Source organism: Pelomonas baiyunensis (assembly GCF_043555935.1).
Lineage (GTDB): Bacteria > Pseudomonadota > Gammaproteobacteria > Burkholderiales > Burkholderiaceae_C > Pelomonas > Pelomonas baiyunensis.
In genome coordinates this window covers 1,249,228-1,360,692 of sequence record NZ_JBIGIB010000001.1, presented here as the reverse complement: position 1 = coordinate 1,360,692, position 111,465 = coordinate 1,249,228, and the positions used below count along the sequence as shown (strand labels likewise).

The 111,465-nt window shown below is 67.7% G+C and carries 108 protein-coding genes and 1 tRNA gene (2 of these 109 cut by a window edge); 34 read left to right on the top strand and 75 right to left on the bottom strand.

The window, feature by feature from the left end; genetic code table 11:
* Nucleotides 1-115 carry the end of a protein-glutamate methylesterase/protein-glutamine glutaminase gene (locus ACG01O_RS06145; RefSeq protein ID WP_394382346.1) on the top strand. Its footprint begins 989 nt before the window's first position, so only the last 115 of its 1,104 coding nucleotides appear in the window; the start codon falls outside the window, past its left edge; the stop codon is at nt 113-115.
* Between the two features lie 12 nt (nt 116-127).
* Here the strand turns inward: ACG01O_RS06145 and map are convergent, their stop codons facing one another.
* From map to ACG01O_RS06115, 6 genes are read right to left on the bottom strand one after another with little or no spacing between them, the layout of a single operon-like run.
* Nucleotides 128-922 carry a type I methionyl aminopeptidase gene (gene map, locus ACG01O_RS06140; RefSeq protein ID WP_394382343.1) on the bottom strand — a complete coding sequence of 265 codons (795 nt, stop codon included), beginning with the start codon at nt 920-922 and terminating at the stop codon, nt 128-130.
* Complete coding sequence (locus ACG01O_RS06135; protein WP_394382340.1) at nt 919-1,167, bottom strand: ParD-like family protein; 249 nt, start codon at nt 1,165-1,167, stop codon at nt 919-921. The genes map and ACG01O_RS06135 overlap by 4 nt, the downstream gene beginning before the upstream one ends.
* Nucleotides 1,168-1,203: 36 nt before the next feature.
* Nucleotides 1,204-1,647 carry an acyl-CoA thioesterase gene (locus ACG01O_RS06130; RefSeq protein WP_394382338.1) on the bottom strand — a complete coding sequence of 148 codons (444 nt, stop codon included), beginning with the start codon at nt 1,645-1,647 and terminating at the stop codon, nt 1,204-1,206.
* Nucleotides 1,640-4,456, bottom strand: coding sequence for an ATP-binding protein (locus tag ACG01O_RS06125; protein ID WP_394382335.1), 2,817 nt, complete (start codon nt 4,454-4,456; stop codon nt 1,640-1,642). Before ACG01O_RS06125 ends, ACG01O_RS06130 begins: the two co-directional genes overlap by 8 nt.
* Nucleotides 4,456-5,139 (bottom strand): hypothetical protein, encoded by a 684-nt coding sequence (locus tag ACG01O_RS06120; protein ID WP_394382332.1) that lies wholly within the window; start codon nt 5,137-5,139, stop codon nt 4,456-4,458. The genes ACG01O_RS06125 and ACG01O_RS06120 overlap by 1 nt, the downstream gene beginning before the upstream one ends.
* Nucleotides 5,136-6,437: a hypothetical protein gene (locus ACG01O_RS06115; protein WP_394382329.1), complete on the bottom strand. Its 1,302-nt coding sequence runs from the start codon at nt 6,435-6,437 to the stop codon at nt 5,136-5,138. The genes ACG01O_RS06120 and ACG01O_RS06115 overlap by 4 nt, the downstream gene beginning before the upstream one ends.
* Nucleotides 6,438-6,536: 99 nt before the next feature.
* Between ACG01O_RS06115 and ACG01O_RS06110 the strand changes: the two genes are divergently transcribed.
* Entirely contained in the window at nt 6,537-7,331 is a 795-nt protein-coding gene (locus ACG01O_RS06110) for a DODA-type extradiol aromatic ring-opening family dioxygenase (protein ID WP_394382327.1), read from the top strand.
* Between the two features lie 48 nt (nt 7,332-7,379).
* On the top strand, nt 7,380-8,042 hold the full coding sequence (locus ACG01O_RS06105; protein WP_394382324.1) for a hypothetical protein: 663 nt from the start codon (nt 7,380-7,382) through the stop codon (nt 8,040-8,042).
* Between the two features lie 29 nt (nt 8,043-8,071).
* Here ACG01O_RS06105 and ACG01O_RS06100 read toward each other — a convergent pair whose 3' ends face one another.
* From ACG01O_RS06100 to ACG01O_RS06085, 4 genes are all read right to left on the bottom strand, one after another.
* Nucleotides 8,072-8,686 (bottom strand): DUF1294 domain-containing protein, encoded by a 615-nt coding sequence (locus ACG01O_RS06100; RefSeq protein ID WP_394382323.1) that lies wholly within the window; start codon nt 8,684-8,686, stop codon nt 8,072-8,074.
* Nucleotides 8,683-9,195, bottom strand: a complete 513-nt coding sequence (locus tag ACG01O_RS06095; protein ID WP_394382321.1) for a GNAT family N-acetyltransferase — start codon at nt 9,193-9,195, stop codon at nt 8,683-8,685. The genes ACG01O_RS06100 and ACG01O_RS06095 overlap by 4 nt, the downstream gene beginning before the upstream one ends.
* Nucleotides 9,196-9,229: 34 nt before the next feature.
* Nucleotides 9,230-10,930 carry a DEAD/DEAH box helicase gene (locus tag ACG01O_RS06090; RefSeq protein ID WP_394382319.1) on the bottom strand — a complete coding sequence of 567 codons (1,701 nt, stop codon included), beginning with the start codon at nt 10,928-10,930 and terminating at the stop codon, nt 9,230-9,232.
* Between the two features lie 377 nt (nt 10,931-11,307).
* Nucleotides 11,308-12,135, bottom strand: coding sequence for a helix-turn-helix transcriptional regulator (locus ACG01O_RS06085; protein WP_394382318.1), 828 nt, complete (start codon nt 12,133-12,135; stop codon nt 11,308-11,310).
* A gap of 104 nt (nt 12,136-12,239) precedes the next feature.
* Between ACG01O_RS06085 and ACG01O_RS06080 the strand changes: the two genes are divergently transcribed.
* Entirely contained in the window at nt 12,240-13,127 is an 888-nt protein-coding gene (locus ACG01O_RS06080; RefSeq protein ID WP_394382316.1) for an SDR family oxidoreductase, read from the top strand.
* Here ACG01O_RS06080 and ACG01O_RS06075 read toward each other — a convergent pair.
* The 3 genes from ACG01O_RS06075 to orn are packed head-to-tail and all read right to left on the bottom strand — an operon-like array spanning nt 13,112 to nt 15,887.
* The gene (locus ACG01O_RS06075; RefSeq protein WP_394382314.1) at nt 13,112-14,881 is read right to left on the bottom strand and encodes a bifunctional chorismate-binding protein/class IV aminotransferase; all 1,770 of its coding nucleotides are present in this window, start codon (nt 14,879-14,881) and stop codon (nt 13,112-13,114) included. The two genes, ACG01O_RS06080 and ACG01O_RS06075, sit on opposite strands and share 16 nt — an antisense overlap.
* 11 nt (nt 14,882-14,892) lie before the next feature.
* Entirely contained in the window at nt 14,893-15,330 is a 438-nt protein-coding gene (locus ACG01O_RS06070) for a hypothetical protein (RefSeq protein ID WP_394382311.1), read from the bottom strand.
* A complete protein-coding gene (orn, locus tag ACG01O_RS06065) occupies nt 15,327-15,887 on the bottom strand; it encodes an oligoribonuclease (RefSeq protein ID WP_394382308.1) in 561 nt (186 codons plus the stop codon). The genes ACG01O_RS06070 and orn overlap by 4 nt, the downstream gene beginning before the upstream one ends.
* Before the next feature lie 50 nt (nt 15,888-15,937).
* Between orn and ACG01O_RS06060 the strand changes: the two genes are divergently transcribed.
* From ACG01O_RS06060 to ACG01O_RS06045, 4 genes are read left to right on the top strand one after another with little or no spacing between them, the layout of a single operon-like run.
* Nucleotides 15,938-17,212, top strand: coding sequence for a M48 family metallopeptidase (locus ACG01O_RS06060; protein WP_394382306.1), 1,275 nt, complete (start codon nt 15,938-15,940; stop codon nt 17,210-17,212).
* A gap of 32 nt (nt 17,213-17,244) precedes the next feature.
* A complete protein-coding gene (locus tag ACG01O_RS06055) occupies nt 17,245-17,580 on the top strand; it encodes a 4a-hydroxytetrahydrobiopterin dehydratase (protein ID WP_394382304.1) in 336 nt (111 codons plus the stop codon).
* Nucleotides 17,577-18,482, top strand: coding sequence for a ribosome small subunit-dependent GTPase A (gene rsgA, locus ACG01O_RS06050; protein ID WP_394382302.1), 906 nt, complete (start codon nt 17,577-17,579; stop codon nt 18,480-18,482). The genes ACG01O_RS06055 and rsgA overlap by 4 nt, the downstream gene beginning before the upstream one ends.
* Nucleotides 18,482-19,186 (top strand): DUF3047 domain-containing protein, encoded by a 705-nt coding sequence (locus ACG01O_RS06045; RefSeq protein ID WP_394382300.1) that lies wholly within the window; start codon nt 18,482-18,484, stop codon nt 19,184-19,186. Before rsgA ends, ACG01O_RS06045 begins: the two co-directional genes overlap by 1 nt.
* A 49-nt stretch (nt 19,187-19,235) precedes the next feature.
* On the opposite strand, the gene ACG01O_RS06040 is transcribed toward ACG01O_RS06045, so the two are convergent.
* From ACG01O_RS06040 to ACG01O_RS06015, 6 genes are all read right to left on the bottom strand, one after another.
* Nucleotides 19,236-19,538 carry a hypothetical protein gene (locus tag ACG01O_RS06040; RefSeq protein ID WP_394382298.1) on the bottom strand — a complete coding sequence of 101 codons (303 nt, stop codon included), beginning with the start codon at nt 19,536-19,538 and terminating at the stop codon, nt 19,236-19,238.
* Between the two features lie 19 nt (nt 19,539-19,557).
* Nucleotides 19,558-20,283, bottom strand: a complete 726-nt coding sequence (locus ACG01O_RS06035) for an SDR family oxidoreductase (protein ID WP_394382296.1) — start codon at nt 20,281-20,283, stop codon at nt 19,558-19,560.
* 2 nt (nt 20,284-20,285) lie between these two features.
* A complete protein-coding gene (locus tag ACG01O_RS06030; RefSeq protein WP_394382294.1) occupies nt 20,286-21,233 on the bottom strand; it encodes a CsgG/HfaB family protein in 948 nt (315 codons plus the stop codon).
* Nucleotides 21,234-21,372: 139 nt separating this feature from the next.
* Nucleotides 21,373-23,733, bottom strand: coding sequence for a penicillin acylase family protein (locus tag ACG01O_RS06025; protein WP_394382292.1), 2,361 nt, complete (start codon nt 23,731-23,733; stop codon nt 21,373-21,375).
* Entirely contained in the window at nt 23,733-24,521 is a 789-nt protein-coding gene (locus ACG01O_RS06020) for an SDR family oxidoreductase (protein WP_394382290.1), read from the bottom strand. Before ACG01O_RS06020 ends, ACG01O_RS06025 begins: the two co-directional genes overlap by 1 nt.
* Nucleotides 24,522-24,620: 99 nt before the next feature.
* Nucleotides 24,621-25,736 (bottom strand): ABC transporter substrate-binding protein, encoded by a 1,116-nt coding sequence (locus ACG01O_RS06015; protein ID WP_394382288.1) that lies wholly within the window; start codon nt 25,734-25,736, stop codon nt 24,621-24,623.
* Nucleotides 25,737-25,940: 204 nt separating this feature from the next.
* On the opposite strand from ACG01O_RS06015, the gene ACG01O_RS06010 reads away from it, so the two are divergent.
* Nucleotides 25,941-27,569 (top strand): sensor histidine kinase, encoded by a 1,629-nt coding sequence (locus ACG01O_RS06010; protein ID WP_394382286.1) that lies wholly within the window; start codon nt 25,941-25,943, stop codon nt 27,567-27,569.
* Here ACG01O_RS06010 and ACG01O_RS06005 read toward each other — a convergent pair.
* The 12 genes from ACG01O_RS06005 to ACG01O_RS05950 all read right to left on the bottom strand — a co-directional run bounded on the left by ACG01O_RS06005 (nt 27,563) and on the right by ACG01O_RS05950 (nt 41,283).
* On the bottom strand, nt 27,563-27,748 hold the full coding sequence (locus tag ACG01O_RS06005) for a hypothetical protein (RefSeq protein ID WP_394382284.1): 186 nt from the start codon (nt 27,746-27,748) through the stop codon (nt 27,563-27,565). The genes ACG01O_RS06010 and ACG01O_RS06005 overlap by 7 nt on opposite strands.
* A gap of 56 nt (nt 27,749-27,804) precedes the next feature.
* Nucleotides 27,805-29,301: a sucrose phosphorylase gene (gtfA, locus tag ACG01O_RS06000; protein WP_394382282.1), complete on the bottom strand. Its 1,497-nt coding sequence runs from the start codon at nt 29,299-29,301 to the stop codon at nt 27,805-27,807.
* Between the two features lie 2 nt (nt 29,302-29,303).
* Nucleotides 29,304-30,602, bottom strand: a complete 1,299-nt coding sequence (locus tag ACG01O_RS05995; RefSeq protein ID WP_394382280.1) for an MFS transporter — start codon at nt 30,600-30,602, stop codon at nt 29,304-29,306.
* Nucleotides 30,599-31,489, bottom strand: a complete 891-nt coding sequence (locus ACG01O_RS05990; protein WP_394382277.1) for a PfkB family carbohydrate kinase — start codon at nt 31,487-31,489, stop codon at nt 30,599-30,601. Before ACG01O_RS05990 ends, ACG01O_RS05995 begins: the two co-directional genes overlap by 4 nt.
* A gap of 11 nt (nt 31,490-31,500) precedes the next feature.
* A complete protein-coding gene (locus ACG01O_RS05985) occupies nt 31,501-33,801 on the bottom strand; it encodes a TonB-dependent receptor (protein WP_394382274.1) in 2,301 nt (766 codons plus the stop codon).
* A gap of 240 nt (nt 33,802-34,041) precedes the next feature.
* The gene (locus tag ACG01O_RS05980; RefSeq protein WP_394382272.1) at nt 34,042-35,109 is read right to left on the bottom strand and encodes a LacI family DNA-binding transcriptional regulator; all 1,068 of its coding nucleotides are present in this window, start codon (nt 35,107-35,109) and stop codon (nt 34,042-34,044) included.
* A gap of 125 nt (nt 35,110-35,234) precedes the next feature.
* Nucleotides 35,235-36,914 (bottom strand): MFS transporter, encoded by a 1,680-nt coding sequence (locus ACG01O_RS05975; RefSeq protein ID WP_394382269.1) that lies wholly within the window; start codon nt 36,912-36,914, stop codon nt 35,235-35,237.
* A 235-nt stretch (nt 36,915-37,149) separates the two neighbouring features.
* A complete protein-coding gene (locus tag ACG01O_RS05970; RefSeq protein ID WP_394382267.1) occupies nt 37,150-37,809 on the bottom strand; it encodes a 2-hydroxychromene-2-carboxylate isomerase in 660 nt (219 codons plus the stop codon).
* Nucleotides 37,806-38,033, bottom strand: a complete 228-nt coding sequence (locus ACG01O_RS05965) for a DUF1289 domain-containing protein (RefSeq protein ID WP_394382265.1) — start codon at nt 38,031-38,033, stop codon at nt 37,806-37,808. Before ACG01O_RS05965 ends, ACG01O_RS05970 begins: the two co-directional genes overlap by 4 nt.
* Nucleotides 38,030-38,533 carry a YbaK/EbsC family protein gene (locus tag ACG01O_RS05960; RefSeq protein ID WP_394382262.1) on the bottom strand — a complete coding sequence of 168 codons (504 nt, stop codon included), beginning with the start codon at nt 38,531-38,533 and terminating at the stop codon, nt 38,030-38,032. The genes ACG01O_RS05965 and ACG01O_RS05960 overlap by 4 nt, the downstream gene beginning before the upstream one ends.
* Before the next feature lie 67 nt (nt 38,534-38,600).
* Entirely contained in the window at nt 38,601-39,764 is a 1,164-nt protein-coding gene (locus ACG01O_RS05955; protein ID WP_394382260.1) for a cyanophycinase, read from the bottom strand.
* 43 nt (nt 39,765-39,807) lie between these two features.
* Nucleotides 39,808-41,283: a cyanophycinase gene (locus ACG01O_RS05950; RefSeq protein WP_394382257.1), complete on the bottom strand. Its 1,476-nt coding sequence runs from the start codon at nt 41,281-41,283 to the stop codon at nt 39,808-39,810.
* Nucleotides 41,284-41,450: 167 nt separating this feature from the next.
* On the opposite strand from ACG01O_RS05950, the gene ACG01O_RS05945 reads away from it, so the two are divergent.
* Nucleotides 41,451-44,144: a TonB-dependent receptor gene (locus ACG01O_RS05945; protein WP_394382254.1), complete on the top strand. Its 2,694-nt coding sequence runs from the start codon at nt 41,451-41,453 to the stop codon at nt 44,142-44,144.
* Nucleotides 44,145-44,189: 45 nt separating this feature from the next.
* Here the strand turns inward: ACG01O_RS05945 and ACG01O_RS05940 are convergent, their stop codons facing one another.
* Genes ACG01O_RS05940 through ACG01O_RS05930 form a run of 3 tightly spaced genes read right to left on the bottom strand, consistent with a single transcriptional unit; the run spans nt 44,190 to nt 46,039 of the window.
* Complete coding sequence (locus tag ACG01O_RS05940) at nt 44,190-44,609, bottom strand: acyl-CoA thioesterase (RefSeq protein ID WP_394382252.1); 420 nt, start codon at nt 44,607-44,609, stop codon at nt 44,190-44,192.
* On the bottom strand, nt 44,606-45,247 hold the full coding sequence (locus ACG01O_RS05935; protein WP_394382249.1) for a YceH family protein: 642 nt from the start codon (nt 45,245-45,247) through the stop codon (nt 44,606-44,608). The genes ACG01O_RS05940 and ACG01O_RS05935 overlap by 4 nt, the downstream gene beginning before the upstream one ends.
* Before the next feature lie 9 nt (nt 45,248-45,256).
* Entirely contained in the window at nt 45,257-46,039 is a 783-nt protein-coding gene (locus ACG01O_RS05930) for an SDR family oxidoreductase (protein WP_394382247.1), read from the bottom strand.
* A 130-nt stretch (nt 46,040-46,169) separates the two neighbouring features.
* Here ACG01O_RS05930 and ACG01O_RS05925 point away from each other — a divergent pair, with 130 nt between their 5' ends.
* Nucleotides 46,170-47,846, top strand: a complete 1,677-nt coding sequence (locus ACG01O_RS05925) for an electron transfer flavoprotein-ubiquinone oxidoreductase (RefSeq protein WP_394382245.1) — start codon at nt 46,170-46,172, stop codon at nt 47,844-47,846.
* Between the two features lie 90 nt (nt 47,847-47,936).
* Here the strand turns inward: ACG01O_RS05925 and ACG01O_RS05920 are convergent, their stop codons facing one another.
* The 3 genes from ACG01O_RS05920 to ACG01O_RS05910 form a co-directional block, all read right to left on the bottom strand.
* Complete coding sequence (locus ACG01O_RS05920; RefSeq protein ID WP_394382243.1) at nt 47,937-49,406, bottom strand: sigma-54-dependent transcriptional regulator; 1,470 nt, start codon at nt 49,404-49,406, stop codon at nt 47,937-47,939.
* 10 nt (nt 49,407-49,416) lie between these two features.
* Nucleotides 49,417-50,790: a sensor histidine kinase gene (locus ACG01O_RS05915; protein ID WP_394382241.1), complete on the bottom strand. Its 1,374-nt coding sequence runs from the start codon at nt 50,788-50,790 to the stop codon at nt 49,417-49,419.
* 74 nt (nt 50,791-50,864) lie between these two features.
* Nucleotides 50,865-52,376, bottom strand: a complete 1,512-nt coding sequence (locus ACG01O_RS05910) for an InlB B-repeat-containing protein (RefSeq protein WP_394382239.1) — start codon at nt 52,374-52,376, stop codon at nt 50,865-50,867.
* 246 nt (nt 52,377-52,622) lie between these two features.
* Between ACG01O_RS05910 and fdhD the strand changes: the two genes are divergently transcribed.
* Nucleotides 52,623-53,387, top strand: coding sequence for a formate dehydrogenase accessory sulfurtransferase FdhD (gene fdhD, locus ACG01O_RS05905; RefSeq protein WP_394382238.1), 765 nt, complete (start codon nt 52,623-52,625; stop codon nt 53,385-53,387).
* Between the two features lie 83 nt (nt 53,388-53,470).
* Here fdhD and ACG01O_RS05900 read toward each other — a convergent pair.
* From ACG01O_RS05900 to cysS, 6 genes are all read right to left on the bottom strand, one after another.
* A tRNA-Ser gene (locus tag ACG01O_RS05900) sits at nt 53,471-53,563 on the bottom strand.
* Between the two features lie 48 nt (nt 53,564-53,611).
* Nucleotides 53,612-54,883 (bottom strand): aspartate kinase, encoded by a 1,272-nt coding sequence (locus tag ACG01O_RS05895; RefSeq protein ID WP_394382235.1) that lies wholly within the window; start codon nt 54,881-54,883, stop codon nt 53,612-53,614.
* Between the two features lie 59 nt (nt 54,884-54,942).
* Nucleotides 54,943-56,262, bottom strand: coding sequence for a tRNA lysidine(34) synthetase TilS (gene tilS, locus ACG01O_RS05890; RefSeq protein ID WP_394382233.1), 1,320 nt, complete (start codon nt 56,260-56,262; stop codon nt 54,943-54,945).
* Nucleotides 56,231-57,202, bottom strand: a complete 972-nt coding sequence (locus tag ACG01O_RS05885; RefSeq protein WP_394382230.1) for an acetyl-CoA carboxylase carboxyltransferase subunit alpha — start codon at nt 57,200-57,202, stop codon at nt 56,231-56,233. Before ACG01O_RS05885 ends, tilS begins: the two co-directional genes overlap by 32 nt.
* Nucleotides 57,202-57,843 carry a DNA-3-methyladenine glycosylase family protein gene (locus tag ACG01O_RS05880; RefSeq protein ID WP_394382228.1) on the bottom strand — a complete coding sequence of 214 codons (642 nt, stop codon included), beginning with the start codon at nt 57,841-57,843 and terminating at the stop codon, nt 57,202-57,204. Before ACG01O_RS05880 ends, ACG01O_RS05885 begins: the two co-directional genes overlap by 1 nt.
* Nucleotides 57,843-59,213, bottom strand: a complete 1,371-nt coding sequence (cysS, locus tag ACG01O_RS05875; RefSeq protein ID WP_394382226.1) for a cysteine--tRNA ligase — start codon at nt 59,211-59,213, stop codon at nt 57,843-57,845. The genes ACG01O_RS05880 and cysS overlap by 1 nt, the downstream gene beginning before the upstream one ends.
* Nucleotides 59,214-59,344: 131 nt before the next feature.
* Between cysS and ACG01O_RS05870 the strand changes: the two genes are divergently transcribed.
* Genes ACG01O_RS05870 through ACG01O_RS05850 form a run of 5 tightly spaced genes read left to right on the top strand, consistent with a single transcriptional unit; the run spans nt 59,345 to nt 62,448 of the window.
* A complete protein-coding gene (locus tag ACG01O_RS05870) occupies nt 59,345-59,875 on the top strand; it encodes a tetratricopeptide repeat protein (protein ID WP_394382224.1) in 531 nt (176 codons plus the stop codon).
* Nucleotides 59,876-59,892: 17 nt separating this feature from the next.
* A complete protein-coding gene (locus ACG01O_RS05865) occupies nt 59,893-60,432 on the top strand; it encodes a peptidylprolyl isomerase (protein WP_394382537.1) in 540 nt (179 codons plus the stop codon).
* Nucleotides 60,429-60,926 carry a peptidylprolyl isomerase gene (locus ACG01O_RS05860; RefSeq protein ID WP_394382223.1) on the top strand — a complete coding sequence of 166 codons (498 nt, stop codon included), beginning with the start codon at nt 60,429-60,431 and terminating at the stop codon, nt 60,924-60,926. The genes ACG01O_RS05865 and ACG01O_RS05860 overlap by 4 nt, the downstream gene beginning before the upstream one ends.
* Nucleotides 60,923-61,675 carry a UDP-2,3-diacylglucosamine diphosphatase gene (locus ACG01O_RS05855; protein ID WP_394382220.1) on the top strand — a complete coding sequence of 251 codons (753 nt, stop codon included), beginning with the start codon at nt 60,923-60,925 and terminating at the stop codon, nt 61,673-61,675. Before ACG01O_RS05860 ends, ACG01O_RS05855 begins: the two co-directional genes overlap by 4 nt.
* A complete protein-coding gene (locus ACG01O_RS05850) occupies nt 61,669-62,448 on the top strand; it encodes a M90 family metallopeptidase (protein ID WP_394382535.1) in 780 nt (259 codons plus the stop codon). Before ACG01O_RS05855 ends, ACG01O_RS05850 begins: the two co-directional genes overlap by 7 nt.
* Nucleotides 62,449-62,502: 54 nt before the next feature.
* On the opposite strand, the gene clpA is transcribed toward ACG01O_RS05850, so the two are convergent.
* Together clpA and clpS are read right to left on the bottom strand one after the other, a co-directional pair.
* A complete protein-coding gene (gene clpA, locus ACG01O_RS05845) occupies nt 62,503-64,827 on the bottom strand; it encodes an ATP-dependent Clp protease ATP-binding subunit ClpA (protein WP_394382219.1) in 2,325 nt (774 codons plus the stop codon).
* Nucleotides 64,824-65,204 carry an ATP-dependent Clp protease adapter ClpS gene (gene clpS / locus ACG01O_RS05840; RefSeq protein WP_394382217.1) on the bottom strand — a complete coding sequence of 127 codons (381 nt, stop codon included), beginning with the start codon at nt 65,202-65,204 and terminating at the stop codon, nt 64,824-64,826. The genes clpA and clpS overlap by 4 nt, the downstream gene beginning before the upstream one ends.
* Before the next feature lie 182 nt (nt 65,205-65,386).
* Here clpS and ACG01O_RS05835 point away from each other — a divergent pair, with 182 nt between their 5' ends.
* A complete protein-coding gene (locus ACG01O_RS05835) occupies nt 65,387-65,617 on the top strand; it encodes a cold shock domain-containing protein (RefSeq protein WP_394382534.1) in 231 nt (76 codons plus the stop codon).
* Nucleotides 65,618-65,786: 169 nt separating this feature from the next.
* Entirely contained in the window at nt 65,787-68,021 is a 2,235-nt protein-coding gene (locus ACG01O_RS05830) for an NADP-dependent isocitrate dehydrogenase (RefSeq protein ID WP_394382214.1), read from the top strand.
* Nucleotides 68,022-68,095: 74 nt separating this feature from the next.
* On the opposite strand, the gene ACG01O_RS05825 is transcribed toward ACG01O_RS05830, so the two are convergent.
* The 4 genes from ACG01O_RS05825 to hemN all read right to left on the bottom strand — a co-directional run bounded on the left by ACG01O_RS05825 (nt 68,096) and on the right by hemN (nt 71,947).
* Nucleotides 68,096-68,464 (bottom strand): carboxymuconolactone decarboxylase family protein, encoded by a 369-nt coding sequence (locus tag ACG01O_RS05825; protein WP_394382212.1) that lies wholly within the window; start codon nt 68,462-68,464, stop codon nt 68,096-68,098.
* A 132-nt stretch (nt 68,465-68,596) separates the two neighbouring features.
* On the bottom strand, nt 68,597-69,853 hold the full coding sequence (icd, locus tag ACG01O_RS05820) for an NADP-dependent isocitrate dehydrogenase (RefSeq protein WP_394382211.1): 1,257 nt from the start codon (nt 69,851-69,853) through the stop codon (nt 68,597-68,599).
* A gap of 76 nt (nt 69,854-69,929) precedes the next feature.
* Nucleotides 69,930-70,556: an urease accessory protein UreH domain-containing protein gene (locus tag ACG01O_RS05815; RefSeq protein WP_394382210.1), complete on the bottom strand. Its 627-nt coding sequence runs from the start codon at nt 70,554-70,556 to the stop codon at nt 69,930-69,932.
* 8 nt (nt 70,557-70,564) lie between these two features.
* On the bottom strand, nt 70,565-71,947 hold the full coding sequence (gene hemN, locus ACG01O_RS05810; RefSeq protein WP_394382208.1) for an oxygen-independent coproporphyrinogen III oxidase: 1,383 nt from the start codon (nt 71,945-71,947) through the stop codon (nt 70,565-70,567).
* A 107-nt stretch (nt 71,948-72,054) separates the two neighbouring features.
* Between hemN and fnr the strand changes: the two genes are divergently transcribed.
* Nucleotides 72,055-72,816: a fumarate/nitrate reduction transcriptional regulator Fnr gene (gene fnr / locus ACG01O_RS05805; RefSeq protein WP_394382531.1), complete on the top strand. Its 762-nt coding sequence runs from the start codon at nt 72,055-72,057 to the stop codon at nt 72,814-72,816.
* A 119-nt stretch (nt 72,817-72,935) separates the two neighbouring features.
* Nucleotides 72,936-74,246, top strand: a complete 1,311-nt coding sequence (locus ACG01O_RS05800; protein WP_394382207.1) for an NAD(P)/FAD-dependent oxidoreductase — start codon at nt 72,936-72,938, stop codon at nt 74,244-74,246.
* Here the strand turns inward: ACG01O_RS05800 and ACG01O_RS05795 are convergent.
* The 11 genes from ACG01O_RS05795 to xseA all read right to left on the bottom strand — a co-directional run bounded on the left by ACG01O_RS05795 (nt 74,209) and on the right by xseA (nt 83,833).
* A complete protein-coding gene (locus ACG01O_RS05795) occupies nt 74,209-74,502 on the bottom strand; it encodes a hypothetical protein (RefSeq protein WP_394382205.1) in 294 nt (97 codons plus the stop codon). The genes ACG01O_RS05800 and ACG01O_RS05795 overlap by 38 nt on opposite strands.
* The gene (locus ACG01O_RS05790; protein WP_394382204.1) at nt 74,499-74,762 is read right to left on the bottom strand and encodes a hypothetical protein; all 264 of its coding nucleotides are present in this window, start codon (nt 74,760-74,762) and stop codon (nt 74,499-74,501) included. The genes ACG01O_RS05795 and ACG01O_RS05790 overlap by 4 nt, the downstream gene beginning before the upstream one ends.
* Before the next feature lie 16 nt (nt 74,763-74,778).
* A complete protein-coding gene (ccoG, locus tag ACG01O_RS05785) occupies nt 74,779-76,221 on the bottom strand; it encodes a cytochrome c oxidase accessory protein CcoG (RefSeq protein WP_394382202.1) in 1,443 nt (480 codons plus the stop codon).
* Between the two features lie 4 nt (nt 76,222-76,225).
* Complete coding sequence (ccoP, locus tag ACG01O_RS05780) at nt 76,226-77,143, bottom strand: cytochrome-c oxidase, cbb3-type subunit III (protein ID WP_394382200.1); 918 nt, start codon at nt 77,141-77,143, stop codon at nt 76,226-76,228.
* Complete coding sequence (locus ACG01O_RS05775; RefSeq protein ID WP_394382198.1) at nt 77,140-77,271, bottom strand: cbb3-type cytochrome oxidase subunit 3; 132 nt, start codon at nt 77,269-77,271, stop codon at nt 77,140-77,142. The genes ccoP and ACG01O_RS05775 overlap by 4 nt, the downstream gene beginning before the upstream one ends.
* A 12-nt stretch (nt 77,272-77,283) precedes the next feature.
* Nucleotides 77,284-77,907, bottom strand: coding sequence for a cytochrome-c oxidase, cbb3-type subunit II (gene ccoO / locus ACG01O_RS05770; protein ID WP_394382196.1), 624 nt, complete (start codon nt 77,905-77,907; stop codon nt 77,284-77,286).
* A 10-nt stretch (nt 77,908-77,917) separates the two neighbouring features.
* Nucleotides 77,918-79,366, bottom strand: coding sequence for a cytochrome-c oxidase, cbb3-type subunit I (gene ccoN, locus ACG01O_RS05765; RefSeq protein WP_394382194.1), 1,449 nt, complete (start codon nt 79,364-79,366; stop codon nt 77,918-77,920).
* 46 nt (nt 79,367-79,412) lie between these two features.
* On the bottom strand, nt 79,413-79,562 hold the full coding sequence (ccoS, locus tag ACG01O_RS05760; RefSeq protein ID WP_394382192.1) for a cbb3-type cytochrome oxidase assembly protein CcoS: 150 nt from the start codon (nt 79,560-79,562) through the stop codon (nt 79,413-79,415).
* Nucleotides 79,562-81,772: a heavy metal translocating P-type ATPase gene (locus ACG01O_RS05755; protein WP_394382190.1), complete on the bottom strand. Its 2,211-nt coding sequence runs from the start codon at nt 81,770-81,772 to the stop codon at nt 79,562-79,564. Before ACG01O_RS05755 ends, ccoS begins: the two co-directional genes overlap by 1 nt.
* A gap of 104 nt (nt 81,773-81,876) precedes the next feature.
* Complete coding sequence (locus ACG01O_RS05750) at nt 81,877-82,458, bottom strand: superoxide dismutase (RefSeq protein ID WP_394382188.1); 582 nt, start codon at nt 82,456-82,458, stop codon at nt 81,877-81,879.
* Between the two features lie 73 nt (nt 82,459-82,531).
* On the bottom strand, nt 82,532-83,833 hold the full coding sequence (xseA, locus tag ACG01O_RS05745) for an exodeoxyribonuclease VII large subunit (RefSeq protein ID WP_394382186.1): 1,302 nt from the start codon (nt 83,831-83,833) through the stop codon (nt 82,532-82,534).
* A gap of 372 nt (nt 83,834-84,205) precedes the next feature.
* Between xseA and ACG01O_RS05740 the strand changes: the two genes are divergently transcribed.
* The 7 genes from ACG01O_RS05740 (at nt 84,206) to ACG01O_RS05710 (ending at nt 88,867) form a co-directional block, all read left to right on the top strand.
* Nucleotides 84,206-84,823, top strand: coding sequence for a MotA/TolQ/ExbB proton channel family protein (locus ACG01O_RS05740; RefSeq protein WP_394382184.1), 618 nt, complete (start codon nt 84,206-84,208; stop codon nt 84,821-84,823).
* 16 nt (nt 84,824-84,839) lie between these two features.
* Nucleotides 84,840-85,256, top strand: coding sequence for an ExbD/TolR family protein (locus tag ACG01O_RS05735; protein ID WP_394382183.1), 417 nt, complete (start codon nt 84,840-84,842; stop codon nt 85,254-85,256).
* Entirely contained in the window at nt 85,222-86,265 is a 1,044-nt protein-coding gene (gene lpxK / locus ACG01O_RS05730; RefSeq protein ID WP_394382181.1) for a tetraacyldisaccharide 4'-kinase, read from the top strand. The genes ACG01O_RS05735 and lpxK overlap by 35 nt, the downstream gene beginning before the upstream one ends.
* Complete coding sequence (locus tag ACG01O_RS05725; RefSeq protein WP_394382179.1) at nt 86,265-86,480, top strand: Trm112 family protein; 216 nt, start codon at nt 86,265-86,267, stop codon at nt 86,478-86,480. Before lpxK ends, ACG01O_RS05725 begins: the two co-directional genes overlap by 1 nt.
* Complete coding sequence (gene kdsB, locus ACG01O_RS05720; RefSeq protein ID WP_394382177.1) at nt 86,477-87,214, top strand: 3-deoxy-manno-octulosonate cytidylyltransferase; 738 nt, start codon at nt 86,477-86,479, stop codon at nt 87,212-87,214. Before ACG01O_RS05725 ends, kdsB begins: the two co-directional genes overlap by 4 nt.
* Nucleotides 87,215-87,325: 111 nt before the next feature.
* Entirely contained in the window at nt 87,326-87,979 is a 654-nt protein-coding gene (gene adk / locus ACG01O_RS05715; protein WP_394382175.1) for an adenylate kinase, read from the top strand.
* 129 nt (nt 87,980-88,108) lie between these two features.
* Nucleotides 88,109-88,867, top strand: a complete 759-nt coding sequence (locus ACG01O_RS05710) for a 3-hydroxyacyl-CoA dehydrogenase (protein ID WP_394382173.1) — start codon at nt 88,109-88,111, stop codon at nt 88,865-88,867.
* Between the two features lie 89 nt (nt 88,868-88,956).
* Here ACG01O_RS05710 and ACG01O_RS05705 read toward each other — a convergent pair whose 3' ends face one another.
* The 12 genes from ACG01O_RS05705 to tadA all read right to left on the bottom strand — a co-directional run bounded on the left by ACG01O_RS05705 (nt 88,957) and on the right by tadA (nt 104,402).
* On the bottom strand, nt 88,957-90,204 hold the full coding sequence (locus tag ACG01O_RS05705; protein ID WP_394382171.1) for a hypothetical protein: 1,248 nt from the start codon (nt 90,202-90,204) through the stop codon (nt 88,957-88,959).
* 83 nt (nt 90,205-90,287) lie between these two features.
* A complete protein-coding gene (locus ACG01O_RS05700) occupies nt 90,288-90,725 on the bottom strand; it encodes an ExbD/TolR family protein (RefSeq protein WP_394382169.1) in 438 nt (145 codons plus the stop codon).
* 15 nt (nt 90,726-90,740) lie between these two features.
* Nucleotides 90,741-91,169 carry an ExbD/TolR family protein gene (locus tag ACG01O_RS05695; protein WP_394382167.1) on the bottom strand — a complete coding sequence of 143 codons (429 nt, stop codon included), beginning with the start codon at nt 91,167-91,169 and terminating at the stop codon, nt 90,741-90,743.
* A 31-nt stretch (nt 91,170-91,200) separates the two neighbouring features.
* Nucleotides 91,201-92,025 (bottom strand): MotA/TolQ/ExbB proton channel family protein, encoded by an 825-nt coding sequence (locus tag ACG01O_RS05690; RefSeq protein WP_394382166.1) that lies wholly within the window; start codon nt 92,023-92,025, stop codon nt 91,201-91,203.
* Between the two features lie 90 nt (nt 92,026-92,115).
* The gene (locus tag ACG01O_RS05685) at nt 92,116-92,763 is read right to left on the bottom strand and encodes an ABC transporter substrate-binding protein (RefSeq protein ID WP_394382164.1); all 648 of its coding nucleotides are present in this window, start codon (nt 92,761-92,763) and stop codon (nt 92,116-92,118) included.
* Nucleotides 92,764-93,200: 437 nt separating this feature from the next.
* Nucleotides 93,201-96,011: a TonB-dependent receptor plug domain-containing protein gene (locus ACG01O_RS05680; RefSeq protein WP_394382163.1), complete on the bottom strand. Its 2,811-nt coding sequence runs from the start codon at nt 96,009-96,011 to the stop codon at nt 93,201-93,203.
* A 250-nt stretch (nt 96,012-96,261) separates the two neighbouring features.
* Entirely contained in the window at nt 96,262-98,094 is a 1,833-nt protein-coding gene (locus tag ACG01O_RS05675; protein ID WP_394382161.1) for an ABC transporter ATP-binding protein, read from the bottom strand.
* The gene (locus tag ACG01O_RS05670) at nt 98,087-99,526 is read right to left on the bottom strand and encodes an ABC transporter permease (RefSeq protein ID WP_394382159.1); all 1,440 of its coding nucleotides are present in this window, start codon (nt 99,524-99,526) and stop codon (nt 98,087-98,089) included. Before ACG01O_RS05670 ends, ACG01O_RS05675 begins: the two co-directional genes overlap by 8 nt.
* A complete protein-coding gene (locus ACG01O_RS05665) occupies nt 99,523-100,506 on the bottom strand; it encodes an ABC transporter permease (RefSeq protein ID WP_394382157.1) in 984 nt (327 codons plus the stop codon). Before ACG01O_RS05665 ends, ACG01O_RS05670 begins: the two co-directional genes overlap by 4 nt.
* Nucleotides 100,506-102,713, bottom strand: a complete 2,208-nt coding sequence (locus ACG01O_RS05660) for an ABC transporter substrate-binding protein (protein ID WP_394382155.1) — start codon at nt 102,711-102,713, stop codon at nt 100,506-100,508. The genes ACG01O_RS05665 and ACG01O_RS05660 overlap by 1 nt, the downstream gene beginning before the upstream one ends.
* A 154-nt stretch (nt 102,714-102,867) precedes the next feature.
* Nucleotides 102,868-103,848, bottom strand: a complete 981-nt coding sequence (locus ACG01O_RS05655; RefSeq protein ID WP_394382153.1) for an LD-carboxypeptidase — start codon at nt 103,846-103,848, stop codon at nt 102,868-102,870.
* Nucleotides 103,845-104,402: a tRNA adenosine(34) deaminase TadA gene (gene tadA, locus ACG01O_RS05650; RefSeq protein ID WP_394382528.1), complete on the bottom strand. Its 558-nt coding sequence runs from the start codon at nt 104,400-104,402 to the stop codon at nt 103,845-103,847. Before tadA ends, ACG01O_RS05655 begins: the two co-directional genes overlap by 4 nt.
* Before the next feature lie 48 nt (nt 104,403-104,450).
* Between tadA and pxpB the strand changes: the two genes are divergently transcribed.
* The 6 genes from pxpB to ACG01O_RS05620 are packed head-to-tail and all read left to right on the top strand — an operon-like array spanning nt 104,451 to nt 109,412.
* Nucleotides 104,451-105,104, top strand: a complete 654-nt coding sequence (gene pxpB / locus ACG01O_RS05645) for a 5-oxoprolinase subunit PxpB (RefSeq protein ID WP_394382151.1) — start codon at nt 104,451-104,453, stop codon at nt 105,102-105,104.
* A complete protein-coding gene (locus ACG01O_RS05640; protein WP_394382149.1) occupies nt 105,101-106,033 on the top strand; it encodes a 5-oxoprolinase subunit C family protein in 933 nt (310 codons plus the stop codon). The genes pxpB and ACG01O_RS05640 overlap by 4 nt, the downstream gene beginning before the upstream one ends.
* Nucleotides 106,018-106,752, top strand: coding sequence for a 5-oxoprolinase subunit PxpA (gene pxpA / locus ACG01O_RS05635; protein ID WP_394382147.1), 735 nt, complete (start codon nt 106,018-106,020; stop codon nt 106,750-106,752). The genes ACG01O_RS05640 and pxpA overlap by 16 nt, the downstream gene beginning before the upstream one ends.
* Nucleotides 106,753-106,762: 10 nt before the next feature.
* Nucleotides 106,763-107,467, top strand: coding sequence for a DUF969 domain-containing protein (locus ACG01O_RS05630; RefSeq protein WP_394382144.1), 705 nt, complete (start codon nt 106,763-106,765; stop codon nt 107,465-107,467).
* Nucleotides 107,464-108,423, top strand: coding sequence for a DUF979 domain-containing protein (locus ACG01O_RS05625; RefSeq protein WP_394382143.1), 960 nt, complete (start codon nt 107,464-107,466; stop codon nt 108,421-108,423). The genes ACG01O_RS05630 and ACG01O_RS05625 overlap by 4 nt, the downstream gene beginning before the upstream one ends.
* Nucleotides 108,408-109,412: a DUF72 domain-containing protein gene (locus tag ACG01O_RS05620; protein ID WP_394382142.1), complete on the top strand. Its 1,005-nt coding sequence runs from the start codon at nt 108,408-108,410 to the stop codon at nt 109,410-109,412. Before ACG01O_RS05625 ends, ACG01O_RS05620 begins: the two co-directional genes overlap by 16 nt.
* Nucleotides 109,413-109,431: 19 nt before the next feature.
* Here ACG01O_RS05620 and ACG01O_RS05615 read toward each other — a convergent pair whose 3' ends face one another.
* The 3 genes from ACG01O_RS05615 to ACG01O_RS05605 all read right to left on the bottom strand — a co-directional run.
* Nucleotides 109,432-109,689: a hypothetical protein gene (locus tag ACG01O_RS05615; protein ID WP_394382140.1), complete on the bottom strand. Its 258-nt coding sequence runs from the start codon at nt 109,687-109,689 to the stop codon at nt 109,432-109,434.
* Between the two features lie 105 nt (nt 109,690-109,794).
* Nucleotides 109,795-111,402 (bottom strand): glutamine-hydrolyzing GMP synthase, encoded by a 1,608-nt coding sequence (gene guaA / locus ACG01O_RS05610; protein WP_394382138.1) that lies wholly within the window; start codon nt 111,400-111,402, stop codon nt 109,795-109,797.
* 10 nt (nt 111,403-111,412) lie between these two features.
* On the bottom strand, nt 111,413-111,465 hold the 3' end of the coding sequence (locus tag ACG01O_RS05605; RefSeq protein WP_394382136.1) for an MFS transporter. Its footprint extends 1,186 nt past the window's final position; 53 of the gene's 1,239 nt are visible here — the last part of the coding sequence; the start codon falls outside the window, past its right edge; it ends in the stop codon at nt 111,413-111,415.

The window sequence follows — 111,465 nt, the reverse complement described above, 5'->3', positions numbered from 1 at the left end:
CAGCTGTGTGGTGTTCGGCATGCCCATGGAGGCCATCAAGCTCGGCGCGGTGGACGATGTGTTGCCGCTGGAGTTGATGGCCGACGCCATCACCCGGTTCGACGCCCGGGGCTGAGCAGGACGCGGCTCAGTCGGCGATGGCGGGGTACTCGCCCAGGCCGTCCGGCCAGGGGGTCAGGATCTCGAAGCCGTCCTTCGTGACCGCCACCATGTGCTCCCACTGAGCCGACAGCGACCGGTCCTTGGTGACAACCGTCCAGCCGTCGTTCAACTCACGGATGGCCGCGCCCCCGGCGTTGATCATGGGCTCGATCGTGAAGATCATGCCCTCCTGCAGCTTCAAGCCCTCGCCCGGGCGGCCGAAGTGGTTCACGTGCGGCTCGTCGTGATAGACGTCGCCAATGCCGTGGCCGCCGTACTCGCGCACCACGCTGAAGCCCGCCGCGTGGGCGACCTTCTGAATCGCATGGCCCACATCGCCCAGCGTCGCGCCCGGCCGCACCTGGCGGATGCCGGCGCGCAGCGCCTCGTAGGTGGTCATCACCAGCCGCCGCGCCAGCACGTTGGTCTCGCCCACGATGAACATGCGGCTGCTGTCGCCGAACCAGCCGTCCTTGGTCAGCGTGACGTCCACGTTGACGATGTCGCCCTTCTTGAGCGTTTTGTCCTTGCTGGGAATGCCGTGGCACACCACGTGGTTGGGCGAGATACAGGCCGTCTTCGGAAAGCCGTGGTAGCCCACGTTGGACGGGATGCACTTGAGCGTGTCGACGATGTAGTCGTGGCAGATGCGGTCCAGCTCTTCGGTGGTGACACCCGGCACCACATATGGCTTGAGCATGGCCAGCACCTCGGCGATGAGGTGCCCCGCGGTGCGGGCCTTGGCGATCTCGTCAGGCGTGCGCAGCTTCAGGCTCTTCATGCGCGGGCTCCTTTGGCTTTGCTGGGCTGAGACCAGCCGGCCAGGCGCTCCAGGTCCAGGCCGCCCTCCTGCTCGGCGCGGATCAGCAACTGGCACAGCTCGCTGTGGTTCAGTTGCGGGTGCAACTCGGCCAGCAGGCCGATGCGCATCCAGTGCTCGGCCTGGGCGTTGATGGAACGCGAGAGGGCCTGGCTGGCAACGCGCAGGCTCTCGTGCAACGGATCGGAGATTTTGACGATTCCCATGCCCGCAGTTTATACGATTCGTATACGAAACGTATATCAGACCGTTTTGGGCACCACCGCAGCGTCGTAGATGGACACAAACTCCGCCGGCATGCGCTTGGGCCGCCCGGAGCTGATCTCGATGCACACCAGCGCCCAGCGCCCACGCAGCAAGGTGGCGCCGTCACTGGCCCGGCGCAGTTGAAAGCGGCGCTCCATCGTGAGCTTGCCGTCGCTGGCGGTCAGCCAGGTGCCCAGCACGAGGGCCTCGCCCGCGAACGACGGCAGCAGGTAGTCGTAGTGCCCCTCACGGATGGCCATGGCCCGGTCCAGCCGCCGGTAGTCCGCCAGGCTCAGGCCCAGCGCCTCGGAGTGCGCCCAGCCGGCCTGCTCGCACCACTGCACGTAGACGGCGTTGTTGGTGTGACCCAGGCCGTCGATGTGCTCCGGCGACGGCGACAACGCCAGCGTGAACGGCCCGGGCCAATCCCAGTCAGTCATAGGCCGAAACTTCCGGCCGGCGCGCCAGCACCGCAATCGGCGGCGCCCAACGCTCGCCGCGCGGCTTCTTGCTCGTCACCAGCGTGATCTCGCTGGGCTCGAACACCTCCACGTTGTGCGTGATCGGGGTGGTGAGCAGGTATTGCGCCCGCGTGCTGCGCAAGAAGTGGCCCACCAGCTGGATGTTGCGCACGTCCAGGTGGGCGAACGGCTCGTCAATGAACACGAAGCCGCCCGGCGTCTCGTCGTCCTTCATCAGACCCACCAGCAGGATCAGGCTCTTGAGCACCTGCTGGCCGCCCGAGGCCTCGCCGTCGTTCAGGCCCACCTCGCCCTTGCCGTCGAAGTTGAACTTGACCTGCAGGCCGGCCTGGGCGAGCACGGTGTCGTCGTTGTCCAGGTGCGGCAGGATGGCTTCCGCCGTGGTGCCGGCCAGTTCGCCCAGCTCGGCCACGTTCTTCTTGTAGCGGCGCACCGTGGCGCGCAACACGTCGATGTAGCGCTCGCGGGCGTTGAACGCGGCGATGCGGGCCAGCTCGTTGCTGGCGCGGCGGTCGCTGAGCTGGGTGTCCTGCTCGTTCACTTGCGCGGCCATGCGGGCGTGGCGCTCCACCACGCTGGCGTCCACCTCCCAGTGGCCGGTCTCCAGCTCCTGGTCCACATGGTGGGCGCGGATCTCGGCCTGGCGCGCGTTCTCGAACTCTTCGCGCAGCGCAGCCAGCGCCGCCGGCACCACCCATGCGGCCGGGAACCGGGCCTTCTGCTCCCGGCTCTCGCGCGAGGCCTTGCGCAGCGCCTCGCGCCGGGCTTCGTGCTCGCGCAGGCGGCCCGCGGCCGAGCCTTCGCCGTCCTTCAGCGCGATCTGCGCACCCTCGTAGGCCTGCTCGCTGCGGGTGGACTCGCGCACCACGCGCTCGTGCTCGCCGTCGAGCTGGCTCATGCGGGTGGACGCTTCCGCGCGCGCCTGGCGCAGCACCGGCAAGCGGCTGCGCGCTTCAGCGAACTCATCGGCGCGCTCGCTCAACTCCTGCGCGGCCTTGTGGCCCACGGCCGCGCGCTGCACGTCCTTGAACTGGCGCTCCACCTCGGCCTGCGCCTTGGCGATGCGGCTGAGTTCGCCGTCCCAGCGGGACAACTCGGCCTCCAGTGCTCCGCGGCGGGAGTCCACGGCGGAGGCACCGAACTGGTGGTCGCGTGGCTCCACAAACACGCTGCGGCCGCCTCGGCCGTCGCGGTAGTAGGCGTCGGCGGTGATCCACTCACCGCCCACCTTGGCGCCCTCTTCCGTCGACGTCACGCAGCGGATGCCCGCCAGCTGGCGCGCCAGCCAGGCCGGCAGCGGCGCCGTCACGTTCAGCGCCGCCAGCAACGTGCCGGCGGGTGCCTGCGTGATGGGCGCGGTGTCCGACACCACGTAGTGCCGGTAGCGCTGCCTGGCCGCGATGTCGAAGGCGCGGCCTTCGTCGCTGCGGTGCTTGAGCACCACCACCCAGCGCGAGGGACGCAGCAGGCCTTCGGCCGCGGCGCGCCAAGTCTCGTCGGCGATGTCGATGGAATCGGCCACCAGGTAGTGGGCGATGCCCGCGTCGTCCAGCGCACGCTTCATGGGCGCCACTTCGGGCGGCGGCGGCGGCAGTCGCTTGCCGCTGAGTTCGCCCAGTGCGGCTTGGGCCTTGGCCGCCTTGTCGCTGGCGCGGGTGTAGTCGGCCCGCAGGCGGTCGCGCTCGGCGGCCAGTTCCTGCAACTTGACGGTCAGCGCGGCCGCATCGGCCTCCACATCGGCCAACGCCTTCAGTTCGTCCTCGCGCTTGACCAGCGCCTCGGCCGGGCGCTCGGCCTCGCGGGCCGCGTCAAACGCAGCCCGGGCCTCACGGCGTTCGCCGTCCAGCGCCTTCAGGCGTGCCTTGGCCGCTTCCTGCGCCGTGAACAGGCCGTGCAGGGCCGCGCGCTTGTCGCTCAGCGCCTTCACGTCGCCCGACGCGAACAGCCGCTGGCGGTGCAGCTCGCGCGCATCGCGGGCGATGCGCTCACGCGCCTCGCTCCAGCGCAGCACGGGCAGCACCTCGGTGGCCAGGCGCTCGCGCTCCTGCACCTTCAGCTGGTATTGCCGGTGGCTGTTGACGCGGTTGGCCAGGTCGCTGAGCTGGGCTTGGGTGTGGGCCAGCTCGGCAGCCGCCTGCTCCACTTCCTTGCCCAGGTGCTGCTGGTGGCTGCGGGCCTGCTCGTAGCGGTCCAGCACTTCCTGGTCCCCGAACACCTCGAACACCAGGCGCAGCAGCTCCTTCGGACTCAACTCGCAGAGCCGGTCGGTCTGGCCCTGCTCCAGCGCCAGCACGCGGCCGATGGCGCGGGTCAAGCCGGCCGCTTCCAGGCGCTTCTTCCAGGCCTCGATGCCCAGCCAGTCGCGGTCGCCCTTTTCGGCCAGCTGCTCGATCTCGTGCACACCATCGAGGATGACGTAGCGGCGCACCCAGTCGCCACCGTGGCGCTCGATGCGGCAGGCCAGCGTCACCTGGTCGGCATACAGCAGCGAACTGGCGAAGGGCCGGCTGCTGTTTTGGCGCGAGCGCGGCCGGTTGTCCACCAGCGCGCGCAACCAGGCCGTCTCGGCGTTGGCGTGGCGGGCGTAGGTTTTGTACGTGCGGCCGCCCGAGCACTCCAGCCCCAGCAGCGTGCGCATCGCGTCCAGCAGCGTGGTTTTGCCCGAGCCGTTGGGCCCGGCGATGGTGATGATGGCGCCGTCCAGCGGCAGCGTCACGCGCTGGCAGTAGTCCCAGTGCAGCAGTTCAAGCGATTGCAGGTGGAACATCAGTCGTCAATGTCTTGTTGTTCGGCCTCGCCCAGGCGCGGCAGCGGGTGGCCCGCACGGGCGAGCACGTCGCCCAGCGCGCCATCCAGGATGCGCGGCGCCAGCAGGTCGTAGTCGATCAGCAGGTCCAGCAGCGGGCCTTCGGCAATGTCTTCACCGCGGCGGGTGATGAAGCCGTGGCGCTCCAGCAGCTTGAGGTTGGTGTCCAGGCGGAGCTTTTTGCCAAGCTGGTCGCCAAAGTCGGCCAGCAGGCTGCGGTAGCTGATCAGCGGCGCCACGCTGGCGGCCTGCGGCATGGGCTTGTCGGTGGCGAACATCTCGCCCTGGCCGGCGTGGATGGCATCACTGCGCGCCACCTGCCGCTGGCGCTTGGGCAACACGATCAAGCTCCACAGCACCACCAGCAACGCCACGCCGTCGCGCGGGATGTCGAGGTTGTTGTTGGCGGCCAGGCCTGATTCCCCGAACACCGCGCTTTCGGCCGGGCGCATCAGCGCCACGGCGATGTGGTCGGCGTGCACGTTGTCCACCAGCTGCAGGCCCACACCGGCCAGGCGGGCGCCCAACTGGTTCCACAGCTCGGTGTCGATCAGCGCACGCTTCACGAGGGGGTGGCTGCGCGGCAGCCAGCGGCGGGCCAGCAGTTGCGCGGCGAGTTGCTGAGAGTCGTCGAGTGGGCTCATGTCGCAGTTGAATCAGGGGTAAGGACGCCGCGGCTCATCCATTTGACGAACTCGTCGTCCACTTCGCCTTGCTCGGCGGACCAGCGCACGCTCCACGGCTGCCGGGCCATGTCGCCCGTGGCACCCTTGAGGTGGCGAGCCTGCGCGTCGCCCAGCAAGGGCAGCAGTTGGGCGCGGTAGGCCGCGCGGGCGTAGCTGCCGCCCAGCACGGCGGGGGCCAGGTCTTGCGGTTCCGTCGTGCCCGCGGCGGTCCAGGCATTGAGCAGCGCCTGCATTTGGCCCATTTCGGGCGGCAGTTGCAGCACCGCCAGCTCGCCCGGCGGCGCGGTCTGGCCCTGGGGCAGCACGGCAGCATCGGCGGGCTTGGGGCGGTCGCGCTCGAACTCGGCCTCGGCCGTGTCCACCAGGTCGCGCTGGGCCACCAGCACCGGGTGCACCGGCCGCTCCCAGGCGCCGTTCAGCAGCGCGGCCAGGTCGCCCTGGCTTTGCAGCCAGCGCCGCACATCGGTGGTGGTGATGCCGGTGGAGCCCAGCGTCACGCGCTGGCGGTCGGCCTGCTGGAGCGCGCGGTTGAACTGGCTGGCCATCGCCAGCAAGCGCGCCTGGGCCAAGCCCAACTCGCGGGCCAGCCGTTCCAGCCGCGCCTCGCCGGCCGATTCCGCCTGCGCAATGATGGCGCCCAGCGCCTCGCCAGCGCGGTCCACCAGCGTCAGCGCCTTCTCGAAACGGGTGCGGGCGCGGCGCAGCGCGAATTCGCTGCCGCTGGCAATGGCATCGGCAAATTCGTCATACAGGCGAGACAGCTGCGCCAGCAAGTGCTGCAACTGTGCCGGCTGCAAGGTGCCCAGCTGGTGCGCGCCGGCCACCCCGGCCAGCAACGAGGCCAGGTCGCCATCGGGCGCCTGCTCCTGCGTCAGCGGCTGCAGGATGCCCACCAGCTGCTGGGCCAGCGGCGTGACCGCGTAGGTCTGCGCGGTGGCGTCCCAGGCCAACAGGTCGGCCTCGCGCAGGCGCTTGAGCACGTTGTCGAGCGCCTCGTCGCGCAGCACGTGGAAGGCCTGGTTCAGCGCCTCGCGCGTCAGACGCGACTCGCGCAGGGCCATCAGCTCGAAGAACACCCACACACGCAGCTTCACCAGCGGCGCCGGGCCGCCGAACAGGGCACGCTGGGCGGACAGCAGAGCCTCTTGGTGCTCCAGCTGCCACCACAGCAGCGCCTCCTCGGGCACGCTGCCGTCGCGGAAGTAGTCCTCGACGCGCAAGATGTCGTCGGTGTCGGGGTGCGTGGGCTGGGACATGGGGCGCGGATTATCGTCGGCGCCATTCAGCCGGTTTGAGCGGTGCCGGCGGCTGGCTTGAACCCCGCCCCAGGGACAGCGCTCCACACTGGCGGCACCATGAAACAGCCCACCTACTTCCTCTCCCATGGCGGCGGCCCCTGGCCCTGGATGGATGGCGACTTCCGCCAGGCGCACGCCCAGCTGGAAGCGTCGTTGCAGGCCGTGCCCTCGGCCCTGCCTGAGGCGCCCCGGGCGATCTTGATGATCTCAGCCCACTGGGAAGCACCGGCCTTCACGGTGCAGACGGCCGCGCGCCCCGGCATGCTGTACGACTACAGCGGCTTTCCGCCCCACACCTACGAGGTTCAGTACCCCGCGCCCGGCGACCCGGCGCTGGCCGAACGCGTGGTGGCGCTGATCGAGGCGGCCGGCCTGCCGGCCGCGCGCGACGCCCAGCGCGGCTTTGACCACGGCGCCTTCTGCACGCTGGTGCCCATGTACCCGCAGGCCAACGTGCCGGTGGTGCAGCTGTCGCTGAAGCAGGGGCTGGACCCCGCCGAACACCTGGCCCTGGGCCGGGCGCTCGCGCCGCTGCGCGACGAAGGCGTGCTCATCCTGGGCAGCGGGTTCAGCTTCCACAACCTGGGCCTGATGTTCAACGGCCGCGGGCAGGCACCGTCGGTCGCGTTCGATGCCTGGCTTCAAAGCGCCCTGCTCTCGCCCGAAGGCCGGGCCGAGCGACTGCGGGCCTGGGCGCAAGCCCCCGCTGCACGCCAAGCCCACGCCCGGGAAGAACACCTGCTGCCGCTGATGGTGGCCGCCGGCGCCGCCGAGGGCGAGGCGGGCAGTTGCAACTATCACGAGACCGAGTACCTCGGTGGCATCACGGCGTCGAGTTTTCGCTTCGGCTGAGCGGTGCCGCACAGGCCCGTGCGCGGCCTGTCGCGCGACACTCGCGACATGATCGCCTCGCTCATCGACCACCTGGTGCACGCCCACCGCCACGCCACCCGCCTGAACGCCGACGACTGGACGCACGTGGTGCGCACCGAGGCTGACGCCTACGCCGTGCAGGAAGGTGTGGCCGCCGCGCTGGGCTGGCCGCGCACGCGGTGGAAGTCGGGCGGCGCGGCGGCGCAAGGCCCGTTCAGCCATTCGCCCGTGGCGCCGGCCTCAGGCACGGCCCTGATCGGGTTGGAGGTGGAGGTGGCCCTTCGCGTGGATGCGCAAGGTGAGCCGGAAGCGATGTGCGCCGCGGTGGAATGCATCGCCTCCCGCTGGGAGCAAGGGCTGGACGCCCCCGCCCTGCTGCGCATGGCCGACTTCCAGTCCAACGCCGGCTGGTGGCTCGGCCCCTGGCAGCCCTGGCAAGAGCTGGACTGGGGCACGCGGAACTGGTGCCTGGCCCTGGCGGGCCAACCTGAAATTCGCGGCTGCGGAGGCCATGCGCTGGCCAACCCGGCCGCCGTGCTGCCCGCCTGGCGGGCGCATGGGGCCAGCCTCGGACAGCCCATCCAGGCGGGCACGGTCGTCACCACGGGCGCATGGGCGGGCTTGCACCCGGTGTCGGGCAGCGCGCACGGCTCGCTGAACATCGAGGGGCTGGGCGAACTCCGCTTCTGACCGGTGCGGCCAGGCCTGGCCCGGCGCGCTCAGGCCGCGAGTTGCCAGGCTGCGTGCAGCAGCGGTGTCGTCAGCAGCACGAACGCCAGCACGTTCACGGCCGCCATGAGCCAGAACACGCGGCGAAACGCTGGCTTCACGGACTTGTGACGCAGCAGCTCCTGCGCCAGCAGTGCCCCCGGCCAGCCGCACAGCAGGGCCAGGCCGTGCAGGGTGTTCTCGGCCACGCGCCAATCGCCGCGCCGCGCCGCACGCTTGTCCAGCGCGTAGACGATGAAGGTGGCCAGGCTCATGGCCGTGTACGCACCCCACACGAAGTTCGGCACACCCCAAACCAGGCGAACCGCCAGCACAAGGGCGGCAAACGCCGGCACCCACAGCAGCACCCGGCTGCCGTCCCGCGCCCGGCGCGCGGGGGCGGGCACACGAGGGGCCACAGCGCGCACCTGTTGCGCGCGCAGCTTGCCCTGGGCATCGTGGGCCTCGACATAGCTGAGAAGTTCGCCCACCACGGGGCGCTGCGACCGCGGGCCGAAGGCCTGGACATGCACGAACAGCTTGGGGCGGCCCGGCGCATCGGGCGTGATGAAGCCGTAGCCCTTTGTGTCGTCCCACTGCGCGAGGCGGCCGGTGCGGCGCGTCATGCCGTCGCCCTTTCGGGCGGCTCGAGGGCCCGCACCAAATAGCAGGCCTGGCTGCCGAAACTCATCAGCGCGTCTGCGGCCGCAGCTGGCACCGGGTCGGCCGGCGTGAAGCCGTGGCGCCGCCAATACGGCACCGAGCCCTGCACGGCCACCAGCGCCAGCGTCGACAAGCCCTGCGCGTGCGCCGCCTGCGCTACCCGGGCCAGCAGCGCCCCGGCCAAGCCATGGGCCCGGGCCTCAGGCGCCACGGCGAGGTCGTGCAGGTACAGCTGCGCCGGCCGGGCGGCGGCATTGACCGTGGGGGCGTGCAGCCGCGGCACTTCGCCCGATGCCACCGGCAGGCTCACCGCGTAGGCCATCAGCTGCGCCCCCTGCTCGGCCACCCAACAGCAGGCCTGCCCGGCAGCGGCGGCCAGCTTGGCGGCAAACGCCTCGCGGGACTCCCAATAGGCAACGCCGTAGCAGCGCTGCTGAAGCGCTACCACGGCGTCGAGGTCAGCCGGCGTCATCGGGCGCAGTTGCACCCGAGACACCGCACTGCGATCAGCGACCGAAGCCACCCTTGCGCGGGCCACCCGGGCCGCGGCGGTCACCACCGAAGGACGGGCGATCGCCGCCGAAGCTCGGCTTGCCACCGCCATGGAACGGGCGGTCGCCGCGCGGCTGGAAGCCACGGTCGTCACGCGGTTGGAAACCCCGCTCCTCGCGCGGCGCGAAACCACGGTCTTCGCGCGGCTGGAAGCCACGGCCCTCACCTCGCGGAGCGAAACCACGATCCTCACGCGGGGCGAAACCACGGTCTTCACGCGGGGCAAAGCCGCGATCTTCACGAGGCTGGAAACCGCGCTCGTCGCGCTGCGGGCCACCGTGTTGGTCGAACGGGCGGTTCTCCCAGCGGCCGCCTTGGCCACCCTGGCCGCCGTGGCCGAAGGACTTGCCACCGCCGTGGAACGGACGACCGCCGTCGTCGCGACGGAAGCTCTTGTTGCCGAAGCCCGGGCGGCCGCCACCGAAGTGGCCACGGTCGCCACGGTCGAAGCCCTGGCCCGCCGGACGCGGCGGGAAGATGCGCGGCTCTTGCGTCTTGGGCTCCAGGCCAGCGATCTGGCTGACCGGGATGGTCTGCGTGGTGAACTGCTGGATGCGGCGGATCATGGACACGTCTTCACGCAGGCCCAGCGTGATGGCCAAGCCCTGACGGCCGGCGCGACCCGTGCGGCCGATGCGGTGCACGTAGTCCTCGGCCTTCATGGGCAGGCCGTAGTTGATGACGTGGCTGATGGTGGGCACGTCGATGCCGCGGGCGGCCACGTCGGTGGCCACCAGCACCTTCAGGTCACCGCGGCGCAGGCCCATCAGCACGCGGTTGCGCTTGCCTTGAGGCATGGCGCCGTGCAGCGGGGCCACGGCGTGGCCAATCTCGGCCAGGCGCTCGGCCAGCCAGTCGGCGTCACGCTGGGTGCTGGTGAACACCACGGCTTGGTCCAGCTCCGGCGCGGCCAGGATGGACTCCAGCAGCTGGTCCTTGTGGTGGGGGTTGTCGGCCCAGTGCAGGCGCTGCTCGATGTTTTCGTGGGTCTCGGTGTGCGAGGCCACTTCGATGCGCAGCGGGTCCTTCAGCAGCTGTTGCGCCAGGCGGCCCACGTGGCCGGCAAAGGTGGCGCTGAACATCACGGTCTGCTTGGTGTCCGGCGTGTGGCTGGTCACGACGTTGATGTCGTCGATGAAGCCCATGTCCAGCATGCGGTCGGCTTCGTCCAGCACCAGCATCTCGACGTTGCTCAGCACGCACTTGCCGCTGGCCAGGTGGTCCAGCAGGCGGCCGGGGGTGGCGATCAGGATGTCCAGCGGGCCGGTCAGCTGGCGGATCTGCAGCGGGTAAGGCATGCCGCCCAGCACGGTCGCGACCTTCAGGCCCGGGATGTGGCGGCCGTAGGTTTGCGCCGCCTTGGCCACCTGCATGGCCAGTTCACGCGTGGGGGCCAGCACCAACACGCGCGGGCCGTAGATCACGCCCTTTTCACGGCGCTTGGTGTTGTCGCCGCGGGCGGCGAGGATCTTTTCCAGCGCGGGGAGGATGAAAGCCGCGGTCTTGCCCGAGCCAGTGCGCGACGAGACCATCAGGTCCTTGTTCGCGATGGCGGCGGGAATGGCTTGCGCCTGCACGTCGGTGGCGTTTTCGTAGCCGGCGTCCTTGACGGCTTGCAACACGGCGGGGCTCAGGCCCAGGGTCTCGAAACTCATTCTTCGTTCTTTCGTTCAATCACGCCGGGGCGGCTGAAAACAGCCAACGCGCGGCGCCGAGGGGCATGAAAAAGCCCTCGGAATGCAACAAGTCGCTGGGAGATCAGATAGCTCGCGTCGTGCGGCTCGGGCAAATACTTCAGCCCGGGTGCGGCGCGGGGGAACAGTCAGTCAAAGCGACGGCTTCATCGCCGCCGACCGATCCGTGTTCGGAGTCCGATGCCCAGAGAACCTGGGGAGTCGAACGAGGTCAGAGGAGACGTGATTCACCGGGCAACCCGGCGAAGCCCACGACTGTAGCACAACTCAGGGTTTTCACCAAACGATTTGACATCTTGGCGCCATGAATGGCGGAGCACACGGCCCGCACGCGGCGATCAAGCGCCCAGCAGCTGCCGCACGCGCTCGGCATCGGCCGGCGTGGCCGGGTGGTACACGACCAAGGTCAGGTCGGGTCGCCCCTCCACCACCAAGCCGGTGTACTCCAGCGCCAGCGGGCCGACCACCGGGTGCTGGATCTGCTTGGCCACCTCGCCGTAATTGCCACGCACCTCCAACTCGGCCCACATGGCGGCGAACTCGCTGCTGACGGCGCTGAGTTCCGCCACCAAGGCCTGCACCTCACCGGTGGCACCAGCCCGTGCCGCGTCGGCCCGGAAAGCCGCCACCACGAAGCGCGCGTCTTGCGCCCAGTTGGGCATGCGGCTGCGCGCAGCCGGGTTGGCAAACAGATGCCGAAGGATGTTGCGGCGCGCCGGCGGCAACGCGGCATAGTCGTTCAGCACCATGGCACAGGCGCGGTTCCAGGCCAGCACGTCCCAGGTGGCGGTGCGGATCAGGGCCGGGCACTGCGTCAGCGCATCCAGCACCCGCTGCAGCCGCGGCGGCACCGCGGCCGGCGGCTGAAAGCGCACCTGCGGCGGCCGGTTCTGCGCCAGCAGGAACAGGTGTTCACGCTCGACCGCGCTCAGCTGCAAGGCAGCGGCCAAACGCTCCAGCACCTCGGTGGAGGGCGCGCCGCCCCGCCCCTGCTCCAGCCAGGTGTACCAAGTCGCACTGACGTGCGCACGCTGCGCCACCTCCTCCCGCCGCAGCCCGGGCGTGCGACGGCGCGCCAGCGGCAAGCCCAGGGCCGCCGGGTCCAGGCGCGACCGGCGCTCCTTCAGGTAGCGGCCCAGCAGGTTGGCGTCTTCAACAACGGACATCGTGATCCTGGTAGTGGCAATACCGGTATGCGCTCACGGCTTCACGCACGCGGCCTGGCTCGCGACAGTGGCGCCACTTTCAACGTTTCGCAAGGACTGTTTCCATGCATGTGTTCGTGACGGGCGCGACCGGTTTCATCGGCTCGGCCATTGTGCAAGAACTGCTTTCCCACGGTCACCAAGTGACCGGTCTGGCCCGCTCAGACGCCGCCGCGCAGGCCCTGACCGACGCGGGTGCTGCCGCGCACCGCGGCAGCATCGACGACCTGGACAGCCTGCGCCGCGGGGCGGCCGAGGCCGACGCGGTCATCCACACCGCGTTCAACCACGACTTCACCCGATTCGCCGCCAGCTGCGAGGACGACCGCCACATCGTCACCGCGTTGGGCGACGCCCTGGCTGGCAGCCCGCGCCGGTTGGTCGTCACCTCCGGCACGGCACTGGTGGCCGGTGGCTCGATGGCGCAAGAAACGGCCGCAGCGTCGCCCCACCACCCGCGGTCAGCGTCCGAGCAGGCCGTGGCGGCGCTGGTGGAGCGGGGTGTGAACGCCTGCGTGGTGCGGCTGGCGCCTTCGGTGCACGGCCCGGGTGACCGGGGCTTCGTGCCGCTGCTGATCGACCTGGCGCGCCGCACCGGCGTGTCGGCTTGCGTCGGTGACGGCCTCAACCGCTGGCCGGCCGTGCACCGCTTGGATGCGGCCGAGCTGTTCCGCCGCGCGGCCGAACACGGCCGCACCGGGGTGAGCTACCACGGCGCCGCAGAGTCCGGCGTCGCGTTTGTCGACATCGCCAGGGCCATCGGCCGCCATCTGGGCTTGCCTGTGCGCCACCTGACGGGTGACGAAGCCGCCGCCCACTTCGGCTGGTTCCAGCATTTCGCGGCCCTGGACAACCCCACGCAAAGCGACTGGACGCAGCAGGAACTGCAGTGGCGCCCGCGCCGCGCGACGTTGCTGGCGGACCTGGACTCGGCTGGCTACTTCAGCCGCTGAGCCGGCAGCCAGCCGCGCAGGCTGTTGAAGAACGCCAGCCCTTCGGCGCGGTCCAGATCCGCCCGCTGCAGCGGCGCTTCGCGCAGCCGACCTTGGGCCAGCAACTCGGCCCGCAGCACGCCGGGCAGCAGTCCGGCGGCCAAAGGCGGCGTCCACCAAACGCCGTCCAGCTGAACCGCCAGGTTGCCGAAGCTGCATTCGGTCAACTCGCCGGCCTCGTTCCACAAGATGACGTCGAACGCATCCGCCGGCTTGTCGAACGCGTAGAGCTCACGGCGCGAGGTCTTGTGCGCCAGGAATTCGGCCGCCGCCCCGCGCGTGGCGATGGGCCGGTCGGCCAGCGCCAGCCGCACCGGCGTGGCGGTGGGCACGAAGGGCACGCAGGCATGGGCGAAGTGGCCGTCGGCATCGCAGGTCATGCGCACCCGCCAGGCCCCCTCGGGCTGCGCGGCGGCCAGCGCCGCGAGGTAAGCCCGCGCCTCCGCGATGGAAAACCGCAGACCGAAGTGGCGCGCGGTGCGCTGCATGCGGGCCAGGTGCGCATCGCCCCGCTGCGGCACGCCGGCCTCCAGCCTCAGGGTCTCCACGGCCTCCACCGGTGCCTCCGCACGCGCCAGGAACCGGGCCTTGGCGCGCCATTCGGCAATTTCCGCGGCGGGGTCGCTGTCCAGCGTGATGGCGCTGCCCAGGCCACAGGTCAACGCGTAAGCGCTGATCTCCACTGTCCGGATCGGCACGTTGAACGTGGCCACGCCGCCCGGCTGGATCAGGCCCAGCGCGCCGCAGTACCAGCCCCGCGGCGAAGACTCCAACTCACGGATGACCTGCATCGCCCGCACCTTGGGCGCTCCCGTGACCGAACCGCAGGGAAACAGCGCCGCAAAGACGTCGGCCAACGACAGGCCCGCCCGGCTCACCGCCGTGACGGTGGACGTCATCTGCCAGACCGTGGGCAACGCGTGCAGCTCGAACAAACGGGGCACCCGCACCGTGCCCAGTTGCGCGACGCGGCTCAGGTCGTTGCGCAGCAGGTCCACGATCATCAGGTTCTCGGCCCGCTCTTTCTCGCTGGTGCGCAGGTGGGCCTGGGCGGCTTCGTCCTCCACGCGGTCCCGGCCGCGGGGCGTGGTGCCCTTCATCGGCTGCGTGGCCAGCAGCCAGCTTGCCCGCGCGCCGGGCACCGGCCGCCAGTCAAAAAACAGCTCAGGCGACACGCTGGCCACGCCCCCGCCGCCCTGCGCGTCTCGCAGGAACAGGCAGAAGCCGCCGGGCTGGCTGGCATGCAGGGCGAGGAAGATCTGCTCGGCGTCGGGCGCCGGGGTGGCCGCCCGGAACCGGGTGGTCAGGTTGACCTGGTAGCAGTCCCCGGCGCGGATGTAGTCGCGGATGCGCTCGATCGCGCTGGTTGCGTCGGGCTCACTGTCCTGCCAGTTCAACAGCCCGGTGTACGCGGCCAGGGTCTCGGGCCAGGGCTCGGGCGCGTGGTCGTAAACGGCGAACTCCGCCAGCGGACCGCGCACGGGGTGGGTGGCCAGCGTCGTGTCCAGCGCCGCAGCTGCTTCATAGCGCAGGCCGCCCAGCACCCAAGCGCCGGCGCGCGCCGCGGCCTCCGCCTGGTCAATGACCGCACGCACCTCGCCGGCCGAGCCGGCGCGCAGCCAGCGGCTGGGCGGTGTGTGCCAGACGCCCCGCAGACGCTCGCCGTCCTCGCGGGCCAGCGGGTGGCGCGGGAAGTCAAAGGCCGCGTGCAGCATCCGGCGCTCTGTCAGAAGGCGGTCAGCGCGGTGCTCGGTTCACAGGCGTCGTCGCGGCCCACATCCGGCCGCACACACACGGCGTAAGCCTCGCCCTTCAGCACGCGCTCCGCGTGGGCACCCACCGGCAGGCCGATCCATTCCACCTCCAGGTCCCAAGAGCCGGAGGGTGCCGCACCGCTCTTGCGGGCATCGATCACCCGAAAGCCGCAACGGCCGGTGTCAGATTTGAGGCAGAACAGGTTCAGCTTGCGGGTGGCCGAGGCGATGGCGTAAGAGCCTTCCCAGTCCCGCCGGCCGTCCACGCTGCGCACGATCTTGGTGGTGACGCGCTGGCCCGCACTGCTGGCTGCTGCTGCTGCGGGCGCCGAGGCCGCGCCGTCGTCGGCCCGGCCTGCGCTGGCGCACAGCGCCAACAGCGCCGCCATCAGCCGACGTGCGCCGGTCATGCCAAGTTCAGGAAGTTGCCGCGGTAGTGCATGAGTTCCTCGATGGACTCATGGATGTCCGCCAGGGCCGTGTGCTTCTGCGCCTTCTTGAAACCCTCCAGCGCTGACGGCTTCCAACGTTTGGCGAGCTCCTTCAGCGTGGACACATCCAGATTGCGATAGTGGAAAAAGTCTTCCAGCTCAGGCATGTAATTGGCAAGGAAGCGGCGGTCCTGGCAGATGCTGTTGCCGCACATCGGGCTCTTGCCCTTGGGCACGTACTTCTTGAGGAAGGCGATGGTTTGGGCCGCAGCTTCGGCTTCGGTGATGGTGGACGCCTTGACCCGGTCGATCAGGCCGCTTTTGCCGTGCGTGCCCTTGTTCCAGTTGTCCATGGCGTCCAGCGTCGCGTCGCTCTGGTGCACCGCAAACACCGGGCCTTCCACGCGGCGCTCGAGGTTGGCATCGGTCACCACCACGGCGATTTCGATGATGCGGTCCTTGTCCGGATACAGGCCGGTCATCTCCAGGTCGATCCAGATCAGGTTGTTTTCGCTCAGGGCAAGGGTGTCGGACATGATGGGCTCACAGGTAATGGCCAGAATTCTCGCAGCCTAAACTTCGGTGCATGTCCGCCACGCTGTTGTCCCTTGCGTTTGCCCTGGCTCTCGCTGCCTCCACCCTTGCCAAGTTTTGGCTGTCCTCGCGCCAAATCCGCCACGTGGCCGCCCATCGCGGGGCCGTGCCCGCGGCCTTCGAGGGCCACGTGACGCTGGCGGCCCACCAAAAGGCGGCCGACTACACCGTGGCACGCGCCCGCTTCGGGCTGCTGGCGCTGGCCTTCAACGCCGCGGTGCTGCTGGGCTGGACGCTGCTGGGCGGCCTGCATCACCTGAACACCGGCGTGCTGGCCTGGAGCGAAGCGCTGCCGGCTGGCTGGCAGCCGATGGGGTATCAGCTGGGTTTGATCGGCTGCTTCGTGCTGATTGGCTCGCTGCTGGACCTGCCGTGGGAGTGGTGGTCCACCTTCCGCATCGAGCAGGCCTTCGGGTTCAACCGCACCAACCTGCGGCTGTTCGTGGCCGACTTGTTCAAAGGCCTGCTGGTGGGGGCCGCACTCGGTCTGCCCATCGTGGCGTTGATCCTGTGGCTGATGGGCGCGGCCGGCCCGCGCTGGTGGCTGTGGGCCTGGGGCGCGTGGATGGGCTTCAACCTGCTCGTCATGGTGCTCTACCCCACGCTGATTGCGCCGCTGTTCAACAAGTTCGAGCCCCTGACCGACACCGCCCTGAAGGAGCGCGTGGAGCGCTTGATGGCCCGCTGCGGCTTTGCCGCCAAGGGCTTGTTCGTGATGGACGGCAGCCGCCGCTCGGCCCATGGCAACGCCTACTTCAGCGGCTTCGGCCCGGCCAAGCGGGTGGTGTTCTTCGACACCTTGCTCACCAAGCTCAACGGCGGCGAGGTGGAGGCCGTGCTGGCGCACGAGTTGGGCCACTTCAAACACCGCCACATCACCAAACGCATTGCGCTGATGTTCGCCATGAGCCTGGCCGGCTTCGCGCTGCTGGGCTGGTTGGCCCAGCAACCGGCCTTCTACCTCGGCCTGGGCGTGCAACCCAGCCTGGCGGCCCCGAATGACGCCCTGGCCTTGATGCTCTTCCTGCTGGTGGGCCCCAGCTTCGGGTTCTTCGTCACCCCGATCGCCAGCCATTTCTCGCGGCGCGACGAGTTCCAGGCCGACGCCTACGCCCGCGCCCAGGCCAGCGGCCCGGACCTCGCCTCGGCCCTGCTCAAGCTGCATGAAGACAACGCCGGCACGCTGACGCCGGACCCGGTCTACGCGCGCTTTTACTACTCGCACCCGCCGGCTGCCGAACGCCTGGCCGCGCTGGCGGCCGCCTGAACGCCCGCCCCGACTCCTCTTTTCGACCTGGCATGAACGAACTGCTCCTCGCCCAATGTGACCCCAAGGCCCCGCTGCTGGATGCCGACACCCGCGCCCGCGTGCTGGCCGCCCTGCCCGGCTGGACGCCCGACCCCGAGAACCGCTTGATCGCGCGCCGCTTCGGCTTCGACAACTACTACCAGACCATGGCCTTCGTGGACGCCGTGGCCGAGATTGCCCACGCGCAAGACCACCACCCGGAACTGCTGGTGAGCTTCAACGCGTGCACGGTCAGCTACACCACGCACTCGCGCAACGGGCTCACATTGAACGACGCCATCTGCGCGGCGCAGGTCAGCGCCCTGCCGGAAGCCTCGGCCGCATGAGCAAGTTCCAGGCGCTGGACCTGGGCCTGGTGGTGCGCGGCCACGGCCGCCACTACATCGTGGAAGACGCCGACGGCCGGCGCCTGGTGTGCCACCCACGCGGCAAGAAGAGCGACGCAGTCGTCGGCGACCAGGTGCGCTTTGCTCCGGCCAGCGCTGACGAAGGCGTGATTGAAGCGGTCGAACCGCGACGCAACCTGCTGTTCCGGCAAGACGAATGGAAGACCAAAAGCTTCGCCGCCAACCTCGACCAGTTGCTTGTGTTGGTGGCCGTGGAGCCGGTGTTCAGCGAGAGCCAGCTCAGCCGCGCGTTGATTGCCGCCGATTCAGCGGGCATTCGCGCCGCCATTGCGCTCAACAAGACCGACCTGCCCGCCACCGCCGCGGCGCGTGATCGGCTGGCCGCTTACCGCGCCATGGGCCTGACCGTGTTCGAGGTGGCCTTGAAGGCCGACCCCGAGGGCTCCCGCGCCACGCTGATGCCCTGGCTGCAAGGCCAGCGCAGCTTCGTGCTGGGCCCCAGCGGCACCGGCAAGAGCACCCTGATCAACCTGCTGGTGGCCGACGCGCAGGCGCAGGTGGGCGAAATCTCGCAGGCACTCAATTCCGGTCGCCACACCACCACCACCACGCAGTGGTACTGGACGGACCCCAGCCACGCAACCGCGTTGATCGACTCGCCCGGTTTTCAGGAGTTCGGCCTGCGCCAGATCGACGCCGCCCAGCTGTGGCGGCACATGCCCGATCTGCGCGAACACGCCGATTGCCGTTTCCACAACTGTTCACATGTTCACGAACCGGGCTGCGGCGTGCGTGCCGCGGTCGACGCAGGCTTGATCAGCGCCAGCCGTTACCGTATCTACGGGGAAATCCTCGAAGAACTGCAACGCAAGGTTTGGTGATGTTCCCTGCTTCTCGCGCTCACGGCCGTTGGGTGCTCGCTGGTGCCCTGGCGATGGCCCTGATGGGCTGCGCCAGCCCGCCGCCCCCCACCGCGGTGGACGCCGATGGCTGGCAATCGTTGCCCCTGCCAGGCAAAGCCGCCACGCGCTACAGCTGGACCCAAAAGGACGGGCGCGCCGCGCTGATGGCGTACTCGGAGCGCTCGGCCAGCATCTGGCGCAAACGGATTCAACCGACACGCTCCGATGTCAGCGAAGTGCGCTTTTCCTGGTGGGTACAAAGCCTGATCCCCGGGGCCGACGTCTCGGAGGTCGATCACGAGGATTCCGTGGCACGGGTCATCTTCGGCTTCGATGGCGACATGGAGCGGCTGCCGCTGCGCACCCGCATGAAGTTCGAGCTGGCCCAGGCGCTGACGGGCGAAATGCCGCCCTACGCCACGCTGATGTACGTCTGGGACAGCAAATTGCCCGTGGGCACGGTCGTGATCAACCCGCGCAGCGACCGCATCCGAAAGATCGTGGTGGACTCGGGTCCTGCCGAGTTGCGCCGCTGGCGCGACCACCGTCGCGACCTGGCCGCCGATTTCCAGCGGGCCTTCGGCGAGGCCCCGGGCGCGCTGAGCAGCATGGCGGTCATGACCGACAGCGACAACAACCGCAGCAGCGCGCGCACCTGGTACGGCCCGGTGGAACTGCCCTGACGGACCGCGCGGCAAGGCCTCAGCGCCTCGGCCACCGGCGCTCCGCCGTTCAGCCCTGCTCCGGCCCCCGCAGAGGCAACGCCGCGGTGCGAGTGGCCGGCGTCGGGGCTGATGCAACGCCAGGTTCGGCCACTTCGCGCGCCTCCACATCCACCACGTCACCGGCCGGTTGACTGCGACTGGCCCAAGGGTTGCGGTTCACGCGAAACGTCAGGTCGGGCTTGCGACCGGTGAGCAGGCGCACCACCGCAAACACGACGAATGCCAAGGCAGCCAGCAGAAACAGCGCCAGCCCCACCACAGCGCCGGCCACGATCACCGCCAGGCGCAGCAAGGTACGAAAAACAGCCATGCCGGAATTGTGCGATGGCTCAGCCGCGGCCGACGAAAGGCATGTGCGTCGCCATGACGGTCATGGACTGCACGTTGGCACTCAGCGGCAAGCCGGCCATGTAGACCACGGCCCGGGCCACGTCCTGCACATCCATGCGCGGCTCGGGCATCACCGCCCCGTGCGCTTGCAGGATGCCGGCGGCCATCTTGTCGGTCATGTCGGTGGCGGCGTTGCCGATGTCGATCTGTCCGCAGGCGATGTCGAAGGCCCGGCCGTCCAGGCTGAGGGCCTTGGTGAGCCCGGTCATCGCGTGCTTGGTGGACGTGTAAGGCGCCGAGAACGGCCGCGGTGCGTGGGCCGAGATGGAGCCGTTGTTGATGATGCGGCCACCTCGCGGCTGCTGGGCTTTCATCAGCCCGAACGCGGCGCGTGCACACAGAAAACTGCCGGTGAGGTTGGTGTCCACCACCGCCCGCCACTCGGCCACGGTGAGTTCATCCACCGAGACCGGGCGCGCGCCGATGCCGGCGTTGTTGAACAGCAGATCGAGCCGGCCGAAGTGCGCTTGCAGCGACTGGAACGCTGCGGCCACCTGCTGCTCATCCGTCACGTCGGTGGGCAGCACCAGCGCGTCGGGGCAGGTCTCGCGCAGCGCAGCCTCGCGCCGCCCGATCAAGGCCAGACTCCAGCCCTCGGCCGCCAGCGCACGCGCCACCGCACGGCCGATGCCGGACCCCGCGCCGGTGATGCACGCGACCTTCATGCTCAACGCCCGATGGGCATGACCAGCGTGCGCTGCACCCAGCCGCTGAAGTTGGCGGCGTCCACCTTCACGAAGCCGTCCTTCACCTCGCCCGTGGCCACCAGTTCATCGCTGCGGTTCAGCGTGGCCACCACCTTGGCGTCGCGCGACGGCTGCGCGTAGGCCTTCACGTTGGAGATCTTGGCCGCCAGCATCTGGCCCGCCGGAATCGGGGCCGCCGCCGGGGTGGACGCAGCCGCGTTGGCATCGCCCGATGCACTGCCCGAGCGCACCAGGCTGGCCTGGTCGCGGATGGCCAGCACGATCTTGTTGTAGTTGTCCAGGAAGCTGGCGGCAATCAGCTTGCCCTCGGCCGTGCTGGTGTAGCCGCCCATGCCGCCCACGGCACCGCCGCCAAAGCCCCAGCCGCCGATGGAGAAGTCCATCTTGCTGGCCTTGCCCTCAGCCGCCGCGACCTGGATGCTGGAGCGCACGTCAGCCAGCATCAGGCTGGTGGACGCGTCCTTGAACTTCAAGCCGCCCGCAATCGCGCCGATGATGCCCAGCTTGCCGCCCAGGAAGCCCCCCACACCGCCGCTGGTGTTGGCACCCACCTGCACATTGGGCGTCATGACGAAGTCGGCCGCCTGCATCTGGCCCTTGCCGATGTTGGACTCCTGGCGCATTTCGCCAGCGGCGGCCAGGGCCCGCTCTTGCTGGATGTTCTGCATGGCCTGGCCCCGCTCGACCACGTCGAAGCAACCCGACTGCTGAACCATCATGCGCAACAACGCGGCCGGGGAGCCCAGGCCGTATTGCGACAGGTAGTTCCAGCCATGCTGAGGCTCGGCCACGGCCAGCACGCCCAGCTTCTTCGAGCACTTCTCCACCGCGGAGCCGGCTTCTTCGGTCTGGGCCATGGCCGACGAAGCCAGGGCGGTCAGCGCGAGGGCAATCAGGGTCTTGTTCATGATCAGGTCCTCCAGGAAAGCTTTTTGCGAGCCGCGAATTGTGCCCAGGCCACCCGGTGGCCCGCATCCGTCGGACACACGAGCCGGGTCGCCGGAATCAGGCTCCTCGGTCGAGCATGGGCGGGCATGGGCACGGTGTTCAGGGCCGCATCGACACGCGGTGCTGCGGCGGCCCGGGCAAGAAGGGCAGCGCTTCGCCGGCCTGCCACGCGGCATGGTCACTGCGGTAGTACGGCGAGAGCGGATGCCCGCTTTGGCCGCCGGGAATGACCAGCAAGCCGTCTTCCTCATGCCCCGGCGACACCACCATGCGCTCGCTTTGGCCATGGCCGTGGTTGTGCACCCGCGGCATGTGGCTGTCGCCGGCCATGGGCGCCTCGGGCATGTCGAGCCAGCGCCCCAGCGCAGGCACCGCGGCCGACAGCGGGTGGCGCATGGCCGTCAGGTTCTCCGCGCCCCAGTGCGCGGCGCCAAGGCTGCCGAACTTGCCCAGCAACTCGGCCCGGCTGTCCAGCACCGCGCGTTGAAGCAGCGCCTCCCAGCTGGCGTGACCCTCGGGCAAGGTGTCGGCCCGGCGCGCCTGGATGAGCGCCCAGCCCGGGGTCTCCGGCACCATCATCAGGTCGCGCAGCCGCGAGCCTTCGGCTTCCAGCCGCGCCGCCAACGGGGCGAACACGGTCTTGAGCGTCTGCTCCCGGAAGCTGCGCACCAGCAGGTAGCCCACGGCTTCGGGGCGGGCTGCATCGGCGGTCTTGTCCACCTGCTCGCGGTAGTCGGCCAGGCCGTGAGCGGCCACGAATTCCGGCGTCAGCACGCGGTCCAGCAGCAACTGGCGCCAGCGCTGCAGCAACACCGCGCGGTGGTCGAGCTGGATGGCGTGCAGCGCCGCCTCGTCGAAGGTGTTGCGGGCCCGCAGGGCGTCTCGGATCTGCTGCGCGCGGGCGCCGAGGTCATAGCCACCGTTGCCCAGCAATCGCAGCGCATCGCCGCCCACCATGCGGGCGTTGGCGGTCCAGAGCCGGCCATCCGCCGGGTCTACCACGCGGGGTTGGTCGGCAGCAGGCACGGCGCCCTGCCAGGCGGAGCGGCCGTCGCTCCAGTCCTGCGGCACGGCCATGTCCTGCGTCGACACGCGGCGCGGAATGACCCCCATCACCGTCCAGCCGATGCGGCCCCGCGCATCCGCCACCATCAGGTTTTGCGCGGGCATGCCCGCCCTGGCGGCCAAGCGCACCGCGTCGTCCACACTGCGCGCTTGCTCCATCTGCATCAGGCGCAGGTTCATGGCGTCCAGGTCGTGGGCCACCCAGCGCAGCACGTAGGCCCGCCCGGCCGGTGCCCGCTCGGGCATGACGGGCCCCCAGGGCGTTTCACGCACCTCGAAGTCCACCGCCGCCTGCCCGGCCACTTCAATGCGCTCCACCGCCCGGCTCCAGGGCATGTCGCGCCCGGCCACCACATACCCTTGGCCGTTGGCGCTCAGCGGCAGGCTCACCACATCCGACCAGTCCGATGTCGTGTTCGTGAAGCCCCAGGCCACATGCCCATTGCTGCCCGCCACGATGAGCGGCGCCCCAGGCAGGCTGACGCCCGCCACCTCACGCGCCTGGCCCTCGGCCTTCCACTTCAGCCGCGCCTTGAACCACGTGCCCGGCACGCGCAGGCCCAGGTGCATGTCGTCCGCCACGATGGCGCGGCCGTCGGCGGTGCGCGCGCCCGACACGGCCCAGTTGTTGCTGCCGATGTCTCGCGCGTCCTGCAGGCTGCAGTCGCTGCAAGCCACCTTGGCGCCGCGCAGCCACGCGGGCAGCGGCGACTCGGGCAGCGGCACGGCCGACACGCGGCTGTCGTCCAACGGCGCCTGCCAATCGGCACTGTGCTGCACCAGGAACGCGTACCAGTCGGCCGGCACGGCCTGCTTCAGCAGCCCGTTGGCGATGTCGTCGCGCCCCTGGCCGCGCTGCAGGTCCAGGTACATGCCGTAGGCCACCAGCAGCGAGTCGGCCGGAACCCAGGGCTGGGGCGACTGGCGCAGCAGCAGGTACTCCGGCGGCCGCACCGCCAGTGCGGCCAAGCCGGCATTCACGCCGTGGGCATAGGCCTCGCCCAACGCGCGCTCCTCGGGCGAAAGCCGCTTCACCACCAACTCTGCCCGGTGACGGAAGCGGTGCAGGCGCCGCTGCTTGTCCACTTCCAACGCCTTCGGCCCCACCAGCGCCGACAACTCTCCCGCCGCGTTGCGGCGCATCAGGTCCATCTGAAAGAACCGCTCCTGCGCGTGCACCCAGCCCAGCGCCCGCGCGGCATCCAGCCGGTGCTCGGCCGTCACCGTGACGTAGCCCCGCTCGTCACGCTGCACCTCCACGGGCCCTTGCAGGCCGGGCAACGCCACATCGCCATCCAGCCGCGCAAGGCTGCCGCGCAGCAGCAACCACACCGCAAGGCCCAGCACACCCACGGTCACCAGCAGGCCCAGGCTCAGTCGTTTGAACCACTTCATCAGAACGTTCCGGTGTAGTTGCCGCCGTCGAGCAGGATGTTCTGCCCGGTCAAGTAAGCCGCTTGCTCACTGCACAGCATGGCGCAAATGGCGCCGAACTCGGCCGCCGTGCCGAAGCGCTGGGCCGGGATGCTGGAACGACGCCGGGCCGCCGCGTCTTCCGCCGTCAGGCCCGATTTCGCGGCGCCGGCCGCCAAGGTCTTGCGCAGGCGCTCGGTGTCGAACGCGCCGGGCAGCAGGTTGTTGATCGTCACGTTGGCGCCGGCCAGTCGCGGCTGGCGCGCCACGCCGGCCACGAATCCGGTCAGGCCGGAGCGCGCGCCGTTGGACAGGCCCAGCACATCAATCGGCGCCTTCACGGCGCCCGAGGTGATGTTCACGACCCGACCAAAGCCACGGGCGGCCATGCCATCGACGGTCGCCTTGATCAGCTCGATCGGAGCCAGCATGTTGGCGTCCAGTGCGGCGAGCCACTGCTCCCGCCCCCAGTCGCGGAAATCACCGGGCGGCGGGCCGCCGGCGTTGTTGATGAGGATGTCCACCTGCGGGCAGGCGGCCAGTGCGGCCGCACGGCCTTCCGGCGTCGCGATGTCGCCCGCCACGGTGCGCACTTCCACTGCGGGGTTCAGGCGGCGCAGCGCCTCGGCCGTGGCCTGCAGGTCGGCCTCGCCGCGCGCGGTGATCACGACGTTCGCGCCCTCGCCCACCAGCGCTTCGGCGCAACCGCGCCCCAGGCCTTTGCTGGCCGCACACACCAGGGCCCAGCGGCCCTTCAAACCCAGATCCATCACACCCTCCCTGCACAACCACCAACGCGGGGCTGCATCATCGCGCGGCGCGGGTCGGGCCAGCCCACCCAGGCCCCACGGCGGGCCCGGGGCGAGCGGTCAACGCCAGAACTTGCCGTCCGGGCCGATGATGGACACGTCGGTGAATTCCAGACCGTTGTGGTCCTTGTCGGTGTAGTGCACCTGCAGGCCACCGAGGTCGATGCGCGCACTGTCGATGGCTTTGGCAAAACCTTCACGGGTGATGTCTTTGCCGTTCGTGCGCTTGAGCGTCTCCACCACCAGCTTGGCGGCCGCGAAGCCTTCCAGCTGGGCTGGCGTCAGTTCTGACTTGCCGGCGGCCTTGGCCAGGCCCAGCGCCTCACGCACCATGGGGTTGGCGGTGGAACGCTCGTACGGGAACAGCTGCGTGACCACCACGCCGCGGGCGTTTTCGCCGAGCTGCTTCACGAAGTCGCTGGATGCGTTGTTGGACAGCGTGGCCACGTGAGCGGTGGACCCTGCTGCACGCAGCGCGGCCACGCCTTCCACCACGGCATACGCGGGGCCGATCAGCACGATGGCTTCGATGCCCGACTTGGTGATTGCCTGCATCGTGGGCGCCAGCTCGGGCTTGTTGCGGTCGAAGCGCAGGTGCGACAGCGCGCGCAACTTGGCGTCGTCCAGCCCCTTGATCGCGCCCTTGCCGGCGTCGTTGCCGAACGCATCGTTCACCTGCACGATGGTGATGCGCTTGACGCCGATGCCGGCCAGGTGCTTCACGGCCCGCTCGGCTTCCTTCTGGTAGCTGGCGCGCAGGTGATAGACCCACGGCTGCAGCGGGTCACGCAGGCTGGATGCCCCCGTGGCCGGCGCCACCAGCGGCAGCTTGTTTTCCTTGAGCACCGGCAACATGGCCTCCGTCGTGGAGGTGCCGCGGCTGAGCATCAGCGCCAGCACGCCTTGCGACGCGAGGTTCTTGGCCCCGGCGGCCGATTGCGCGGGGTCGTACTTGTCGTCCTGCGTGACCAGTTCGATGTTCTGGCCCTTGATGCCCCCCTGGGCATTGATCGACTCGAAATAGATCCGGGCGCCATCGGCGCTTTCCTGCACGATGCTCGCGACGGGGCCCGTGAACCCCGCAACCATGCCGATCTTCAACGTGCCTTCGGCAGACGCCGCATTCATCCCGATGCAGGCAGCGAACCACGCCGCCAGGCCAACCCAACGCTTCACTGTTCTTCTCCAAGGGCAAGCGCTGTCCGAGCGCCTTTCTGGCGGCGGATTGTGGCGCCAGCTTTTGGCTGTTCAGGCACCCACTCTCCCCGGGGAAAACCCGGGACAACCCCCTGGCGAATGCGGATTTCCACCGCTTTTGCGCGGCCTACACTGAAGCGGCCTTGGCCCCTCGGACCCGCCTTGCCCATGCCGGACCGCCCCTTGTCCTCGCCCTCCCCTGCGACCCACGCCGCGCCTCACGCTGCGCTCGGCAGCCGTTTCGGCTGGCAGCGCAACACGCTGACGTTCGCAGTGGTTGTTGCGCTGCTGCTTGGCTTGCTATTGCCCACCACCGCCGTGCTGCTGTACGACGGCCAGAAGACCCGGGCCACGGCCATGGAAGACCTCAAGCGTGACCTCGCTCGCGCCACGGAGGTGATGGCCTTGTCGCTGGCCGAGCCGGTGTGGCAGGTCTCGCCGGATCTGGCCGACCCCATGGTGAAGGCGCAGATGGACGACCCGCGCTTTGTGTCTGTGCAGGTGATCGAACCCGCGTCCTCCGCACCGTTCCTGTCGCAGCAGCGCCCCGGCGATGCACCGGAGGCCGACCTGGTGCTCAGCCACACCCGCCCCATCCAGCGCGACGGCCGAGAGATCGCCAAGCTCACCGTGCACATGAGCGCGGCCCCGCTGCTGCAGGCCAAGCAGGCTGAGGTCTGGCGCACCGTGTGGCGCAGCGGCTTGACGCTGACGCTGTCGTTGATCCTGATGCTGTGGGTGCTGCAGCGCTTCGTGCTGCGCCCGATGACCGAGCTGACAGGCGCCGCCGAAGCCCTGGCCGCCGGCCGCCTGGAGCAGCCGCTGCATGTGGGCGGCGCCGATGAAATTGCCCGCGTGGGCATGGCGATGGAACGCATGCGGCAGGCGCTGCTGTCAGCGTTCGAGGCCCTGCGCCAGCACAACCTCAACCTGGAAGCCACCGTGGCGCAGCGCACGGCGGAACTGACCACCAGCAACGCCGAACTGTCCAACGCGCTGGCGACGCTGCAGAAGGCGCAGCGCGAGTTGGTGGAGTCGGAAAAGCTCGCCTCGCTGGGGCGGCTGGTGGCCGGCGTGGCCCACGAACTCAACACGCCGCTGGGCAACGCGCTGACCGTGGTGTCAGCCCTGGACGACCGCTACAAGCAACTGGAAGCCATGCTGGCCGGCACCGTGCAGATGCGCCGCAGCACGCTGGAAGAACTGGCGCGCGACACCCGGCGCGGCCAAGACATCTTGCAGCGCAACGTGCAAAAGGCCGCCGACCTGGTGCGCGACTTCAAGCAGGTGGCGATCGACCAAGCGGCCGACCTGCGCCGGGACTTCGACCTGGCCAAGGTGGTGGAAGACGTGCTGGTGATGGTGGAGCCCAGCTTCAAACACACGCCCTACGTCATCGAGACCGACCTGACCCGCGGTCTGGCCATGAATAGCTACCCCGGCGCCTTGGGGCAGGTGCTGACCAACCTCTTGATGAACGCCCTGCTGCACGGTTTCGAGGGGCTGCCGGAAGGGGCGGTGCGTGTGCATTGCCGCCGCCTGCACGACGGCGAGGTGGAATTGAGCGTCATCGACGACGGCCGCGGCATGGACGAATCCGTGCGGCGCCGCATCTTCGACCCCTTCTTCACCACCAAGCTGGGCACGGGCGGCTCGGGCTTGGGCATGCACATCGTGCACAGCATCGTGACCAATGTGCTGGGCGGTCAGATTGAAGTGAAATCAGCCCCCAACCAGGGCACGCAGATGCTGATGCGCCTGCCGCAGGTGGCGCCTCAGCGCGGCGGCGGCGAGGCGCCGGAACTTCACTGAGACGCTGCGGAGGCGGCCACCGACGCCGCTTCAGCCGGGGCTGCTGCCGACGCGGCCGGCTCGTGGCCACCGGCCACATCGTGCTTCTCGCCGCTCAGATCGATATTGCCGCCGCTCTTGGTCAGGATGAACAGGGCCAGCGCTGCAAAAGCGATGAAGCCGACGATCAATTTCCACATGCTCGGGTCTCCCACAGGTTTGTTGACCTGCGGATTTTGCGACCCGACCCTGACACTCAACTGAAGGCAAACGCCGCGCTGCCGCCGGCCTCGGTGCTGTGCGTGAGGCTGTGGGTGCCTGCGGCGAAGTCGATGCGCAACTCGGCCCAGGCGTCACCGTGCGTCCAACGCAAATGCAGCACGGCGTCGTCGCTGGGCGGCGCCTCGAACTGCCCTTGGAAGGCGGCGTGCTCGTTGCGCAGGCGGATCAGATCGATCAACCGACGCACCACCGGGCGCTGGCAGTCACTCGCAATCTCCGCCGCGTCGTAGTAATGGCGGTTGATGTCGCGCCCCACCTGGCTGCGGGTCAGCAACTCCATGTCGTTGTGGCCGGCCAGCAAGCCCACGTAGTACACCTGCGGCACGCCGGGCAGGAAGAACTGCACGGCGCGCGCGAGCAGGTAGTTCGTCTCATCGCGCCCCATGGCGTCGAAGAACGTGCAGTTGACCTGGTAAAGGTCGAGGTTGCTGGCCGCCGCGCCGGTCGCCTTGCGGCTTTGCCCCTGGCTGGCCGCGTGGATGCGTTCCACCAACTGGTCCAGTTCGTCCGGCGGCACCAGGCCGGGGTGGGCCGTGCGGTCGGAGGCATCGGCGCCGATGTCGATGATGCCGATGCCGTCGTGCGTGTCCAGCACGGTCAGCGCGTTCGTCGGGCGCACTGCAATCCAGCGCTTGAGCCCCGTGGCGGTGCGGAAGCTGAAGGCGTGCAGCACCAGCGGCGGCAGCGCGAAGTCGTAAACCCAATCCACCTTGGCCGCGATCTCGATCTGCCGCCGGTAGTAGGAGTGAATCTCGACCAGCACCTCGATGCCCAGCGCCTTGGCTTCGCCGGCGAACTCGCCGATGAAGTCAAACGTCTCCGGCATCATGAAGCAGCTGTCGCCGGCCTTTTTGATGGCGTAGCCCACCGCGTCCAGCCGCACCATGCGGATGCCGTTGTCGGCAAAGGTCTTCAAGATGCCGCTGAGGTAGGCACGCCCCTGCGGGTGGTGCACGGCAATGTCGATCTGCGCCGGGGTGAACGTGGTCCACAGGATGCGGCGCTCGCCGTTCTTGAGGGTGGCGTAGGTCACCGGCAGGCCCGGGCGCGGCCGGTAGACCGTGAGCAGCTCCCGCTCGGTCGCGCCGTTCGGGAACACGCCGTCCAGCGTCAGGAACAGACCCGCGTAGGGCGAGGCATCACCCTTTTCCGAATAGTCCAGAAACTGCGGGGACTCGGCCGACATGTGGTTGACGATCACGTCCGCCATCACATCCAGCTCGTCAGTCAGGGCTTTGATGTCGTCCCAACCGCCCAGGCGCGGGTCCACCTGCGTGTGGTCGATCGGGTCGAAGCCGGCGTCAGCCCCGTCAATCGCGTGGAAGAACGGCAGCAGGTGCACGCCGCCGAACACGCCGGCCAGCGGCGCGCCGGGCTCGGACAGCAGGCGCTTGAGGCGCGCCAGATCGGCGCCGTCGCGCCGACCGCCGAGGCGGTCGACGTAGGTAATGAGTTGAACTTGGTTCTTCATGATCACTTCTCGGTGCGCACGCGCAGGACGCAGAGCGCGGCGGCGGCCAACAGCACGCCGGCCAGGCGAATGACGTTCTCGGGGCGACCGCCCAGCAGGCTGTCGTAGAACAGCGGCAGCGTGACCGCCTGGATCAGCATCGGGATCACGATAAACATGTTGAAGATGCCCATGTAGACCCCGGCTCGCTCGGGCGGGATGCTGCCGGCCAGCAGCACGTAGGGGTTGCCCATGATCGAACCCCAGGCCAAGCCGATGCCGACCATCGGCAGGAACAGCAGCCAGCCTTCGGTGCGAATGCCCGGCAGCGCCCACATGCCCGCGGCCGCGGCGAACAGGGCGAAGGCGTGCACCCATTTCGCACCGAGCCGCTTGGTGAACGGCACCATCGCGAAGGCCGCCACAAACGCCACCGCGTTGTAGAAGCCGCCCACCTGCCCATTGAGCAGGGCGGCGTCCCGGAAGCCCGCGCTGTGCGGGTCGTCGGTGCCGAACACCGTGGCGGCCAGCGTCGGCACGATGTAGATCCAGTAGCACATCATCCCGTACCACTGGAACAGCGCCATCCACCACAGGCGGCGCATCGTCGGCGGCATCTCGCGCACGGCGCTCCAGATTTCAGCCAGCGCCGGCCCCATGCCGCGCGGCAAGGCCTTCAGCCGGGCCATCTCCTCGGCGGGCAGCGGCAGCTCGGGCACCTTGCGCACCGACCACCACACGGTCGTGAACGACAACAGCGCGCCGACGATGAAGGCCAGCGTCGTGACCACCGGGATGCCGTTGGCGCCGAGCGCGTCCTTGTTCATGCCGAAGAACACGAGCAGGCTCGGCGTAAGGTAGGCCAGGGTCTGCGCCAGCCCCGTGAAGGACGCCTGCGTCAGGAAGCCCGCGGCATGCTGCTCTTCGCGCAGCCGGTCGCTGACATAGGCCCGATAGGGCTCCATCGTCACGTTGTTGGCGGCGTCCAGGATCCACAGCAGGCCGGCCGCGAACCACAGCGCCGGGCTGAAGGGCATGGCCAGCAGACCGAGCGAACACAACAGCGCACCGATCAGGAAGTACGGCGTGCGCCGGCCCCAGCGGTGGGTCGTCCGGTCGCTCATCGCGCCGATGATGGGCTGCACCAGCAGGCCGGTGATCGGGCCGGCGAGCCAGAGGTAGGGCAGATCCTTGCCCTCGGCGCCGAGCATCTGGTAGATCGGGCTCATGTTGGCCTGCTGCAGGCCGAAGCTGAACTGGATGCCCAGGAAGCCGACGTTCATGTTCACGATCTGCGTGAACGACAGGTGGGGCTTGTTCATGCGCGAGCCTCTTCAGGGGGCAGTGCGTGCAGCGCCTCGCGCCAGGGCGTGAGAGCCGCCGGGTCGGCAGGCAGCGGGCCGCGCACGCCGCAGATCATGGCGGCGTAGCGGTTGGCCAGTGCGAGCGTGGCGGGCAGGTGGCGCTGCAGCGAGAGGCCAGCCAACAGCATGGCCGTGAAGCTGTCGCCTGCACCGACGCTGTCGACGAAGGCCGGCTGGGCCACGCCCTCCCCGCCCGCGATCTGCCGGCCCTGCTCGCCGTACAGCGCATAGCCGGCCTCGCCCCGGGTGACCACCAGTCGGTGCAACGCGAAGCGCGCCATCAATGCAGGGAGCTCGGGCTCGAACCAGCCGAGCAGACGGTCGAGTTCGTCCTCGTTGATCTTGACCCAGTCGGCCAGCATCAGCGATTCAGCCGCAAGGGCGGGCGTGTCCGTGCCGGGCCGCAGGTTCAAGTCGAGCAGCCGGGGGCAACTGACTCGCTTGACCGCAGCCCGGATCGCAGCCCGAGAGGCGGCGTGCCGCTGCGCCAGGCTGCCAAAGTAGACGATGCCGGCACCCGTGGTGTCGATGGCCTGCAGGTGATCCCAGGCGGCATCGGCATGGATCTCGAAGCGATGACCGCCTGCGTCCTCGTGCACGCTGACCCGGCCGGTCGCGTGGGCGGCATCGCGCTGGATGCCGCCGACGTCGAGGCCGAACTTCACGGCGCTGTCGAGCACCAGGCGACCCGCGGCATCGCCCTCGCCGATGCGGCTGGCAAAGCGCACCGGTGCGCGCAAGGCCGCGAGCGAGCGCGCCACGTTGAACGGCGCGCCGCCCGCGACGTGGCCGTCGTGGAACTCGTCCACGAGGGCCTCGCCGATGACGAGGACGAGGCTGGGCATGGCCGCCGGGCTCAGAAGTTGTAGCGCAGGCTGGCCTTGAGCGTGCGGCCGGTGTAGGCCCGCGCGGCACCGCGACCGTCGTTGCTCTCGGTGTAGGCGATCTCGTTGAAGAGGTTGTTCGCCGCGAGCGTGAGCGTGGCCTTCGGGGTCAGGCTGTAGGTCACAAAGGCGTTGACCACCGTGTAGGCCGGCAGCGTGATCGTCAGCGGGCCGGTCGGGCCGTCGTCCTGGCTCTTGCTCGTGCCCACGATGCCGACGCCGGCGGTGAGCTCGTCGCTGAAGTTCAGCGTCGGGGTGAGCTGATAGACGAACTTGGCCTGGCGCTTCGGGGCGCGGCCATCGGCCTGCTTGGCGTCGGTGTAGGTCAGGCCGCCGAGCAGGCTGACCAGGCCGAAACGTGCCGAGCCTTCGAGCTCCAGGCCCTTGCTGCGGTAGCTGTTGGCCTTGGCGACGATCGGTGTGGTGGTCACGTCGACGTTGACCTCGTCGGTCTTGGCGTCGAACAGCGTGGCGAACAGGCTGTAGCCGTTGCCGCGCAGCTTCACGCCCACTTCGGTCTGCTTGACCTTGTTGACGGGGATGGTCGAGCTCTTGCCGTTGACGAGGTTGGGGTTGTTGAAGAAGGTGATGCGGTCGGCGTTGTAGGCCGCGCCGTCGGAGTAGCGGGCGAAGACGGACAGGTCCTTGTCGAGCTCGTAGTTGCCGCCCAGCGAGTAGGACGTGCGGCCGAACTTGTAGTCGATGAGGTTGGGCTTGGTCAGGTCGTAGGCCTTGCCGGCGTTGGACTGGAAGTAGTTGCCGCTGGCCTTGTTGCTGTCGTGACGCAGGCTGAAGTCACCCGAGAACGGGCCCGAATCCAGGTTCAGCACCAGGTAGGGCGCGTTGGTCGTGTACTTGCTGTCCTGGAAGTTGCTGCAGCAACCGCCGAAGCCCGGCGCACCGTTGGTCACGCCCGGCACATTCAGCAGCTTGGCGCCGCTCTCGTCGGCCGACAGCGAGTATTGGTTGAAGTTCCAGGTCAGGTCGAGCTTCTGCACCGAGGTGTAGAGGCCGGCGACGGCGCTGACGCGGTTGCCGGCGCCCAGGTCGAAGTCCTTGGAGAACTTCAGGTCGTTGGCCAGCAGGCCGGCATCGTCGACCTTGGTGTTGAAGACGACCGCGGTGAACTTGTTGCCGGTGTAGGTCTTGCCGGCGTCGGCGCCGGTCGCGATGGTCGTGCCGGCAGGGGCCGCGGAGACGTCGTCGCCCGGGAAGATGCCGATGAAGCGACCGCTGTTCTTCGTCCAGGCGAACTTGTTCTGCAGGCGGAAGCCGCCGCCCGCGTCCAGGCTCACGTCCGCGCCGAAGCCATCGCTCTTGGCGGAGAGGCCGTCACGGATGTTGCTGTTGGCGCGGCCGTTGGTGTTGGTCAGCGTGTTGTCGAGCGGCCAGCCGGCGTTGTAGAAGGCCGTGCGGCGCGGGTCCAGACCCGGGATCTCCTGGATGCTGCCGCCGACGTAGCGCACCGGCGTGGGCATGAAGGTGGGCGTGTGGTCGTCCAAGTGCTTGAAGCTGAAGCGGACGTAGTCCTTGCCCGACAGCTCAAACGTCACGTTGCCGCGGATCTGGCCACCGTTCTCGGTGCCGTCGGCACCCTTGCGGCCGCCGTCACCGACCCGGTAGAAGCCGCCGATGTAGAAGCGCGTCTTGGGCGCCAGGCGACCGCCGTAGCCGTAGTCGATGCGGGTCTGGTCGAAGTCCAGGCCCTTGGTCAGCTGGATGCTGCCGCCCTGCTCCAGGCCGGTCTTGTTGAGGAAGTTGATGATGCCGCCCGGCGCGCCGGTGGCCAGCGTGGAGGCCGAGCCGCCACGCACCACCTCCAGGCGCTCGAAGGCGGCGTCGGCACGCATCCAGGTGTCGGGCGTCGCGAAGGCGATGTCGCCGAACTGCAGGACCGGCAGGCCGTCTTCCTGGAACTGGATGTAGCGGGCGCCACCAGCAGAGACGGGGATGCCGCGCACGGCCACGTTCGCGTTGGATTCACCGCCGCTGGCCTCGGCACGGATACCCGGCACGGCGCGCAGCACGTCGGTGGCGCTCGCGGCGGTGACGGCGGTGACGCCCTCGCTCTCGATCGTCGAGATGGCGACGCTGGTGCGCATCTTGGACTTGGCGGTGGACGTGCCGGTCACCACGACGGCATTCAGCTTGAGGCCGTCGGATTTGTCAGCGGCGGCAGCCGTCTCCTGAGCCTGGGCTCCGGCGCTGACCAAGGCGATGGCAGCGGCGGCAAGGGCGTGGCGACGGAGCGCGGGCGAAGAAATGCGGGGCATGGTTGTCTCCTGGTTGCTGGTGTACGAGCCTTCTGCGAGGCGGTGCGACGGCGGGCACACGGCTCCCGTCCATGCCATGCATTGTGCGCAAGTTGCCCTTCGAGTGCAATCGATTGCAATTCAGTAGAAGCCATTAGACGTTGAACATACAAATGGCTTTTCTTTTCGCCTTGAAAACGATAGGCAACTCAAACGGCGCTCATGTCGAACGATGGGCCGCACCGGGTGCGGCCTGCCCGTTCAAGCGCCGGACTGCGGCGCGCTCTGGCGCAGCTTGAGGTACACGGGCATCGTCCGAGGCCCGGCCCGCTCGCCACGCAGCTGTCCAAGCAGCGCCTCCACGAGTTCGGCGCCGGCTTCGGCCACCGGCTGGTGCACGGTCGTCAGCGGTGGGTCGCAATAAGCGGCCAGGGGCATGTCGTCGTAGCCAACGACCGCGACGTCCTGCGGCACGCTGCGGCCGGACGCGCGCAAGGCCTGGATGGTCAGCAGCGCGAGCACATCGCTGCAGCAGACGACGGCATCGATGTCCTGCCGCGCCGCGCAGAAGCCCTGCACCACGCCGGTGGCGACGCCGGGCTCGAAGGGCGCGGGCAGTTCCAGGGCCGGGTCGGCGGTCAGCCCGGCTTCGGCCAGGGCCTGCACGTAGCCCTCACGGCGCAGCCAGACCTCAGGCAAGTTGGCATCGCCGATGAAGGCGACCCGGCGGCGCCCCAGTGACAGCAGGTGTCGCGTGGCGAGCAGCCCGCCAAGCACGTTGTCGCCGCCGACGCTGCAGTACAGCTGCTGCGGCATCTCGCCGCCCCACACCACGAGCGGCAGCTTGCGCGCGGCCATCTCGTTGAGCTGGTCGTGGTGGCGCCACTGGCCGATGAGGATCACGCCGATGGCCTTGCCGGAGTCGAACCAATGCGAGGCCAGGTCCAGCCGCTCGGCGTCCACGCGCGACAGCAGCATGTCGTAGCCCCGGTCGGTCAGGGCATCGGCGATCGAGCCGACGATGGACAGGAAGAAAGGATCGGAGATGTGCTGGCGGGAGGCGGCATCGAAGGGCACCACCACGGCGACCGTCTTGTTCTCCTGCAGCCGCAGGTTGCGGGCGCCGAAGTTGATCGAGTAGTTGAGCGACCGGGCGAGGTCCGCCACGCGCTGCCGGGTTTCGGCGTTGACGAGATCGCTGCCATTCAGCGCCCGGGAGACCGTGGAGACCGACACACCCGCCAGGCGTGCGATGTCCACCATCTGCAGGCGTCGCTGCTCGGCGCCCCCACCCTCGGATCCTTCGGCTGTTTTCTTGGATTTGGCCATCCTTCAAATCGTCGCAGGCGGCAACGCACTCGACAAGCGGGAAACCGGCAGCACCATGAAGAAAGGCCGGCTTGCGCCGGCCTTGTTCAGGGAACTGCGAGGCGGCGCGAGGCGCCGCATCGCGCTCAGTCCTTGGCGTAGATGTCCACGTCCTTGGTTTCGCGGACGAACAGCAGACCGATCACGAAGGTGCACGCAGCGATGACGATGGGGTACCACAGGCCGTGGTAGATGTTGCCGTTCTGCGCCACCATCGCGAAGGTGATCGAGGGCAGCAAGCCACCGAACCAGCCGTTGCCGATGTGGTAAGGCAGGCTCATCGAGGTGTAGCGGATGCGGGTCGGGAACATCTCCACCAGCATGGCGGCGATCGGGCCGTAAACCATCGTCACATACAGCACCAGGATGAACAGGATGCCGATGACCATGGGCACGTTGGCCTTGGCCAGGTCCGCCTTGGCCGGGTAACCCGCCGCCTTCATCGCTTCGGCAAGGTCCTTCTTGAAGGCCGCGATGGCCTTCGTGCTGGCTTCGTCGAACTTGTGCTCGGTCAGCTTGGTGGCGGTCGGCACGGCGATTTCCTTCTCGCCGACGCGCACAACCGTCGGCGCCCCTGCCGCGGCTTCCACCGTTTCAGAGCTGGCCGAGAGGCCGGCCAGGGCGCGCTTGGCGATGTCGCAAGCGCTGGTGAAGTCCACTTCACGCGCCAGCGGGCTGCCTTGGAAGGAGCAGCTGGCCATGTTGGTGGTCAGGGTGACCTTGGCGCTGGCTTGGGCCTTGGCGAGGTCCGGGTTGGCCGCTTCGGTCAGCGCCTTGAACAGCGGGAAGTAGGTGACCACCGCGAGCAGCAGGCCGGCGAGGATGATGGGCTTGCGGCCGATCTTGTCCGACAGCGTACCGAACACGACGAAGAACGGCGTGCCCAGGATCAGCGAGATGGCGATCCAGATGTTGGCGCTGGCCGCATCGACCTTGAGCACCGACGTCAGGAAGAACAGCGCGTAGAACTGGCCCGAGTACCAGACCACGCCCTGACCGGCCACCAGACCGAACAGCGCCAGCAGCACGATCTTCAGGTTCTTCCACTGGCCGAAGGACTCGGACAGCGGTGCCTTGGAGGTCTTGCCCTCGGCCTTCATCTTCTGGAAGGCGGGCGACTCGTTCATGCTCAAACGAATCCACACCGAGATGCCCAGCAGCAGGATGGACACGATGAACGGCACGCGCCAGCCCCACTCGCCGAAGTCCTTCTCACCCAGCGAGGTGCGGGTGCCCAGGATGACCATCAGCGACAGGAACAGGCCCAGCGTCGCGGTCGTCTGGATCCAGGACGTGTAGGCGCCGCGCTTGCCGTGGGGGGCATGCTCAGCCACGTAGGTGGCGGCACCGCCATACTCACCGCCGAGGGCCAAGCCCTGCAGCAAGCGCAGGCCGATCAAGATGACCGGTGCAGCTGCGCCGATGGTGGCGTAGGTGGGCAGCACGCCGACGATGAAGGTCGACAGGCCCATGATCAAGATCGTCACCAGGAAGGTGTACTTGCGGCCGATCATGTCGCCCAAACGGCCAAACACCAGCGCGCCGAAGGGGCGCACGATGAAGCCGGCGGCGAAAGCCATCAGGGACGCGATGAACGCGGCCTGAGGGTCCAGGCCCGCGAAGAACTGCTTGGCGATGATGGGTGCCAGCGAACCGTAGAGGTAGAAGTCGTACCACTCGAACACGGTGCCCAACGAGGAGGCGAAGATGACCTTCTTTTCCTCTTTGGTCATCGGCGCGGCGGCGGTTGAAGTCGCAGTTGCCATGGAAATGTCTCCGTCCAGTTGTCGGGCCACCTCAGCAGGCCGCCCTTGGTAGGCACTATTCCCACCGCCTCTGACCCCGTTCTGACGGCAGTCTGAAACGAAGCTGACAAACCCCGCAGCAACCCTCAGGCGGCATTTCTCAATGCGAGAAATCGCAGCCTTCCCGGGTATTTCCGTAGACGAAAGTTTTCAGCCGAGAACCGCGAGCCGCGTGCATCCCCGTCCCGGCCACCGGTCAATGCCGGCGCACCAGCCCCGGCCGCGGTTGGGCTGCGGCGTCCCACGCTCCGCTGCGAAACCAGGGGTCGTCGTCCAGCGCGGCGCGCAGCATGGGCAGTGCGTCCTGCCCCCAGAACAGCCGCCCGTCGAAGGCGATCGTGGGCACGCCGAACACGCCCAGGTGCAAGGCAGCCTCGGTTTCATTGCGCAAGCGCTGCTTGATGTCCTCCCCCGCGGGCAGCTGTTGGGGCGCCAGGCGCTCGGTCAACGCGGCCAAGCGCGCCGGGTCGTTGGCGTCAGCGCCTGCACCCCGCCACACGTGGTGGAAGAGCTGCTCCACCGCCCAGCGCCCCGGCGTGTCGCCCGGCTCACCTTGCGGGGCCGCGCAGGCCCAGGCCAGCCGCAACAGCGGCAACGGGTTGAACGGGTGCTGCGCCGGCGGGTCCAGCACCACACCCTGGCTGTGCGCCAGCCAGGCCACCTGCCGAAAGGTCCACCGACGCTTGGCCTCGATCTCGGCCGGCCCCTTTTGCCCCAGGGCCTGCAGCAGGGCTGCGAACAGGATGGGGCGGTAGGTCACCTCCACACTGTGGCCCGCCAGCACCTCGGGCAGGCGCTCGAACGCCAAAGCGGCGTAGGGCGAAATGGGGTCGAAATAAAAGGTCAGCTGCTTCATGCGTTCCCCTCCAAGTTGGGCAACGCGGGCCCCAACCAAAGCCCTTGTTCCTGCAATGCCCGGCGACGCGGTGGCAGCAACGCGAGGATCTGGCGCTGCCGCGCGGCCGGCGCGCTGCCCCAACCGGCAATCTCATCCAGGCTGCGCGCGCAGCCCTGGCACCAGCCGCTGCGCGCGTCGATCTCGCACACGTGCACGCAGGGAGACGCTACGGCTTGCGTCATGCCTGCACCACGTCAATCACCGGCGCGCCGGTCAGGGCCACCAGGGCATCCGGGCTCAGCTGAAACACGCCGTTGGGGTGGCCTGCGGCGGCCCAGATCACGTCAAAGCGGAACAGTTCGCGGTCGATGTACAGCTGCGGCGGCGCGGCGCCATCAGCCGGTGCGAAGCCGGCCGGCGACACCCCTCCGATCGAGAAGCCGGTGCGGGCCTTCACGTAGTCGGCATCGGCCCGCGCCAGCGGCCCGGTCAGCGGCTTGAGCTTGCTTTCATCCACGCGTTTGTCGCCGGAGGTGATCACCAAGACCGCCGTGTCATCCACCTTGCGCCGAAACACCACCGACTTGGCGATTTGCCCCAGCGTGACGCCCAGCGCATCCGCGGCCTCCTGTGCCGTGCGCGCGGCCACCTCCAGCCACAGCGGGGCATGGGGGTGGTCCACGGCCGTCAAGGCGGCATGCACACGCTGAAACCCCTCGGGGCGAGATGCAAGTTCGTTCATGCCCACGATTGTGGCGCGGGGGCACGCCCCACACGGTTGCCAGGGCCTCGACGGGCGTCAGCCGTGGTCAGGCGCCCAGCGGCGTGAACAAGGGGTGCGCCACCCGCACCGGCACCACATCCAATCGCGCGTCGCACAGGGTGCCCTCGTGCAACCCTTGCCCCGGGGTCATCCAGGCCCGCAGCGCCTCGCCCCGGGTCAGCCGGAACTCGAACCCCACCTCGGCCTGCGGCTCGCGCAGGTCGGCGGGCGCCTGGTAGGCCAGGCCGCGCACCTCGCCTGCCCCGGCGTCCAGCAACTGGGTGAGCGCCGCCAGCAAGCCCCCGTCGGCCAGGATGTCCATGAAGTACCGCCCCTCCGGCACCGGCATGCGGCGCCCGGGGGCTCGCTCGCGCCGCTGGCGTTTGTGCGCCGCCGGCGTGGTGATGCCCGTGCTCAGGTCGTGCCGATCGCCAGCGCCAAGATAGGTCAGCCGCACGCCGCGCAGGTTGAAGGCGGGCAAGGCGGGATCGCGTTGCGCCTCGGCCAGGTCCACCAACACGGCCCCGCTGCCGCCAATGACCTCGAAGGCCATGCCATCCCACACCACCGCTGCGTTTTCATCCACGCCCACGCCCCAGCGGCAGCCCAGCGCCTGCAGCGCAGGCAACAACCGCCCGATGCGCCCGCGCTTCAGGAAATGCTGATCCACCAGCACACCCGCCGGCAGCAGGCCCAGGCCCCGGTCGTACTCTTGCCCCGCCCGCCAACGACCACGCAGCACGGCCAGCGTGTCCATGGCGTCGCGAAACATCCATTCGCTCATCACAGCCGCACCGGCACTGGTGCCGGCCACCACGCCGCCGGCCGCATGCACCGCGCGCACGGCGTCCAGCATGGCGGTGGACGCACCGCCCGGCTGCAGGGTGTCGACGATGTACTCCTGCGCGCCACCCGAAAAGAACACCGCCCGACTGCCCGCCACACGGGCAATCAAGGCCGGGTCGTTCAGGCTTGCCTGCACGTCCACACCGTCCAGATGGGGCGCCAGCGGCACCACGTCGGGCCGCGCGCCGCAGCGGCTCAGCGCAGCGACGATCTGCGCGGAGATGCGCTCGGGCTCATACGCGGCGGTCGGGAACACGGCAATCGGCACCCCGGCGCCGCCCGCTTCGTCCACGATGCGCTGCCAGACCGCGTCGCTACCCGGCTGCAGCGCACCGCCCACCACCACCACCTTGCCGTTCGGCATCAGGGCTGCCTCACGCCGCAATCGGGGTTGCGCTGCACGGCGCTCAAGGGGTGACGCCCGAGGCCGCAGGTGCAGCGGCCTTCGGTGCGGCGCGCACCGGCCCCGTCCAGCCGCCGTACAGCGGCATGGGCAAGCGCACCGGGCTGATGTCCAGGTAAAGGTTGGTGACGGTGAACTGCTCGCCGCCGAACTCTTCGGTGCTCCAGCCCAGCGAGTCCGACCCCTTGTACAGGCGGAACAGGAAGCCCAACTCCGCCAGCGGGTCGTTGGTGCGCGGCAGCACGTCAAACGCCAGGCCCTTGACCTCTTTCTGCACGCTGTCGATCAGCCGGCTCATGGCGGCCGAGATGGTCGAGTCGCCCAGCATGTCCAGGTGGAACATGTCGTCGGTGTAGTACGGCTTGAAGTTGGGCGACTCGGCGTCGTGCAGTTCGCCCCGCAGCTTGGGCGCGGAGGGCGTGGTGGAGCGGGCGCGGAGGTGGTAACGGTCGCCATGTTCCAGGTACGACAGGCGCGCACCCTGCACGTTGAACGCACCCAGAGATGCATCGCTGCGCGCTTCGGTCAGGTCCACCACCATGCAGCCGCGGTCGCCGATCACTTCGATCTCATCGCCGCGGATGATGGCCGCCGTGTTCTCGTCCACACCCAGGCCGATCTTGTAGCCCTTGGCCATCATCAGCGGGATCATGCGGCCGAACCGGCCCCGCTTCAGGAAGTGCTGGTCCACGAACAAATTGGGGCCCACGAAGCCCAAGCCGCGGTCCACTTGCTTGCCGTCGGCAAAACGACCCTTGAGGATGTTCACGACGCTGGGGGCGTCGCGAAACATGATCGTGCTCATGATGGCCGCGCCCGCCGAGGTGCCGGCCACGACGCCGCCTTTGCGGTACACGTCCCAAATGGCTTCCAACATGGGCGTGCTCTGCCCACCGGGCTGCAGCACGTCCACGATGCGCTCCTGCACACCGCCGGTGAAGAAGATGCCCTTGGCGGCCTTCACCTTGGCGATCAGCGCCGGGTCGCGCACCACCTTGTTCAGGTCCACCCACAGAAACTTCGGTGCCACCGGCAAGGCCTCGGCCACGGCGCCGCGCCGCTGCAGCAGGTCGACCACCTGCTTGGCACTGGCTTCGGGGTCTTCACTGGCCGTGCCGAACACCACGAAGCGCGCGCCCTTGCCGCCTGCCAGTTGCACGATGCGCTGCCACACCTCTTCGTTGTCCGCCTTCAGCGCACCGCCGATGGGCACCGCATAGCCGCGAATCGCAGGCTCAGCGTCGGGCAAGGGCTGCAAAGCGCCCGACCCAGGGGCCGCAGCGGGCGCCGGCTTCGGGGCCGTGGCCGGGTTGGTCGCCTTGGGCGCAGAGGCCGCCGGCGCAGGCCGCAGCAGCTTGAAACCGGTCGAGGCAGGCGCACTCGCCGCGGGCGACGCCGCAGCGACCAAGGTGGGGGGAGCTGCCTGCACGCCCATGGCCACCGCCATTGCGACCACACCGGCCCAGATCCATGCCCTCATGCGTACTGCCCTCCTGCGTCAGAGCGCGCATCATGACAGAGCGCCACGCCCGTTCCGCCCCTAAATCGAACGACGCCATCGTGGCGCGATTGAGACGAATGCCGCTCAAACGCACTGGCAGCACTGGCGCGGCTGCCTAGACTCCGTCGAACCTCGGAGAGATCCCCATGCACAGCCCCCGCCCTTCTCGCCTGGCCCTGGCGGCCGCCCTGCTCGCCTTGGGCGCTTCGGCGCAAGCCCAGACGTCGCTCGAACGCGTTCAGATCACCGGCACGGCCATCAAGCGCATCGAGGGCGAAACGGCCCTGCCGGTGCAGGTCATCACGCGCAATGAGATCGACAAGGCCGGTGTCACCACCGCCGCCGAGTTGATCGCCCGCATCAGCGCCAGCGCCAACAACCTGACCGACGGCGGCAGCGTGGCCTACGGCGGTTTTCGCGACCAGATGGGCTTCAACGCCGCCAACCTGCGCGGGCTGGGCGTGTCGTCCACGCTCGTGCTGCTGAACGGCCGGCGCATGGCCAACTTCGCGTCGCCTGGCGACGCTGCGGGCGTGGACCTCAACAGCATCCCCGCTGCCGCGATCCAGCGCGTCGAGGTCCTGCTGGACGGTGCATCGTCGCTGTACGGCTCCGATGCCATCGGCGGCGTCATCAACTTCATCACCCGCAAGGATTTCAGCGGCATTGACCTCAGCGCCCTCGCCGGCAACACGACCGAAGGCCACGGCGCCACCAAGCGCTCGGCCACGTTGGCGGGCGGCTTCGGCGACTTTGGCCGCGACGGCTTCAATGTGTTCGGGGTGCTGGACATCCAGAAAACCACCAGCCTGAACGCCTCCAAGCGCCAGTTCATCAAGGACCTGGACATTCCCGGCCGGCTGCCGGACCTGCTGTCCAGCTACACCTTCCCCGGCAACATGCGTTTGTCGTCGGACCAACGCGACATCCTGCAATCCGAAGGCTTCAAGTCCAACGGAAAAGACGTCATCGATTCGCGCATCGTGAACCCGGCCGCCGCCACCGGCTGCAACCCGCCGGCCAACCTCTACCTGCCGGACGGCATCGGCGGCGTGGACGGCTGCACCTTCGACTACATGCGGGACCTGGAGCTCTACCCGAAGTCCACCAAGAGCAGCGCGTTCACCCGCGGCATCTTGAACCTCGGCGGCGGCCACCAGCTGTTCGCCGAGGTGTCGGTGGCCCGGGCACGCACCTTCTACACGGGCACGCCCAACCGCGTGGCGGCGGACGTGGATGTGGCCCTGGTGCCGGCGCTCAAGGGCAGTTCGCTGAACACGCTGGACGCTGACGACGAAAACCGCGTCATCACCGTGCGCACACGCCTCACCGAGGCCGGCCTGCGCACGAGCGAGCTGGTGTCGGACACACAACGCTTCGTGCTGGGCACGCAAGGCGTGGTGGCAGGCTGGGACTACGAGTGGGCCTACAACCACAGCACCAGCAAGGTGTCCGACCGTGACTACAACGGCTACCTGAACGAGCAGATGATCCTCGACGGGTTTGCCAAGGGCACGATCAGCCCGTTCAAGACGTCGGACGCCAAGGGCCTGGCGCTCTACAGCGCCGCCCAGATTCGCGGTGAGGTGCGCCACGCCACCGGCAACATGGACAGCCTGGATTTCAAGGCCTCCAAGCCCTTGATGAGCCTGGCCGGCGGGGACCTGGCCGTCGCCCTGGGCGGCGAGTTCCGCCGCGAAAAGCAGAACTACCACCAGTCCGACGCCCTCAAGCAAGACCTCATCTTGGGTGAAACCTCGCAAGGCCCCGACTCCGACTTCGGTAAGTCCCGCCAGGTCAGCGCGGTGTTTGGCGAGTTGAGCGCGCCCATCACCAAGCAATTGGAACTGCAGGCCGCGCTGCGCTACGAGCACTACCAGGTGAGCGGCGGCGCAGCCAGCCCGAAGCTGGGCCTGAAATACGTGCCCATGCCGGAGCTGCTGCTGCGGGCCTCGGTGGGCAAGGGCTTTCGCGCACCCAGCCTGTCGGACCTGTACCGGCCGGTCACCACGGGTTCCTCCGCCACGCTGGTGGACCCGGTCTGCCTGGCGGCCGACCCGAGCAACACCGTCACCGACTGTTCGGACATCTGGAGCACGTTCAACTACAGCAACGCCAAGCTCAAGCCCGAGAAGTCCCGCCAGTTCTCGCTGGGCCTGGTGTTTGAACCCAAGCCGGGCGTGAGCTTCAACGCCGACTACTGGAACATTGAAAAGACCAACCTGATCAGCACGTTGGGCGTGGATGTGATCCTGGGCAACCTGGCCAAGTACGGCAGCTTGGTGCACCGGGACGAAGATGACGCCATCGACCACATCGACCTCGTCAAGGAAAACCGCGGCAAGCAGCGCATCTCCGGGCTGGACCTGGGCCTGAAGCTCGGCGGCCTGAAAACCGGCTTCGGCGAATTCGGCCTGCGGCTCAACGGCACGCTCACGCTCAAGTCGCAGCAGCAAACCGGCAACGGCGACCCCTTCGTCAGCAACCTGGGCGTGTTCATCAACGACGGCGCGGTGCAACGCTGGCGCCACACGCTGGCGCTGGACTGGGAGCGCGGCCCCTTCTCGGCCACCTTGTCCAACAGCTACCTGCAGGGCTACGACGACCAGCACATCATCGGCAAGCCGGATCGCAAGGTGGGCGCGTATTCGCTGTGGAACCTGTCGGCTGCATGGGAAGCCACCAAGGCCCTCACGCTGCGCGCCGGGGTGCAGAACCTGGCCAACACCGCGCCCCCGTTCTCGCAGCAGGCTTGGTTCTTCATCTCGGGTTACGACCCGAGCTACACCGACGCCCGCGGCCGCTTCGCCTACGCCAGCGTGAAGTACACCTTGCGTTGAACGGCCAGGCGCCTGGCCGGGACGTCGGCGTGACGGCCCTCAGCCTCAGCTGACGATGGCACGCACCCAGTCCGGCAAGGCGATGGCCTTGTCGGTCTGGGCGTCGAACCACAAGGTGGTGGCGCCGCCTTCGGCGTAAATGACGCCCGGCTCCTCGGGGCGCTCCAGCGTGATCCAGGTTTCAAAACTGGTGCGGCCCGGGTCGCTCACGTAGTGCCGCGCCAGCACCTCGCCCGGGCACTTGAGTTGCCGGTAGAAGTTGCAAAACGCGTTCACGATCACCGGCCCCTGCCCGCCAGGGTTGGGCGGTGCTCCGATCTGCGTCAGCCAATCGACACGCGCGATTTCCAGGTAGCGGAAGTACAACGTGTTGTTGATGTGCCCCATGGCGTCCATGTCGCCCCAGCGCATGGGAATGCGGCACTCGTACGTGAGCTTCTTCTGCGCAGGAACGACGTACCTCATGGCTGCATGCCCAACTCGGCCGCCATGCGGTTCACCAGGTCGCGCAATGAGGCCACCTCGGCGCGCAGCGCAGCCAGTTCCACCCGCTGCAGGGCGAGCTCTTCATCACGCGGCTGCGCCACCGCGGCGGCTTGGTCCACCGAGGCGACCGGCCCACACAGCAGGTGCGCCCACCGGGCCTCGCGCGCACCCGGGGCCTTGGGCAGCTTGATCGCCATGGGCGCCTCCCGCCCGGCCAACTCTTCCAGAAAGCCCTCGACCGAGGACACATCGGCAAACCGGTGCAGCCGCTCAGTGTTCTGGCGCAGTTCCGCCGCGGTCTGCGGGCCGCGCAGCATCAGCTGCGTCAGCAGCGCCACTGCGGCGCCGGGCACCCCAGCCGCCCGCGCGAAGTTGTGCTCGTAGCGCAGCACGCGGCTACCGCTCACGGTGTTCACCAGCGCCAGGCCCTTGAGCTCTTCCACCGTGGCCAGCACCTCCGACTCACTGACCTCCATCACCGGGTCGCGCGCAGTTTTCTGGTTGCAGCCGGCCGTCAGCGCGTTGGCCGACAGTGGGTAGCTGTCCGGCACCGTGTGTTCCTTCTCCACCAACACGGCCAACGCGCGGGCCTCCAGCGGGGTCAGGTCTCGCTTCATCGCCATGCGTCAGACCCCAAATCCGTCGTCAGCCTGAATGACAGCGCCATTGATGAAGTGGCTTTCGTTGGCGCACAGCATCAGCAACGTGGTGTCCAGATCCTGCGGCTGCCCCACACGCTTGCGCGGCAGCAGTTCCACCAGCTTCTTGCCTTGCTCGGTGCTCCAGTGGTGGTGGTTGATTTCGGTGTCGATGTAGCCCGGGCAGATGGCATTGACGTTGATGCCGTACTTGCCCCACTCCAACGCCATGGCGCGGGTCATGTGAATGACCGCCGCCTTGCTCATGGCGTACACGCCGATCTGCCCCAGCACGCGCAGCCCCGCCATCGAAGCCACGTTCACGATGCGACCGCCCACAAACGAACCCGGCGCCGAGCCACGCGCCCGCGCCAGCATGCGCTTGCCCACCTCTTGCGCCACGAAGAAAGCACCACGGGTGTTGGTGTCCATGACGAAGTCGTAGTCGTTCTCCGTCACGTCGGTCAGCCGCTGCGTCGTCGACACGCCGGAGTTGTTGATCAGAATGTCCAGCGTGCCGACTTCCGTCTCGGCGTGCGCCACCGCGGCCTTGATGCTGGCCACATCGGTCACGTCCAGCTGCACGACATGGGCGTCGCCGCCATTGCCTTCAATTTCCGCCCGCAGGTCTTTCAGGCGCTCCATGCGCCGGCCCGCCAGCACCACGCAGGCACCGGCTTTTGCCAAGGTGCGTGCAAACTGCGCGCCCAGACCGCTGGATGCACCGGTCACCAGGGCCACGCGGCCTTCAAGATCGATGGAGTAACTCATGAGACTGCCTTGTGAATGGGTTGCAACCATCCTACCGGGCTAGAGCCCGCGCACTAAAAAAGCACGATCGTTCGATTTCGGTTTCAGCCTCTCTAGAATCGCGCGCAATTCAATACCGCCGGAGACCCACATGACGTCCGAAGAAATCCTGGCCCAGTACGGCCCCCGCGAGTCCATGGAGTACGACGTGGTGATCGTTGGTGGCGGCCCGGCGGGCCTCGCCACGGCCATCCGCCTGAAGCAACTCAAGCCCGACGCCAACATCGTCGTGCTCGAAAAGGGCTCGGAACCCGGCGCGCACATCCTGTCCGGCGCGGTCATGGACCCGCGCGCCATCACCGAGTTGTTCCCGAACTGGAAAGAACTCGGCGCGCCGCTCAACCAGCCGGTGACCGGGGACGACGTGCTCTTCCTGAGCGAATCCGGCAGCACCCGCACCCCGGACGCCTTCGTGCCGCGCAACTTCCACAACCACGGCTGCTACGTGATCAGCCTGTCGGACGTGGTGAAGTGGATGGCCCAGCAGGCAGAGAGCCTGGGCATCGAAATCTTCCCGGGCTTTGCGGCTGCCGAGGTCGTGTACGACGAGCAAGGACGCGTCAAGGGCGTGGCCACGGGCAACATGGGCATCACCAAGGAAGGCGAGCCCGGCGACAGCTTCCAGCTCGGCATGGAACTGCTCGGCAAGTACACGATCTTCTCGGAGGGCGCACGCGGCCACCTGGGCAAGCAGCTGCTGGAGAAGTTCAAGCTGACCGAGGGCAAGGACACGCAGACCTTCGCCATCGGCATCAAGGAGCTGTGGGAAATCCCGGCCGACAAGGCCCAGCCCGGCAAGGTGGTGCACACCGCTGGCTGGCCCATGGTGGACGACACTTTCGGCGGCGGCTTCCTGTACCACCTGGACGGCAACAAGGTCACGCTCGGCTTCGTGATCGGTCTGGACTACCAGAACCCGTACATGAGCCCCTTCGAGGAAATGCAGCGCTGGAAGGCCCACCCGGCCATCCGCGCCCACATCGAAGGCGGCAAGCGCATCGGCTACGGCGCACGTGCCATCAACAACGGCACGCCGCAGGCCCTGCCCAAGACCGTGTTCCCGGGTGGCGCGCTGGTGGGCTGCGACGCCGGCTACCTGAACGCGGCGCGCATCAAGGGCAGCCATGCGGCCATCAAGAGCGGCATGCTGTGCGCCGAAGCTCTGGCGCCCGCACTCGACGCCGGCCGTGCGCAGGACGAACTGAGCGCCTACCCTGAGGCCTTCGAGAAGAGCTGGCTCAACGAAGAACTCCAGCAAACCCGCAACTTCAAGCTGTGGTTCAAGAAGGGTCAGACCACCGGCAAGCTGATGACCGGCATCGAGCAGTGGCTGCTGCCCAAGCTGGGCGTCTCCACCCCGCCGTGGACGCTCCACAACCACAAGGCGGACCATGCCGCGCTGCGCCCGGCTGCCGAGTGCCAGCCGATCGCCTACCCGAAGCCCGATGGCAAGCTGACCTTCGACCGCCTCTCGTCGGTGTTCATCTCCAACACCAACCACGAGGAAAACCAGCCGGCCCACCTGACGCTGAAAAACGCATCGGTGCCGGTGCAGGTCAACCTGGCCAAGTTCGCCGGCCCCGAGAGCCGCTATTGCCCGGCGGGCGTGTACGAGTTCGTGCCCAACGAGGCGGGCGGTGGGGAGCGCCTGCAGATCAACGCGCAGAACTGCGTGCACTGCAAGACCTGCGACATCAAGGACCCGACGCAAAACATCGTGTGGGTCACGCCGGAAGGCGGTGGCGGTCCGAACTACGCCGGCATGTAAGCAAGAGAGCCAGGCCCCAACGTCACGGGCCTGGAACGCGCGGGCCCACCGCCCGCGCTTCTCTCAGGCGCTCACCTGACCGCCAAGCGCTCAACGCAGCTGCGGTGCGGCTGCGCCATCCCCGGACATGCCGTGACGCTCCAACCGGTAGCGCAGCGTGTCGCGGCTGATGCCCAGCAGCCGGGCGGCTTGCGTCACGTTGCCCGCTGTGCGCTCCAGCGCCAGGCCGATCAGCGCCCGCTCGTGTTGGTCCAGGTTCAACGACTCGGGCAGGTTGCCGCCCGCGGCGGGCCGCAACGCAGCGTCTGTCGTGTCCAGGTCCAGGAACGACAGTTCCCGCCAGCCGACTTCGTTGCCGCGGGCCAGCAGCAGCGCTTGTTCCATGGCATTGCGCAACTCGCGCACGTTGCCGGGCCAGGCATGGCGGCGCAACAGCGCCACGGCCTCCCCGTCCAGCCGAGGGGGCGGCCGCCGGTAGCGCTGCGCATGGTGTGCAAGGAAATGCTCGGCCAGCAGCAGCACGTCTTCCCCGCGCTCGCGCAGCGGCGGCACGGACAGCTCCACGATGCGCAAGCGGAAGTACAGGTCCGCCCGGAACTGCCCGTCGCGCACCATTTGCTCCAGCGACCGGTGTGTGGCGGCCACGATGCGCACGTTCACCTGCAACTCGCGTGAACTGCCCAGGCGGCGGATGCGGCGGTCTTCCAGCAGCTTCAAGAGCTTGACCTGAGTGCCGGCATCGGCCTCGCCGATTTCGTCCAGAAACAAAGTGCCGTCTTGTGCCGCCTCCACGAGGCCGGCCTTGCGCTCGCGGGCATCGGTGAAGGCACCCCGCTCGTAGCCGAACAACTCGGCTTCCACCAGATGCTGGGGCAGTGCGCCGCAGTTCAACTCCACGAAGGGCGCCTGGGCACGCGTGCCCCCGAAGTGCAACGCGCGGGCCACCAGTTCCTTGCCCGTGCCGGTTTCGCCCTGGATCAGCACCGTCGGGGCGTCGCCATCCACCAGCGCGCGCTCGGCATCCAGCAGCATGCCGATGCGCTCGCGCAGCATCTGCAACCGGGGCGATGCGCCCAACAGTTTGTCCAGCCCACTGCCGCCCGCCTCGCGGCCCCGGTAGTAGTCCACCGTTCGAGCCAGCCGATGCTGGCCCATCAGCCGCTCCAGCAGCAGCTTGAGTTCCGACAGGGCCAGGGGCTTGGCCAGGTAGTCTGCCGCGCCTTGCTTCATGGCGGCCACGGCGAGGTCGATGGAGCCGTGGCCTGTCATCAGCACGACCTGCGCGGCAGGCTCGGCCGCCAGGAGGCGCGGCAAAGCCTCCAGGCCGCTGGTGCCAGGCAGGTTGTGGTCCAGCAAGATCACGTCGGGACGGAACTCGGGCAGCCGAAGCAAACCCTCCTCTGCCGAGCCCACCCACAGGGCCTCCCAACCCAGGCGACCCAGGTAGGTGGCTATGTTGCGGCCCAGCGTGGCCTCGTCGTCAATGATCAATACCGCCCGACCACCACCGGGTTCGGCGATGGAGGAGGCGCGTGCGCGTGGTCGTGCGGAATCAGGCATGGCGTTCGGTTCAGCGCAAGGGCAGCTGGAGCGTCACCCGCGTGCCTTCACCGAGTTGGCTGGCCAACTCGACGCGGCCGCCCTGGCGCTCCACCAGTCGTTTCACAAGGTTCAATCCGAGCCCCAGGCCCCGTGGCTTTGTGGTGAAAAAGGGTTTGAACACCTCAGCGAGATGTTGTGGCGCAATGCCTGCGCCCGTGTCTTCGACCGACACCCAGGCCTCACGCCCGCGGCGCCCGGCCGTGAGCGTGATGCGCTGGCCGGGGCCGGTGGCGTCTGCCGCATTGGCCAGCAGGGAATCCACCACCTGCGCGAGCAACACCGGGTCTGCCGCCACAAAGCCCAAGCCGCTCGGCAACTCGCACTGAAAACTGCGGCCGTCTGCCGCGAACTGCGGGCGAAACCGCTCGGCGGCCGAGCGCAGCACCGCCCCCAAGTCGGCCTGCCCACCACTGTCCACCGGAGCGGCGGCCAAGGTCAGCAGGCTGCGCACCAAATGCTCGATGCGGTCCACATGGCCCATCACTTCCGCGTGCACGCCTTGCGGGTCTTGACCCAGTTCACGCTGCAGTTCCGCGGAACTGCGGATGGACCCCAACGGGTTGCGGATGCTGTGCGCCACCGCGGCCGAGATCTCACCCACCATGCCCATGGCGTCGGCTTCCACCAACCGCTTCTGCTGGGACGCCATGGCGCGCTCCGTGCGCCGCACGAACCACACGAGCACCGCAAACAGGAAGAGGCCGCCGCCCGCCGCACCGATCCAGATGCGCACCTGCCCCTCACGGATCGATTCAAACAAGGCCGTCGGCCGGCGGTACACCTCGATGACGCCCATCATGCGGCGCGACCGGGGCTCGTACACCGGAAGGTAGTTCTCGACGTAGCGATGGGCGGCCGCATTCAAGCCCACGTGCTCGGCCTTTTCCGCATGGTCGTCGCCCTGCTCGGCATTCACCACCACCTGCCCTTCCAGCGCCTCGTCCAGCTCTTCATTGGCCGGGAACACCTGGCCAATGAGCGCGGCATTGCTGGACCACAGCACGCGGCGGTCCGGGGCATACACATTGGCGCGCAGCACATCGGGCATGGCCGCCACGTGCGCAAAAAACTCGCCCACAGCCGCGCTGGGCGCGCCTTCGGGCTTGGCAAAAAAGGCCGCCACGCGCTGGATGTCGGCAATGCTCTGCACGAAATCACGGCTCAAGGCCGCGTCGCGCTCCAGCATGCGTTGCTCCAGCCAACTGGACAACCACACGCCCATCGCCAGGCTGAAAGCCCCAATGGCCGCCGCACCCACACCCGCGAACACGCGGGTCAGCCCCAGGGGCTGCGCCCCGGTGGGTGTCAGCAAAAAGTGCAGAACTTTCCAGGGTTGAGGCATGTCGAGACGGCAGGGCCGGGCGCGAGCGGAGGACGCTTGAATGTAGCCACTCCACGGCGCGCCCGGCACAGGCGTCACTTGCTAAAGCCTGCTTGAACCTTGGTGTCGGCGTTCAGGGTCACGACGCAGGCGTTCGGGTCCAGCCCGCTGCAGGCTCCGGTCCAGCCGGTGAACGCCTTGCCAGCCGCCGGCACGGCGCGCAAGGCCACCGTCGTGCCCAAGGTGTAAGCCGCAGAGCAGGTTTTGCCGCAGTCGATGCCCGCCGGCGTGCTGACCACCGTCCCGCTGCCCGACGTCGCCAGCACCAGCTTCACGCTCGGGCTGCCGCCACCCGCACCGCCACCGCCACCGCCACCGCCGCCGGCTTGCGCAGCAAACGTGGCCGTCACCGCCTTCTCCGCATTGAGCGTGACCGTGCAGTTGGTGGCCACGCCGGTGCAGGCGCCGCTCCAGCCCGAGAAGGTGTTGCCGCTGGCGGGCTTGACCGTCAGCGTCACGGTGCTGCCCGGCGTGTAGACGCCCTGGCACTTGTTCGGGCAAGCAATGACCTTGTCCGACGACGACACGCTGCCACTGCCCAGCACGCTCACAGTCAGCGCGTTCACGTCCAGGTTGGCGGCGGCGTTCTGTGCGCCCACGGCGTCACCCAATTCACCGGGGCTCGGGGCCGTGCAGGTCAGGTCGGCGCACAGGGCTTCGTGGGTCACGGGGTCATAGGCGCCGGCGTACTTGTAGTACTCGTAGCGGCGCACGACGGCGCGATTGCCGGCGCCCACGTTGCCCTGGTTGGCCAGCTTGCCGCGTTGGCGCTTGCGGCCGCCATCCGGCGGGTCGGCCTGGAGCAAGCTCCAGCTGACTTCAAGCTGTGCGGCCTGCTCAGGCACCACGGCACGGTTGTCACCCACCAACTGCTCCAGCTCCACCTTGGCCGCGTTCTCCGTCTTGTACACACGCACCCACTGGGCGTCGCCAAACTGCGCCACCACTCGCGGCGGCGGGGCCGGCACCTCGGCGGCCACAACCGGTGGCAAGGCCGGGTTGGCGGGCTGCACGACGGACCACGTCGGCGCCGGAATGCTCACGCTCTGGCTGGTGCGCATCAAATTGCCCGGCACGGCCGGGTCGGGCACCAACCAGTAGTACACGATGCGGCTGGGGTTCAGCGTGGAACTGATACCGAAATGCTCGCAGCCGGCCGACGCATACGTCGCAGGCATGCCCAAAGTCCAGCACGACTCGCCCGGCACACTCGTCAATGACGGCGGCACCGGCGTGGCCGTGGACCAGCGGCCCGTGGCCGGGTCGTAGCGGGCAGCCCAGCGGACGTTCACGCCGCCGGGGAAGTCCGTCGCCGAGCCGAAGCCGTAGCGGATGACGTCAGGATAGAAGTTGGACGGAAAGATGCGCGTGAGGTGCGACTTGCTGATGCCCCACACCTCCATCTCGAACCCGTAGGTCGGAGCGCCGGTGTTGTTCAGCACGTCGAAGTTCTGATAGCTGCCCGCCATCACCACTTGGGCTTGGGCCGGCAGGAGGGAGGCGGCCACAAGGGCACTGGCGGTGAATGATTTCAACACTTGGGCCATGCTGGCTCCTGATCCGTGCCTGCGCCCCGCGCGCTGGCTACGGCTCATCTCAGCGAAAGGCATGCCGGCCGTCGCCTCTCAACCGCTTGCAAGATAAGCCGTTGATTTGTATGAATTCATCGAACGACGCCGGCAAGCCAGCATCGGGTCAACAGCCACACCGAGCCGCCACTGGGGCATATGCCCCATGCTGCCCCCACCCTTGTCGGGTCATATCCCCCAGACCGCGCTCCTATGATCCGGCGCATGGACTTAGACGCTGCCCTGCTTTCACTGACGCCCCTCCAACCCAGCGTCGCAGAGCAGGTGGCGGTTGAAACGGCCGTCGCGCTCACCGTGAACGGAATCTCGCAGGCCGTGATGATGGCCAGCCCCACCGATCTGGAAGACTTTGCCCTGGGCTTTGGCTTGGCCGAGGGCTGGTTGGCCCATCGGCAAGAGTTGCTGGACGTGGAAGCCCTGGCCCATCCCACCGGGCTGGAACTGGCGTTGACGGTCACGGCAGCGTGCGAGCAACGGCTGAAGGCGCGCCGCCGAACGCTGGCGGGCCGAACCGGCTGCGGACTGTGCGGTATTGAAAGCCTGGCGCAGTTGCAGGCGCTGACGCCCCGTGCATTGCCTGCCCTCGAAGTGGCGCCTGCGGCACTGCAGCGCGCGGTGCGCGAGTTGCCCGCATACCAACCCTTGAACACGGCCTGTGGCGGCATGCACGCGGCGGCGTGGTGCACGCTGGACGGCGAGGTGGTCTTGGCCCGCGAAGACCTCGGGCGCCATAACGCGCTGGACAAGTTGACCGGTGCTCTCGCACGCCAACGGGTCGATGTGGCGGCGGGCTTTGTGCTGATGTCCAGCCGCGCGAGTTATGAACTCGTTCAGAAGGCCGCCACTGCGGGCGCGGGGTTGCTCGCCTGCGTGTCCGCCCCAAGCAGCCTGGCGGTGCAGTCAGCGCAGCAGTGCGGGCTGCAACTGTGGGCGTTCGTCCGCGGCGATCGCGCCACGCGCTACACCTGAATGCAACGCTGAAGAGCGGTAGAACGAAGCACAGCGAAAGCCAGAAAAGACAAAGCCCGTCACAAGGACGGGCTTTGAAGGTTTGGCGGAAACGGAGGGATTCGAACCCTCGATGCAGGTTTTGCCCGCATACTCCCTTAGCAGGGGAGCACCTTCGGCCACTCGGTCACGTTTCCAGCAGAGCCTCGCATTCTACAACAAATGTGAGGCCCTCAGACAAAGTTTCAGGCCGCGGCTTCTTGGTCCAGATCGAAGGCCTTGTGCAGAGCGCGCACGGCCAGTTCCATGTACTTCTCGTCGATGACGACGCTGGTCTTGATCTCGCTGGTGGAGATCATCTGGATGTTGATGCCCTCTTCCGACAGTGCACGGAACATCTTGCTGGCCACGCCCACGTGCGAGCGCATGCCGATGCCCACGATGGACACCTTGCAGATCTTCGGGTCGCCCACCACCTTGGCCGCATTCGTGGCCGGGCCCACGTTGCCCTGCAGCAGTTCCATCGTGCGCGCGTAGTCGTTGCGGTGCACGGTGAACGAGAAGTCGGTCTTGCCGTCGTGCGAGACGTTTTGAATGATGACGTCGATGTCGATGTTGGCCTCGGCCACCGGGCCCAGGATCTGGAAGGCGATGCCGGGCTTGTCCGGCACGCCCAGCAGCGTCACCTTGGCCTCGTCACGGTTGAAGGCAATGCCCGAAACGACGGCTTGTTCCATTTTTTCGTCCTCTTCAAAACTGATCAGGGTGCCGGACTTGGCTTCTTCGTTGATGTCGATGTCCCACGGCGTGAAGCTGGACAGCACGCGCAGCGGCACCTTGTACTTGCCGGCGAACTCCACCGAGCGGATCTGCAGAATCTTCGAGCCCAGCGAGGCCATCTCCAGCATCTCTTCGAAGCTGATGGTGTGCAGCCGGCGCGCCTCGGGCACGATGCGCGGGTCAGTGGTGTAGACGCCGTCCACATCGGTATAGATCAGGCACTCGTCGGCCTTCATGGCGGCGGCAATGGCCACCGCGGAGGTGTCCGAACCACCGCGACCGAGCGTGGTGATGTTGTTGTCGGCGTCGATGCCCTGGAAGCCGGCGATCACGACCACCTTACCTGCGGCGAGGTCGGCGCGCACGCGCTTGTCGTCGATGCTCTCAATACGGGCCTTGGTGTACGACGAATCGGTCGCCACCGGCACTTGCCAGCCGGTGTAGCTCACCGACGGCACGCCTTCAGCCTGCAGCGCGATGGCCAGCAGACCGACCGAGACCTGCTCGCCCGTGGCCGCGATCATGTCGAGCTCACGCATGGTTTCCGGCGTGCTGCTGGCGGGCGACAACTCTTTGGCCAAGCCGAGCAGGCGGTTGGTTTCGCCGCTCATCGCCGAGGGCACGACCACCATCTGGTGGCCAGCGCGCACCCATTTGGCGACGCGCTTGGCCACGTTGCGGATGCGATCGGTGGAACCCATCGAGGTGCCACCGTACTTGTGGACGATCAGAGCCATGTGTTTGAGCGAAGGCTGAAGGTGAGCCGCCGGGACGGCGACATCGCAAAGTCCCGATTTTATGCGTCAACCACGCCTTCGCCTTCGCTCTGCGGCAAGGCTGAATCCTCCAGCCAGCGGAGCGACCAACATGGCTCATCTCGCGCCGCGAAGGCACGCGCGTCCATGCCCAGGCCCGCCACGGCCACGACACGGCCATCGGCGTCGGCAAGAACGGGCCCGTCTCGCCGCCAGGGCGGCACATCCAACTCCTGGTACGCCTTTTTGAGGCTGCGAGGCACGGTGCCCACGCCGCGTTGAAATTGATCGCCGGGCCCGCGCACCCGCTGTGTCAACTGCGCCAGCACTGACGCCGGCACACCGCCCTCGCCCACCGGCTCGACGCTCCATCCACCGCCCCAATCGGGTTGTCGATGAAAGCCCGGGCGGCTCAGGTCCAGTCGGGCTGAAGCCTGCGGCACCTCGGCGCCCGAGGCCCAGTAAAGACCATCCCGCCAGGCATGCAAGCGCCCGCCGGGGGCATCCCACGCCTGCACGGCGCCCGGTCGCCATTCCTCAAGCAAGCGCTGCACCAACTGCGACGAAATCGCCATCTGAGGCCGCAACCACGCCCGCAGGGCATTGCTCTTCCGTGCGGGCGACAACGCATGCAAAGCCACCAGGTCGAGTCGCGCCCCCTGAACGAGCCGCTCCAGATCGCCAGCCGCCACCTCCTGCGCCAGCGCCTCGGCCTCCTGAGCCCAACGCGCAGCCTGTGCCAACCCAGCTTCATTCGCTTTGAACGCGGGCCAGAGGCTCGCTCGCAAGCGGTTGCGGGCGTACCGAGGGTCGTCATTGCTGGGATCGTCGATCCAGCGCAGCCCGTGGTGTTCGGCGTAGGCCAGGATGCGGTCCCGCGGGTGGTCCAGCCAGGGGCGAACCCACCGAACGCCATCGCGCCATTGGCTGCGCGGCATGGCCGACATGCCCGCCGTGCCGGCGCCGCGCATGGCCTGCAGCAAAAACGTTTCAGCCTGATCGCGCCGGTGATGGGCCAACAGCAGCAGGTCAGCGCCTGCTGCAACAGCCATGTCGTGCAGCGCACCATGCCGCCCGAGCCGCGCCCAGGCCTCTACGCTCTCACCCGGCGATGGGCACCCCGACAGGCGGGTGGAGACAAATTCCGCACCCAAGGCGTGCGCCTGCGTTTCGCAGTGCTTCCGCCAAGAGTCGGCCGCTGGCATCAGCCCGTGGTGGACGTGCAGCGCGACCACCCGATGCGCTGTGGCCGCTCGGGCCACCGCATGCAGCAAGGCAGTGGAATCAAGCCCCCCGCTGAACGCGACCGCGACGGCGGGGGAAGTGGGATCAGCGGCTCTTGGTGTCGCCAAATCGGCCATAGGCCTGCAGGCGGTCGTAACGACGGTCCAGCAGTTCCGCGGTCTTGAGGTCCGACACCTGGCGCAACGCGTCGCTGAGCGCGCGCTTCAGGTTGGAAGCCATCTGCTTGCCGTCCCGATGAGCGCCGCCCACCGGCTCGCTGACGATCTTGTCGATCAGGCCCAGCGCCTTAAGTCGATGCGCCGTGATGCCCAGCGCCTCAGCAGCGTCAGACGCACGCTCGCTGCTCTTCCACAGAATCGAGGCGCAGCCTTCCGGCGAAATCACCGAGTAGGCGGAGAACTGCAGCATCAGCACCTGGTCTGCCACACCAATGGCCAGGGCGCCGCCCGAACCACCTTCGCCAATGACGGTGGCGATGATGGGCACTTCCAGCTGCGCCATCTCCAGGATGTTGCGGCCGATGGCTTCACTTTGGCCGCGCTCCTCGGCACCAATGCCGGGATACGCCCCCATGGTGTCTATGAAGGTGAATACCGGCAGGCCAAACTTTTCGGCCAGCTTCATCAGGCGAAGCGCCTTGCGGTAGCCCTCCGGACGCGGCATGCCGAAGTTGCGCAGCGTGCGCTCCTTGGCATCGGCACCGCGCTGGTGGCCAATCACCATGCAGGCTTGCCCGTTGAAGCGAGCCAAACCGCCCACGATGGCCGCGTCATCGGCGAAGTGGCGATCGCCGTGCAGTTCCTGGAACTCGGTGAAGACTTCGGCGCAGTAGTCCAGCGTCTGCGGGCGCTGTGGGTGACGGGCGATCTGGTAGACCTGCCACGGCGCCACGCTGGCGTAGACCTCTTTGGTCAGCTGCTGGCTCTTCTTGGAGAGGCGGTCGATCTCTTCCGAGATGTCGACAGCCGACTCGCTTTGCACGTAGCGAAGTTCTTCGATCTTGGTCTCGAGCTCGGCGATCGGCTGCTCGAATTCCAGAAAGTGTTTTTTGCTCATCAGTAGTCCACGGGTAGCGGATCGAGGCTGCGCCAAATGTACCAAACCGCAACGGAACGGTACGGCGCCCAAGCGTCGCCCACCTCGCGCGCTTCCGCACGCGAAACAGGCTCACCAGAGAAATAGTTTTGGCTGATGCCGGTCAGCAGGCCGACGTCGTCCAACGGCATGACGTTGGGCCGCATCAGGTGAAAGATCAGGAACATCTCGGCCGTCCAGCGACCGATGCCGCGAATGGCCACCAGCTCTTCGATGATGGCTTCGTCGTCCATTTGCGCCCATTGGCGCACATGCACCTGACCAGAGTCGAAATGCTCGGCCAAGTCACGCAAGTACTCGACCTTGCGGGCCGACAGCCCGGCCGCCCGCTGCGCTTCGACCGTCAGCGCCAACACGGCGGCCGGCTGCAGCTTGGGCAGCAAGGCGGTCCAGCGCGTCCAGACCGACTGGGCCGATTTCACCGAAATCTGCTGGCCAACGATGGAGCGGGCCAAGGTGGCAAAGGCGTCACCCCGGCTCTGCAGGCGCGCTTCGCCGAACTGAGGGATGAGCTTTTTCAACACCCGATCGCGCTTGATCAGGTGCTTGCAGGCGTCATCCCAGTAGTCGGGCGTGACCTCAACCGGCGGCTTGGACGCCATCAGCTCTTCACCCACGTGGTGCCGCCCGCGCCATCCTTCAGCGTGATGCCACGGGCCGTGAGTTCGGCGCGGATGGCGTCGGCGCCAGCAAAGTCCTTGGCGGCCTTGGCGGCCGCACGGGCTGCGATGCGCTCTTCGATCCACGCGGCATCGTCGCTCGATCCACCCTGCAGATACGCACGCGGGTCCTGCTGCAACACGCCCAGCACGCCGGCCAGGGCCTTGAGCAACCCAGCACGCTGAGGTGAACGGTCGCGGTTGACTTCATTGACGAGGTCGAACAGCACGGCCACGGCGCCCGGCGTGCCGAAGTCTTCGTCCATGGCCGTCTTGAAGGCCGCGGCGCTGGGCTCGCTCCAGTCAATCGTCACGTCTGCCGGTGGCACCGCGTCGAGTGCGGTGTACAGGCGCGTCAACGCCGTGCGTGCGTCTTTCAGATGCGAATCGCTGAAGTTGAACGGGCGGCGGTAGTGCGTGCGCAACATGAAGAAGCGCAGCGTCTCGCCGTCGAACTTCTGCAGCACGTCCCGAATGGTGAAGAAGTTGCCCAAGCTCTTGGACATCTTCTCCCCGTCGACGTTCAGGAAGCCATTGTGCAGCCAGTACTTAGCGAAGTCATAGCCCGCCCCCTGGCTTTGGGCGATTTCGTTCTCGTGGTGCGGGAACTGCAGGTCGGCGCCACCGCCGTGAATGTCAAAGCTCTCGCCCAGCAGCGCGCAACTCATGGCCGAGCACTCGATGTGCCAACCCGGCCGGCCTTCACCGAAAGGCGCCGCCCACTTGGCATCGGACGGCTCCTCGGCCTTGGCGGCTTTCCAGAGCACAAAGTCCAGCGGGTCGAGCTTGCCATCATCCACCGCCACACGCTCACCGGCGCGCAGGTCGTCCACGCTCTTGCCGCTGAGCTTGCCGTAGCCATCGAACTTGCGCACCGCGTAGTTCACGTCACCGCCTTCGGCGCGATAGGCCAAGCCGCGCTGCTCCAGGCGCTCGATGAGCGACAGCATCTGCGGCACGTACTCGGTCGCGCGCGGCTCGTGGTCCGGCCGCAGCAGGCCCACGGCGGCGAAGTCCGCGTGCATCGCCGCCGTCATCTCTTCAGTCAGCTGGCGAATCGTGATGCCACGCTCAACGGCGCGCTTGATGATCTTGTCGTCGATGTCCGTCACGTTGCGCACGTAGGTCACGGCATAGCCGCTGGCACGCAGCCAGCGGTAGATGACGTCGAACGCCATGTTCATGCGCAGGTGACCCATGTGACACAGGTCGTAGACCGTGATGCCGCACACGTACATGCGGACGTGGCCCGGCACGAGCGGCTGAAAGTCTTCGAGAGTGCGACTGAGGGAGTTGTGAACGCGCAGGGACATGGACCAGAACCAGTGCGGCAGCAATGCAGAGCCACCAACAAGAAGCCCCGCACCGGGACCGGCCAGGCGGGGCTCATAGAATGCCAGCAGTATACCGGCCACCCCCTAGGATCTTCCCCCCGCCAACCCTCATGCGCCTGTTCCTGACCGCCCTCGCCCTCGCCGCTGCGGCCTCCTCCCTGCCGGTGCGAGCCGACGATCTGGCGGGTGCCCAGCGGCTGTGGCTGGCCGGGCAAAAGACGCAGGCGGTGGCGCAAGTGGAGCAGGCGCTGACCCGCACGCCCGACGACGCGACGCTGCGTTTCGCACTCGGCGTGATGCGCATGGAGTTGGGCCAGCGTGACCAGGCGCTGCAGCTCTTCACGCGCCTGACGCAGGACTTCCCCGACCTGGCCGACCCGTACAACAACCTGGCCGTGCTGCACGCGGCGGCGGGCAATCTCGACGACGCCAAACTCGCACTCGAACAGGCCTTGCGACTGCAACCCGAACACGCGCAAGCCCAAGAAAACCTCGGCGACGTGCTGAGCCGACTGGCGCTGAGGGCCTACCAGCGAGCGCAGAAGGCCTCGGTCGCCCCCACTGACGCCTTGGCCGCGAAGATCCAGCGCAGCTTGGCCCTGACGTCGTCTTTCACCCCGTCTCGCTCAACCCACCCATGACCCAACTTGCTTTGTTGATGGCCGCGATGCTGGCCTGCGTTGGCGCCTCCGCCCAGACCGTGAAGCTGCAAACGACCGAAGGCGACATCCGCATCGAACTCAACGCTGAGAAGGCGCCGAAGTCGGTCGCCAACTTCCTGCAGTACGTGAAAGCCGGCCACTACAACGGCGTCATCTTCCATCGCGTGATCGACGGCTTCATGATCCAAAGCGGCGGCTACGACCTCAAGCTGGCTCAACGCCCCACCAAGCCGCCGATTCCGCTGGAGTCGCACAACGGGCTGTCCAACACCCGCGGCACGATTGCCATGGCGCGCACGAACGACCCGAACTCGGCCACCTCGCAGTTCTTCATCAACGTCGCCGACAACCTGCCCCTGGACGGCCAGCCGGACAACCACGCGAGCGGCTACGCCGTGTTCGGCCAGGTCGTTGACGGCATGGACGTCGTGGACAAGATTCGCCTGACGGCTGTGGCGCCGGTGCAGATGCACCAGCACATGCCCGTCAAACCCATCATCATCAACAAGGCCCTCGTCGAGCCCGTCAAAAAATGAGCCAAGTCAAATTCACCACCAACCAGGGCGACATCCTGATCGAACTGGATCTGGCCAACGCCCCGCTGTCCAGCGCCAACTTCCTGAACTACGTGCGTAAGGGCCACTACGACGGCACCATCTTTCACCGCGTCATCAAGGGTTTCATGATCCAAGGCGGCGGGTTTGATGCGTCCATGAGCCAGAAGCCGACCGACGCGCCGATCCAAAACGAAGCCAACAACGGCCTGAAGAACGCCAAGTACACGCTGGCCATGGCGCGCACCAACGCCCCCCATTCGGCCACGGCGCAGTTCTTCATCAACACCGTCGACAACGGCTTCCTGAACTTCCAATCCGAATCGCCCTCGGGCTGGGGCTATGCCGTGTTCGGCAAGGTCGTGGAGGGCCAGGACGTGGTCGACAAGATCGAGAAGGTGCGCACCGGTCGCTCGGGCGGCCACTCCGACGTCCCGGTGGACGCCATCGTGATCGAGAAGGCCACCGAGGTTTGATTCCAAGCCTGACCGCCCCGGCGCAGTGGGAGCAGATCGACCTGCTCTCCGACCTGCATCTGGGGCCAGACACGCCGGGCACGCTGGCTCGGCTTGAACAACACCTGATGCACACGCCGGCGAACGCCGTGCTGCTGCTGGGTGACATCTTCGAAGTGTGGGTGGGCGACGACGCGCGCCACCTGCCCTTCGAAGCCCGCTGCGTGAACCTGCTGCGCGCCGCCAGCGAGCGGGTGTCGCTGTTCTTCATGCACGGCAATCGCGATTTTTTGCTGGGTGAAGACATGCTGGCGGATTCCGGCATGACCGCCCTGGCCGACCCCACCGTGCTGAACGCTTTCGGGCGCCGCTGGCTGCTCACGCACGGTGACGCGCAGTGCCTGGCCGACACGGCCTACCAGCTCTTTCGCAGTCAAGTGCGCACGCCGCACTGGCAAGCCCAGTTGCTTGCACAGCCCCTGGAAGCGCGCCAAGCTCTGGCGCGCCAGATGCGCGAAGGCAGCCGCGCGGCCCAGGCGGCGCAGTTGATGGCGAGCGACCTGGATACCGCCGCCTGCCTGGCCCTGTTGGACGAGGCGCAAGCCCCGGTCATGATCCATGGCCACACGCATCGCCCGGCCACGCATGCATTGGACGCCCACCACCAGCGCTGGGTGCTGTCCGACTGGGATGGAGACGCCCCGACACCGCGCGGCGATGTGATTCGCCTGTCGGCGGCCGGCATCCAGCGCCTGGCCCCGTGCTGCTGAGCGCCTGGCGGCGCTGGCGCGAAGCACGCGCGCTGCAGCGTCACGCCATTCCCGATGAACTCTGGCAGCTGACGCTGCTGCGCTACCCCTTTCTGGCGCTGCGGTCGTCGGACGACTTGACTGAGTTGCGGCGCCTTTGCAGCCTGTTCCTGGCCGAGAAAGAGTTCCATGGCGCCGGCGGGTTTGTCGTCACCGACGAAGTGGCCGTGGCGGTTGCCGCGCAGGCGTGCTTGCCGGTGCTGCGCCTGGGCCTGGCCTGGTACGACGGCTTTGTGGGCATCGTCATGCACGACCAGGACGTCGTCGCGCGGCGGCACGTTGAAGATGAGCACGGCATCGTCCATGAGTACGACGAGGAGCTCGCCGGCGAGGCCATGGAAGGTGGCCCGCTCATGCTCAGCTGGCAATCGATCGCCGCGTCCGACGACCCGGCGGAGGCGGGAACCGACGCGGTTTACAACGTCGTCATCCACGAGTTTGCCCATGTGCTGGACATGCATGACGGCGCGGCCGACGGCGTCCCGCCGCTGCCCGCCACCGAACGCCAAGCCTGGATCGACACGCTGGACGGCGCCTGGGCCCAGTTCTGCGAACGCGTGGACCGGGGCGACGACACCTTGATCGACCCGTACGGCGCCGAAGCAGTCGAAGAATTCTTTGCGGTGGCGGTGGAAGCCTTCTTCGTGGCGCCAGCGGCCTTGCAGCGGGAAGAGCCGGCCGTCTACGCGCTGCTCCGCGGTTTTTTCCGGCAGGACCCGGCCCCGATGCCATGAAAAAGGGGCGCCGAAGCGCCCCTGCTGTGGTTGGCGAGCCGGTCGCCACAGACGTCAAGCCGTGGCAGGCTCCGCCTTGGGCTTGCCGTCCTTGCTGGGCTTGGGCGGCGTGGGCTGAATGTCCAGCACCGTCTCGCCCTCGGCGTTCACGTCAACGCTCAGGCGACCGCCGTCGGTCAGTCGACCGAACAGCAATTCGTCGGCCAGCGCGCGGCGGATGGTGTCCTGGATCAAGCGCTGCATCGGGCGTGCACCCATCAGCGGATCGAAGCCCTTCTTGGCGAGCTGCTTGCGCAACGCGTCGGAGAAGCTGACCTCGACCTTCTTCTCCTGCAGCTGGCTTTCCAACTGCAGCAGGAACTTGTCGACCACGCGCAGGATGATCTCTTCGTCCAGCGCGCGGAAGGACACGATGGCGTCCAGGCGGTTGCGGAACTCGGGCGTGAACAGGCGCTTGATGTCGGCCATCTCATCGCCCTGCTGGCGCTGGGTCGTGAAGCCGATGGTGGCCTTGTTCATGATCTCGGCGCCCGCGTTCGTCGTCATGATGATGATGACGTTGCGGAAGTCGGCCTTGCGCCCGTTGTTGTCGGTCAGCGTGCCGTGGTCCATGACCTGAAGCAGCACGTTGAAGACGTCCGGATGGGCCTTCTCGATCTCGTCCAGCAGCAGCACGCAGTGCGGCTTCTTGGTGACCGCCTCGGTCAACAGGCCCCCTTGGTCGAAGCCGACGTAGCCTGGAGGGGCTCCGATCAGGCGGCTGACCGCATGGCGCTCCATGTACTCGGACATGTCAAAGCGGATCAACTCGATGCCCAGGATGTAGGCGAGTTGCTTGGCGACCTCGGTCTTGCCCACGCCGGTGGGGCCGCTGAACAGGAAGCTGCCGACCGGCTTGTCGGGCCGGCCCAGGCCCGAGCGGGCCATCTTGATGGCCGCGGCGAGCGCGTCCACCGCCGGGTCCTGGCCGAAGACGACGCTTTTGAGGTCACGATCCAGCGTTTTGAGCTTGCTGCGGTCGTCGCTGTTCACGGACGCGGGCGGGATGCGCGCGATCTTGGCGACGATGTCCTCCACCTCGGCGCGCGTGATGGTTTTCTTCTGCTTGCTCTTGGGCAGGATGCGCTGCGCGGCACCGGCTTCGTCGATGACGTCGATGGCCTTGTCCGGCAGGTGGCGGTCGTTGATGTACTTGGCCGACAGCTCCGCCGCAGCCTGCAGCGCGCCCAGCGCGTACTTGACCGAGTGGTGCTCCTCGAAGCGGCTCTTCAGGCCCTTCAGGATCTCGACCGTCTGCTCGACCGACGGCTCGGCCACATCCACCTTCTGGAAGCGGCGGCTCAACGCGGCGTCTTTCTCGAAGATGCCGCGGTACTCGGCAAAGGTCGTGGCACCAATGCACTTCATCTGGCCGCTCGACAGCGCAGGCTTGAGCAGATTGCTCGCGTCCAGCGTGCCACCCGAGGCTGCGCCTGCGCCGATCAGCGTGTGAATCTCGTCGATGAACAGGATTGCGTGCGGCTGCTCCTTCAGCGACTTCAGCACCGCCTTCAGGCGCTGCTCGAAATCGCCTCGGTACTTGGTGCCCGCCAGCAAGGCGCCCATGTCCAGCGAGTACACGACGGAGTCGGCCAACACATCGGGCACATCGCCCTCGGTGATGCGCCAGGCCAGGCCTTCGGCGATGGCCGTCTTGCCCACACCGGCTTCACCCACCAGCAGCGGGTTGTTCTTGCGGCGGCGGCACAGCACCTGCACCACGCGCTCGACCTCGGATTCCCGGCCGATCAGCGGGTCGATCTTGCCGTCCTTGGCCTGTTGGTTCAGGTTCTGCGTGAACTGCTCCAGCGGCGAGGCCTTCGGGCTCCCGCCCTCGCCGTCTTCTCGCTCAGCCTCCTGGCCCTGCGCTTGGCCTTCGGCAGGCTTGGGCGGCTCGGGGTCGGACTTCTTGATGCCGTGGGCGATGAAATTCACCACATCCAGACGCGTGACGCCCTGCTGGTGCAGGTAGTACACGGCGTGGGAATCCTTCTCGCCGAAGATGGCCACCAGCACGTTCGCGCCGGTCACTTCCTTCTTGCCGCTGCCGGTGCTCTGCACGTGCATGATGGCGCGCTGGATCACCCGCTGGAAGCCGAGCGTGGGTTGAGTGTCCACCTCTTCGGTGCCGCCCACCATCGGCGTGTTTTCCTTGATGAACTGGCCCAGGCTCTTGCGCAGGTCGTCCAGGTTGGCGGCACAGGCGCGCAGCACCTCGGCGGCGCTGGGGTTGTCCAGCAAGGCCAGCAGCAGGTGCTCGACGGTGATGAATTCGTGCCGCTGCTGGCGCGCCTCGACGAACGCCATGTGCAAACTGACTTCAAGCTCTTGCGCAATCATGCGGCCTCCATAGTGCACTGCAGGGGGTGGCCGGCGCGCCGGGCGGCGGCCAGAACCAGCTCCACCTTGGTGGCTGCAACATCCTTGGTGAACACACCGCAGACCCCGCGACCCTCGTGGTGGATTTTGAGCATGATCTGCGTTGCCGTATCCAGGTCATGCCGGAAAAATTCCTGCAGAACCATCACTACAAACTCCATCGGCGTGAAATCGTCGTTGAGCAGCAGCACCTGATAAAGCCGGGGCGGCTCGGTTTTCTGCGTCTGGCGCTCGACGACGACAGCGCCCTCCCCTTCGTCCCGGCCCGGCGCAGGGGCCGGTGCCGGAGGGGGCGGCGTCGACTGGTTTCGTGTTGAAAAAACGGGGAACACAGGCATGCCCGAATTCTATCGAGGGGGTATCTCCCTCGCTCATGCTGGGCAAGTGGCGCCTGCGCCTGAAATTGCAAGCAGCTTCGGGTGAACCCGGCCGGGAAGGTCCCGAATTGACGCTTTTTATTGCGCTACCAGAATCTGCGTCCGCCTCTAATGAGAGGTGCTACAAGAATGGAGACGACACGATGGCGCTGGGCAAAGTCAAGTGGTTCAACGATGCCAAGGGCTTTGGATTCATCGAGCCCGAAGCGGGTGGCGATGATGTTTTCGCCCATTTCTCCGCGATCCAGATGGAAGGGTTTCGCACCCTGAAACAGGGCAGCCAGGTCCAGTTCGAACTGGTGCAAGGCCCCAAGGGCCAGCTGGCGCAAAACATCACGCCGATGGAAGCTGCCGCCTCGACCCTCGCGTCCTGAGCGCAGCACCCCCGATCAGCCCCGCCGCCAGCAGGCCGCGGGGCTTTTTCGTGCGCGCTCGGCTGCCAACGTCAGCAAACAGCCGGGGTGGCTTGCTAGAGTTCATGCCCTGCGCGGTGGCCACGGGCCCCACGCGCTGACTGGATTGCACAAATAACTGGAAGATCTCATGACTGCCGACAAGACCCAGATCGTTTACACCTTGACCGACGAAGCGCCGCGCCTGGCCACGGCCTCGCTGCTGCCGGTCGTTCAGGCTTTTGCGGCACAAGCCGGCATCGATGTGGTCACCAGCGACATCTCGGTGGCGGGCCGCATCCTGGGTCAGTTCCCGGAACTGCTGACTGAAGAGCAGCGCGTGACGGACAACCTCGCTGCCCTGGGCAAGCTGACGCTCAAGCCGGAAGCCAACATCATCAAGCTGCCCAACATCAGCGCCTCGGTGGCCCAGCTCAAGGCCGCCATCAAGGAACTGCAGGACAAGGGCTACAAGATCCCGAACTTCCCCGAGAAGCCCGAGACGGACGAAGAGAAGGACATCCGCGCCCGCTACAACAAGTGCATCGGCTCGGCTGTGAACCCGGTCCTGCGCGAAGGCAACTCCGACCGCCGCGCCCCGAAGGCCGTCAAGGAATACGCCCGCAAGAACCCGCACCGCATGGACGCCTGGAGCCAGGCTTCGCGCTCGCACGTGTCGCACATGCATGACGGCGACTTCTATCACGGCGAAAAGTCCATGACGCTGGACCGCGCCCGCAGCGTGAAGATGGAACTGATCACCAAGAGCGGCAAGACCATCGTCTTGAAGCCCAAGGTCGACCTGCTGGACCGCGAGGTGATCGACTCGATGTTCATGAGCAAGAAGGCCCTGCTGGCCTTCTACGAGCAGGAGATTGAAGACGCGCGCAAGACGGGCGTGATGTTCTCGCTGCACGTGAAGGCCACCATGATGAAGGTCTCGCACCCCATCGTGTTCGGTCACTGCGTGAAGATCTTCTACAAGGACGCCTTCGAGAAGCACGCCAAGCTGTTTGACGAACTGGGCGTGAACGTCAACAACGGCATGGTGGACCTGTACACCAAGATCGCCACGCTGCCGAGCGCCAAGCAAGACGAGATCAAGCGTGACCTGCACGCCTGCCACGAGCACCGCCCGGAACTGGCCATGGTGGACTCGGCCAAGGGCATCACCAACTTCCACTCGCCCAACGACATCATCGTGGACGCCTCCATGCCGGCCATGATCCGCAGCGGCGGCAAGATGTACGGCGCCGACGGCCGCCTGAAGGACGTGAAGGCCGTGATGCCCGAGTCGACCTTCGCCCGCATCTACCAGGAGATGATCAACTTCTGCAAGTGGCACGGCGCCTTCGACCCCAAGACCATGGGCACGGTGCCCAACGTCGGCCTGATGGCCCAGCAGGCCGAGGAATACGGCTCGCACGACAAGACCTTCGAGATCTCGGAAGACGGCGTGGCCAACATCACCGACCTCGAAACCGGTGAAGTGCTGCTGAGCCAGAACGTCGAGCAAGGCGACATCTGGCGCATGTGCCAGTGCAAGGACGCCGCCATCCGCGACTGGGTGAAGCTGGCCGTCAACCGCGCCCGCAACTCCGGCATGCCGGTGGTCTTCTGGCTCGACAGCTACCGCCCGCACGAGGCGCAGCTGATCCGCAAGGTCAAGATGTACCTGCACGAGCACGACACCACGGGCCTGGACATTCAGATCATGAGCCAGGTGCGCGCCATGCGTTACACGCTGGAGCGCGTGATCCGCGGCCTGGACACCATCAGCGCCACCGGCAACATCCTGCGCGACTACCTGACCGACCTGTTCCCCATCATGGAACTGGGCACCAGCGCCAAGATGCTGTCCATCGTGCCGCTGATGGCGGGTGGCGGCATGTACGAAACCGGTGCCGGCGGCTCGGCCCCGAAGCACGTGCAGCAGCTGGTGGAAGAGAACCACCTGCGCTGGGACTCGCTGGGTGAGTTCCTGGCCTTGGCCGTGAGCCTGGAAGAACTGGGCATCAAGAACAAGAACGGCAAGGCCAAGGTGCTGGCCAAAGCCCTGGACGCCGCCACCGGCAAGCTGCTGGACAACGGCAAGGGCCCGAGCCCCAAGACCGGCGAGCTGGACAACCGCGGCAGCCACTTCTACCTGACGCTGTACTGGGCCCAGGAACTGGCCGCCCAGACGGAAGACGCGGAACTGGCCGCCAAGTTCAAGGCCGTGGCCGAAGCGCTGACCGCCAACGAAGCCAAGATCGCCGACGAACTGAAGGCCGTGCAAGGCCAGCCGGCCGACATCGGCGGCTACTTCCTGCCGGACGTGGCCAAGCTGGACAAGGTCATGCGCCCCAGCGCCACCTTCAACTCGGTGCTGGCCTCGCTGGGCTGATCACTGCGTGCGGCGGGGCTGCGGCCCCGCGTGCCCATCGCGCCGCTGCGCAGCCTCGCTGCCAGCGGCGTTTTTCATGGGGCCGCGTCCACCACCTCGGCTGCGGCGCGGAAGGCATCCACCGCCGCCGGAAAGCCGCAGTACACACTCGCGTGCAGGAAGACCTCCTGCAACTCTTGCGGCGTGACGCCATTGTTCAGCGCGCCGCGCACATGGGTCTTGAGTTCGTGCGTGCGGCCCAGCGCCACCAACATGCTCACGGTCACGATGCTGCGCGTGCGCAGGTCGATGCCCGGGCGCTGCCATGTGTTGCCCCATGCATGGCGCGTGACCAGCTCCTGCAGCGGCTCACTGAACGGCGTGACCTTGGCCAGTGCGGCGTCGACATACGCATCCCCCAGCACGGCGCGGCGGGTGGCAAGGCCTTGAGGGTCGAGATCCATGACAGCTCCTTGGTGATGAGCGGTCAGCTTAGCGAGCCGGCAGGCGCGCAGGTTCAGAAGGCAAGAAGCCCATCGACGCGAGCGGCGATGGGCTTCCGGGGTGCACGAAGCCGGGGCCTGCCCGGCGCCGGTTCACTCCATGCAGTCGATCATCACCTGGCCGAAACCGGAGCACGACACCTGCGTCGCGCCGTCCATCAGGCGGGCGAAGTCGTAGGTGACCTTCTTGCTCAGGATGGCTTTTTCCATGCTGCTGATGATGAGGTCCGCGGCTTCGGTCCAGCCCATGTGGCGCAACATCATCTCGGCCGACAGGATCTCGGAACCGGGGTTCACGTAGTCCTTGCCGGCGTACTTCGGGGCGGTGCCGTGCGTGGCCTCGAACATGGCGATGGAGTCGCTCATGTTGGCGCCCGGGGCGATGCCAATGCCACCCACCTGTGCGGCCAGGGCGTCGGAGATGTAGTCGCCGTTCAGGTTCAGCGTGGCGATGACGCTGTATTCCGCCGGGCGCAGGATGATTTGCTGCAGGAAGGCGTCGGCGATGCTGTCCTTGATGGTGATGTCCTTGCCCGTCTTCGGGTTCTTGAACTTGCACCACGGGCCGCCGTCGATGGGTTCGGCGCCGAACTCCTTCTGCGCCAGCGCGTAGGCCCAGTCACGGAAGCCGCCTTCCGTGAACTTCATGATGTTGCCCTTGTGCACGATGGTGACGCTGGGCTTGTTGTTGTCGATGGCGTACTGGATGGCCTTGCGCACCAGGCGCTCGGTGCCTTCGCGGCTGACCGGCTTCACGCCGATGCCCGAGGTGTCCGGGAAGCGGATCTTCTTGACGCCGAGTTCGTTCTGCAGGAACTGGATGAGTTTCTTGGCCTTGTCGCTCTCGGCCTCGTACTCGATGCCGGCGTAGATGTCTTCCGAGTTCTCGCGGAAGATGACCATGTCGACCTTGTGCGGCTCCTTCACCGGGCTGGGCACGCCGTCGAAGTACTGCACGGGGCGCAGGCAGACGTAGAGGTCCAGTTCCTGGCGCAGCGTCACGTTCAGCGAGCGGATGCCGCCGCCGACCGGCGTGGTCAGCGGGCCCTTGATGGAGACGATGTAGTCCTTCACGGCGCCCAGCGTTTCTTCCGGCAGCCACACATCGGGGCCATACACGCGGGTGCTCTTCTCGCCCGCGTAGATCTCCATCCAGTGGATCTTGCGCGCACCGCCGTAGGCCTTGGCCACGGCGGCATCGACCACCTTGAGCATGACGGGCGTGATGTCCATGCCCGTGCCATCACCCTCGATGAAAGGAATGATGGGGTTGGGCGGCACGTTCAGCGAGAAGTCGGCATTCACCGTGATCTTCTGGCCGCCCTCGGGCACCTGGATGTGTTGGTACATGGCTGGAAACTTTCGAAAGGGAACCGAACGGGTCAAGAGAAAAACTCGCCGGATTTTGCCGCCTCGGGGCGGCGCTTCAACAGGCCAACATCACCCGTTGCCACACGCCATGGCCCAAGGCCCACCCGGCGCCCGCCACCAGGGCCAACCCGGCCAGCCGCAGCGCCCACACATCGCCCTGCGGGCCGCGACGCAACAGACGCGCCCGCCACAGCGGCGCCACCACCAGGCCCGGCGTGCTGGCCAGCGCAAAACCCGCCATCGCGAGGCCGCCACTCAGCATCGAACCCGACAAGCCCGCCAGCAGCAAGGCGGCATGCAGCAAGCCGCACGGCATGGCCACCCAGGCCAGGCCGGTGAAAAAGGCATGGGCCGGCTTGGGCCGCCAGCGCACCGCGCCCAGCCACACCGGCATGCGCCCGCGTACCAGCAGCGTCAGGCCCAGCAGCAGTACGGCCGCTTGCAACAGCGCCCAGGCCGGCTGCAGCACAGCCGCCCCCTGCGAAGCCCGCGCCAACACGGCCGCCGAGGCCGCAGCCGCCACACCGCCTGCGGCGTAGCCCAGCACGCGGCCGGCCATCAGCTTCACGGGGCGCGGCCCACCGGCCAGAGCACAGGGCGCACTGCACATGGCCGCGCAATGGGGCGTGCCGGCCAACCCCATCAGGGTGGCCGAGACGATCAGAGCAGCGTCCAGCCCCATGGCGTCGTTCAGATGATCTTGGAGAAGCGCTCGCGGCTGGCGTCGGCCTGCAAATAGCGGTCAAACACCAGCGCCACGGCCCGCACGAAGTACCAGCCCAGCGGCGTCACCTGAATGGCGCCCGGCTCCAACTCCACCAAGCCTTGCTCGGCGAGTTGCGACAGCCGTTGCAGCTCGGGCGCGAAGTACTGGGGCACGTCCACTAGGTAAGAGGCCGCGATGGACTCGAACTCCACGCGCCCTTGGCACATCAAGGCCATGATGACCGCGCGGCGCAGCAGGTCGTCTCGCGTCAGGGCCAAGCCGCGCTGCACCGGCAGCTGGCGCTGGCGCAGCGCGTCTTCATACTCGTCCATGGTCTTGGCGTTTTGCGCGTAGGTGGCGCCCACGCGGCTGATGGACGACACGCCCAGGCCCACCAGATCGCAGTCTGGCTGCGTCGAGTAGCCCTGGAAGCCGCGGTGCAGCAGCCCCTGGCGCTTGGCCACGGCCAGCGGGTCTTCCGGCAGCGCGAAGTGGTCCATGCCGATGTAGTCGTACCCGGCCGACAGCAGCGCGCTGATGGCGCCCGACAGCATGGCCAGCTTGTCGCCCGCCGGGGGCAGCAACTCCGCCACGATGCGGCGCTGCGGCTTGAAGCGCTGCGGCAGGTGGGCGTAGGCGTACATGGCAATGCGGTCCGGCCGCAGCTCGGCCACCTGCGAGATGGTGTGGGCAAAGCTCGCCGGCGTTTGCAGTGGCAAGCCGTAGATCAGGTCGACGTTGGTGGACTGATAGCCCAGTTCACGGGCGTCGCGCATCAGCGCGGCCACCTGGTCGAAGGGCTGCACGCGGTGCACGGCCTTCTGCACGGCGGGGTCGAAGTCCTGCACGCCGAAGCTCAGGCGGTTGAAACCGAGCGAGCGCAGATGCGCCAACCGGGCCGCGTCCACCGTGCGCGGGTCCACCTCCACCGACAGCTCCGCCCCCGGCAGCAGCTTGAAGCGCTGGCGCAGGGCCTGCATCAGCAAGCTCAGCTCGGCGTCCGACAGGAAGGTGGGCGAGCCGCCGCCCAGGTGCAGCTGCGACACCGGCGCCTGGCCGCCAATGGCCTCGGCCACCAGGTCCATCTCCACTTCAAGCGCGGCCAGGTAGGGCTGCGCCCGCTCGTGGTGCTTGGTGATGATCTTGTTGCACGCGCAGTAGTAGCAGAGCTGCTCGCAGAACGGGATGTGCACGTACACCGACAGCGGCTGCGCCGTGCCGCGCTGGCGCAAGGCCTGCAAGTGCTGCCCGCCTTGGTGGGCCTCCACAAAGCGGTCCGCCGTGGGGTACGAGGTGTAGCGCGGGCCGGCCACGTCATGGCGGCGCAGCAGGTCGGCATCGATGGGACGGTCAGTCACAGCAGTCATGGCAGCACTGTGACGCCAGCGACCGGTCGCAGCGTTGATCCAGGTCAAGGCCGCAGCGCGGGTCGGCAAGAACAATGCTTCGCATGCTGACCCCTCTGCGCCCCCCGATGAACGTGCCGATCCATCCTGACGTGCCCACGTCATCCTGCGCCGGCGCGCTCGAGCCGTTGAAGGTGGCCTGCGCCAGCTGCAACCTGCGCGAGCTGTGCCTTCCCGTGGGCCTCACGCCCACCGATCTGCAGCGCCTGGACGGCCTGGTGGAAAAGCGCCGCAGCGTGCCGCGGGGCGAGCACCTGTTCCGCAATGGCGACCGCTTTGAAGCGCTGTACGCCGTGCGCACCGGCTTCTTCAAGACCTGCGTGGGCAGCGAAGACGGCCGCGACCAGGTCACCGGCTTCCAGATGGCCGGCGAGCTGCTGGGGCTGGACGGCATCAGCAGCGACCAGCACCACTGCGATGCCGTGGCGCTGGAGGACTCGTCGGTCTGCGTCATCCAGTACCGCGACCTGGAAGAGCTGTCGCGCGAGTTCACGGTGCTGCAGCACCAGTTCCACAAGATCATGAGCCGCGAGATCGTGCGCGACCATGGCGTGATGCTGCTGCTGGGCAACATGCGCGCCGAAGAGCGCCTGGCCGCCTTTTTGCTGAACCTGACCCAGCGCCTGCAAGCGCGCGGGTTCTCGGCCAGCAGCCTGGTGCTGCGCATGACGCGTGAAGAGATCGGCAGCTACCTGGGCCTGAAGCTGGAAACCGTGAGCCGCACCTTCTCCAAGTTCCAGGAAGACGGCGTGCTGGACGTGAAGCAACGCCAGATCACGGTGCTGGACCCGCAAGCCCTGCAGCGGCTGATCTCCAACGCGGCCTGCTGAGCCCCGGGGCCGTCGAGGACTCGAGCCCTCCGGCCCCCCCTCCCGAAATTACCCGGCCCGGTTTCAACCCATGCCGACAATGCATGCTGCAGCGCAGCATGCAGGCGTAGCATGGGTTCATGCGTCCTCAAGTCCTGATCATCGGCTGCGGATTCGGCGGCCTGGAAGCGGCCCGCGCCCTGCGGCGTGCCAACGTTGACATCACGGTGCTCGACAAGACCAACCACCACCTGTTCCAGCCGCTGCTGTACCAGGTGGCCACGGCGGGGCTCTCGGCGCCGTCGATCGCGGCGCCCATCCGCCACCTGTTCCGCGGGCAGGCCAATGTCACCACCCTGCTGGGCGAAGTGACGGGCATTGACGCCCGGGGCCACACGGTCACGCTGGCCGATGGCGGCACGCTGCGGTGGGACCACCTCATCGTGGCGGCGGGTGCCACGCACAGCTACTTCGGCCGCGATGACTGGGCCGCCTTCGCCCCGGGCTTGAAAACCCTGCAAGACGCCTTTGAGATTCGCCGCCGCGTGCTGCTGGCGTTTGAGGCGGCCGAGCGCGAAGACGACCCGCAGCGCCGCGCCGCGCTGATGCAATTCGTCGTCGTGGGCGGCGGCCCGACCGGGGTGGAGCTGGCCGGCACCTTCGCCGAGATCGCCCGCCACACGCTGCCCGGCGAATTCCGCCGCATCGACCCGCGCCAGGCCCGGGTGCTGCTGGTGGAAGGCGGCACCCGCGTGCTGCAGGCCATGCCGCCCGACTTGAGCGAACGCGCCCGCGAGCAACTGACCGCCTTGGGGGTGGAGGTGAAGCTGGGCGCCCGCGTGACCGGCATCGACGCCGAGGGTTTGGATGTGGCCACTGAACACGGCAGTGAGCGGCTGCCCAGCCACTGCATCGTGTGGGCCGCCGGCGTGGCCGCCTCGCCGCTGGGGCGCCTCTTGGCCGAGGCCACGGGCTGTGCGGTCGACCGCGCTGGCCGCGTGGTGGTGGAACCCGACTTGAGCGTGGCTGGGTTTCCGGCCATTCAAGTGATCGGTGATCTCGCCGCGGCCCAGAGCCATGTGCCAGGCCAGGAACCCCGCCCGGTGCCCGGCGTCTCACCCGGCGCCAAGCAAATGGGGCGTCAGGCTGCAGCCAACCTGCAGCGCCGCCTGGCCGGGCAGCCCACCCTGCCCTTTCGATACCGCGACTACGGCAACCTCGCCACCATCGGCCGCAACAGCGCGGTGGTGGACCTGGGCACGCCGGCAGGCCCGCTGCGTTTTTCAGGCTACCCGGCGTGGCTGTTCTGGCTGTTTGCGCACGTGTACTTCCTGATCGGTTTCCGCAACCGATTCGTCGTGCTGCTGGACTGGGCCTGGGCCTACTGGACCCATGCCCGGCACGCACGCGTCGTCAGCGCGGCCACCCCGGCGCGCGACGGGCCGGCTTGACCTCGTCCACCGGCAGGTTCACCAGCAGCAGGCTCAGGCTGGAGGCCAGCGCCAGCACGCCCCAAAAGATCAGGAAGCTGAGCGTGTAGACCGCCTGCACCGGCAGTTCAATGGGCGCTGCGCCGAACCAGCGCAACTCGGCCGGGTCCACCACGGCGAACACCAGCAGTTCCAGCACGCCGGCGCACAGGAACGACGACCAGGCCACCGCCATCGCAAAGCGCGCGATGCGCGAGGGGCCGCCGGGGCCTGTCACCGCTTGGCTCCCACACCACCGGTGGCCGCGTGGTTGCGGGCGATCAGGGCGGGCACGTCGCGCTCATGGGCGCGCATGTCCGCCGGCTCCACGTCGTCAGCAGCCTGATGCGCTGCGGCACGCAGGTCCAGCGGCGGGTCCGGGTGCTTCAAGGCCAACGCCAGCGTGAAGAAGCTGGCCACCACCACACTGGCCGGTCCTCCCACCACCAGCCACACCATGGGTTCGCGCCAGGCCGAAGGGGACTTGCTTGCAGACATGGGACTCTCCTTGCCGTCAGCGCGGCAGCACGAATGTTGATTTTTCGTTCAGCACATCGGCCGGGTCGGCACCGTCGGCGCCGACGCGGCTGATGTGCCATTGAACCGGGTGTGCGCCGGGCTTGTACTGCTGCATCACCTCGGGCGGCACGCGCAGCGCCACAGCCACCCAGCGGGCCTCGGCGGGCCCCAGGTCCACCGTGGCGGCCTGCGTGAGCTTCAGTCCCGGCAGGCCGTCGGCCGTGATGCGGTAACGCTGCGCCTGCTCGGTGGCGTTCATGACCTGCAGGCGGTACACGTTTTCCACCCAGCCGTCATCCACCAGCCGGGCCAAAGACGCGCGATCGCGCACCACGTCCACCCGGAAACCATGGCGCGAAGCCAGGCTCCACAGCAGCGCGGTGCAAATAACCAGCAGCACGCTGGTGTAGATGACCACACGCGGACGCAGCACATGGCGCCAGCGCTGGGCACTGGTGAAGCCTTGTTCCAAGCCGTTTTCGGTGTCGTAGCGGATGAGACCGCGGGCGGTGCCCATCTTGTCCATCACGCCGTTGCACACGTCCACGCACGCGGCGCAGCCGATGCACTCGTACTGCAGGCCGTGGCGGATGTCGATACCCGTGGGGCAGACCTGCACGCACAGGCCGCAGTCGATGCAGTCGCCCAGCGCCTCGGCACGGGCCTCGCCCTTCTTGCGCTTGGCGTTGTTGCCGCGCGGCTCGCCGCGACCGGGGTCGTAGCTGACGATGAGCGTGTCGCGGTCGAACATCGCGCTCTGAAAGCGCGCGTAGGGGCACATGTACTTGCACACCTGCTCGCGCATGTAGCCTGCATTGCCGTAGGTGGCAAAGCCGTAGAACAGCACCCAGAAGCTTTCCCACGGGCCCAGACCCAGGGTCAGCACTTCATGGCCCAGCGTCTGGATGGGCGTGAAATAGCCCACGAAGGTGAAACCCGTCCACAGGCCGATGGCGATCCACACCGCCTGCTTGCCGGCCTTGCGCCAGAGCTTGTCCAGCGACCAGGGCGCCTTGTCGAGCTTGAGCCGGGCGTTGCGGTCGCCCTCGAACCAGCGCTCCACCTTCATGAAGATCTCGGTGTACACCGTCTGCGGGCAGGCATAGCCGCACCACAGCCGCCCCGCCACCGCGGTGAACAGGAAGAGCGCGTAGGCCGAGATCATCAGCAGGGCCGTGAGGTACACGAAGTCCTGCGGATAGAGCACCAGCCCGAACACGTAGAAGCGCCGTGCCTCCAGGTCGAAAAGCACGGCTTGCCGCTCGCCCCAGCGCAGCCAGGGCAGCCCGTAGAACACGGCCTGGGTCAGCGCAACGATGACCCAGCGCCAGCGCGCATAGAACCCATCCACGGAGCGTGGATGGATCTTGTCCTCCGACCGGTAAAGCCGGACGACCTGAACTGCATCGCCCGAGCCGGGCGCGGAGGGAGCGGGCATGGGGTCAGTTGGCAGCAGCCACCGGGGTCGACTTGGACAGGCCCCACACGTACGACGCCAGCACGCGGATCTGCTCCGGCGTCAGGCGGTCACCGTGGGCCGGCATCACGCTGTGCTTGCCGTTGTTCACCATGGCCATCACCGCTTCTTCGCCCCAGCCATGCAGCCAGATCTTGTCGGTGAGGTTGGGCGCACCCAGGGCCTGGTTGCCCGTACCGGCCGGGCCGTGGCACGCGGCGCACACCACGAACTTCGGCTTGCCGAGTTGGGCGTACAGCGCGTTGTGCGGGCTGCCCGAGAGCGACAGCACGTAGTGCGCCACGTTGCGCACGTCCTCACTCGTGCCCACCGCCGGCGCCATGACGGGCATGTTGCCGTCGCGGCCCTTGGCGATGGTCTCGGTGATGGCCTCGGGCGTGCCGCCCCACAGCCAGTCGTTGTCGGTCAGGTTGGGGAAGCCCTTGGAACCCTTGGCATCCGCACCGTGGCACTGCGCGCAGTTGTTGGCGAACAGGCGCTCGCCAATCGCGTGGGCCTTGGGGTCGGCGGCCAGTTGCTCCGCCGACTTGTCGGCAAACGCGGCGTACACCGGGGCCATGGCGGCGCGGGTTTGCGCCACATCCTTGGCGTGCTCGCCCTCGCTGGTCCAGCCCAGCTTGCCGGCTTCGCTGCCCAGGCCCGGATAGAGCGCCAGGTAGATGCCCGCGAACACGATGGTCAGGATGAACAAGCCCATCCACCAGGCCGGCAGCGGGTTGTTCAGTTCGCGCAGGTCTTCGTCCCAGACGTGACCGGTGGTGTTATCAGCCGCCATGACCTGACGGCGGCTGGCGATGAGCAGCAGGATGCCGCAGGCGATCAGCCCGCCGATGGTGGTGGCGGCGATGAAGAGGGACCAGCCGCTGCTGAAGAAGTCACTCATTGTTCATCTCCTTCGAAGGGGAGGCGTGCGGCGTCGTCGAAACGGCCGCGCCAGGCCCAGGCGATGATGCCCAGGAAGACGGCCATGGACACGACGGTCACGGCCACACGGAGTTCATTGATGCCCATGGTTCGGGCTCCTTACTTGGTGGCGGTGCCGAGCACCTGCAGGTAGGCCACGAGCGCGTCCAGCTCGGTCTTGCCCTTCACTTCTTCGGCCGAGGCCTTCACCTCGGCGTCGGTGTAGGGCACGCCCAGCAACTTCATGGCCGACAGCTTGGCGGGCATGATGGCCGCGTCCACCGGCGCGCCGGCCAGCCAGGAATACGCCGGCATGTTGGACTCGGGCACCAGGTCACGCGGGTTGTTCAGGTGGATGCGGTGCCAGTCGTCGCTGTATTTTCCGCCCACACGGGCCAGGTCCGGGCCGGTGCGCTTGCTGCCCCACTGGAAGGGGTGGTCGTACACGAACTCACCCGCGGTGGAGTACTTGCCGTAACGCAGCGTCTCGGCGGCAAGCGGACGGATCATCTGCGAGTGGCAGTTGTAGCAGCCCTCGCGCAGGTAGACGTCACGCCCGGCCAGTTGCAGCGCGGTGTAGGGCTTCAGGCCCGGCGCCGCTTGCGTGGTGGAGCGCTGGAAGAACAGCGGCACGATTTCGACGACACCGCCGACCAGCACGGTCAGCAGCACCAGCACGATCATCAGCAGGTTGCTGGTTTCGATGCGCTGGTGGCCCGTCGCAGCATGGGAATGGTTGCTCATGAAATCTCCTTCAAGCGTGGGCCACGGACGGGGTGGGAATGCGCACCGACACGGCACGGCCCGCTTGCACGGTCTTGATCACGTTCCAGCTCATCACGCCCATGCCGGCGAGGTAGAGCAGGCCGCCGCTCAGGCGGATCACGTAGAACGGCCAGGTCGCCTTCACGCTTTCCACGAAGGTGTAGACCAGGGTGCCGTCCGGGTTGACCGCACGCCACATCAGGCCCTGCATCACACCGGCAATCCACATCGCGGCGATGTAGAGCACGATGCCCAGCGTGGCGATCCAGAAGTGCAGCTCGATGGCGCGCTTGGAGTACATCTCCGTGCGGCCGAACATGCGCGGGATCAGGTGGTACAGCGAGCCCATCGAGATGAGACCCACCCAGCCCAGGGCGCCGCTGTGCACGTGGCCCACCGTCCAGTCGGTGTAGTGCGACAGCGAGTTCACCGTCTTGATGGACATCATCGGGCCCTCGAAGGTGGACATGCCGTAGAACGACAGCGCCACGATCAGGAACTTCAGGATGGGGTCGTCACGCAGCTTGTGCCAGGCGCCCGACAGCGTCATCACGCCGTTGATCATGCCGCCCCAGCTCGGCGCCAGCAGCACCAGGCTGAACACCATGCCCACGCTCTGCGCCCAGTCGGGCAGCGCGGTGTAGTGCAGGTGGTGGGGGCCCGCCCACATGTACGTGAAGATCAGCGCCCAGAAGTGGACGATCGACAGCCGGTAGCTGTAGACCGGACGCTCCGCTTGCTTGGGGATGTAGTAGTACATCATCCCCAGGAAGCCCGCGGTCAAGAAGAAGCCCACGGCGTTATGGCCGTACCACCACTGCACCATGGCGTCTTGCACGCCGGCGTAGGCCGAGTAGCTCTTGGTCAGGCTGACCGGGATTTCGGCGCTGTTCACGATGTGCAGCAAGGCCACCGCGATGATGAACGCCCCGAAGAACCAGTTCGCCACGTAGATGTGGCGGATCTTGCGGGTGCCCACCGAGCCGAAGAACACGACGGCATACGCCACCCAGACCACAGCGATCAGGATGTCGATGGGCCACTCGAGTTCAGCGTATTCCTTGCCGGTGGTGAAGCCCATGGGCAGCGACAGCGCCGCCAGCACGATCACCAGCTGCCAGCCCCAGAACGTGAACCAGGCCAGCTTGGGCAGGAACAGGCGCGTCTGGCCCGTGCGCTGCACCACGTGGTACGAGGTTGCAAACAAGGTGCAACCGCCAAACGCAAAGATCACTGCATTGGTGTGCAGCGGGCGCAAGCGCCCGTAGCTCAACCAGGGAATGCCCAGGTTCAGTTCGGGCCAGGCCAGCTGGGCGGCAATGATGACGCCCACCAGCATCCCCACCACACCCCACAGCACTGCGGCCAGCGCAAACGCGCGTACCGGTCCGTCCTCGTATACCGCCCCGGTAGTGGCCAGGGCCTTTTCGTTCGCCATCGCGACTCCTTCAGTCTGATGCGAACCATTCTTCGCGCGAGGGGCGTTATGTGCCTTGATCCTCGTCAAGCAGGATGCGTTCCCCCTCCTTGGAGAGGTCTTCCAGTTGCCCGGAGTTCACGGCCCAGCCGAACACACCCAGGATCAGCAGCACCAGCACGACCGAGAACGGGATGAGGAGGTACAGGATGTCCATCAGCGATTCAGTCGTTGGGCGTTGAGCACCACGAACAGCGAACTGCTCGCCATGCCGATGCCGGCGGCCAGTGGCGGCAGCCAGCCCGCCAGGGCCAGCGGCACACAGGCCAGGTTGTAGAGCGCGGCCCAGGCCAGGTTCTGACGCAACACGCGCCGGGTCTTGCGGGCCAAGTCGACCGCCTGCGGCAAGGCCATCAGGCGGTTGGACACCAGCAGCGCATCCGCCGCCGAGCGGGCCAGCAACGCGCCCTGCCCCATGGCGATGCGCACATGGGCTTCGGCCAGCACGGGGGCGTCGTTGATGCCGTCGCCCACCATCAACACCCGCTCGCCCGCCGCCTGCCAGGCGCGCACGGCAGCCAGCTTGGAGTTGGGCGTGGCGCCGCCCTGCCAGGCCTCGATGCCCACCGCGGCCGCCAACTGCGCCACCGCCGCGGGCTGGTCGCCCGACAGCAGCCGCACGGGCCAGCCGTGGGCCTGCAGCGCCGCCACGGCATCGGCCGCATCGGCGCGCGGCCGCTCGGCCAGCGTCATCCACAGCACGCAGCCGCCCGCGCCTCCGCAACCGAAGGCCAGCCGCGCCTGGGGATCAGGCTCGGGCTGCACCCAGGCCGGCGCCCCCAGACGCCAGACCTGCCCGGTCGCGTCCCGCGCTTCCACGCCCCGCCCAGCCACCTCGCGCACATCCAACCAGCCGGAGCCATCGGCGCCGTCTGCCAGCGCCCGCGCCTGCGGGTGGCGCGACCACACCGCCAGGCTGCGCGCCAGCCGCAGCAACGCGTCGGCATCGGCGCCGTGTGCCCAATGCCGCTGCAGCTCCAGCCGGTCTTCACTGAGCGTGCCGGTCTTGTCGAACACCACGGCATCCACCTCGCACAGGCGCTCCAGCGCTGCCAAGTCCGCCAGCAGCAAGCCCCGCCGCGCCAACGCGCCGCTGGCCGTCAACCACGCTGCAGGCGCAGCCAGCGTGAGCGCGCACGGGCAGGTCACGATCAACACCGCCACCGCCACGGCCACCGCCCGCGATGGTTCCAGCCACCACCAGGCCAGGCCCGCGCCCAGCGCCAGCAACACCACCACGGCCGTGAAGCCCGCGGCCACCCGGTCCAGCACGCCGTGAGAGGCAGGCCGCTGGCTTTGCGCCTGCTGCATCAAGCGCACGATGCCCTGCGCCGTGGTGTCGGCCCCCACGCGCTGCACGGTCACGACGAACGCACCGTCCACGCTGACGCTGCCCGCCACCACGGCGTCCCCCTCGGCCTTGGCCACCGGGGCGGACTCGCCGGTCAGCAGCGCCTCGTTCACCCAGCCCTGGCCGGACAAGATGCAGCCATCGGCCGCAAACCCTTCGCCCGCTGCCACGCGGATGCGATCGCCCGGCCGCAAGGCCTCCGGCACCACCCGCTCCACGCTGCCGTCCGGCTTCAGCCGGTGCGCCGACGCCGGCAAGGCCCCGGCCACCGCCTCCAACGCCTCGGCCGCCCGGTGCCGGGCGCCCAACTCCAGCCAGCGCGCCAGCAGCAACAGCGCGACGAACATCGTCAGCGAGTCGAAGTACACCTCGCGGCCGAAGAGGCCGGCGGGGTCGAACACCGCCCCACTGCTGGCCACAAACGTGACGCCGATGCCCAGTGCCACCGGCACATCCATACCCAGCCGCCCGGCGCGCAACTGCCGCCACGCGCCGCTGAAGAACGGCCCGGCCGAGAACACCATCACCGGCAGCGTCAGCAGCCAGCTGCCGATGCGCATCAGCTGGTCCAGATCGGGGCTGAGCTCGCCCGGCTCCGCCACGTAAGCCGGCGTGGCCATCATCATGACCTGCATCATGAGAAAGCCGGCCACAAACAAGCGCCACAGCGCCTGACGGCCCTCCTGCCGGCGCAGGGCACGGGCAGGTGCGGCCACATCCGGCGTGGCCTGGTAGCCCGCCGCCTGCAGCGCCGCCAGCACCTCGGCCAGCGGGGTGCGGGCGGGATGCCAATGCAACGCCAGGCGCGCCGCCGCCGCGTTCACGTCCGCGCGCTCCACCCCAGGCAAGGCGGTCACGGCCGCTTCGATGATCCCGGCGCAGGCCGCACAGTGCATGCCGCTCACCTGGAACTGCGACACGGCGGCACCCGCCGGCCCATCGGGCCAGGTGGTGAAAGGGGCGAGATGCTGCGCGTCGGCCTCCGCCGCGGGCAGCCCAGGGGGCAAGGCGCTCACGCTGGCAATCTAGCGGCGCCGGCCGCAACGCCCCATGACATGAATCAAGCGGCCAAGAAAAAGGGCCGGCAAAGCCGGCCCTGCTGGCACAAGCGGGTTATCGCTCAGGCGAAGTTGGCTTCGGCGAACTGCCAGTTCACCAGGTTGCTCAGGAAGGTCTCGACGAACTTCGGGCGCAGGTTGCGGTAGTCGATGTAGTAGGCGTGTTCCCACACGTCCACGGTCAGCAGCGCGGTGTCGGCGGTGGTCAGCGGCGTGCCGGCAGCACCGGTGTTGACGATGTCCACCGAGCCGTCGGCCTTCTTGACCAGCCAGGTCCAGCCGGAACCGAAGTTGCCGACGGCGCTCTTCACGAAGGCTTCCTTGAACGCGGCGTAGCTGCCCCACTTGGCGTTGATGGCCGCGGCCAGCGCGCCGCTGGGCTCACCACCGCCTTGCGGCTTCATGCAGTTCCAGAAGAAGGTGTGGTTCCAGATTTGCGCGGCGTTGTTGTAGATGCCGCCGCTGGAGGTCTTGACGATCTCTTCCAGCGTCTTGCTCTCGAACTCGGTGCCCTTTTGCAGGTTGTTCAGGTTCACGACGTAAGCGTTGTGGTGCTTGCCGTGGTGGAACTCCAGGGTTTCCTGGCTGTAGTGGGGCGCCAGGGCGTCGATGGCGTAGGGCAGCGGGGGCAGCGTGTGTTCCATGGTCTGAACCTCGGTGGGGTGTTGGGGTGATTGGGGGGGGGGGTGAATCGCGGCGGATTGTAGGGAGCGGCAATCACCCTTGCGGCAAAGGCCGTACCCGGCGCACCTGCATGTCGGCGCTGCCATCTGCCAGCACCGCGCGCACCTCGGCGCCGGGCTGCAGCGCCTGCACCGAGGTCACCGCCCCGCCCTGCCCGTCGTCCAGCCAGGCATAGCCGCGCGCCAGCACGTGCTGTGGGTCCAGCGCCTGCAGCCGGGCCTGCAGAGCGTCCAGGCGGCGCTGCTCGCGCAGCAGCCCGTCATGGGCCGCGCGGGTGCGCCGCTGGGCCAGATGCCCCAGGCGCTGGGCCTGCATTTCCACCCGCCGCGCCGGCGCCGCGGCGGCACGCTGGGCCAACAGGTCCAGCACGCGGCGCTGGCGGGTCAGGGCATCGGTGGGCCGCGACAGCCGCAGAGCCAGGCGGTCCAACCGCTGGGCCAGCGTCATCAGGCGTTGGTCCAGCCGCCAGGCCAGGTTGCGCTCCAGCGTGTCGAGTTGCTGCAGCAGCGCCGCCCGCGCTGGGGCCACCAACTCCGCCGCGGCGGTGGGCGTGGGGGCCCGCAAGTCGGCCGCCAGGTCGCACAGCGTCACATCCGTCTCGTGGCCCACGCCGCAGATCACCGGCAGTGCGCACTGCGCCACCGCCCGCACCACGCGTTCGTCATTGAAGGCCCACAGGTCTTCCAGCGACCCGCCGCCCCGCACCAGCAGCAGCACCTCCACCTCGTTACGCGCCTGGGCTGTCTGCAACGCCCGCACCAGGGCAGGCGGCGCCTCGGCGCCCTGCACCGGGCTGGGGTACACCACCACTTCGACCTGCGGCGCGCGGCGTGCCAGCGCGGTCAACACGTCATGCAAGGCCGCTCCGGCCGCGGATGTGATCACGCCGACGCGGCGCGGGTGTGTCGGCAGCGGCCGCTTGCGGTCGGCGTCGAACAAGCCTTCGGCGGCGAGGCGGGCGCGCAGCTTCAGGAACTGCTCGTACAGGCTGCCCGCGCCCGCCCGGCGCATGGCCTCCACCACGAACTGCAGTTCGCCGCGCGGCTCGTACACCGCCACCCGGCCGCGAACCTCCACCAAGCTGCCCTCGCCCGGGGCGAAGTCCAGCATGCTGGCCACGCGCCGGAACATCGCGCAGCGCAGGCTGGCCGCCTGCCCGTCGGCGTCCTTCAAGCCGAAGTAGCAGTGCCCGCTGGCCGCACGCATGAAGCCGCTGATCTCGCCGCCCACCATGACCACCGAAAACCGCTCCGCCAGGCTCTGGCTGACCGCCTCCAGCAGCCCGGCCACGCCCCAGACACGTCGGCCCGATGCGGGTTCCCGGCCGTCGATCACGCGCAACCCCAATGCCGGCGCGGGTCCGGAAGTCCACAGCCGCGCCAATACTGGGCTGGCGGGCAATTTGCGGCTCGCGCGCCGGTCACGGCACGGTCACACACGCATAAGACCTTGTTTTTCAATTCGAATTCCGCTGCTCAATCTTGAGGCAAGTTGTCCAAGGCCTTGATTTTTCAGCCCCCTGCGGCCACCGCCCCGAGCTTGCCCACAAAGTTATCCACAGCGCCAGTGGATTGTGGAAGCGGTTTCTGGGGAGGGCTGCACACCCATTTCAGGTCATGGCCTGGGGCCATAATCGCGCGCACTCGCCGGCCGCCTCGCGGCCATATTGGCGGCCGCCAGCCGCTGCTTTTCTCGACGGGGACGACCTTGTTTTCGATCATACAAGCCGCCGGTTGGCCGATTTGGCCCTTGCTCCTGTGCTCCGTGGTGGCCCTGGCCCTGATCATCGAGCGCCTGTCCAGCCTGCGAGCCCGGCGCGTGCTGCCCCCAAAGTTGCTGGACGACGTGCTCAACGTCAGCGCCCAGCAACTGCCCGCCGGCGAAATGGTTGAGCGCCTGGCACAGAACTCCATCCTCGGTGAGGTGCTGGCCTCCGGCCTGCGCGCCGTCGCCGCAGAGCCTCGCATGCCTGAAGCCAAGCTGCGCGGCGTCTTCGAATTCGCCGGCCGCCGCGCGGTGCACCAGCTCGAGCGTTACATGAACTCGCTGGGCACGATCGCCACCGCCGCGCCGCTGCTGGGCCTGATGGGCACCGTGGTCGGCATGATCGAGATCTTCGGCAGCCAAACGCCCGGCGGCGGCAACCCGGCGCAGTTGGCGCATGGCATCTCGATTGCGCTTTACAACACGGCCTTCGGCTTGATGATTGCCATCCCGTCGCTGATGTTCCACCGCTATTTCAAGGGCCGTATCGAGGAGTACGTGCTGGAGCTTGAAGCGGCTGCCGAGCGCCTGCTGGGCCAGCTGCGCCGCCACACGACCTGATTCCGCGAGGCCCGTCATGCGCTTTCGCTCCCCCCGCACCGATCCACCGGAGATCAACCTGATCCCGTTCATCGACGTGCTGCTGGTCATCCTCATCTTCCTGATGCTGTCGACGACCTACTCCAAGTTCACCGAGCTGCAGATCACGCTGCCCGCGGCCGACGCCGAAAAGCTGAAGGACCGCCCCCAGGAGGTGATCGTCGGCATCGCGCCCGACGGCCGCTTTGTTGTCAACCGCCAGCCGGTCGAAGGCCGCTCGGTCGACATCCTCATCGCTGCGCTGCGCCAGGCCTCGGGGGGCAATGCCGAGGCCTCGCTGATCATTTCGGCGGACGCCGCGACGCCGCACCAGGCGGTGATCAATGTGATGGACGCCGCGCGCCGCGTCGGCCTGACGCGTGTCACGTTCGCTGCCCAGTCCGACGCTCGCTGACCGCCTTCAACGCGAGTGGCTGACCGGTGGGCCGCTGTCCACCGCGCTGTGGCCCCTGAGCGCGCTGTACCGGGCGATCCTGGCCGTGCGCCAGGCGTTCTACCGCCTGGGGCTGCTGCGGGTCGAAACGCTCCCCGTGCCGGTCATCGTGGTCGGCAATTGGATCGTCGGCGGCGCCGGCAAGACGCCCACCACGCTGGCGTTGCTCGCTTTGCTTCAATCGCGCGGCATCCGAGCCGGCGTGGTGTCGCGCGGCTACGGGCGAGACACGTCGGGCGTCAACGTGGTCTCCCGCCACAGCACGGCGCGCGAGGTGGGCGATGAGCCGCTGCTGATCCACCTGCGGGCCGGCGTGCCGGTGGCGGTGGGCAGCGACCGCGTGGCCGCCGCCAATGCACTGCTAGCACATGCGCCGGACCTGCAGGTGCTACTCAGTGACGACGGCCTGCAGCACTGGCGCCTGCCTCGCGCCCTCAGCCTGCTGGTGTTCGACGAGCGCGGGCTCGGCAACGGCCGCGTGCTGCCCGCCGGGCCCCTGCGCCAACCGCCCGCACCGCCTTCGGCTGAGAGCCTGGTCGTCTACAACGCGCCCACGGCCACCACGCCCTGGCCCGGCTTTCGCGCGCGCCGGGCTCTGCGGGGCGCCGTGTCCCTGATGGGCTGGTGGCAAGGCCAGCCCGCCACGCTGGAGGCGCTGCTGGCCCTGCGCGGCAAGCATGGCCTCATCGCCGCGGCGGGCGTGGCCCGGCCCCACCGGTTCTTTGACATGCTGGCGGACCTGGGCTTGACCGTTCAGCCCCTGCCGCTGCCGGACCATGCCGACTTCGGCACCCTCCCCTGGCCGTCCGACGCCGCTGCCGTGCTGGTGACGGAAAAGGACGCCGTCAAGCTCACGCCCCAGGCCGCCGGCGACACCCCCGTCTGGGTCGTCACGCTAGACTTTGAAATCGGTGACGGCTTTGCAGCCGCCCTGGACGCCCACTTGACCTCTCTCTCGCTGCTGCCCTGATGGATCCCCGCCTGATCGAAATGTTGGTCTGCCCCCTGTGCAAGGGCCCTTTGACGCTGCTGCGGGGCGACGCCGCGCCCGACACCCCGGCGCTGGGTTGCCGCGCCGACCGGCTGGCATTTCCCATCCGCGACGGCATTCCGCTGATGCTGGAGAACGAGGCCAAACCGTGGGATCCGGAAGCCGCCAGCCAACCGGCGCCGCTCGCACCGTGAGCTTCACCGTCGTCATTCCCGCCCGGCTGGCGTCGACGCGGCTGCCCAACAAGCCGCTGGCTGACATCGCCGGCTTGCCGATGATCGTGCGGGTGGCCCGCCGCGCCGCGGAATCGTCGGCCCGACAGGTCGTGGTGGCGACCGATGCGGCGGAAGTCGCGCGCGCCTGCGAATCCCATGGCGTTCAGGTCGTGATGACGCGGGCCGATCACCCCTCCGGCAGTGACCGCCTGGCCGAAGCCGTACAGCACCTGGGCCTGACTGACGCCGACACCGTGGTCAACGTGCAGGGTGACGAGCCGCTGATCGCGCCGGCCATGATCGACGCGTGCGCGCACACCTTGGCCTCGCAAACCGACTGCGTCATGGCCACGGTCGCCCACGCGCTCACCGATCCTTCCGAGTTCGCGAACCCGAATGTCGTCAAGCTGGTGACGGACCGGGCCGGCCGCGCGCTGTACTTCTCTCGAGCGCCCCTGCCCTGGTGGCGCGACGGCGGCGGCGCGCCGCAACAAGCGCTGCGGCACGTGGGCTTGTACGCCTACCGAGCCGGCTTCCTGCGCATGTTCCCGACGCTGGCTGTCAGCCCGCTGGAGCAGATCGAGTCGCTGGAGCAGTTGCGCGTGCTGTGGCACGGCGAACGCATCGCGGTGCACGTGAGTGTCGAGCGCCCCGGCCCTGGGGTGGACACCCCTGAAGATCTGGCCCGCGTGCGGGCGCTGCTTGAGGGTTGACCGCAGGCTGGCTCGTCAGGCCTGCGAAAGTCCGCGTGCGATACTCGTCCGCTGACCGGGAGCGGAACTGTTCAACAGTTTCGCTCCAGCGCGAATAGGACAAGGAGACCCATGCGACTGATCCTTCTGGGCGCCCCTGGCGCCGGCAAAGGCACCCAAGCTGCCTTCATCTGCAAGCAATTCGGCATCCCGCAGATCTCCACCGGCGACATGCTGCGCGCCGCCATCAAAGCCGGCACACCGCTGGGTCTCGCGGCCAAGGCCGTGATGGACTCGGGGGCCCTGGTCAGCGATGACATCATCATCGGCCTCGTCAAAGAACGCATCGCCCAGCCCGACTGCGCGCAAGGGTTTCTGTTCGACGGCTTCCCCCGCACCATCCCGCAAGCCGACGCCATGAAGGCGGCCGGCGTGAAGCTGGATTTCGTGCTGGAAATTGATGTCCCGTTCGACGCCATCATCGAGCGCATGAGCGGCCGCCGCGTCCACGTCGCCTCGGGTCGCACGTACCACGTCAAGTTCAACCCGCCCAAGGTGGAAGGCAAGGACGACGACACCGGCGAAGACCTGATCCAGCGCGAAGACGACAAGGAAGACACCGTCAAGAAGCGCCTGGACGTCTACTCCGCCCAAACCCGCCCGCTGGTGGACTACTACTCGCAGTGGGCCGCCACCGGTGACGCGGCTGCGCCGAAGTACCGCCGCATCGAAGGCATGGGCTCGGTCGACGACATCACCAAGAAGGCGCTGGCCGCCCTGGCCTGATCCTTCCGCACCCTCTCGCTGAAGAAGCCGCCGACCGAAAGGTCAGCGGCTTTTTTCTTGGCGAGGCGACCGCGCAGTTCGGCCACAATTGACGTTTACGTCAACCAATCCACCCAGGAGATCCTCACCATGGAAATCGCAGGCAAGGTGTTCATCGTCACCGGCGGCGCCTCGGGACTCGGCGAAGGCACGGCACGCATGCTCGCTGCCCACGGCGCCAAAGTCGTCATCGCCGATCTGCAAGCAGAACGCGGGCAGCAAGTGGCCGCGGAAATCGGCGGCGTGTTCGTCAAGTGCGACGTGAGCCAGGAAGCCGACGGTCAAGCCGCCGTGGCCGCAGCCACTGGCTTGGGCAAGCTGATGGGCCTGGTGAACTGCGCCGGCATCGCGCCCGCCGCCAAGACGGTCGGCAAGGACGGCGCCCATTCGCTCGCCGCTTTCACCAAGACCATCACGGTCAACCTGATTGGCAGCTTCAACATGATTCGGCTTGCGGCTGAAGCCATGTCCAAGAACGAACCCGAGTCGACCGGCGAACGCGGCGTGCTGATCTCCACCGCCTCGGTGGCCGCCTACGACGGCCAGATCGGCCAAGCCGCTTACTCAGCGTCCAAGGGCGGTGTGGTGGGCATGACGCTGCCGATCGCCCGCGATCTCGCCCGCAACGGCATTCGCAACATGACGATCGCCCCGGGCATCTTCGGCACGCCCATGCTCTTCGGCATGCCGCAGGAAGTGCAAGACGCCCTGGCCGCCAGCGTTCCTTTCCCCAGCCGCCTCGGCACGCCGCAGGACTACGCCAAGCTGGTGCACCAGATCGTCACCAACGACATGCTCAACGGCGAGGTCATCCGCCTGGACGGCGCCATCCGCCTCGCACCAAAGTGATCACCGCACCCACGCGCTGCCGATGAAAAAAGGGCCCCGATGGGGCCCTTTGTCGTTGAGTGGCCGGCCACCTACCGGCCACGCGCACATCACTTCTTGGCGCTGCGGGCTTGCACCTGCCAGAGGCGGGCCAGTTCGCCCGAACCGTCCGAGCCCTTCACACCGCGCCAAGCGGCTTGGGCCTTGGCCGTTTCGCCGGCGGTGTACAGCGCCAGACCTTGGTAGAACTTGGCGTCGTCCGCACGCGAGAAGTTGTCTTTGGCGATGCCCGCCTCCACCAGCTTCAGGCCACCCGCCTTGTCACCCGCGAACACGCGCGACAGGCCCAGCTTCACGAGTTCATCGCCCGTCTTGGAGTCGTTGGCGGCCTTCTCGGCGTTGGCTGCATCGGCCTTGGCTTCGTTGGACTTCTTGACCATCAGATCCAGCAGGCGCTTGTGACGCGCGCCCTCGGCACCCTGGCCCAAGATGTTCGCAGCCAAGCCCTGCTCCACCACCTTCTTGCCTTCGTCAGGGTAGCCCGCTTGGGCCGCCAACTGGGCCATCTCCATGTAGTCGTCCGCACCGCGCAGGTTGCCCGTGGCGAGTTGCAAGCGATACACATCCAGCGCAAAGCGAGGTGCGAAGCCCTTCTTGCCCTGCAGACCACCCAGCACCTGCGCCCACAACTCCTTGCGCGGATAGTGGTTCAGCAAGCGCTCCACAGCGTACGACTCGGTGGCCGCATCGCCCTTCTTTTGTGCGGCGTAGAGCAGGATGTTCAGTTTGTCCTGGCTGGGCGCACGCCCTGCCTTGTCTTCGGCCTGCACTTCGGCCAGCGTGTCCTTCAACACCGCCGTCATGTCGCCGGACTTGAACTGGGCCTGCTGCTGCATCTGCTTAACCGCGGGGCTGTTGCCGCCGGCCGCAAAGTACTTGTTGGCCCACTCCAGCGCCTTGGCGGCGTTGTTGGCGCGCAGGTAGGTACCAGCGATGGCTTCCATGTACTGCAGTTGCTGAGGCGCGCCCAGCTTGGCCTTCAGCACGTCGAACGAGCGGGCCATGGAATCCGCATCACTCACACCCATGGCGGCCGAGAAGCGCAGGCCTTCAATGGCGAAGTTCTCAGCCGGCGTGCGGTTGGCCACGGCTTCCGCATCCTTCAGCTTGGCGAGGGCCTCCTTGTGCTTGCCCGCCTTGTACAGCTTGCTGGCTTCAGTCAGCGGCGCGCCAACTTCCTTGCGAACGGTTTCCTGTGCCGAAGCTTGGCTCACACCAAACTCCGCGCCCGGTGCGCCGTTCAGAGACAGGGCCAGGGCGCCAACGGCGACCGCCACCAGGGTTTTCAAAGTCTTCAATTTGCTCTCCTGCAAAGCAAAAACGCGCCGCCCTCTCGGGCAGCGCGCTTCACGGTTTCGGTGTCAGCGGTGCCGAGAACACGTCACTTGACGTACTGCTCGTTGCCGACCATGCCCATCTTCTTGACGCTGTTGCGCTGCGCAGATGCCATCACTGCAGCCACCACACCGTAATCCACCAGCTTGTTGGGCTTGATGTGAATTTCCGGCTGATCGCTCAGCGGCATCTCACCCACTTCCTTCATCTTCGCGTTCACGGCATCGATGTTGGCCAGGGCGTTTTCGTCCCAGTAGATGGTGCCATCGAAGTCGATCATGACGGTGTGCACCACCGGATCCGACGTCGGCGGCGTGCTGGACGGCGGCGGCATGTCGAGGTTGATGGTGTGCAGCTGGATTGGGATGGTGATGATCAACATCACCAACAACACCAGCATCACGTCAATCAGCGGCGTCGTGTTGACGTCCATCATGACTTCGGGTTCACCGCTGCCCGACGAACTTCCAACGTTCATTCCCATGTATGACTCCTGGGATCAACCGCCGCGAGCCGGGGGCTCGGTGACGAAGTTGATCTTCATGATGCCGGCGCGCTGGCTGGCGAAGATCACGCGACCGACCGACTCGTAGCGCGACTTGTCATCGCCGCGGATGTGCACTTCGGGCTGCGGGTTCTTCACCGATTCCTTACCGAGGCGCTTCACCAGCTCCTCCATGTCGGGAATCAGCTTGGTGTTCCAGTAGACGTCGCCGTCCTTGCTGACCGAAAGTTCAATGTTTTCCGGCTTGGTGACGCGGATCACGTTGGTCTCCTTGGGGAGATTCACCGCGATCGTCTGCGTCACCACCGGCACGGTGATGAGGAAGATGATCAGCATCACCAACATCACGTCCACGAGGGGCGTGGTGTTGATGGTTGCGTTGACTTCATCTTCGCCGGAAGAAGATCCGACGTTCATGCCCATAGCTTGAGCTCCTTATCGAGCGAGCCTGGACTCAGCGCTTGGCGACAGCGCGGTTGCCCATCAGCACGCCGTGCAGGTCACCGGCGAACGAGCGCACTTGACCCATCACAGCCTTGTTGCGATTGACCAGCCAGTTGTAGCCCAGCACGGCCGGCACAGCGACGACCAGACCGATGGCGGTCATGATCAGAGCGGCGCCCACGGGGCCGGCAACCTTGTCGATGGACGCTTGACCGGCCACACCGATGGCGGTCAGCGCGTTCAGAATGCCCCACACGGTACCGAACAGGCCGATGAAGGGGGAGGTCGAACCGACGGTCGCCAGGAAGCCCAGGCCAGCGGAGATCTTGGTGTTGACGTCAGCGACGGCGCGCTCGACGTTCATCGTGACCCAGCTGCTGTGGTCGATGTTCTCGGTCAGGGCACCTTCGTGGTGTTCCGAGGCTTCGACAGCAGCGGTGGCGATGTAGCGGAAGGCACTTTCTTCCTTCAGGCCACGGATGCCATCAGCCAGGCTGGCCTTCTTGAAGAACGTGGCGCGCACTTCCTTGGCTTCCGCCGACAGCTTGCTCGTGTCCCACAGGCGCACGACCAGGATGTACCAAGAGCCCATGGACATGATGCCCAGGATGAGCAGAACGACCTGGTCCACCACGTTGCCGTGAGCAACGATGTTGGCCAGGCTGTAGGGGTTGTCTTGCTTGGCCGGAGCGGCAGCCGGAGCCGGCGCAGCGGCGTCAACAGCGACAGCCGAAGCGGCGTCGGCCGGCTTCTGGTCTTGCGCATGAGCGGGCGAAACAGCCAGGGTCGCAGCCATGGCGATGGCGGCCAGGAAGCCGGTGATGCGAGAAATCATGGAGTCAACTCCTAGGGAAAGATTCTGGTAATTTGGTTTCTTGCGGCACACGCCGAGCGGTGTGCCAAGTTCGAGGCGAAGCGAGGTCTCTTATTCGATCTTGAACTGGAACTCCTGCTCGAACACGTGATCGCCAGGGCACTCGTAGGTGTCCTGCAGCGTCTGTTGGATGGCTTGCGTCAGTGCGCGCTGGGCCTTGCGATCCACGCCACCACGCAACGAGGTGATTTCCACCGCGACGACGCGACCGGCCTTCACGGTCGCAACCGCCTTGTACAGCGCTTCGCCGCTCCAGTTCACGGACGGCATTTCCGGCTTGCCCATCTTGGTGCAAACCATGCCAGCGGTGATCTTGGCCGGACGCGGTGCCGGCGCTGGAGCCGCAGCGGGTGCCGGGGCCGGCGCAGGGCGCACAGATTCAACAGCAGGCGGTGCAACTTGCGTCGATTGAATCGCCGGCGCCGGCGGTGCCGGGGCGGTGACCTGGAACTCAGGCGGCGGCACAAACGGCGGCGGCGGAGCCTTCAGGTCCGGCGGAGGTGGGACAACCTTCTCAGGGGGAGGCGGCGGCTTGACCTTTTCCTCGATGACTTTGACGTCGATCGGGCCGGTCACCTTTTTCACCAGGTCCTTGGCCAAGCCGCTGGCCAGCGCGTAGATGGCCACGACGTGAATGAGGACCACGATGCCAAGGCCCGTGAACCGGGACGCACCCTGCTTCTCCTGCGCAAAATTCATGCGCGCTCCTTCTTGCAACTACAAATCACAGTCAATGACTTCTTCTTGGGGATCGGCCACCAGGGCGGAGGAAGTTGCGTTCCGACCGTCATCGAGTCCCGAAAGGCGTGCATTCTAAAACGCGAAGGTTCACCCGCCGCCTCGTTGAAAACACGCAGTTCAAACGCGGATGCAGCACACAAGTCACTGGCATCGATTCGAACCAAAAAAAACGCCCGGTGGCTTCAAGCCGTCGGGCTGCGTTTCTTTGCCACGAACCTTGCGCGGCTTCCCGCGCGACACGGCCGAACTTGGCCTTGGAAGCATCTTAGCGGCCCGCCTGCAAGCGACTTGTTGGGGCTAACCCGTGCCAAAGGATCAACTGAATTACAAGCCGACAAAGCAAAAAGGCCGCATCTTTCGATGCGGCCCTGAGTCAGCTGAAGCTCAACTCAAGCTCAGAAGAACTTGTAGTTGATGCGGCCGTAGTACTGGCGACCCACCGGGTTGGTGTAGGTCGGGTCAAAGCCGGTCTGGAAGTACAGCGAGTTACGCGACGACGGCGGATCCTTGTCCAGCAGGTTCTTCACGCCCAACACCAAAGACAGCGACTTGGTCGGCTTGATACCGAACTGGCCGTCCCAGGTGTAGTAAGCCTTGACCGTACGCGTCAGCGGGTAGTTGGCACCGACCGAGAACGGATCGGTGTAGTCCTCGTAGCTGTGCGTGTAGTTGTTGGTCAACGACGCGTTGAAGATACCGCTCGACCACGTGCCGGTCACGGCATGGCGCCAGCGAGGCACCGCACCGAAGTCCTTGAACTTGCCGAGATCGCTGACCTTCGGCGCGCCGGCGTACTGGTAGCCGTGCGTCGTGAACAGCGAACCGTCGAAGTTCACACCCACCGTGCCCACGCCCGCCAACTTGGTGCGGTACGAGGCAGAGAAGTCCAGACCCGAGGCGAAGTTCTTACCGTTGTTCTCATACGGCAGGTAGACGTATGCGAGCGGGAAGTCCTTGTTGGTGCTGCCCTTGATGGGGTTCAGCTGATCCGGATCCGTCTGCGGGTTGAAGCGGTAGAAGAAGTCCTTGTAGGTCGTCGGATCGCTGAAGACCTGGATTTCGGACTTGCCGACGATCGGGTCCTTGATTTCCACGTTCCAGTAGTCCACACCCACCGTCATGTCCTTGATCGGCGAGAACACGATGCCCAGCGAGAACTGACGCGACTTCTCCGGACGCAGGTTCTTGTCACCCGAGGTACCGGCCGTCAGCTGCACCTGGCACTCGTCCACCAGCTCACCCACGGGGTTGATGGTGTTGGTGATAGGCACGCCGTTCGGGCAGCGGATCGGGTCGCTCCAGTTCGCAGCCGTGTTGTTGCTGGTCGTCAGAGGACGGAGGTTTTCGTACAGCGTCGGGGCGCGATAGCCCTTGGCGACCGAACCGCGGACCAGCAGGTCCTTGGTGGGCTGCCAACGCACGCTGGCCTTCGGGCTGAAGCTGTTGAAGCTGGTGCCGAAGTCGTTCTTGTAGTTGTCGTAACGCGCGGCCAAGTTGACGCTCAGGTCCTTGATCACGGGAATTTCAACTTCGCCGAACACGCCGTACACCTTGCGGCCGCTCGACACGGTCGGCACAGCACCACCGCCGCCGACTTCATCACCCGACTCCAACACCGGGTCGGAGATCTGGTTCAGCTTTTCTTGGCGATAGTTGAAACCAGCAGCCACAGCCAGGGGGCCGGCGGCCAGTTCCATCACTTCGCGCGAAACCTTGAAGTCGAATTCCGTCGACTTGGATTCGGCGGCCTGTTGGCGCTGACCGGTCAGCAGGGCGCCGTCCAGCAGCGCTTGGCTGGTGGCGTCTTGCGGGCCGAACACGTTGATGGCACCCGAGTTGACCAGCGGCGTCAGCTTGGCGTAGCTGAACTTGCCCGGGCCGAAGAAGATTTCGCCCTTGTTGCTGGAGAACGTAAGGCCAGCGTCGTAGTCCCAACCAGCCAACAGACCCTTGGCGCCGACCATGACGCGGTCGGTCTTCGTCTCGGTGATGTCCGAGCGGCCGCCACCGGCCACGGTACGCCAAGTACCGGTGATGTTGCCCGTCGGGGTCACCGCCATGTCGGCAGCCAGCACGGTTGCCGCAGCCAACTTGGTGCCGTCAGGCATCGTGTAGCCGGCAGGCAGCGTCATGCCCTTGGGCAGGGTGATGCTCTTGGGGTAAAAGCGGCCGGTCGTGGGGTACGACATCGGCTTGGTGTAGGGCGCCGGCGAGTAGAACGACTGCTGACGGTCACGGTTGTGCATCGCTTCGACGAACAACTGGTTGTCTGCGTCGATCTGGAACACACCGCGGCCGGTGAAGTTGGCGCGCCACTGCTCGGGCACCAAATCGATGAACTTGACGTAGTCGGTACCGCACTGCGTGGCGCTGGCGGGAACACCGAACGTGGCGAGACCGAAGTCAGGCGCGTTGCAACCCAGGTAACGCAGCGGGTTCACGCCGGTGTACTTGTTGCCCTTGGTGTCGGTGAAGTTCAGGTTGGGGATGCCGTTGCGGGGCGACGACTTGTTGATGCCCAGGTCCGGACGCACCGCGGTGTCCGCGAAGCTGCGATTGCGCGCCTTCACGGCGGCCACTTCTTCGCGGCCCGCCGTCAGCATGACGTTGAAGCGGTCCTTGGCCAGATCGCCAAAGCCCAGGACTGCGCTGACGTTGTCCACGCCACCGCCAGGTGCGTCAGACTTGTACTCACCCCAGGTGATTTCAGCGCCCTGGTAGTCCTTCTTCAAGATGAAGTTGATCACGCCGGCGACGGCGTCAGCGCCGTAGGTCGACGAAGCGCCGTCACGCACGATTTCGACGCGTTCCACCGCGGCCAGCGGGATCGAGTTCAGGTCGACCGGGCTGTTGCCGAAGGCGAAGTTCGCCACGCGGCGGCCGTTCAGCAGCACCAGCGTGTACTTGGCACCCAGCGCGCGCAGGTTGGCCGTGGAAGCGCCACCGGTGGCACCCACGTTGTTGGCCACCACGCCACCGCCGAAGCTGGAAGGCAGGTTCGAGACCAGATCCTGCACGGTGGTCGCGCCGGTACGGGCGATTTCTTCGCGGGAGAACGTCGAGATGGGCAGCGAAGTTTCAGCGGAAACGCGCTTGATGCTCGAACCCGTGACTTCGATCCGCTCCAGCTTTTGTGCTTCCTGAGCCAGCGCGCTCGTCGCGGCCAGCGCCAGGATGGCGCCTGTGATGGTGGTTGTTTTGAACATTGACACTCCTGAAGAGACAGTGGCCCGCCCTGGTTTGGGGGCGGCGCTAGCCCGGATGGGGGCTCACCTTGGCCCGGGCGATCAGCCCAGATTGAGGGGTGCCGGAAGTTTCGATGCGGCGCAGCATGTGTCCGGGGAGTAAATGCCCCTACGCGGGCCGCGAAGCTTTGTAACCCGTTGATTTCAATGGGTTTCCAGCATTTGCCGCCCCTAGTGTGAAACCCTTAGGCGTTGTCCCGACGCGACGACTTCACGTCAATCGGGGCACCGAAGCCAACAACGCCTTCGTGAAACTTTCACGGGGCTGTCCGAGGATTTGGTCACAGGCCCCTTGCTCGACGATGCGCCCCCGCTGCATCACCGCCACCTCGTCGGCCACGTACTCCACCACGGACAGGTTGTGCGTGATGAACAGATAGGCCAGGCCATGGGCCTGCTGAAGCTCGCGCAGGAGGTTCAGGATCTGGGCCTGTACCGACACGTCCAGCGCCGAGGTCGGCTCGTCGCAAATGATGAGCCGCGGTTGCACCGCCAGCGCTCGGGCGATGGCAATCCGCTGGCGCTGCCCGCCGGAAAACTCATGCGGCCAACGCGTCAGGGCGTCCCGGCGCAGGCCGACCTGCTCGACCAACTCGTGCAGGCGCGCCTGCCGCTGCTCCGCATCCCACTCCGGGCGCAGCGCCACCATGCCCTCCTCCAGCACCTCGGCCACACGCATGCGCGGGTTCATCGAGGCGAACGGGTCCTGGAAGACGATCTGCAAATCGCGCCGCGCGGCCCGCAACGCGTCGCCCTGGAGCGAAAACAGGTCCCGCCCCTGGAACAAGGCCTCGCCCTGGATGAGCGCCTGCCGGCGCAGCAGCTGGGCCAGCGCTTTGCCGGTGGTGGTTTTTCCGCAGCCGGACTCGCCCACCAGCGCCAGCGTGCGCCCGGTTTGGAGCTGGAAACTGACGCCGTCCACCGCGGGCGCGATCACGGGCGGCCGCCGCCAGAAGCTCGTGCGGGGCGCAAAGCGCACCGAGAGCGCACGAACGTCGAGCAAAGGAATGCCCTCCCCCGGCCCGGGGCTCTGCACCGCCGCACCAGCCAACGGCTCAGCCGGCTCGCGCATCTGGATCGGGGCGTGTGGCTCGCTCGCCAGCCAGCACCGAACCGTGCGGCCGGGCGCCACAGGCCCCAACAACGGCGCCTGGCCGGCGCACATGGTGGTGGCGCGGTCACAGCGCGGCGCAAATCGGCAACCGGCAAAAGGCTGCCACAGCGGCGGCACGGTGCCCTCAATGGCAGCCAGACGTTGCCCGCGCCGCCCACGGTCCGGCAAGGCATCCAGCAGCAGCCGGGCGTACGGGTGGCGAGGCGCCGCGAAGAACTCCGCGGCCGGAGCCATCTCCACAATCTGCCCGGCGTACATCAAGGCCACGGTGTGTGCCATGCCGCGCACCACGGCCAGGTCATGCGTGATCAGGAGCACGCCCAACTGTCGCTCGCGCTGCAGGTCCCGAATCAGGTCCAGGATTTGCGCCTGGATGGTCACGTCCAGCGCGGTGGTGGGCTCGTCGGCGATCAGATAGTCGGGCTCGGCTGCCAGCGCAATGGCGATCATCACGCGCTGCTTCTGGCCGCCCGAGAGCTGGAACGGATAGTCCAGCGCACGACGCTGCGGCTCGGGAATGCCCACACGGGCCAACCACTCCACCGCGCGGGATCGAGCCGCGGCGCCTCGCAGCGGCGTGTGGGCTTCGATGGCCTCAGCGACCTGCTCGCCCACCCGCATCACCGGGTTCAGGCTGGTGGAGGGCTCTTGAAAAATGATGCCGATGCGGCCTCCGCGGGCCTGGCGCATGCGGGCCTCGGGCCAGGCCAGCAGGTCATCCCCCTCCAGCCGCATGGCGCCGGCCGTGTGCCGGCCGCTGTCGGGCAGCAGCCGCATCAGGGCCAAGGCGGTCATGCTCTTGCCGCAGCCGCTCTCGCCCACCAGCGCGAACGTCTCACCGCGCGTCAGGCAAAAGCGCAGCCCGTCCAGGGCGCGAACCACGCCGGCCTCGGCGTCCAACGCCACATGCAAGTCGTCAATTTCAAGCATGCGGCGTCTCCATCACGGCCGAGGCGCGACGGCGCCGCACCGGCTTGCCGCGGGGGTCGAAGGCCTCCCGCACGCCATCGGCCAACAGGTTGGCCGCGAGCACCAGGCCGACCATGAAGCCAAACGCCGCGGCAAAGCTCCACCAAACGACCGGGTCGCGCGACATTTCGGCCCGGGCCAGGTTGATCATGCTGCCGAAGCTGTTCATGAGCGGGTCCACGCCCACGCCCACATAGGTCAACACGGCTTCGTAGAGGATCAGCTCCGAAAAGCTCAGCACCAGGGTAATCAGCACGAGGTGCATGACGTTGGGCACGATGTGCCGAAGCATGATGCGCGCATCCCCCACGCCGAACGCGGTGGCTGCTTGAACGTAGTCCAGTTCCCGCAGCTTCAGGGTCTCGGCCCGCACGAGGCGGCACAGGCCGGCCCAGCCGGTCAGACCCAGGATGACGCACAGCAGCAGCATCTTCAAGTCGGAGCGCTCGGCGGCGGTTTCAAAGAGGTCGGGGTTCTTGTCGAAGAACACCTGCACCATCAGCACGCAGGCAGCAATCAGCAGCACGTTGGGCACCGAACTGAGCGTGGTGTACAGGTACTGCACGACCTCATCCACCCATCCCTTGTAGTAGCCCGCCAGCACACCCAGCGCCAAGGCGAGAGGCAAGGTGGCAAGCGTGGCCAGGGTGCCGATGACGAAGGCGGTGCGCACGCTTTTCAACGCCTGCACCAGCACGTCGTTGCCGGTGCGGTCGGTGCCCAGCACGTGGTAGTGCGGCATCCAGGTCCACACCACGCCTGCCAGCACGCAGCCCACGGCCAGGGTGCCCAGCATCGCGCGCCACGGCAAGGGGGTGCGGTCGTGCGCAAGGTCGCGCAGCGCCGTGGCGAAGCCACCTCGCCGCCGCGCCACCCCGGCCGCCACGCTGAGTGTGAGCACCACGGCAACGCCCGCCCCGGCGGCAGCGCCCTGCACCGCCAGGCGCGCCAGGTCGGCGCCATGCTCTCGCGCCGGGTCTTGCAGGTGTGCGCCGCCAAACTGCAGGCGGGGGAACTCGCGATGCACGGTGCCGTCTGCCGCCACCCGGCTCTCCTTGCTCAGCCCCTGCGTCGCCAGCGGGGCCGAGTAGCTGACTTCACGGCCGGCCACGTGCGACTCCAGCACCAGGTCCAGCGCCGACACGGTGCGCGTGTCGTACACCGGCGCACCGTTGCTGCCTGGCAAAGCCAGCCGCAGGTGCACGCTGTCGGCCAACGCCAACAGCAGGCCCAGCAGCACCACCAGGCCCGCGCATGCCGTGACAGGGTCACGCACCACGCGCAGCCAGGCCTGCCGCAACTCAGGCCGAGACCGAAGTCGAATGACGAAGCCGATCAGGCAGGCGGCCATCAGCCACAGCGCCAGGTCCGTCCACAGCAGCACCCACTTCATTGCAACCTCACGCGCGGATCGACCCAGGTGTAGGCGATGTCGATCAGGGCATTGCTGGCGATGTACAGCACCGCGCCCAGGAACACCATGGTTCGCACGATGGCGAAGTCCTGGCTGCTGATGGCTTCGATCACAAAGGCCCCAAGGCCCGGAATGCCGAAGAAGCTTTCAAACACCAGGCTGCCCAGGAACACGTACGGCAGGTAGCCACCCGCGCTGGTCAAGATGGGGATGAGGGCATTGCGCAGCACGTGGCGGCGCAGCACCTGACCTTCGCTCAGGCCCTTGGAGCGCGCGGTGCGCACGTAGTCCTTGCCCATTTCCTCCAGCAGCATGGCGCGGTACAGGCGCGCCTCACCGCCCAGGCGACTGAGCAGCGACAGCAGCACCGGCAGCGCCAGGAACTTCACGGCATCCAGCCCCGGCGCAAAGCCGTTCATGGGCACCAGCTTCAGCACGCGGGCGAACAGGAACTGGCCCACGATGATGTAGAACAGGCTGCTGATCGACAGCATCAGCACGCACAGCACCACGCCCCAGAAGTCGATGCGGCTGTGCCGAAAGCTCGCCAACAACAACGCGAACGCCACGCTCACCAGCACCTGCAGCACGAACAGCGGCACCGCCAGCTGCAGGCTCACCGCCATGCGCGTGCGCACCTCGTGCCCGATGTCGATGGCCTGCCGCGCGTCGCTGCGGCCAAAGTCCAGCGCGAACAGGCTGATGGAGCGCTCCCACAGGATGGTGTGCGTCACCTGCTCCAGCCCGTTGCGGCTGCGGTCCAGGTACAGCGGCTTGTCATAGCCGCGCTCGGCCTTCCAGGTGTCGATCTGCTCCTGCGTGACGCGCTTGCCGCCGATGTTCAGCCGGGCCATGTCGTCCGGCGTGTTGACCGCAAAGAAGAGCGCGAAGGTGAGCAGATTCACCCCCACCAAGATGGCCAGCCCGTACGCCACGCGCCGTGCGATGTAGCCCAGCATCACGCCCTCCCCGCCCGCGCGGTTGCGGCATCGCGGGCGCGCCAGGCGCGGCGCACGCTCCAGCCAACCAGGGCCACGCCCGCGCCCAGCACCAGCAGCGGCCACCACACCGGCCGGTTCCACGCCGCCACGCTGCGCGCGCGCTCGTCCACATCCACCCGCAGGTAGCGGGCCCGGTCGCGCACCACCACGCCCGGCTTGCCGTTGTGCACCCAGCGCTGGTAAGCCACGGCAGAGTAGCTCCAGTAGCCCCACGCCCACGGTGCGTCCTGGCGCACGATGTCGGTCATCTGCGCCATCACGGCCGCCTTCTCGGGGCCGTCCTCCAGCTGCTGCAAGCGGCGGTACAGGCGGTTGAATTCCGGGTTGTCGTAGTTGGCCGTGTTCTCGCCTTCAAAGCGGCTCTTGCTGTTCGGGCCGTACAGCAGGAACAGGAAGTTCTCGGCGTCCGGGTAGTCAGCAAACCAGCCCCACCAGAAGATCTGGTGCTTGCCCTTGAGCACCTTCTCCTGGAACTGGTTGAAGTCCGTCGCGCGGATGTCCAGCTGAATGCCGAGCTTGGCGAACTGCCGCACCAGCCAGTCGTTCTCGGCCTTCAGTTCCGGCGTCACCACGCGCTGGAAGTCGTAGTTCAGCACCAGGGGCTTGCCCGTCGCGGCATCGCGCCCGCCGGGGTAGCCGGCCTCCTCCATCAGCTTCAAGGCATCGGCCAAGGGGCGGCGCACCGGCTGGCCGTTCTCCAGGCGGTGGGTGACGGGGTTGAACTGGCCGGGCTGCCCTTCGCGAGAGCCGAACACGCCGGGCGGGATGGGCCCATGCGCGGCATCGCCGCCTTTGGCGCGGAAGATGCGACCGTAGCCCTCTTCCCAATCGATCGCAATCGAGATCGCCTGCCGCAGCGCACGGTTGCGGCGCTGCTGCTCGGGCGTGTCGCCCCGGCCCACCACCGGGTCCAGCCAGTTGAAGCCGAGGTACCAGTTGGTGATGTCGACCGTCATGGGCAGCTGAAAGCCGCGCTGTTCGAAGAAGGCCCGCACCTCGTCGGAGTCGTCCCGGTCCACCGCCAGGTTCACGCCCCAATCGGCGCGGTCCATCTCGGGCAGGTCCAGGTGGCCTTGCTTGAACAGCTCCTTGATGGGCACCTGCTCCTTGATGTTGATCGCCACCACCCGGTCCACGAACGGCAGGCGTTTGCCGCAGTCCGCCAACCGGCCAGCCTCGGCATCGCCCGGCGCGCCTTCGCAGGGGTAGGTGTCCACCCGGTAGTTCGGGTTGCGGCTCATCACATGGCGCCGGTCCTGCTCGTAGGTGGTCATCATGAACGGCCCCGTGCCCACCGGCCAACGGTTCCAGCCCAGCGAGCGCGCGGCCATGCCGGGCTGGGCATAGAACGCGTCCACCTCCCACGGAATCGGCGCGGTGAAGTTGGTGGCCATCCAATACTGCCACTGCGGGTATCGGCCCTTGAGCCGGATGCGCAGCAGGTGGTCGTTCACCGCCTCGGCCCCCGCCAGGGGCCACTGGCGCAAGTCCAGGAAGGGCTTGTCGGCCAGGTTTTCGGGCAAGCCCTTCAACTGGCGCTCGCTTTCGCGGCGCACCAGGGCCATGTAGTCCTTCATGCCCAGCAGGTGCTCTGAGAACACGGCCGCCACCGGCGCCTCCTGGCGTGGGCTGGCGTGTCGCTTGAGGGCGTAGACGAAATCGTCCGCCACCACCTCGCGTGTGCCTAGGTGCTCGAAGTCGAACGGACTGCGTCGCTCGCCCAGGTCTTGGGGGCGCAGTTGCAGGTAGCGGGGGCGGCCGGCGGCGTCCTTGGCAAAGGCCGGATGCGGCGCCCACTTCAAGCCGGGGCGAATGGGCACGTCGTACACCGCCTGCGCAATTTGCGCGTCGGGCGCATCGTCGGGCAGGCGCTGGCCCTGGGCATCCAGAAAGTAAGGCCGCACCACCTCCGCGGCCGCCCGCGGAATCAGGCTGTACGGGCGCTTGAGCGGGTGGTAGCCATAGGGCGGCTCGCAAATCTCGTAGACGAAAGTGCTTTCAGGCGCCGAATACGACGAGGTCGGGTCCAGGTAACGCGGCGAGCGTTCGGCAAACGCCATGTACAGCGCGTTCTCGCGCTCGGCGCCTTGCGGATGCGGGCTGTTGTTGCACGCCGCCAGCCCAGCCAGCAGCAGCGCGCCCAGGGCCCGACCCAAGCGACGCATCACCGATCCCAACGCATGCATGTTCTTTTGAAAAACAAAGCGCCTCGGGGCAAGCCGAGGCGATGCGGGGATGATAGTTCGCACCCCTGGGTGCCGGGCCGGTCGGCAGCGCTTTCAGCAGGCGTGAAAACCCTGGGCGCCGCCATGGGCCCACTCAATGGTCGTGATCGTGGCCGTGGTGGTGGCCATGGTCATGGGCCAGGCGCGCGTCCGACTGCCAGCCCAGGATCGCCTCGCGCCCTTGCACGTACAGGTCCACCGTCGCCCCCACCGGCAGGCACACCTTGGTGCGCACATGGCCGAACGGCAGGCCCATCAGCACCGGCGTTTTCGTGCGGCTGCGCAGGGCGGCCACCGCATCCTTCAGGCCGTAGCCCCGGTCGTTCGGCGTCTTGGGCGCACCGCTGAAGTCGCCCATCAGCACGGCGGCCTGCGCGTCGATGACGCCCGCCTGCTGCAACTGCAGCAGCATGCGCTCCACGCGGTAGGGGTGCTCGTTGATGTCTTCCAGGAACAAGACGCCGCCCTTGACTTTAGGCCAATGCGGCGTGCCCAGCAGCGAGCACAACACCGTCAGGTTGCCCCCCCACAGGCGCCCGCGGGCTTCCAAACCGTCGAACTCAGTCACGCCCCGCGCGCTGGTCGTTTCACGAAAGCCCACGGCCTCGAGCGCGCCGCTCATCGCTTCCAGAAAGCAATCCTGCGTCACCTCGTCCACACCGCCTTCGGCCTCGGTGCGACCGAAGTCATCGCAGGCCAGCGGGCCCGACCACATGGCCAGGCCCTTCTTGTGCGCGATCAAGCCGTTTTGCAGTGCCGTCAGGTCGCTGTAGCCCACCCAGCGCGTGCCGTGCTCCACGCTGTGCGCCACGCGCCCCCAGTCGATCTGGTCCAGCAGGCGCGTGAGACCGTAGCCGCCTCGGGTGGCCAAGGCCACGCCGGGCGCGGCATCAGCAATCCGGTGCAAGGCGGCCAACCGCGTGGCGTCGTCGCCGCCGAAGCGCTGGTGACGGGCCAGGGCGTCGGCATCAACGCTCACCTCGAACCCGAGCTGCGTCAGCCGCTTGGCAGCGCGCTTGAGCGCATCGGCCTTGGGCAAGGCGCCCGAGGGCGTGAAGAGGGACAAGGTCGTCATGGCAAGTCGTCCAGATGGGTGGCTTCGCCGGTGGGCAACAGGCCCTGGCGCTCAGCGCGGCGCGCACGGGCGGCCTCGCGGCGTTCAGCAAAAAAGTCGCGCAGCAACTGGCCGGCGGCATCCGCCATCAGGCCGCGCTCCACGCGGGTGTGGTGGTTGAGTTGCGGCTGGCCGAAGAGGTCGATCACCGAGCCGGCCACGCCCGTCTTGGGGTCGGTGGCCGCGAACACCACGCGCTTGAAGCGCGCGTGCATCAGCGCCATTGCGCACATGGCGCAGGGCTCCAGTGTCACGAACAGCTCGCACTCCGGCAGGCGGTAGTTTTCCAGCAGCGTGGCCGCGTGGCGCAGCGCCACGATCTCGGCGTGCGCCGTCGGGTCGTGCGTGGTGATGGGGCGGTTGTAGCCCGTGGCAATCACCTGCCCGGCCCGCATGATCACGGCCCCCACCGGCACCTCGCCCACCAGCCACGCGTTGTGGGCTTGGTCCAGCGCCAGGCGCATGGCCTGCTCATCGGCGGGCGAAAAAAGGGGCGTCGTGAAGGGCTCTTGCATGGGCGGGTTCATGGGCTCGGTCAGTGTACCCATGGCATGCTTTCGGACATGACCGCGCTGGCCATCCATCCCCTGGGCGAAGCCGCCTTGTGCTGCCACCTGCCGCCCCCCGCCACGCTGGCTCAGCAAGCCCGGTTGTGGCGCCTGAGCGCCGCGTTGAACGGCCACCCCGGCGTGGAGGCCCTGACCCCGGGCATGAACAACCTCACCGTCGGGTTCGACCCGCTCGCCACCGACCCCGCCGCGCTGGAAGCCGACATCCAGCGCACATGGCAGACCCTGGCGACCAACGAGACCGGCGAGGACACCCCCACCGGCCGCCGCGTGGACGTACCCGTGCACTACGACGGCCCGGACCTGGCCGATGTGGCCGCGCACCACGGCCTGAGCACCGACGAAGTCGTGCGCCTGCACACGGCGGCCGAGTACGTGGTGTACTTCATCGGCTTTCAGCCTGGCTTTGCTTATCTGGGGGGCTTGGACCCGCGCCTGCACACGCCCCGGCGTGCCGAGCCCCGCACGCAGGTGCCGGCCGGCAGCGTGGGCATCGGCGGCGCGCAAACTGGCATCTACCCGCTCGCCAGCCCCGGCGGCTGGCAGCTGATCGGCCGCACCGCCCTGCCCTTGTTCAACCCGGCCGCAGAGCCCCCCACGCTGCTGGCTCCCGGCGATCGCGTGCGTTTCGTGGCCGAGGCGCTGTGATCCACCTGCTGCGGGCCGGCCCGCTGACCACCGTGCAAGACGCCGGCCGCACCGCCTGGCGCGACCGCGGCATCAGCCGCTGCGGCATGCTGGACGACCTGGCGCTGGCCCACGCCAACCTGCTGGTGGGCAATGCGCCGGGCGCCGCAGGCCTGGAATTCACCCTCGGCACCGCCACGCTGCGCTTCGACGCCCCAACGTGCATCGCACTGTGCGGCACGGATGCTCCCGGCCTGCTCGACGGCACCCCGGTGCGCCCCTACTGGCGCCAACCGGTGCACGCCGGGCAGACGCTGACCCTCGCCGCCCCGCGCGACCGGATGCGCACCGTGCTGGCCGTGGCTGGCGGCATCGACACACCGCCCGCGCTGGGCTCGCGCAGCACCGACCTGAAAGCCCAGTTCGGCGGAATGGGCGGACGCGCGCTGCGGGACGGCGACCGCCTGCCTCTCGGCCAACCCGGCCGCCCCACCGAACGGCGCCTGGGCATCGCCCCGCCCGCCTGGACGCCCGAGGTGCGCGTGGTGCCCGGCCCGGAGTACGACGAATTCACCCCCGCCGCGCACGCGGCCTTCTGGCACACCGCCTGGCGGCTCACGCCCCAAAGCAACCGCATGGGCTACCGATTCGACGGCCCCGCGCTGGAGCGCTGCACCGCACACGACCTGCCCTCGCACGGGGTGCTGCCCGGCGTGATCCAGGTGCCGCCCTCCGGCCAACCCATCGTGCTGCTGGCCGACGCGCAAACCACCGGCGGCTATCCCAAGATCGGCGTGGTCATTGCCGCTGACCTGTGGAAGCTGGCCCAGCTGCGCCTGGGCGGCACGCTGCACTTCCGCCCCTGCACGCGCGACGACGCCATCGCCGCCCTGCGCCAGCGCCAACGCGAGCTGAACCAACTTCACACCGCCCTATGCATGTCGATCTGAACGCCGATCTCGGCGAAGGCGCCCCCCACGACGCCGAACTGCTGACCCTGGTCAGCTCCGCCAACATCGCCTGCGGCTGGCATGCGGGCGACGCACGGCTGATGCAGGCCACCGTGGCCGCCGCGCTGGCCCAAGGCGTGGCCCTCGGCGCCCACCCCAGCTACCCCGACCGCGAGAACTTCGGCCGCAGCGAGATGCAACTCACGCCGGACGAGGTGCGCGCCGACCTGATCTACCAAATCGGCGCCCTGGACGCGCTGGTGCGTGCCGCAGGCGGCCAACTGCACCACGTCAAGCCGCATGGCGCGCTCTACAACCAGGCCGCACGCGACCCGGCCCTGGCCGACGCGGTGGCGGACGCCGTGCTGGCCGTGAGCCCGGGCCTGGCCTTGTATGGCCTGGCGGGCAGCGAACTGCTGCGCGCGGCCGAACGCGCGGGCCTGCGGGCCGTGGCCGAGGTGTTTGCCGACCGCGGCTACCGCGCCGACGGCAGCCTCGTGCCGCGCAGCCAGCCCGGTGCGCTCATCCACGACACCGCCGAGGCCGTGGCCCGCACCCTGCGCATGGTGCGCGAGGGTGTGGTGCAGGCCGTGTCGGGCGAGACCGTGCCGCTGCACGCGGAAACGATTTGCCTGCACGGCGACGGGCCCCACGCAGTGGCCTTTGCCCACGCCCTGCACGCCGCGCTGCGCGAGGCCGGCGTGGCCCTTCGCGCCTGAAAGCCTCTCCATGCCCACCGACCTGTCCCTTTGGCCGCTGATCGGCGTGGCCGTCGTCATCGTCGGCTTCGTGCTGCGCTTCAACCCCATCCTCGTCGTCACCGCCGCGGGCCTGGCCACCGGGCTGGCCGCCAAGCTGCCGCCAGACCTCGTCCTCGCCAAGCTGGGCACAGGCTTCGTGAAGACGCGCAACCTGCCGCTGACGCTGCTGCTGCCGCTGCCGGTCATCGGCCTGCTGGAGCGCCACGGCCTGCGCGAGCGGGCGCAGAGCTGGGTCGCCGGCATTCGCTCGGCCACCGCGGGGCGGCTGCTGGTGGTGTACCTGTTCATCCGCGAAAGCGCCGCAGCCCTGGGCTTGACGCTGCTGGGCGGCCATGCGCCCATGGTGCGGCCCTTGGTGGCACCCATGACCGAAGCCGCCGCCGAGCAAACGCACGGCCCCCTGCCGCAGGCCGTGCGTGACCGCCTGAAGGCCATGGCGGCGGCCACGGACAACGTCGGGCTGTTCTTCGGCGAAGACATCTTCGTGGCCTTCGGCTCCATCGTGCTGATGCAGACCTTCCTGGCCGAGAACGGCATCGTCACCGACCCGCTTCACATCGCGCTGTGGGGCATTCCCACCGCCATCGCGGCGTTCCTCATCCACGCGGCGCGGTTGATTCGGCTGGACCGCCAACTGCCCACGCTCATCGCCCGCGCGCAGGAGCGCCCATGACCGCGCTGCTGCAGATCGACCAGCTCTACCTGCTGGCAGGCGCCGCGCTGCTGGGCGTTTCGGCCTTGACGGTGCGCGACCGCAGCAACCCGCGGCGCTGGAGCAGCGCGCTGTTCTGGGCGCTGTGGGCCGTCATCTACCTGGCCGGTGACGTGCTGCCCCCGGTCGTCACCGGGCTCATCGTGTTGATGCTGGCCGCGCTCGGTGGGCTGGGCGGCGTGTCACTCGGCCGGCACGGCGCGCGCGCGCCGGCCGAGCGCCAAGCCAGCGCCGCAAGGCTGGGCCACCGGCTGTTCCTGCCCATCCTGGCCATCTCGGGGCTGGCTCTGGTGGGCAGCCTCACGCTGAAGGACGTGCACCTCGGCCCTTGGCTGCTGGTGGAGCCCAAGCACCTGACGCTGGTGTGCGTGGGCCTGGGCGCGCTCGTCGGGCTGGCGGCAGCACTGTGGATGACGCGGGAGCGCCCGCTGCAGGCGCTGCGCGAGTCGCACCGGCTGCTGGAGACCATGGGGCCGGCGGTGATCCTGCCGCAGATGCTGGCCACGCTGGGCCTGCTGTTCACGGACGCCGGCGTGGGCAAGGCCGTGGCTGCCATCGCAACGCACACGCTGCCAGTGGACAACGCCTGGCTGGCCGTGGCGGCCTACGGCGTGGGCATGGCCTTGTTCACCATGGTCATGGGCAATGCCTTCGCGGCCTTTCCGGTGATGACTGCGGGCATCGGCATTCCCATCTTGCTCGGGCTGCACCACGGCAACCCGGCCGTGATGGCCGCCATCGGCATGTTCTGCGGCTACTGCGGTACGTTGATGACGCCCATGGCGGCCAACTTCAACGTCATTCCTGCGGCACTGCTGGAGCTGAAGGACAAGAACGCCGTGATCCGCGCGCAGTGGCCCACGGCGCTGGCCGTGCTGGGGGTGAACCTCGTGCTGCTGAAGTGGCTGATGTTTTGATGCAGGACGACCTGTTCGGCCGCCTGCCGGAAAAACGCCCGCGCGGCGTGCAAGCCGCAGCACCGTCAGCGGAAGACCAGGCGCTGGCCGCAGCGCTCTCGCCACGCATCCACCTCGGCACGTCCACCTGGAGCTACCCCGGCTGGGAGGGGTTGGTATGGGCCGGGCGGCACAGTGAGTCCACCCTCGCCAAGAGCGGCCTGCCTGCGTATGCCGCCCACCCACTGCTGCGTGCGGTGGGCATTGACCGGGGCTTCTACCGGCCGCTCGCCGCCAGTGAATTCCAGCGTTACGCCGAGCAGGTGCCGCCAGGCTTTCGGTTCACCGTGAAGGCGCCCAGCCTGGTGACCGATGCCCTGCTGCGCGGCGACACCGGGCGGGGGTTGCAGCCCAACCCGCTGTTCCTGGACCCCACCACTGCACTGCAAGACTTCATCGAGCCGGCTTGCGAGGGCCTGGGTTCCACGGTCGGCGCGCTGGTGTTCCAGCTGAGCCCCCTGCCCGCCCAGCGGCTGGCGCACATGAACGAACAGTTCGACCGCCTGCACGCCCTGCTGCTGTCCCTGCCGAAACCGCCGGTGGGTGTCATCGCCGTGGAAGTGCGCGACGCCGCCTGGCTGACGCCCGATCTCGTCGCCTTGCTGCGCGACACCGGGGCGCGCTACTGCCTGGGCCTGCACCCCAAGTTGCCACCGCTGGCCGAACAGTTGCCGCTGCTGCGGGCCCTGTGGCCCGGGCCGCTGGTGGCGCGCTGGAATCTGAACCGTCTGCACGGCGCCTACGGCTACGAGGCAGCGGAACAGAAGTACGGCGAGTTCCGCGAAATGCTCGACCCCGACCCGGACACACGGGCGGAATTGGCCCGCATCATTCGGGCCACCGCCCATGCGGGTCAGGACGTATTCGTGACGATCTCGAACAAGGCCGAGGGCTCCGCGCCGCTCAGCGTGCGGGCGTTGGCGCAGGCGGTGGCCGCGTCACCAAGTTGATGCCGCTCGACTCAGCAGGTCACTGCACGGCAGAGGCCGCGGCGTCCATCTGGCGCTGCGCGGCGGCATCCAGCGCCGACTGCACCTGCTGCCCCACCGCCTGAGGCGCCGGGAGCGCGGGCGCGGCCGCCGATGCTGACGGCGCAGCCGTTGCTGGCGCGCGCAGCGACGCGGCTTGACGCTTGGACAGTGACAGCACGATCGCCAGGGTGATGACCAGGGCCAACAGGCCAAATGCAGCGCGCATGGTGAGAACAGGGTAAGCAATGAATCGCATCAGCATATCGATGTGCCCGCATCCGGCCCAGAAAAAAACCCGCCGGGGCAACGCCCGCAGCGGGTTGATTCGATCGGTGCCGCGGCCGCCAAAGGCCGCGCCGCCTCACTCCCACTCGATGGTGGCGGGCGGCTTGCTGCTGACGTCGTAGGTGACACGGTTGATGCCGCGCACCTCGTTGATGATGCGCCCCGAGGTGCGCTTGAGCATGCTGTACGGCAGCTCGGCCCAGTCGGCGGTCATGAAGTCACTGGTTTGCACGGCGCGCAGGGCCACAACGTAGTCGTAGGTGCGGCCGTCGCCCATCACGCCCACGCTCTTCACCGGCAGGAACACGGCAAAGGCTTGGCTGGTCAGGTCGTACCAGCTCTTGCCGGTGGCGGGGTCGATGGTGTTGCGCAGCTCTTCAATGAAGATCGCGTCCGCCCGGCGCAGCAGGTCGGCGTAGGGCTTCTTCACTTCGCCCAGGATGCGCACGCCCAGGCCCGGGCCCGGGAACGGGTGGCGATAGACCATCTCGGCCGGCAGACCCAAGGCCACGCCGAGGGCGCGCACTTCGTCCTTGAACAGCTCGCGCAGCGGCTCCAGCAGCTTCAGGCCGAGCTGCTCGGGCAGGCCGCCCACGTTGTGGTGGCTCTTGATGGTGGTGGCCTTCTTGGTCTTGGTACCGCCGCTCTCCACCACGTCGGGGTAGATGGTGCCCTGCGCCAGGAAGGTCGCGCCCTTGTGGCCGCCGTCGCCCGCCTTGAGCTTGGCAGCTTCGGCCTTGAAGACGTCGACGAACAGGCGGCCGATGATCTTGCGCTTCTGCTCGGGGTCGGTCACGCCGGCCAATTCGCCCAGGAACAGCTCGCTCGCATCCACGCGGATGACCTTGGCGTGCAGCTTGCCGGCGAACATGTCCATGACCATGTCGCCCTCGTTCAGGCGCAGCAGGCCGTGGTCGACGAACACGCAGGTGAGCTGGTCGCCAATGGCGCGGTGGATCAGCGCGGCGGCCACGGAGGAATCGACGCCGCCCGACAGGCCGAGGATGACCTCCTCGTCGCCCACCTGCTCGCGGATCCTGGCCACGGCCTCGGCGATGTAGTCGCCCATGATCCAGTCGCCCTTGCAACCGGCGATGTCGCGCACGAAGCGGCGCAGCATGGCTTCGCCCTGCACGGTGTGCGTGACCTCGGGGTGGAACTGCACGGCGTAGAAGCCGCGCGCCTCATCGGCCATGCCGGCGATGGGGCAGCTGGGCGTGGACGCCATCAGCTTGAAGCCCGGCGGCAGCACGGTGACCTTGTCGCCGTGGCTCATCCAGACCTTGAGCATGCCGTGGCCCTCGGCGGTGCCGAAGTCTTGAATGCCATCAAGCAGCTTCGTGTGACCGTGGGCACGCACCTCGGCGTAGCCGAACTCGCGGGTGTCGCTCCAGCTCACCGTGCCGCCCAGCTGCACGGCCATGGTTTGCATGCCATAGCAGATGCCGAGCACCGGCACGCCGGCGTCCCACACGGCCTGCGGCGCGCGCAGCTCGTGGTCCTCGTAGGTGGAAGCGTGGCTGCCGCTCAGGATGATGGCCTTGGGCTGATAGGCCTTGATGAAGTCATCCGACACGTCGTTCGGATGGATCTCGCAGTACACCGACGCATCGCGCACGCGGCGGGCGATGAGCTGGGTGACTTGGGAGCCGAAGTCGAGGATGAGGACCTTGTCGTGTTGCATAAGGCGTCTTTCAAGCCGGCTGCAGGGGCTGAGCCGGCGGCTGGGTTCGGAAGAAACGGAAGG

Excerpts from the sequence above, each read along its gene's own strand:
- ACG01O_RS05950 (WP_394382257.1), bottom strand. The coding sequence starts at position 41,283 with ATGAGGGCATGGATCTGGGCCGGTGTGGTCGCAATGGCGGTGGCCATG.
- ACG01O_RS06020 (WP_394382290.1), bottom strand. The coding sequence starts at position 24,521 with ATGGATCTGGGTTTGAAGGGCCGCTGGGCCCTGGTGTGTGCGGCCAGC.
- ACG01O_RS05860 (WP_394382223.1), top strand. The coding sequence starts at position 60,429 with ATGAGCCAAGTCAAATTCACCACCAACCAGGGCGACATCCTGATCGAA.
- ACG01O_RS05920 (WP_394382243.1), bottom strand. The coding sequence starts at position 49,406 with ATGCCTGATTCCGCACGACCACGCGCACGCGCCTCCTCCATCGCCGAA.
- ACG01O_RS06030 (WP_394382294.1), bottom strand. The coding sequence starts at position 21,233 with ATGAACAAGACCCTGATTGCCCTCGCGCTGACCGCCCTGGCTTCGTCG.
- ACG01O_RS05825 (WP_394382212.1), bottom strand. The coding sequence starts at position 68,464 with ATGGATCTCGACCCTCAAGGCCTTGCCACCCGCCGCGCCGTGCTGGGG.
- ACG01O_RS06085 (WP_394382318.1), bottom strand. The coding sequence starts at position 12,135 with ATGTCCGTTGTTGAAGACGCCAACCTGCTGGGCCGCTACCTGAAGGAG.
- ACG01O_RS05965 (WP_394382265.1), bottom strand. The coding sequence starts at position 38,033 with ATGACGCAAGCCGTAGCGTCTCCCTGCGTGCACGTGTGCGAGATCGAC.
- ccoO (WP_394382196.1), bottom strand. The coding sequence starts at position 77,907 with ATGAGCAACCATTCCCATGCTGCGACGGGCCACCAGCGCATCGAAACC.
- ACG01O_RS05675 (WP_394382161.1), bottom strand. The coding sequence starts at position 98,094 with ATGCTTGAAATTGACGACTTGCATGTGGCGTTGGACGCCGAGGCCGGC.
- pxpB (WP_394382151.1), top strand. The coding sequence starts at position 104,451 with ATGACCGCGCTGGCCATCCATCCCCTGGGCGAAGCCGCCTTGTGCTGC.
- map (WP_394382343.1), bottom strand. The coding sequence starts at position 922 with ATGAAGAGCCTGAAGCTGCGCACGCCTGACGAGATCGCCAAGGCCCGC.
- ACG01O_RS06025 (WP_394382292.1), bottom strand. The coding sequence starts at position 23,733 with ATGAAGTGGTTCAAACGACTGAGCCTGGGCCTGCTGGTGACCGTGGGT.
- ACG01O_RS06110 (WP_394382327.1), top strand. The coding sequence starts at position 6,537 with ATGAAACAGCCCACCTACTTCCTCTCCCATGGCGGCGGCCCCTGGCCC.
- ACG01O_RS05735 (WP_394382183.1), top strand. The coding sequence starts at position 84,840 with ATGCGCTTTCGCTCCCCCCGCACCGATCCACCGGAGATCAACCTGATC.
- ACG01O_RS05690 (WP_394382166.1), bottom strand. The coding sequence starts at position 92,025 with ATGATTTCTCGCATCACCGGCTTCCTGGCCGCCATCGCCATGGCTGCG.
- icd (WP_394382211.1), bottom strand. The coding sequence starts at position 69,853 with ATGTACCAACACATCCAGGTGCCCGAGGGCGGCCAGAAGATCACGGTG.
- ACG01O_RS05960 (WP_394382262.1), bottom strand. The coding sequence starts at position 38,533 with ATGAACGAACTTGCATCTCGCCCCGAGGGGTTTCAGCGTGTGCATGCC.
- ACG01O_RS05670 (WP_394382159.1), bottom strand. The coding sequence starts at position 99,526 with ATGAAGTGGGTGCTGCTGTGGACGGACCTGGCGCTGTGGCTGATGGCC.
- ACG01O_RS06040 (WP_394382298.1), bottom strand. The coding sequence starts at position 19,538 with ATGGCTGTTTTTCGTACCTTGCTGCGCCTGGCGGTGATCGTGGCCGGC.
- ACG01O_RS06120 (WP_394382332.1), bottom strand. The coding sequence starts at position 5,139 with ATGAGCCCACTCGACGACTCTCAGCAACTCGCCGCGCAACTGCTGGCC.
- ACG01O_RS05990 (WP_394382277.1), bottom strand. The coding sequence starts at position 31,489 with ATGCCCAGCCTCGTCCTCGTCATCGGCGAGGCCCTCGTGGACGAGTTC.
- ACG01O_RS05940 (WP_394382252.1), bottom strand. The coding sequence starts at position 44,609 with ATGAGGTACGTCGTTCCTGCGCAGAAGAAGCTCACGTACGAGTGCCGC.
- ACG01O_RS05935 (WP_394382249.1), bottom strand. The coding sequence starts at position 45,247 with ATGAAGCGAGACCTGACCCCGCTGGAGGCCCGCGCGTTGGCCGTGTTG.
- ACG01O_RS06105 (WP_394382324.1), top strand. The coding sequence starts at position 7,380 with ATGATCGCCTCGCTCATCGACCACCTGGTGCACGCCCACCGCCACGCC.
- ACG01O_RS06125 (WP_394382335.1), bottom strand. The coding sequence starts at position 4,456 with ATGTTCCACCTGCAATCGCTTGAACTGCTGCACTGGGACTACTGCCAG.
- ACG01O_RS06075 (WP_394382314.1), bottom strand. The coding sequence starts at position 14,881 with ATGCTGCACGCGGCCTTTGACTTCCCGCGCCACCCGCTGGCCCGCGAG.
- ACG01O_RS05985 (WP_394382274.1), bottom strand. The coding sequence starts at position 33,801 with ATGCCCCGCATTTCTTCGCCCGCGCTCCGTCGCCACGCCCTTGCCGCC.
- ACG01O_RS05865 (WP_394382537.1), top strand. The coding sequence starts at position 59,893 with ATGGCCGCGATGCTGGCCTGCGTTGGCGCCTCCGCCCAGACCGTGAAG.
- ACG01O_RS06045 (WP_394382300.1), top strand. The coding sequence starts at position 18,482 with ATGTTCCCTGCTTCTCGCGCTCACGGCCGTTGGGTGCTCGCTGGTGCC.
- ACG01O_RS05895 (WP_394382235.1), bottom strand. The coding sequence starts at position 54,883 with ATGGCTCTGATCGTCCACAAGTACGGTGGCACCTCGATGGGTTCCACC.
- ACG01O_RS05925 (WP_394382245.1), top strand. The coding sequence starts at position 46,170 with ATGACGTCCGAAGAAATCCTGGCCCAGTACGGCCCCCGCGAGTCCATG.
- ACG01O_RS06060 (WP_394382306.1), top strand. The coding sequence starts at position 15,938 with ATGTCCGCCACGCTGTTGTCCCTTGCGTTTGCCCTGGCTCTCGCTGCC.
- adk (WP_394382175.1), top strand. The coding sequence starts at position 87,326 with ATGCGACTGATCCTTCTGGGCGCCCCTGGCGCCGGCAAAGGCACCCAA.
- ACG01O_RS05685 (WP_394382164.1), bottom strand. The coding sequence starts at position 92,763 with ATGAATTTTGCGCAGGAGAAGCAGGGTGCGTCCCGGTTCACGGGCCTT.
- fnr (WP_394382531.1), top strand. The coding sequence starts at position 72,055 with ATGAACGTGCCGATCCATCCTGACGTGCCCACGTCATCCTGCGCCGGC.
- ACG01O_RS05815 (WP_394382210.1), bottom strand. The coding sequence starts at position 70,556 with ATGGGGCTGGACGCTGCTCTGATCGTCTCGGCCACCCTGATGGGGTTG.
- ACG01O_RS06115 (WP_394382329.1), bottom strand. The coding sequence starts at position 6,437 with ATGTCCCAGCCCACGCACCCCGACACCGACGACATCTTGCGCGTCGAG.
- ACG01O_RS06035 (WP_394382296.1), bottom strand. The coding sequence starts at position 20,283 with ATGAAGGTCGCGTGCATCACCGGCGCGGGGTCCGGCATCGGCCGTGCG.
- tadA (WP_394382528.1), bottom strand. The coding sequence starts at position 104,402 with ATGCAAGAGCCCTTCACGACGCCCCTTTTTTCGCCCGCCGATGAGCAG.
- ACG01O_RS05945 (WP_394382254.1), top strand. The coding sequence starts at position 41,451 with ATGCACAGCCCCCGCCCTTCTCGCCTGGCCCTGGCGGCCGCCCTGCTC.
- ACG01O_RS05915 (WP_394382241.1), bottom strand. The coding sequence starts at position 50,790 with ATGCCTCAACCCTGGAAAGTTCTGCACTTTTTGCTGACACCCACCGGG.
- ACG01O_RS05975 (WP_394382269.1), bottom strand. The coding sequence starts at position 36,914 with ATGGCAACTGCGACTTCAACCGCCGCCGCGCCGATGACCAAAGAGGAA.
- ACG01O_RS05870 (WP_394382224.1), top strand. The coding sequence starts at position 59,345 with ATGCGCCTGTTCCTGACCGCCCTCGCCCTCGCCGCTGCGGCCTCCTCC.
- ACG01O_RS05680 (WP_394382163.1), bottom strand. The coding sequence starts at position 96,011 with ATGTTCAAAACAACCACCATCACAGGCGCCATCCTGGCGCTGGCCGCG.
- hemN (WP_394382208.1), bottom strand. The coding sequence starts at position 71,947 with ATGACTGCTGTGACTGACCGTCCCATCGATGCCGACCTGCTGCGCCGC.
- ACG01O_RS06095 (WP_394382321.1), bottom strand. The coding sequence starts at position 9,195 with ATGACGCCGGCTGACCTCGACGCCGTGGTAGCGCTTCAGCAGCGCTGC.
- ACG01O_RS05750 (WP_394382188.1), bottom strand. The coding sequence starts at position 82,458 with ATGGAACACACGCTGCCCCCGCTGCCCTACGCCATCGACGCCCTGGCG.
- ACG01O_RS05835 (WP_394382534.1), top strand. The coding sequence starts at position 65,387 with ATGGCGCTGGGCAAAGTCAAGTGGTTCAACGATGCCAAGGGCTTTGGA.
- ACG01O_RS05655 (WP_394382153.1), bottom strand. The coding sequence starts at position 103,848 with ATGACGACCTTGTCCCTCTTCACGCCCTCGGGCGCCTTGCCCAAGGCC.
- rsgA (WP_394382302.1), top strand. The coding sequence starts at position 17,577 with ATGAGCAAGTTCCAGGCGCTGGACCTGGGCCTGGTGGTGCGCGGCCAC.
- ACG01O_RS06090 (WP_394382319.1), bottom strand. The coding sequence starts at position 10,930 with ATGAGTTTCGAGACCCTGGGCCTGAGCCCCGCCGTGTTGCAAGCCGTC.
- ACG01O_RS06005 (WP_394382284.1), bottom strand. The coding sequence starts at position 27,748 with ATGTGGAAATTGATCGTCGGCTTCATCGCTTTTGCAGCGCTGGCCCTG.
- ACG01O_RS05775 (WP_394382198.1), bottom strand. The coding sequence starts at position 77,271 with ATGGGCATCAATGAACTCCGTGTGGCCGTGACCGTCGTGTCCATGGCC.
- orn (WP_394382308.1), bottom strand. The coding sequence starts at position 15,887 with ATGTCCGACACCCTTGCCCTGAGCGAAAACAACCTGATCTGGATCGAC.
- fdhD (WP_394382238.1), top strand. The coding sequence starts at position 52,623 with ATGGACTTAGACGCTGCCCTGCTTTCACTGACGCCCCTCCAACCCAGC.
- ACG01O_RS05665 (WP_394382157.1), bottom strand. The coding sequence starts at position 100,506 with ATGCTGGGCTACATCGCACGGCGCGTGGCGTACGGGCTGGCCATCTTG.
- clpA (WP_394382219.1), bottom strand. The coding sequence starts at position 64,827 with ATGATTGCGCAAGAGCTTGAAGTCAGTTTGCACATGGCGTTCGTCGAG.
- ACG01O_RS05710 (WP_394382173.1), top strand. The coding sequence starts at position 88,109 with ATGGAAATCGCAGGCAAGGTGTTCATCGTCACCGGCGGCGCCTCGGGA.
- tilS (WP_394382233.1), bottom strand. The coding sequence starts at position 56,262 with ATGGCCGATTTGGCGACACCAAGAGCCGCTGATCCCACTTCCCCCGCC.
- ACG01O_RS05630 (WP_394382144.1), top strand. The coding sequence starts at position 106,763 with ATGCCCACCGACCTGTCCCTTTGGCCGCTGATCGGCGTGGCCGTCGTC.
- ACG01O_RS05880 (WP_394382228.1), bottom strand. The coding sequence starts at position 57,843 with ATGGCGTCCAAGCCGCCGGTTGAGGTCACGCCCGACTACTGGGATGAC.
- ACG01O_RS05830 (WP_394382214.1), top strand. The coding sequence starts at position 65,787 with ATGACTGCCGACAAGACCCAGATCGTTTACACCTTGACCGACGAAGCG.
- ACG01O_RS05980 (WP_394382272.1), bottom strand. The coding sequence starts at position 35,109 with ATGGCCAAATCCAAGAAAACAGCCGAAGGATCCGAGGGTGGGGGCGCC.
- cysS (WP_394382226.1), bottom strand. The coding sequence starts at position 59,213 with ATGTCCCTGCGCGTTCACAACTCCCTCAGTCGCACTCTCGAAGACTTT.
- pxpA (WP_394382147.1), top strand. The coding sequence starts at position 106,018 with ATGCATGTCGATCTGAACGCCGATCTCGGCGAAGGCGCCCCCCACGAC.
- ACG01O_RS06135 (WP_394382340.1), bottom strand. The coding sequence starts at position 1,167 with ATGGGAATCGTCAAAATCTCCGATCCGTTGCACGAGAGCCTGCGCGTT.
- ACG01O_RS06130 (WP_394382338.1), bottom strand. The coding sequence starts at position 1,647 with ATGACTGACTGGGATTGGCCCGGGCCGTTCACGCTGGCGTTGTCGCCG.
- ccoG (WP_394382202.1), bottom strand. The coding sequence starts at position 76,221 with ATGCCCGCTCCCTCCGCGCCCGGCTCGGGCGATGCAGTTCAGGTCGTC.
- ACG01O_RS06070 (WP_394382311.1), bottom strand. The coding sequence starts at position 15,330 with ATGACCGGCGCACGTCGGCTGATGGCGGCGCTGTTGGCGCTGTGCGCC.
- ccoP (WP_394382200.1), bottom strand. The coding sequence starts at position 77,143 with ATGAGTGACTTCTTCAGCAGCGGCTGGTCCCTCTTCATCGCCGCCACC.
- ACG01O_RS05955 (WP_394382260.1), bottom strand. The coding sequence starts at position 39,764 with ATGCCGAACGGCAAGGTGGTGGTGGTGGGCGGTGCGCTGCAGCCGGGT.
- gtfA (WP_394382282.1), bottom strand. The coding sequence starts at position 29,301 with ATGAAGAACCAAGTTCAACTCATTACCTACGTCGACCGCCTCGGCGGT.
- ACG01O_RS05790 (WP_394382204.1), bottom strand. The coding sequence starts at position 74,762 with ATGTCTGCAAGCAAGTCCCCTTCGGCCTGGCGCGAACCCATGGTGTGG.
- ACG01O_RS05970 (WP_394382267.1), bottom strand. The coding sequence starts at position 37,809 with ATGAAGCAGCTGACCTTTTATTTCGACCCCATTTCGCCCTACGCCGCT.
- ACG01O_RS05625 (WP_394382143.1), top strand. The coding sequence starts at position 107,464 with ATGACCGCGCTGCTGCAGATCGACCAGCTCTACCTGCTGGCAGGCGCC.
- ACG01O_RS05700 (WP_394382169.1), bottom strand. The coding sequence starts at position 90,725 with ATGGGAATGAACGTTGGAAGTTCGTCGGGCAGCGGTGAACCCGAAGTC.
- ACG01O_RS06080 (WP_394382316.1), top strand. The coding sequence starts at position 12,240 with ATGCATGTGTTCGTGACGGGCGCGACCGGTTTCATCGGCTCGGCCATT.
- ACG01O_RS05885 (WP_394382230.1), bottom strand. The coding sequence starts at position 57,202 with ATGAGCAAAAAACACTTTCTGGAATTCGAGCAGCCGATCGCCGAGCTC.
- ACG01O_RS05660 (WP_394382155.1), bottom strand. The coding sequence starts at position 102,713 with ATGCGTCGCTTGGGTCGGGCCCTGGGCGCGCTGCTGCTGGCTGGGCTG.
- ccoN (WP_394382194.1), bottom strand. The coding sequence starts at position 79,366 with ATGGCGAACGAAAAGGCCCTGGCCACTACCGGGGCGGTATACGAGGAC.
- ACG01O_RS05615 (WP_394382140.1), bottom strand. The coding sequence starts at position 109,689 with ATGCGATTCATTGCTTACCCTGTTCTCACCATGCGCGCTGCATTTGGC.
- ACG01O_RS06100 (WP_394382323.1), bottom strand. The coding sequence starts at position 8,686 with ATGACGCGCCGCACCGGCCGCCTCGCGCAGTGGGACGACACAAAGGGC.
- ACG01O_RS06055 (WP_394382304.1), top strand. The coding sequence starts at position 17,245 with ATGAACGAACTGCTCCTCGCCCAATGTGACCCCAAGGCCCCGCTGCTG.
- guaA (WP_394382138.1), bottom strand. The coding sequence starts at position 111,402 with ATGCAACACGACAAGGTCCTCATCCTCGACTTCGGCTCCCAAGTCACC.
- ACG01O_RS05995 (WP_394382280.1), bottom strand. The coding sequence starts at position 30,602 with ATGAACAAGCCCCACCTGTCGTTCACGCAGATCGTGAACATGAACGTC.
- ACG01O_RS05725 (WP_394382179.1), top strand. The coding sequence starts at position 86,265 with ATGGATCCCCGCCTGATCGAAATGTTGGTCTGCCCCCTGTGCAAGGGC.
- clpS (WP_394382217.1), bottom strand. The coding sequence starts at position 65,204 with ATGCCTGTGTTCCCCGTTTTTTCAACACGAAACCAGTCGACGCCGCCC.
- ACG01O_RS05695 (WP_394382167.1), bottom strand. The coding sequence starts at position 91,169 with ATGGGCATGAACGTCGGATCTTCTTCCGGCGAAGATGAAGTCAACGCA.
- ACG01O_RS05910 (WP_394382239.1), bottom strand. The coding sequence starts at position 52,376 with ATGGCCCAAGTGTTGAAATCATTCACCGCCAGTGCCCTTGTGGCCGCC.
- ACG01O_RS05800 (WP_394382207.1), top strand. The coding sequence starts at position 72,936 with ATGCGTCCTCAAGTCCTGATCATCGGCTGCGGATTCGGCGGCCTGGAA.
- ccoS (WP_394382192.1), bottom strand. The coding sequence starts at position 79,562 with ATGGACATCCTGTACCTCCTCATCCCGTTCTCGGTCGTGCTGGTGCTG.
- ACG01O_RS05930 (WP_394382247.1), bottom strand. The coding sequence starts at position 46,039 with ATGAGTTACTCCATCGATCTTGAAGGCCGCGTGGCCCTGGTGACCGGT.